Annotated in this window: 70 protein-coding genes; 49 read left to right on the top strand and 21 right to left on the bottom strand. The window is 62.5% G+C overall.

Annotated elements, in window-relative coordinates; translation table 11 throughout:
- Positions 1–144 precede the first annotated feature (144 nt).
- A complete protein-coding gene (gene groL, locus AB1555_13560; GenBank protein MEW6247718.1) occupies positions 145–1,767 on the top strand; it encodes a chaperonin GroEL in 1,623 nt (540 codons plus the stop codon).
- An 86-nt stretch (positions 1,768–1,853) separates the two neighbouring features.
- Here the strand turns inward: groL and AB1555_13555 are convergent, their stop codons facing one another.
- Entirely contained in the window at positions 1,854–2,111 is a 258-nt protein-coding gene (locus AB1555_13555; GenBank protein MEW6247717.1) for a hypothetical protein, read from the bottom strand.
- 308 nt (positions 2,112–2,419) lie between these two features.
- Between AB1555_13555 and AB1555_13550 the strand changes: the two genes are divergently transcribed.
- The 3 genes from AB1555_13550 (at position 2,420) to AB1555_13540 (ending at position 5,947) form a co-directional block, all read left to right on the top strand.
- Positions 2,420–2,731: a GYD domain-containing protein gene (locus AB1555_13550; GenBank protein ID MEW6247716.1), complete on the top strand. Its 312-nt coding sequence runs from the start codon at positions 2,420–2,422 to the stop codon at positions 2,729–2,731.
- Positions 2,732–2,733: 2 nt separating this feature from the next.
- Complete coding sequence (locus AB1555_13545; protein ID MEW6247715.1) at positions 2,734–4,224, top strand: class II fumarate hydratase; 1,491 nt, start codon at positions 2,734–2,736, stop codon at positions 4,222–4,224.
- Positions 4,225–4,552: 328 nt separating this feature from the next.
- Entirely contained in the window at positions 4,553–5,947 is a 1,395-nt protein-coding gene (locus AB1555_13540) for an FAD-dependent oxidoreductase (GenBank protein ID MEW6247714.1), read from the top strand.
- Here AB1555_13540 and AB1555_13535 read toward each other — a convergent pair.
- The gene (locus AB1555_13535) at positions 5,944–6,798 is read right to left on the bottom strand and encodes an NAD(+)/NADH kinase (GenBank protein ID MEW6247713.1); all 855 of its coding nucleotides are present in this window, start codon (positions 6,796–6,798) and stop codon (positions 5,944–5,946) included. The two genes, AB1555_13540 and AB1555_13535, sit on opposite strands and share 4 nt — an antisense overlap.
- A gap of 259 nt (positions 6,799–7,057) precedes the next feature.
- Between AB1555_13535 and AB1555_13530 the strand changes: the two genes are divergently transcribed.
- The 14 genes from AB1555_13530 (at position 7,058) to thiE (ending at position 21,036) form a co-directional block, all read left to right on the top strand.
- Positions 7,058–9,487, top strand: a complete 2,430-nt coding sequence (locus tag AB1555_13530; GenBank protein MEW6247712.1) for an ATP-dependent Clp protease ATP-binding subunit — start codon at positions 7,058–7,060, stop codon at positions 9,485–9,487.
- Positions 9,488–9,649: 162 nt separating this feature from the next.
- Entirely contained in the window at positions 9,650–10,735 is a 1,086-nt protein-coding gene (gene tsaD, locus AB1555_13525) for a tRNA (adenosine(37)-N6)-threonylcarbamoyltransferase complex transferase subunit TsaD (protein ID MEW6247711.1), read from the top strand.
- A gap of 75 nt (positions 10,736–10,810) precedes the next feature.
- Positions 10,811–12,454, top strand: coding sequence for a GTPase HflX (hflX, locus tag AB1555_13520; GenBank protein ID MEW6247710.1), 1,644 nt, complete (start codon positions 10,811–10,813; stop codon positions 12,452–12,454).
- Between the two features lie 56 nt (positions 12,455–12,510).
- Positions 12,511–13,158 carry an endonuclease III gene (gene nth / locus AB1555_13515; protein MEW6247709.1) on the top strand — a complete coding sequence of 216 codons (648 nt, stop codon included), beginning with the start codon at positions 12,511–12,513 and terminating at the stop codon, positions 13,156–13,158.
- On the top strand, positions 13,134–14,033 hold the full coding sequence (locus AB1555_13510; GenBank protein ID MEW6247708.1) for a YicC/YloC family endoribonuclease: 900 nt from the start codon (positions 13,134–13,136) through the stop codon (positions 14,031–14,033). The genes nth and AB1555_13510 overlap by 25 nt, the downstream gene beginning before the upstream one ends.
- 26 nt (positions 14,034–14,059) lie before the next feature.
- Entirely contained in the window at positions 14,060–14,779 is a 720-nt protein-coding gene (gene gmk, locus AB1555_13505; GenBank protein MEW6247707.1) for a guanylate kinase, read from the top strand.
- Complete coding sequence (gene rpoZ, locus AB1555_13500) at positions 14,772–15,134, top strand: DNA-directed RNA polymerase subunit omega (protein MEW6247706.1); 363 nt, start codon at positions 14,772–14,774, stop codon at positions 15,132–15,134. Before gmk ends, rpoZ begins: the two co-directional genes overlap by 8 nt.
- 9 nt (positions 15,135–15,143) lie before the next feature.
- Complete coding sequence (gene coaBC / locus AB1555_13495) at positions 15,144–16,385, top strand: bifunctional phosphopantothenoylcysteine decarboxylase/phosphopantothenate--cysteine ligase CoaBC (GenBank protein ID MEW6247705.1); 1,242 nt, start codon at positions 15,144–15,146, stop codon at positions 16,383–16,385.
- A gap of 122 nt (positions 16,386–16,507) precedes the next feature.
- Entirely contained in the window at positions 16,508–17,044 is a 537-nt protein-coding gene (locus tag AB1555_13490; GenBank protein ID MEW6247704.1) for a tetratricopeptide repeat protein, read from the top strand.
- A 124-nt stretch (positions 17,045–17,168) separates the two neighbouring features.
- Positions 17,169–17,648: a type II 3-dehydroquinate dehydratase gene (gene aroQ, locus AB1555_13485; GenBank protein MEW6247703.1), complete on the top strand. Its 480-nt coding sequence runs from the start codon at positions 17,169–17,171 to the stop codon at positions 17,646–17,648.
- 100 nt (positions 17,649–17,748) lie between these two features.
- A complete protein-coding gene (gene efp / locus AB1555_13480) occupies positions 17,749–18,309 on the top strand; it encodes an elongation factor P (GenBank protein MEW6247702.1) in 561 nt (186 codons plus the stop codon).
- Complete coding sequence (gene accB, locus AB1555_13475) at positions 18,306–18,872, top strand: acetyl-CoA carboxylase biotin carboxyl carrier protein (protein MEW6247701.1); 567 nt, start codon at positions 18,306–18,308, stop codon at positions 18,870–18,872. Before efp ends, accB begins: the two co-directional genes overlap by 4 nt.
- 128 nt (positions 18,873–19,000) lie before the next feature.
- Complete coding sequence (accC, locus tag AB1555_13470) at positions 19,001–20,350, top strand: acetyl-CoA carboxylase biotin carboxylase subunit (protein MEW6247700.1); 1,350 nt, start codon at positions 19,001–19,003, stop codon at positions 20,348–20,350.
- A 23-nt stretch (positions 20,351–20,373) separates the two neighbouring features.
- Positions 20,374–21,036, top strand: a complete 663-nt coding sequence (thiE, locus tag AB1555_13465; GenBank protein ID MEW6247699.1) for a thiamine phosphate synthase — start codon at positions 20,374–20,376, stop codon at positions 21,034–21,036.
- On the opposite strand, the gene bioD is transcribed toward thiE, so the two are convergent.
- The gene (gene bioD / locus AB1555_13460) at positions 20,996–21,754 is read right to left on the bottom strand and encodes a dethiobiotin synthase (protein ID MEW6247698.1); all 759 of its coding nucleotides are present in this window, start codon (positions 21,752–21,754) and stop codon (positions 20,996–20,998) included. The genes thiE and bioD overlap by 41 nt on opposite strands.
- A gap of 17 nt (positions 21,755–21,771) precedes the next feature.
- Positions 21,772–22,479 (bottom strand): SDR family NAD(P)-dependent oxidoreductase, encoded by a 708-nt coding sequence (locus AB1555_13455; protein ID MEW6247697.1) that lies wholly within the window; start codon positions 22,477–22,479, stop codon positions 21,772–21,774.
- A 206-nt stretch (positions 22,480–22,685) separates the two neighbouring features.
- On the opposite strand from AB1555_13455, the gene AB1555_13450 reads away from it, so the two are divergent.
- Positions 22,686–23,579 (top strand): hypothetical protein, encoded by an 894-nt coding sequence (locus AB1555_13450; GenBank protein ID MEW6247696.1) that lies wholly within the window; start codon positions 22,686–22,688, stop codon positions 23,577–23,579.
- Here the strand turns inward: AB1555_13450 and AB1555_13445 are convergent.
- Entirely contained in the window at positions 23,472–26,432 is a 2,961-nt protein-coding gene (locus tag AB1555_13445; protein ID MEW6247695.1) for a proline dehydrogenase family protein, read from the bottom strand. The genes AB1555_13450 and AB1555_13445 overlap by 108 nt on opposite strands.
- Before the next feature lie 157 nt (positions 26,433–26,589).
- Between AB1555_13445 and AB1555_13440 the strand changes: the two genes are divergently transcribed.
- The 9 genes from AB1555_13440 to lipA all read left to right on the top strand — a co-directional run bounded on the left by AB1555_13440 (position 26,590) and on the right by lipA (position 33,909).
- A complete protein-coding gene (locus AB1555_13440) occupies positions 26,590–27,423 on the top strand; it encodes a fatty acid desaturase (GenBank protein ID MEW6247694.1) in 834 nt (277 codons plus the stop codon).
- Positions 27,424–27,585: 162 nt separating this feature from the next.
- A complete protein-coding gene (locus tag AB1555_13435) occupies positions 27,586–28,461 on the top strand; it encodes an Mrp/NBP35 family ATP-binding protein (GenBank protein ID MEW6247693.1) in 876 nt (291 codons plus the stop codon).
- A gap of 113 nt (positions 28,462–28,574) precedes the next feature.
- Entirely contained in the window at positions 28,575–28,880 is a 306-nt protein-coding gene (locus AB1555_13430; GenBank protein MEW6247692.1) for a non-heme iron oxygenase ferredoxin subunit, read from the top strand.
- Between the two features lie 124 nt (positions 28,881–29,004).
- Positions 29,005–29,973, top strand: coding sequence for a pyruvate dehydrogenase (acetyl-transferring) E1 component subunit alpha (gene pdhA / locus AB1555_13425; protein MEW6247691.1), 969 nt, complete (start codon positions 29,005–29,007; stop codon positions 29,971–29,973).
- Positions 29,974–29,975: 2 nt separating this feature from the next.
- Positions 29,976–30,959, top strand: coding sequence for a pyruvate dehydrogenase complex E1 component subunit beta (locus AB1555_13420; GenBank protein MEW6247690.1), 984 nt, complete (start codon positions 29,976–29,978; stop codon positions 30,957–30,959).
- 15 nt (positions 30,960–30,974) lie between these two features.
- Complete coding sequence (locus AB1555_13415) at positions 30,975–31,343, top strand: hypothetical protein (protein ID MEW6247689.1); 369 nt, start codon at positions 30,975–30,977, stop codon at positions 31,341–31,343.
- A gap of 26 nt (positions 31,344–31,369) precedes the next feature.
- Positions 31,370–31,726, top strand: a complete 357-nt coding sequence (locus AB1555_13410; GenBank protein ID MEW6247688.1) for a hypothetical protein — start codon at positions 31,370–31,372, stop codon at positions 31,724–31,726.
- Positions 31,727–31,765: 39 nt separating this feature from the next.
- The gene (locus AB1555_13405; protein ID MEW6247687.1) at positions 31,766–32,968 is read left to right on the top strand and encodes a dihydrolipoamide acetyltransferase family protein; all 1,203 of its coding nucleotides are present in this window, start codon (positions 31,766–31,768) and stop codon (positions 32,966–32,968) included.
- Positions 32,965–33,909: a lipoyl synthase gene (gene lipA / locus AB1555_13400; GenBank protein ID MEW6247686.1), complete on the top strand. Its 945-nt coding sequence runs from the start codon at positions 32,965–32,967 to the stop codon at positions 33,907–33,909. The genes AB1555_13405 and lipA overlap by 4 nt, the downstream gene beginning before the upstream one ends.
- Before the next feature lie 81 nt (positions 33,910–33,990).
- On the opposite strand, the gene AB1555_13395 is transcribed toward lipA, so the two are convergent.
- Entirely contained in the window at positions 33,991–35,295 is a 1,305-nt protein-coding gene (locus tag AB1555_13395; GenBank protein ID MEW6247685.1) for an OmpA family protein, read from the bottom strand.
- 559 nt (positions 35,296–35,854) lie between these two features.
- Between AB1555_13395 and AB1555_13390 the strand changes: the two genes are divergently transcribed.
- Complete coding sequence (locus AB1555_13390; protein MEW6247684.1) at positions 35,855–36,322, top strand: OmpA family protein; 468 nt, start codon at positions 35,855–35,857, stop codon at positions 36,320–36,322.
- Between the two features lie 213 nt (positions 36,323–36,535).
- Here AB1555_13390 and AB1555_13385 read toward each other — a convergent pair whose 3' ends face one another.
- Both AB1555_13385 and pgm read right to left on the bottom strand, forming a co-directional pair.
- Positions 36,536–36,949 (bottom strand): PIN domain-containing protein, encoded by a 414-nt coding sequence (locus tag AB1555_13385; protein MEW6247683.1) that lies wholly within the window; start codon positions 36,947–36,949, stop codon positions 36,536–36,538.
- Positions 36,950–37,308: 359 nt separating this feature from the next.
- Entirely contained in the window at positions 37,309–38,964 is a 1,656-nt protein-coding gene (gene pgm / locus AB1555_13380; protein ID MEW6247682.1) for a phosphoglucomutase (alpha-D-glucose-1,6-bisphosphate-dependent), read from the bottom strand.
- Positions 38,965–39,155: 191 nt separating this feature from the next.
- On the opposite strand from pgm, the gene AB1555_13375 reads away from it, so the two are divergent.
- The 12 genes from AB1555_13375 (at position 39,156) to AB1555_13320 (ending at position 50,427) form a co-directional block, all read left to right on the top strand.
- The gene (locus AB1555_13375; GenBank protein MEW6247681.1) at positions 39,156–39,500 is read left to right on the top strand and encodes a hypothetical protein; all 345 of its coding nucleotides are present in this window, start codon (positions 39,156–39,158) and stop codon (positions 39,498–39,500) included.
- Positions 39,497–41,356 carry a glutamate mutase L gene (locus AB1555_13370; GenBank protein ID MEW6247680.1) on the top strand — a complete coding sequence of 620 codons (1,860 nt, stop codon included), beginning with the start codon at positions 39,497–39,499 and terminating at the stop codon, positions 41,354–41,356. The genes AB1555_13375 and AB1555_13370 overlap by 4 nt, the downstream gene beginning before the upstream one ends.
- A gap of 162 nt (positions 41,357–41,518) precedes the next feature.
- Complete coding sequence (locus tag AB1555_13365; protein ID MEW6247679.1) at positions 41,519–42,619, top strand: hypothetical protein; 1,101 nt, start codon at positions 41,519–41,521, stop codon at positions 42,617–42,619.
- Positions 42,620–42,624: 5 nt separating this feature from the next.
- Positions 42,625–43,908: a DUF6754 domain-containing protein gene (locus AB1555_13360; protein ID MEW6247678.1), complete on the top strand. Its 1,284-nt coding sequence runs from the start codon at positions 42,625–42,627 to the stop codon at positions 43,906–43,908.
- Entirely contained in the window at positions 43,905–44,555 is a 651-nt protein-coding gene (locus tag AB1555_13355) for a hypothetical protein (protein MEW6247677.1), read from the top strand. The genes AB1555_13360 and AB1555_13355 overlap by 4 nt, the downstream gene beginning before the upstream one ends.
- Positions 44,556–44,663: 108 nt before the next feature.
- Positions 44,664–45,491 (top strand): hypothetical protein, encoded by an 828-nt coding sequence (locus AB1555_13350; GenBank protein MEW6247676.1) that lies wholly within the window; start codon positions 44,664–44,666, stop codon positions 45,489–45,491.
- Between the two features lie 44 nt (positions 45,492–45,535).
- Positions 45,536–46,285 (top strand): hypothetical protein, encoded by a 750-nt coding sequence (locus AB1555_13345; protein MEW6247675.1) that lies wholly within the window; start codon positions 45,536–45,538, stop codon positions 46,283–46,285.
- Between the two features lie 178 nt (positions 46,286–46,463).
- Complete coding sequence (gene amrB, locus AB1555_13340; GenBank protein ID MEW6247674.1) at positions 46,464–47,732, top strand: AmmeMemoRadiSam system protein B; 1,269 nt, start codon at positions 46,464–46,466, stop codon at positions 47,730–47,732.
- A 341-nt stretch (positions 47,733–48,073) separates the two neighbouring features.
- On the top strand, positions 48,074–48,958 hold the full coding sequence (locus AB1555_13335; GenBank protein MEW6247673.1) for a restriction endonuclease: 885 nt from the start codon (positions 48,074–48,076) through the stop codon (positions 48,956–48,958).
- Positions 48,959–49,073: 115 nt separating this feature from the next.
- Positions 49,074–49,289: a type II toxin-antitoxin system HicB family antitoxin gene (locus AB1555_13330; GenBank protein MEW6247672.1), complete on the top strand. Its 216-nt coding sequence runs from the start codon at positions 49,074–49,076 to the stop codon at positions 49,287–49,289.
- The gene (locus AB1555_13325) at positions 49,286–49,492 is read left to right on the top strand and encodes a type II toxin-antitoxin system HicA family toxin (GenBank protein MEW6247671.1); all 207 of its coding nucleotides are present in this window, start codon (positions 49,286–49,288) and stop codon (positions 49,490–49,492) included. The genes AB1555_13330 and AB1555_13325 overlap by 4 nt, the downstream gene beginning before the upstream one ends.
- Before the next feature lie 371 nt (positions 49,493–49,863).
- Complete coding sequence (locus AB1555_13320) at positions 49,864–50,427, top strand: Uma2 family endonuclease (protein MEW6247670.1); 564 nt, start codon at positions 49,864–49,866, stop codon at positions 50,425–50,427.
- 229 nt (positions 50,428–50,656) lie between these two features.
- On the opposite strand, the gene AB1555_13315 is transcribed toward AB1555_13320, so the two are convergent.
- From AB1555_13315 to AB1555_13265, 11 genes are all read right to left on the bottom strand, one after another.
- Positions 50,657–51,262 (bottom strand): Na-translocating system protein MpsC family protein, encoded by a 606-nt coding sequence (locus AB1555_13315; protein ID MEW6247669.1) that lies wholly within the window; start codon positions 51,260–51,262, stop codon positions 50,657–50,659.
- 305 nt (positions 51,263–51,567) lie between these two features.
- Positions 51,568–51,924, bottom strand: a complete 357-nt coding sequence (locus tag AB1555_13310) for an isocitrate dehydrogenase (protein ID MEW6247668.1) — start codon at positions 51,922–51,924, stop codon at positions 51,568–51,570.
- A gap of 10 nt (positions 51,925–51,934) precedes the next feature.
- The gene (locus AB1555_13305) at positions 51,935–52,951 is read right to left on the bottom strand and encodes an isocitrate/isopropylmalate dehydrogenase family protein (GenBank protein MEW6247667.1); all 1,017 of its coding nucleotides are present in this window, start codon (positions 52,949–52,951) and stop codon (positions 51,935–51,937) included.
- A 372-nt stretch (positions 52,952–53,323) separates the two neighbouring features.
- The gene (locus tag AB1555_13300; GenBank protein MEW6247666.1) at positions 53,324–55,708 is read right to left on the bottom strand and encodes a hypothetical protein; all 2,385 of its coding nucleotides are present in this window, start codon (positions 55,706–55,708) and stop codon (positions 53,324–53,326) included.
- Between the two features lie 587 nt (positions 55,709–56,295).
- Positions 56,296–57,696: a sigma-54 dependent transcriptional regulator gene (locus AB1555_13295; protein MEW6247665.1), complete on the bottom strand. Its 1,401-nt coding sequence runs from the start codon at positions 57,694–57,696 to the stop codon at positions 56,296–56,298.
- A 1-nt stretch (position 57,697) separates the two neighbouring features.
- The gene (locus tag AB1555_13290; protein MEW6247664.1) at positions 57,698–59,701 is read right to left on the bottom strand and encodes a PAS domain S-box protein; all 2,004 of its coding nucleotides are present in this window, start codon (positions 59,699–59,701) and stop codon (positions 57,698–57,700) included.
- A gap of 128 nt (positions 59,702–59,829) precedes the next feature.
- Positions 59,830–60,159, bottom strand: coding sequence for a P-II family nitrogen regulator (locus tag AB1555_13285; GenBank protein ID MEW6247663.1), 330 nt, complete (start codon positions 60,157–60,159; stop codon positions 59,830–59,832).
- The gene (locus tag AB1555_13280; protein MEW6247662.1) at positions 60,083–63,388 is read right to left on the bottom strand and encodes a DUF2309 domain-containing protein; all 3,306 of its coding nucleotides are present in this window, start codon (positions 63,386–63,388) and stop codon (positions 60,083–60,085) included. Before AB1555_13280 ends, AB1555_13285 begins: the two co-directional genes overlap by 77 nt.
- A gap of 5 nt (positions 63,389–63,393) precedes the next feature.
- Entirely contained in the window at positions 63,394–65,103 is a 1,710-nt protein-coding gene (locus tag AB1555_13275) for a proton-conducting transporter membrane subunit (protein ID MEW6247661.1), read from the bottom strand.
- A gap of 307 nt (positions 65,104–65,410) precedes the next feature.
- Positions 65,411–65,932 (bottom strand): peptidylprolyl isomerase, encoded by a 522-nt coding sequence (locus AB1555_13270; protein ID MEW6247660.1) that lies wholly within the window; start codon positions 65,930–65,932, stop codon positions 65,411–65,413.
- A gap of 130 nt (positions 65,933–66,062) precedes the next feature.
- Entirely contained in the window at positions 66,063–67,454 is a 1,392-nt protein-coding gene (locus AB1555_13265) for an MFS transporter (GenBank protein MEW6247659.1), read from the bottom strand.
- 108 nt (positions 67,455–67,562) lie between these two features.
- On the opposite strand from AB1555_13265, the gene AB1555_13260 reads away from it, so the two are divergent.
- From AB1555_13260 to AB1555_13230, 7 genes are all read left to right on the top strand, one after another.
- The gene (locus AB1555_13260; GenBank protein ID MEW6247658.1) at positions 67,563–70,928 is read left to right on the top strand and encodes an AsmA-like C-terminal domain-containing protein; all 3,366 of its coding nucleotides are present in this window, start codon (positions 67,563–67,565) and stop codon (positions 70,926–70,928) included.
- Positions 70,929–71,099: 171 nt separating this feature from the next.
- Complete coding sequence (locus AB1555_13255; protein MEW6247657.1) at positions 71,100–72,230, top strand: Xaa-Pro peptidase family protein; 1,131 nt, start codon at positions 71,100–71,102, stop codon at positions 72,228–72,230.
- Positions 72,231–72,365: 135 nt separating this feature from the next.
- The gene (gene sdhB / locus AB1555_13250) at positions 72,366–73,337 is read left to right on the top strand and encodes a succinate dehydrogenase iron-sulfur subunit (protein MEW6247656.1); all 972 of its coding nucleotides are present in this window, start codon (positions 72,366–72,368) and stop codon (positions 73,335–73,337) included.
- Between the two features lie 6 nt (positions 73,338–73,343).
- Positions 73,344–73,778 carry an archease gene (locus AB1555_13245; GenBank protein ID MEW6247655.1) on the top strand — a complete coding sequence of 145 codons (435 nt, stop codon included), beginning with the start codon at positions 73,344–73,346 and terminating at the stop codon, positions 73,776–73,778.
- Positions 73,779–73,885: 107 nt separating this feature from the next.
- Positions 73,886–75,337 carry an RtcB family protein gene (locus AB1555_13240; protein MEW6247654.1) on the top strand — a complete coding sequence of 484 codons (1,452 nt, stop codon included), beginning with the start codon at positions 73,886–73,888 and terminating at the stop codon, positions 75,335–75,337.
- Positions 75,338–75,582: 245 nt separating this feature from the next.
- Positions 75,583–75,936: a PilZ domain-containing protein gene (locus AB1555_13235; GenBank protein MEW6247653.1), complete on the top strand. Its 354-nt coding sequence runs from the start codon at positions 75,583–75,585 to the stop codon at positions 75,934–75,936.
- 4 nt (positions 75,937–75,940) lie between these two features.
- Complete coding sequence (locus AB1555_13230; protein MEW6247652.1) at positions 75,941–76,333, top strand: hypothetical protein; 393 nt, start codon at positions 75,941–75,943, stop codon at positions 76,331–76,333.
- A gap of 655 nt (positions 76,334–76,988) precedes the next feature.
- Here AB1555_13230 and AB1555_13225 read toward each other — a convergent pair.
- Together AB1555_13225 and AB1555_13220 are read right to left on the bottom strand one after the other, a co-directional pair.
- Entirely contained in the window at positions 76,989–77,783 is a 795-nt protein-coding gene (locus AB1555_13225; protein ID MEW6247651.1) for a retropepsin-like aspartic protease, read from the bottom strand.
- A 36-nt stretch (positions 77,784–77,819) separates the two neighbouring features.
- On the bottom strand, positions 77,820–78,470 hold the full coding sequence (locus tag AB1555_13220; protein MEW6247650.1) for a LuxR C-terminal-related transcriptional regulator: 651 nt from the start codon (positions 78,468–78,470) through the stop codon (positions 77,820–77,822).
- A gap of 399 nt (positions 78,471–78,869) precedes the next feature.
- Between AB1555_13220 and AB1555_13215 the strand changes: the two genes are divergently transcribed.
- The coding region (locus tag AB1555_13215; protein ID MEW6247649.1) for a DUF6531 domain-containing protein at positions 78,870–82,495 on the top strand (3,626 nt) is incomplete at its 3' end.

Below are 82,495 nucleotides of genomic sequence, written 5' to 3'. Positions count from 1 at the left end.
GGGGGGGCGGGTTTGTGCCCACAGCCCCCGCCCTCCTCTAGTGTGCAGGAGTCATGTTCTTCGAGGAGCTGTGCTTGGTGCGCGGGTGGTTGATCGCTCGCGAAGACCTGAATGGGCGAATCATGAGAGCAGGGAGGGGAGAGTATGGCAGCGAAGCGCTTGTTGTACGGGGCGTCCGCACGCGCCGCGATTCTGCGCGGTGTGCGCCAGCTTTCGACGGCCGTGAAGGCGACGTTGGGGCCGAAAGGCCGCAATGCGATTCTCGACAAAAGGTGGGGCAGCCCGACCATCACCAAAGACGGGGTCACAGTTGCGAAAGAAATCGAACTGCCCGATCCCTATGAAAACATGGGCGCGCAACTGGTCCGCGAGGTGGCCAGCAAGACCAGCGACGCCGCCGGCGACGGGACGACAACGGCGACCGTGCTGGCTGAGGCGATCTTCCGGGAAGGCGTGAAGAATCTGGCCGCCGGGGCGTCCGCGATGGATCTCAAGCGCGGCATCGATCGCGCCGTCGAGACCGTGGTGGCCGAATTGAAGCGGATCAGCAAGTTGTGCCAGGGCAAGAAAGAGATCGCCCAGATCGGGACTATCTCCGCGAACAACGATCGGACGATCGGCGACCTCATCGCCGAAGCCATGGAGAAGGTCGGCCAAGACGGGGTCATCACGGTCGAAGAAGGAAAAAGCCTCTCGACGACGTTGGATGTGGTGGAAGGCATGCAATTCGATCGGGGATACATTTCGCCCTATTTCGTCACCAACGCCGAGCGCATGGAGGCCGTTCTGGAAGATCCCTACATCCTGGTCCACGAAAAAAAGCTCAGTTCGATGAAGGATCTGCTGCCGTTGCTCGAGGAGACCGTCAAGATCGGCAAACCATTGCTGATCATCGCCGAAGACGTCGAGGGCGAAGCGCTGGCCACGCTGGTGGTGAACAAGCTGCGCGGCACCCTGAGCGTCGTGGCCGTCAAGGCGCCGGGCTTCGGCGATCGCCGCAAGGCCATGCTGGAGGACATCGCCATTTTGACCGGAGGGAAAGCCATTTCCGAAGATCTCGGCATCAAGCTCGAGCACGTCAAAGTCGCGGACCTCGGCCGCGCCAAGCGCGTGACGGTCGATAAGGACAACACCACGATCGTCGAAGGCTACGGCGACAAGAAGAAGATCGAGGCGCGGTGCAAGCAGATCAAGGCCCAGACCGAGGAAACCACCTCCGACTACGATCGCGAGAAGCTTCAGGAGCGGCTGGCTAAACTGGTCGGCGGGGTGGCGGTCATCCGCGTCGGAGCCGCGACCGAAACCGAGATGAAGGAAAAGAAGGCGAGGGTGGAGGACGCGTTGCACGCCACCAAGGCGGCCGTGGAGGAGGGGATCGTGCCCGGCGGCGGGGTCGCGCTTGTCCGCTGTATCCCGGCGCTGGACAACCTGAAGCTCGAAGGCGATCAACAGGTCGGCGTCAACATCGTGCGGCGGGCGCTCGAAGAACCGCTCAGGCAGATCGCCGTCAACGCCGGCCACGACGGCTCGGTCGTGCTGGAGCGGATCCGGAACGAGAAACTCTCTTTCGGCTTCGACGCCGCCAACGAGGAGTTCTGCGACCTGTTCGAGGCCGGAATCATCGATCCCACCAAGGTCACGCGGAGCGCGTTGCAGAATGCGGCGAGCGTGGCCGGTCTCATGCTGACCACCGAGGTCATGGTGACGGAGATTCCGGAAAAGAAAGAATCGAAGGCGATGCCGACGCCGGAGGAAGATCTGTACTGAAGCGCCTGCCTACTCCATCTGTCGCACCAAGGGGACGGCCGGTTGTCTCGTCGCCGTCCCCTCGGTGCGTTCTCCGGCCCGCACGTCTACCCGGGAGCCTCTTCCTGCATCACCAGTTCCCACGCGCAGGCTTCCAGGTCGTATCGCAGAACGTAGCGATACCCGTCATCCGCGCGCAGCCGGAAGCAACTGTGCGTCTCCGTGTACCAGCGTTCCAGGACCTCGTGCACTTCCCGACGAACCCCCTGGTGCGTGAAGGCGCGCGGCGTTTCCTCGCCTTTGTAGCCGGCGTAGGCTTCCACGACGACGGCGCTCTGCGCCTTGTCTTTATGGGAGCGCTTCATGGCAGCGCGACAACTGTATCGGCGCGACCGGAGGGCTGTCAACGGACGCCCGGTTGCGCCCAGAAAAGCCTTGAGCGCCGACGTTCCATCGACTAAGATGGCGCCACCGGTCGCCGTGCGGCTCGTTCAACTCGGGGACAGAGAAGGCGCGCACGAAGGTCACATCGCGACGCGCCAAGCCCTTTGCAGGGCGCGTCGCTCCGCAAGCGAGGATAACAGAGGGATCAAGTCAAGGTGCTTTCTCGACGCGCCATGAACATTAAGAAGAGCAGGGCGCGTCGCTCCGCAAGCGAGGGAAGGAGGTCGCCATGCCGATCTATGTGAGCCTTGTGAAGTTTACCGAGCACGGGATTGCCACGATGAAAGAGCAGGGAATCGCCCGATCCGACAAGGTGCAGAACAACATCGAATCGCTGGGCGGCAAGCTGCTTCATGCTTACTACTGTCTGGGAAAATACGATGTCGTGGCCATTCTCGAGTTTCCGAACAACCGCGCGGCCATGAAGGCGGCCGTACTCAATTCATCCTTGGGCCATATCAAAATTACGACCATGCCGGCGGTCTCCCGCGACGAATGGCGCGAGCTGCTGGGAGAGGTCTGGGGAGGCAAGGCCAAGTAAAAATGAAGACCCGTGGGAAAAACCGCGCACAGGCGCGCGGCCGCCCAGCGTCCGTGTCCCTACCCGCGCAACGCGCGGCGACCGGCGGCACCAGAATCGAACGGGACACGATGGGCGAACTCGCGGTGCCGGCCCACGCCTACTACGGCGTGCAGACGGCGAGAGCCATCGAGAATTTCCCGATCAGCGGGCTCCGATTCCCGCGCGCCTTCATCCGGGCGATGGGGCTGATCAAGCGCGCGGCCGCGACGGTGAACGCCTCGCTGGGGTTGCTCGACCAGAAGCTGGCGGATGCGATCAAGCAGGCCGCCACGGAAGTGATCGACGGGAAACTCGATGCGGAGTTTCCCGTCGATATTTTCCAGACCGGGTCGGGGACGTCCACCAACATGAACGCGAACGAAGTCATCTCCAACCGGGCCGCCGAATTGCTGGGCGGCGCGAGGGGCAGCAAGCTGGTGCACCCCAACGATCACGTGAATCTGGGCCAATCCAGCAACGACGTCATACCCACGGCCATCCACATCGCCGCGTCCGAGATGATCGAGCGACGACTCATCCCGGCCCTCGCGCGACTCCACAAAGCCCTCGAGCACAAAGCGCACGAATTCGACGGGATCGTGAAGATCGGACGCACCCATTTACAGGACGCCACGCCCGTCCGGCTGGGGCAGGAGTTCGGCGGGTACGCGCGGCAGATCGAATTGGGTATCGCGCGGATGCGGCGCGCTCAGGAAATGTTGAGCGAAGTCGCGCTCGGAGGCACGGCCGTCGGCACGGGTCTGAACACCCATCCGGAGTTCGCGTCGGGCGTGTTGGCGCTGATCTCTCAAGAGACCGGATGTTCCTTCAAAGAAGCCGCCAACCACTTCGAGGCGCAATCCGCGCAGGACTCGCTGGTCGAGGCCAGCGGTGAATTGCGGACCTTGGCCGTCAGCCTGATGAAAATCGCCAACGACATTCGCTGGCTCGGTTCCGGCCCGCGCTGCGGCTTCGGCGAAATCATGCTGCCGGAGACGCAGCCCGGTTCCTCGATCATGCCGGGTAAAGTCAATCCGGTGATCGCCGAGTCGGTGACGATGGTGTGCGCGCAGGTCATCGGCAACGACGTCACGGTGACCATCGGCGGTCAGGCCGGCAACTTCGAACTGATCGTGATGTTGCCGGTCATGGCCCACAACCTCCTTCAATCCATCGAGCTCCTGTCGACCGCCTCGGAAAATTTCGCCGCGAAATGCATCGAGGGCATCACGGCCGACGAGCAACGATGCCGCGATTCCATCGAGCAGAGCCTCGCCATGTGCACGGCGTTGGCGCCGGAAATCGGCTATGAAGCGGCGGCGACGATCGCCAAGGAAGCCTATCGCACGGGAAAGACCGTTCGCGAGGTGGCGAGGGAGCGGAAGATCCTGCCGGAGGAGCGGCTGAACGAACTCCTGGACCCCCGGCGGATGACGGAACCAGGAGGTCCGGCGGGCAGTGCGGGCGGTTGAAGGCTCCGCAGTCCGTCAATCCGCCGGACGTGAAGACCGGAAACAACGAGACGATCGGATCGTCGCTCACCCGCCGATGCCGAAGGCCGGCGCACTCCTTGGCACACGGTGCCGACGCCCCCTTTCACACCGTGTCGGCACTCGTTGTCCCGTAATCCGTCAAACAAGCCGCATCTCTCCGCCGGCGCGTCGCGCCATACACCGCTCGTCGTGATCATCACGTCTTTGACAGTCCGAGACGCACTATGTTACAGTCCGCGGAAATTTTCGGGTTTCTCCTCCTTGCATCTGCCCGCGGTGCGCAGGCGACTTCTTAAAGGATAGGCTCATGAGTGCGGGAATCTCGAAGTCTGACGCTCACGTGATCATCGTCGTCGGAGCCGGCCCGGCCGGGATGTCGATGACCAACATCCTCTCCAAAGACGGTCATGAGGTGATCGTCTTGAATCGGGACATCAAATTCGGCGGCTTGGCCGAATACGGCATTTTCCCGAGTAAGCTGAAACTCCGCGGAGGCCTCAAGAAAACCTACTGGGAGATCCTGGAGCGTCCGAACGTCCACTATTTCGGGAACGTGTCCGTGGGAAACGGCAAGGACCTCACGATCGAGGATCTTCGTGGTCTTGGCGCTAGCGCGATCGTCTTTGCCACCGGCGCGCAAGGCACGAAAACGATCGGCGTGGAGGGAGACACGGCTGTCGGCGTCTATCATGCAAAGGATGTCGTGTACCATTTCAATCGGCTGCCGGGGTTCGGCGAGCGGCCGTTTGACATGGGCCGTCGGGTCGCGGTGATCGGCGTGGGCGACGTGATGGTGGACATCGCGCATTGGCTCATCCGTTATAAAAAGGTCGACGAAGTCACCGCGATCGCCCGTCGCGGCCCCGCCGAGCGCAAGTACAACCCCAAGGAGATCCGGGCGGTGTGCGCCAATATCGATCAGGAGGCGCTGGCCAAAGAGTTCGCGCGCATCAGGTCACGGCTCGAAACGGTCGGGCAGAACCCAGACGACATTCTGAACGGCATGCTCGGGGAGTTTATGAAGTGCGAACCGAAGGCGAGTCCGACGAAGATGGGATTTCGATTCCTGGCTTCACCGCGCCGCGTGCTGACCGATTCGCACAATCGCGTCCGCGCCCTCGAGATCGAGGAGACGAGGCTGGAACCGAAAGGCAACGACACGGCCGCCGTGGGCATGAAACAATACTACGAGTTTCCTTGCGACAGCGTCGTCTTCGCGGTCGGCGACAAAGTGGACGAAACGGTCGGCCTTCCTTATAAGAACGGCGTGTTCGTGACCAGTCCCTTCAAGACCGGCAATGATCCGGACGACGCCTTATTTCAAGCCTACGATGAGACTTCGGGGAAGATCGTCGAGGGGGTGTTCCTCACGGGCTGGGCCCGTAAAGCGAGCGAAGGATTGGTGGGCATCGCCAAGCGGGACGGGGAATGGTGCGCCGAAGTCGTGACCCGTTATCTCAGCACAAAGAAGCCGCTGACCTACGCGGCGGTCGGCGACGTGTTCGCACGACTGCAGGCCGTCCTGCGGCAACGCAACGCGACGGTCGTCGATCTGGAGGGGCTGCGCATCCTGGAAGCCGCGGAAAAAGAGGCGCCGCGCACCAACGAGTGCATCGGGGAGTTCAAATTCGCGACCAACCAGGAAATGCTGGCGCTGATCGAGCGCGGCCGGGAGAAAGCCGCGGCGCCAACCGCACGTTAGCCGTCACCCCACTTCAGCTTCCGCCGCAGCACCTCGTAGTACGTGCGATCCGGGAACCTGATCAGTTGCGTGCGATGCTCGGAAGCCCCGATAGCGACGGTATCTCCCTGCGTCATCGCCACACCGACCTGCCCGTCGAAGGTCACCATCGCTCCTTCGTCTTTGCTGGTGAGCGTCACTTCGATCGTCACCTCGCTGGGAACCAGGAGGGGGCGATGGGTCAGCGTATGGGGACAAATCGGCGTGACAATCAACGCTCGCACCGCCGGCGTCATGATCGGCCCTCCCGCGGACAGCGAATACGCGGTGGAACCCGTAGGGGTGGACACGATCAGGCCGTCGCCCCGCAAGTTCGTCACGAACTGTCCTTCGATCGCGATCCTGGTCTCGATCATGCGGGCCAGCGTCCCTTTGCTGACCACCACGTCGTTGAGCACCGTGGCATGGGCCACGTGCTCGCCATGGCGGTGCATACGGGCACGCAGCATCAACCGCTCGTCCAACACGAAGTCGTTGGCGAACACGCGCTCCAACGAAGGATAGAGCTGATCCAGACTGGCTTCGGTCAAAAATCCCAGCCCGCCCATATTGACGCCCAGGATCGGAACGGATCGTTCTTCGACCAGCCGCGCCGCGCTCAGCATCGTGCCGTCTCCGCCCAAGACCAACACCATGTCGGCCAGGGAGGCGATATGCGTCTTTTGATGGGACGCGCGTTCGTCGATCAGCGCCGCCGTCGCCTTATCGAGGATCACTTCCTTGTGACGCTCGCGTAACCAGGCGACGAGGTCCTTGAGAATATGCTTGACGTCCGGGAACTTGGGTTTGGTAAGAATTCCGATGGCCTTCACGGGTTTTATGGCGTGGTGCGATGCAGCACGATCCGGTCTGAAGCGTGCGCGATTCTAGCGATTGCCTTCTTTTCATGTCAAATGGACACGGGTGCGGAGCGAAGTCTTCACGCTTCGCCGCAACTGCGTTTTCCGGGCTCATAGGAAACAATCGTCGTCTTGACACTGTACAGGCGTGAAGTTAGAATAAGGCCAGATTTTTCGATGGGTTCTCTCGCGGGAGGCCCTCTCCAATCTGCAGCACAGCAAAGGAGGCAGGATGTTCGAACGATTCACGGACAAAGGCCGAAAAATCATCATCCTGGCACGAGAAGAAGCCGAGCGGCACCAGAACGATTATCTGGGCACTGAGCACCTTGTCTTGGCCATTCTCCGTGAATCTGACGGCATCGCCTTGATGATTCTTAAGAAGATGGGCCTGTCTTCCGAACAGATCCGGTTGGAAATCGAGCGCAATCTGCCCGGCGGCGGCACCACCATGACCTTCGGAGAAATCCCGTTCAGCCCACGGGTCAAAAAAGTCATCGAATATGGAGTCGAGGAAGCAAGATTGCTGGGCCACAACCACATTGGAAGCGAGCATCTTCTCTTGGGGCTTCTGCGGGAGGAAGAAGGCATCGGCGGAAAGATTCTCCGCAGCCTCGGCGCCAACCTTCTCACGGCCCGCCAACTCACGGTTACCTTTTTGAGAAAATCCGCGCCGCGCGAGCGGGACCGGAAGAGCAATACGCCGGCTCTCGACGAGTTCGGCAGAGATTTAACCCAATTGGCTCAGGAAGGACAACTCGATCCCGTCATCGGTCGGGCCGATGAAATCGAACGCGTCCTCCAGATTCTCAGCCGCCGCACGAAGAACAACCCGGTGCTCATCGGCGAATCCGGAGTCGGCAAGACGGCCATCGTCGAGGGACTCGCCCAACGGATCGTGCAATCCGAAGTGCCCGACAATCTGCTTTCACGCCGGGTGATCGCCCTCGACCTCGGTTCTTTGGTCGCCGGCACCAAATACCGCGGGCAATTCGAAGAACGGCTGAAGGTCGTGATGAAAGAGATCGTCCAGGCCGGCAACATCATCATTTTCATCGACGAACTTCACACCTTGGTCGGGGCGGGCGCGGCGGAGGGTTCGATCGACGCGTCGAATATGTTGAAGCCGGCCTTATCTCGGGGCGAGATTCAGTGCATCGGCGCCACAACGCTCGATGAATATCGAAAGCATATCGAGAAGGACGGCGCGCTGAAACGACGCTTTCAGCCGATTTACGTCCAGCCGCCGAGCATCGACGAAACGGTCAGGATCATCCAGGGCCTCCGCGACCGCTACGAAGAACATCACGGCGTCGAAATCACCGAAGAAGCCATCGTTGAAGCCGTGAAGTTGTCGGACCGCTACATCACGGATCGATTCCTGCCCGACAAAGCGATCGATCTCATCGACGAGACGGGCTCCCGGGCCAAGCTGCAGAGCTACGCGCTCCCGACCGAACTGAAAGCCTTGGAGCAGGAGCTTAAAAAGGTATCGCGCGACAAGGAGCTCGCGATCTCGATGCAGAATTTCGAGGAAGCCGTGCGCCATCGCGAGGAGGAGGAACGCCTGCGTAAGCTGCTGGACGAATCCAAGCGCGAGTGGAAGAAAACCCAGGAGAAGCATAAGCCGATCATTACCAAAGAAGACGTGGCCTACGTCGTCTCGAAGATGACCGGCATTCCGTTGTTCAAGCTCGAAGAGGAAGAGTCGAACAAGCTCTTGCGGATGGAAGAGTTCCTCCACAAGCGGATCGTCGGCCAAAACGAGGCCATCTCCGCGGTCTGTCGGGCCATCCGTCGTTCACGCGCCGGCCTGAAAGAAGCCAAGAAGCCCATCGGCTCTTTCATCTTCCTCGGACCGACCGGTGTCGGCAAAACGGAACTCGCCAGAACACTGGCCGAGTTTCTCTTCAACACCGAGGATGCGCTGATCCGCATCGACATGTCCGAGTATCAGGAGAAGTTCACCAGTTCGCGGTTGTTCGGCGCACCGCCCGGCTATGTCGGATACGAGGAAGGCGGACAGTTGACCGAAAAGGTCCGCCGCCGGCCCTATTCCGTGGTGCTGTTCGATGAAATCGAAAAGGCCCATCCCGATGTCTTCAACGTCCTCTTGCAGGTCCTGGACGATGGGGTGCTCACGGACAGCCTGGGGCGGAAGGTCGATTTCAAGAACACCGTCGTGATCATGACGTCGAACCTCGGCACCAAGCTGATTCAAAAGGGTGTCTCGCTCGGGTTCCACAGCGCCGAACAGGGTGAACGGGAGCGCCGGATGAAGGACGAGGTCCTGGGCGAACTGCGGCGCGCGTTCAGCCCGGAGTTTCTGAACCGCATCGACGAGATCGTCGTGTTCCATCCGCTGGAGAAGGAGCACCTCTACAGCATTTTGGACATTCTGCTCAGAGAGCTGAACGTGCGCCTGCTGGAACGGGGCGTCGAAATCGAAATCGACGACGAAGTGAAACATTGGCTGATCAAAGAAGGTTACGAGCCCCTCTATGGCGCCCGGCCCATGCGGCGCACGATTCAACGGACCATCGGCGATCCTCTGTCCGAGGAAATCATCAAGGGGCGATTCAAGGATTGCCGCAAGATCAAGGTGGTGCTCCGGGATGGAGCTCCCGCGTTCATCGAACAGGAAGCGATGGCGGGGGTCTGACCCGGCCGGGAAAGAGCGTACGGAGTTTGCCATCCGACTCGGTGACCACGGTAACGACCCCCGTCCAGGCGAGCAGCGCGCGGGGGTCGTTCTGTTTCCCCCGCCGTTCAACCCGATTTCATCACGAGCACTCTACATTCGCCCTCGGCCGCCTCTGAGACAATGAGCCATTTTTCGGCCGGATCTTCATCGCGCTCGCAGTACGGACCGATCCTGGGCGTCGAAACCTCCTGCGACGAAACCGCCGCCGCTGTTGTGGGTCCCGACAGGAAGGTAGCGGCCAACATCGTGTGCTCCCAGCATGACCTGCATGACCGCTACGGAGGCGTCGTTCCTGAGCTGGCCTCGCGGCGACATATCGAAAGAATCGAAGTCACGGTGAACGAAGCGCTTCGCGCCGCGCAGCTCCGCTGGTCTGACCTGCGAGCCGTCGCGGTCACCCACGGTCCGGGATTGGCCGGCGCCCTGCTGGTCGGCGTCAGTTACGCCAAGGCCGCCGCGTACGCGTTGAAGCTTCCGGTGGTTGGAGTCAGTCATCTCGAAGCTCATATCGCGTCGGCATGGATCGAGGAACCGGACTTTCCCATCCCCTGCGTCGTTCTGGTTGTCTCCGGCGGACATACGCACCTGTATCTCGCCGGTCCGGACGGATTCTATCGACTGTTGGGACAGACACTGGACGACGCGGCCGGCGAGGCTTTCGACAAGGCGGCCCACATGCTCGGACTCGGGTATCCGGGTGGGCCGGCCATTGACCGGCTTGCGAGGATGGGCGACCCCGATGCGATCCAGTTTCCGCGCCCCCACCTCAAAAAGGGGAACCTTGACTTCAGCTTCAGCGGACTCAAGACGGCATTGCTCTACTATCTCAGAGATCAGAGCGGGGCCGATCTTGAACCGCGGAAAGCGGATCTTGCGGCGGGTTTTCAGGAGGCGATCGTGGACGTATTGGTCGCCAAAGCGTTTGACGCTGTGCGTCGGCATCGCGTCAAGGCTTTGGCTGTGGTCGGCGGTGTTTCGGCCAACTCCCGGCTTCGTGCCCTCTTGGCCGGTCAGGCCGCCGAGGCTGGAATCCGTCTGGGCCTGCCGTCGCTGGCGTATTGCACGGACAACGCCGCAATGGTCGCCGTGGCCGGGCTGCACGCGTTGGAACAAGGCAGGCGATCGACCTGGGAACTCGAGTCCGATGCCGAACTGCCCCTAGCAACGATCGCCGCCGATTCGTCACCCGATACCAAGCGCCCATAGGCGGCGATCTGGATCAACCGGAGGTTTTCCATTCCCACCGTTCTCGGACATGTCGCGGGGCTCAAACCCAATCAGTTGACCCGGCTCGAGCATCTCTACCGGCGCCGGGTTCCGGGCGACAAGGTCATCACCCCCGAACTGGCGCGACACTGCACTCAATTGGCGCAGGAAATCCGGCGGCCCATCGGGCTGCTGATCACACGGCGCGGCGCGGTCGAGCAAGTGCTCGTCGGAGACGGGTGTGCGCCGTCATTCCGCGATCTCGCCAAATTCAGGACAGGGCCGCGCTCGCTGCGCGGAATCCGGTTGGTCCGTGCGCAGTTGGACAATGCGCCGCTCAGCCAATCGGATCTGACGCAACTGGCGTTGCTGCGGCTGGATTTGATCGCCGCCGTGGGTGCAGGAACGGATGGAGGGCCCGCGGATGTTCACGTAGCCCATCTGTTGCCGCCTAACCCGCGCGGGCAGGTCCATGAAGTACTCGCGCCCACGCCGTTGCACAGCTTGCAGTTGGAGTGCGACAAATTCGTAGCCGCGCTGGAAGCGGAACTGATGCGCACGCCGTCTGGCCACGCGGTCGGCGCCCCTGAGGAATCCGCGATCCTGGTCAGCGCCTCGCCGAGAAACCGGAGCGACCAGGAAGACCGGCTGGAGGAGCTGTCGGAACTGGCCGCTTCGGCCGGTGTGCGCGTACTGGACAAAATCGTCCAGCGCACGCCGGAGCAACACCAGCGATTCCTGCTGGGCAGCGGCAAGCTGAAAGAGGTCATCATCCGGGCCCTGCACTGCGGAGCCGACTTGCTGATTTTCGATCAGAATCTGACGCCGGCGCAGGTGCGGGCGATCTCGGAGATCACGGAGATGAAAGTCATCGACCGGACCCAACTGATTCTCGATATCTTCGCCCGTCGCGCCCACAGCCGAGAAGGCAAAGTCCAGGTCGAACTGGCGCAACTCCGTTACCTGCTGCCCCGTCTCTTGGGACGCGGTGCGGCGTTATCGCGCCTGGGCGGCGGCATCGGGGCGCGGGGACCGGGCGAGACGAAACTGGAAACCGATCGCCGCCGGGTCCGCGACCGCATCGCGCATCTGGAACGGGAACTGTCGCTGTTCGCGCGGCACCAGGATCAACGACGCGCCCGCCGGCTCCGGCATGCCTTGCCGATCGTGTCCATCGTCGGCTACACCAATGCCGGAAAGTCGACGCTCCTCAACGTCTTGACCAAAAGCCGGGTATCCGTCCAGGACCGGCAGTTCGAAACGCTCGACACCACGAGCCGGCGGCTCCGCTTCCCGCGGGACCGGGAGATCATCATCACCGACACGGTCGGCTTCATCCGAGATCTTCCCCAAGAGCTCATGGGCGCGTTCCGCACCACCCTCGAGGAACTGCGCGACGCCGACATGCTCCTGCACCTGGTCGACGCCGGCGCCAAAGACGTAGACGGGCAGATGGCGGCGGTCGAATCGATCCTTGCCGAACTGCAACTCGATCGCATTCCCCGCGTCGTGGTCTTGAACAAGTGCGACCGGCTCTCACAGCGGGAAGTCGACGTATTGTGTCGTCGTTACAATTCGCTCGCCATCTCGGCCATCGATCCGACCACCCTCCCTCCGTTGATTGACTATCTCGACGCCCATGTGGCAAATCTGCATTCCTCCTGGAATGAACAGGCCGGCGAGCGGCGTGGCGCCGTCCAGACGGTCCTGGTTCCGTGACCGCCGCTTTCTCCGCGAGCGGATCTTTTGCATTTTCCCTGAAAGACCGGTGAAACGTGACGGAGAAGAATATCGGCAAGCGGGTCGAGCGCATTTTTCGTGCGCTCCACCAGAGCAGGCCGTCGGCCAAAGTGGAGCTGAATTATCGAAGTCCGTGGGAGCTGCTGGTCGCCACGATCCTATCGGCCCAATGCACGGACCAGCGCGTGAATCAGGTCACGCCCGCGCTCTTTGCGAAGTACCGTCGGCCCGCAGATTACGCCCGCGCCAACCGGGCGGAACTGGAAGCCATGATCCGTTCGACCGGTTTCTACAAGAGCAAGGCGAACCACCTGATCGAATGCGGTAAAGCCGTGGCGGAACGCTTCGGCGGAGAAGTGCCCCGCACCATGGACGAGTTGACAACCTTGCCCGGCGTCGGACGAAAGACAGCGAACGTGATTCTCGGCAACGCGTTCGGGCAACCGGCCGTCGTCGTGGATACGCACGTCAAGCGGGTGGCCGCCCGCCTCGGACTCACAACATCAAGCGATCCCGACCGGATCGAACAAGACCTTCAGCAGGTCATCCCGAAGCCGCGATGGACCGAAGGATCTCAGCAATTGTTGCTGCACGGTCGATACGTGTGTCTCGCCAGAAACCCGAAATGCGGAGAGTGCGTCATTTACAAGGACTGCCCATGGGAAGGGAAGCTGCGACGATGATTCGGAGCATGACCGGCTATGGCCGGCGGGAAGCCTATTGGCAGCGGGGTTCCGTGACGGTGGAAGTGCGCGCGGTCAACCATCGTTTTTTGGAAGTCGTGACCCGGTTGCCGCGCCCGTTGAGCGACCTCGAGGAACCGTTCAAGAAAGCGGTTCAGCAGCGCTGTCTTCGCGGCCGCGTCGAAGTGACGGTTTCGCTGGGCGGCGAAAAAGGCGGAGCGCGGGCCGTGGCTCTTGACCGTTCTCTCGCCAGGCAGTACCATCAAGTCCTCCGCGAGCTCCAGAAGGATTTGCGGATCGGCGGGACGATCGACATCGCATTGCTCTCTGGCTTCCGAGACATTGTCGTCGTTGCGGACGAGCCCGGCGACGGTTCACAACTTGGTCGGCTTGCTCAGCGGTTGCTCGGCCAGGCGTTGGGGGATGCAGACCGCATGCGCCGCCGCGAGGGGGCCGCGTTGGCCAAAGAGATCAGGAGTCGCCTCCACTCGATCCGCAAGGCGAAACGTCAGATCGCCGAGCGCGCGCCGGAAGTCGCGCGGGAAGCGTTTGCCCGCATGAAAGCCCGAGTTGAAAAACTCCTCGGCGCCAAACCGCCGGATGTCGGGCGGTTGAACCAAGAACTGGCAATCTATGCCGACCGTTACGACATCACGGAAGAGTTGGTCAGGCTCGACTCCCATATGATACAGTTTGACCACGCACTTCGGCGGGAGGGCTCGGTGGGCAAGACGTTGGATTTCCTCCTGCAGGAAATGGGACGCGAGATCAACACCATCGGTTCCAAGGCCGCCGACGCCGAAATTGCGAGTCAAGTCGTCCATATCAAAGCGGAACTTGAGAAGATCCGCGAGCAGGTCCAGAATGTCGAATAACCACGGCCGTTGAGCCGGGTCTTCCCATGCCGCCCGAAACGTCGCAGACCAGAAAGGGCTCCTCGGATCATCGGAGAGGACTGTTGTTCATCGTCTCCGCGCCGTCCGGAGCCGGAAAGACGACCCTGTGCAAACAGATCGTCTCCATCGTTCCGGACCTGTGGCATTCGATTTCCTACACGACGAGAAAGCCTCGCCCCGGGGAAGAAGACGGGCGCGACTATTATTTCGTCGAGGAACGCGTGTTCCAGGAGATGATCGAGCGCAATGAGTTTTTGGAATACGCCCGCGTCTACGGCCACTGGTACGGCACTCCCAGAAAGGCCCTGGCCGACAAACTGGAGCAGGGTATCGATGTCCTGTTGGAAATCGATGTCCAGGGCGCGATGCAGGTGAAGAAAAAATTCGAAGGCGCGGTGTATATTTTTATCCTTCCTCCCTCGCTGGAAGTCCTACGGACGCGGCTTCAGACTCGCGCCGGAGACTCTCCGGAGGAAATCCAGCGGCGCCTCCAGAAGGCCCGCGAGGAAGTCTGGAGTTACCGCGAGTATTACTACATCGTTCGGAACGACGACTTGAAGCAGTCGCTGAAAGAGTTGGAAAGCATCTTCTTGGCCGAGCGTATCAAGACCAAACGGCTTGACATGGCATGGCTGGAGGAGAACTTCATCCTGGACAAAGAGACCAAACCCGCGGACAGGGAAGCATCCGCGGTTGCGAAAGGGAGCGCAAAGACCCATGGTTGACATGCTGTCGTTATTGCCGCAATTCGCTCAAGAGCGATTCGATTCCCGTCACCGGCTCGTCCTGGTGGCAGCTCAACGGGCGAAGCATTTGATTCAGGGCGCCAAGCCGACCGGCACGTCGAAATTCACCAAAGAGACGACGATCGCGTTGGACGAGGTGTTGCGCGGGGAAATCCAGTTCCTCACCGGGAAAGAGGCGCGCGAGGCGCTCAAGGAAGCCAAGCGCAACAGGGAGACCGAGACCGAGCGCTTGGCCGTTATGACCGGAGAGGACGCCAGAGAGATCAAGAAAGAACTCAGCGTCTACGTTGATGACTCGGTCAAACCGGCCGCCGAATCGGAAAGCGAAGAGTAACCCGCCGTCGTGCAGGTTGAGCCAGCACCCAAGCTTTTCGGAAAGCGGATCGTTCTCGGCGTCACCGGGAGCATCGCCGCTTACAAAGCGGTGGGGTTGCTGCGTTTGCTGGTCCAGGAAGGGGCTCAAGTCCACGTGGTGCTGACCGACGCGGCCACGCGTTTCATCGCACCGCTTACCTTTGAAGTGCTCTCCGGACGGCCGGTCGCAACCGACCTTTTCGCGGCGCATCAGGAGATGCTCCATCTCAACCTGCCGGAACAGGCCGACGCGGTCGTTGTCGCGCCCGCCACCGCCCATTTTCTTGCCAAAGCTGCGCTCGGCCTCGCAGACGATCTGCTCAGCACGATGCTCCTGACGACCCGCTGCCCCGTGATCGTTGCGCCGGCCATGGACGGCGACATGTGGGCGCATCCGACCGTGGTTTCCCACGTGGCCCAACTGCGTCAACGAGGCGCGCTCATCGTCGAGCCCGAAGAGGGCCCACTGGCCTCCGGCCGAATCGGGCAGGGACGGCTGGCCGAGGAAGCGACGATTCTCGCCGCGATCGAGGCGCAACTCTGTCGAAGGCGGGACTGGGCCGGCGAGCGGGTCCTTGTGTCGGCCGGTCCGACTCAGGAACCCATCGATCCGGTCCGTTTCATTTCAAACCGTTCGTCCGGGAAAATGGGCTATGCAATCGCCGCGGCGGCCCGTGAGCGCGGCGCCGCGGTCGCGCTTGTGACCGGACCGACCTGGCTTCCCGTTCCTTCGGGGGTCGACGCCGTCGCCGTCACCACCGCGGAGGAGATGGAAAAAGCGCTGCTGATGCGACTGCCCTGGGCGACCGTCGTCGTGATGGCCGCCGCGGTCGCGGATTTTCGTCCGAAACATCCGGCGGTCCACAAGTTGAAGAAGAGAGACCACGCGTGGAAATCCTTGGAGTTCGAACCGACCCGTGATATTCTGCATCTGCTGTCTGAACGTCGTACCTCGCAGATCCTGGTCGGCTTCGCCGCCGAGACGCGGGACCTCGGTGCCCATGCGAAGGAGAAGCTCATACGCAAACGCCTCGATCTGATCGTCGCCAACGATGTGAGCGCCGAAGGGGGCGGCTTCGGATCCGACATGAACGCGGCGACGCTGATCGACCGCGACCATCGGGAAATTCGGCTCCCCTTGATGCCTAAACGGGAACTGGCTCATCACATCCTCGATGCGATCCAACGCCTGCGCTCTCACGCCCGGCGGAGCGGTCCTCAGGCGAACTAGCGGCAACCTGGTACTCGCCAATGCCTTCTTCACCTCCTCCCGAAGAGCTTTCTCGGTTGTCGGAGATCCAACGGCTTACCGCTTTGTTGGCCAGGAACCCGCAGTCGAAGGTCTTTATACCTTTGGCCGAGGAATATGTGAAAGCCGGCTTGTGGCAGGAAGCCGCAGCAGTGCTGGAAGCGGGGCTGCAAGTTTATCCGGGGTTCATCACGGCGATGGTGGCGCTGGGGCGCGCCTACGATCATCTCGGACAGACCGCAAAAGCCAGAGCGCTCCTCGAGGATGCGGTCAGGATAAGCCCGGACAATCTGAGAGCCCACCGCACGCTGGCCAAAATTTATGCCGCCGAGGGAGCTACGGAATCAGCGTTGCGCTCTTGTTCGGTGATCCTAGCGGTCAATCCGCAAGACGAAGAGACATTGGCACTCAAATCCGCCCTCGACAAACACCCTACGGACGCACCGGTTGAAACCGAGACCTGTCTGCATACAGGGGATGGCCTCGAAGGGTCCCCCGTGTCTGAAGGGCAGGAAGACGCCCGATCCGGCGTGACCGGCCCGGCCGCTGACTCTTCAACTTCCATCGATCACCAGACACCGGGCAAACTGGCACGCCTCGAACATCTGCTTAGAACCATCCAACTCAGGCGTCAGAGTTGAGACGAGCCTGAACCTTTGTTTGACCCGACCTCGCCAGATTGCTACAATGACCGCCGCAATCCGATTGGAAGGGGGCCGAGAGGAGTGCGGTCTGTGGACGCACGGACCGGCAGAATCATACATGGTGCGGATGCTTGTGCTCCACGGCCCTAATCTGAATCTGCTGGGAACCCGTGAGCGATCGCTGTACGGGCCCACATCCCTGAAGGCTGTCAACGACGCCATTGCGCGGCTGGCCGAGCGGATAGGGATTCAAGTCGAGATCAGGCAGTCGAACAGCGAAGGCGAACTGGTCACCTGGATCCAGGAGGCCAGGGTCGGATTCGACGGCATCATCATCAACCCGGCCGGATACACCCATACTAGCGTGGCGATTCGGGATGCGATCGCCGCGGCCGGTTTGCCGACCGTCGAAGTGCACCTGACCAATATCTACCAGCGGGAGGCGTTCCGACATTACTCCTACGTCGCCGGCGTGGCGTTGGGCCAAGTCTCAGGGTTCGGCCCGATGGGGTATCTGCTGGCGATTCGTGGCTTGCTCGATCATCTGAGATCCACACGGACTGCTCGGCAGACCCCACGAAAAGGCGGCGGAAAAGCATAAACGGGGCGAGCGGAGGGTGCCTGAGCCGATCTGTGTCCAACGGCCCGCATGTGCGTCGACCGTTTTCAACACCATCGATGAAAGGAGAGGAACAGAACCAGTGATTTCGACCGCCGATTTTCGCAACGGTGCCCGCATTCAAGTCGAAGGCGAGCCTTACTACATCGTAGAGTTTCAACACGTCAAGCCGGGCAAGGGCGGCGCGTTCGTGCGCACGAAACTCAAGAGCTATAAGACCGGCAATGTGCTGGATCGCACATTCAGGTCCGGCGAAAAGTTCGAGGAACCCGATCTCGATGAGCGCGAGATGCAGTTTCTCTACGCGTCGGGGGACTCCTATACGTTCATGGACACGGAAACCTATGAACAGTTCACCTACGACAGGAAACAATTGGGGCCGAACGTCGATCTGCTCAAGGAGAACATGGTCGTCAGGATTCTCATCTACGAACACCAACCGATCGCCGTCGAGCTGCCGATCTTCATCGAGCTCAAGGTGGTCGACGCGGAGCCCGGCGTCCGGGGCGACACGGCGTCTGGAGGGAGCAAACCCGCCGTCGTCGAGACCGGCGCCATTATCAAGGTGCCGCTGTATCTCGAGATCGGGGAAGTCATTAAGATCGACACGAGAACCCGCGAATACGTGGAGCGCGTTCGGTGAGCACATCTCGATCCCGCCCACGGGCGCGTAAAGAGCGCGACCGTCCCATCATTTTGCCTCGGGCTTTCGCCGATTCGGCGAGAGACGGGCCGTTGCTGTCCGGCGATCAAACCAAGCAGATTCAGGAACTCATCGACCTCTTGCGGCGCAATCACTTGACGGAGTTGGAGATCGAGCGCGAAGGGACTCGCATCCGGCTTCGGCATGAAACGGTCGTCCGTCCGCAAGCCGCCCCGATACAGGAAAGCCAACCAGCCGCTCAGCCCGCCGCAAGTCAAACGACGAACGGACCGCCGGTCCAGGACACCGCGGGATTGGTCACCATCACGTCTCCGATCGTCGGAACCTTCTATCGCTCTCCCTCGCCCGACGCCGACCCCTATGTGGAAGAAGGCGATTTCGTCAAGAAGGGGCAGGTGCTCTGTATCGTGGAAGCCATGAAGCTCATGAACGAGATCGAATCCGAGGTGGATGGGAAAGTCGTAAAGATTTTGGTCGAGAGCACGAAACCGGTGGAATACGGCCAGCCGTTATTTCTCATCGATCCGAAGGCCACGGAGTAGCGGCAAGTTCAGGCTGAGGTTCAGGTTGAGACTTGAAAGAAAGCGGGTCAGCCGCCGGCTGATCCGAAGATTTCCTGCTCAACCTGAACCTGAACCTCGACCTCCTTTGATCACGATCGAGTGACCCCGTGTTCAAGAAAATTCTGGTCGCCAACCGCGGAGAGATCGCCCTGAGAATCATCCGAGCCTGCAAGGAACTCGGGATCAAGACCGTGGCGATCCACTCCGAGGCCGACGCCAATGCACTGCACACCAGGGTCGCCGACGAGCGGATCTGCGTCGGCCCGGCCGAAGACGCCCTGAGCTATCGCAACATTCCCAACGTCCTCAGCGCGGCCGAGATCACCGGCGCGGACGCCATCCATCCCGGCTACGGGTTCCTTTCGGAGAACGCGCACTTCGCCGAGGTCTGCGAGTCCATCGGGATCAAATTCATCGGACCCACCTCGGAGAACATCGCGCTGATGGGCGACAAAGCCAAGGCGCGGGAAATCGTGGCCCGCCGCGGGCTGCCGGTCACACCGGGCAGTCCCGGCGAAGTACGGAGCGAGGCGGACGCGCTGGAGGCGGCGAAGGCCATCGGGTTTCCCGTCATCATCAAAGCCTCGGCCGGCGGGGGCGGCCGCGGCATGCGGGTCGTCAATAAAGCCGAGGACCTCGCCCGCGCGTTTCAGGCCGCCCAGGCGGAAGCCAAAGCCACGTTCGGCAACGAAGGGGTCTATCTCGAGCGGTACTTCCTCGAGCCCCGCCATATCGAAGTCCAGATACTCGCCGATCACCGGGGGCGCGTCGTCTATCTCGGCGAGCGGGATTGCTCCATTCAGCGTCGTCACCAGAAGCTCGTCGAGGAAACCCCGTCGCCGGCCGTGGACGAGCGACTCCGGCGGGAGATGGGCCGGGTCGCGGTTGAAGCCGTGAAAGCGGTGCACTACCGCAACGCCGGGACGGTGGAGTTTCTGCTCGACAAGGACCTCAATTTCTTTTTCATGGAGGTCAACGCCCGCATCCAGGTCGAGCATCCCATCACCGAGATGGTCACGGGGATCGACCTGATCAAGGAACAAATCCGCATCGCCGACGGGCAGCCGCTGTCGTTCAGGCAGCAGGACATCCAATTGACCGGACACAGTTTCGAATGCCGGATCAATGCCGAGTGTCCGGACAAGTTCACGCCCAGCCCGGGGCTGATCACGAAATGGGCTCCGCCGGGCGGCTTCGGCGTCCGGGTGGATTCCGCGATGGAAGCGCAGGCGATGGTCGTTCCGTACTACGATTCGATGATCGCGAAACTGATCACTCACGGGCGCGACCGGCAGGAGGCGATGGCGCGCATGAGACGGGCGCTTGACGAGTTCGCGATCGAGGGCATCAAGACCACCATTCCGCTGCATAAAAAGATCTTCAACGATCCCGACTTCCAGAAAGGCCACGTGTCGACGAGTTTTCTCGAGCGGTTCCTCGCGAATCAATCCTCCTGACCGCTTCCGATCGCCTAACCGCTATGTCCATCCGGTCTTCCGCGCATCCGCTCTTGAAAGGCCTCTATCTAATTCTCGACCCGGCCGTCCGTCCGGACCGTTCGCTTGTCGAGGTATTGCAGGAAGCGGCGGAGCACGGGGTGCGGCTCTTCCAGTACCGCGACAAGAGCTCACCGATGCGGGAAGCCTATGAACGCGCGCTGGCTTTGCGGCGAGCCGCGTCGGACGCCGGTTCGCTGTTGATCGTCAACGACCGCTGCGACCTGGCGTTGGCGGTGGACGCCGACGGCGTTCATCTGGGACAGGAGGATCTCCCCTTGCCCCATGCCCGTTCCTTGCTCGGCCCGGGGAAGATCATCGGCATTTCGACCCACCGCCCCGAACAGGTGAAGGAAGCCGACGAGGGGGGAGCCGACTATGTGGGGTTCGGGCCGATCTTTCCGACCGGAACGAAGCCGGATCATGACCCGGTCGTCGGTCTGGACGGCCTCCGGGCGATTCGTCCGCTGACCGACCTGCCGGTCTTTGCGATCGGCGGCATCACGATCGAGTCCGTCGATTCGATCGTCGGAACCGGGGCCGACGGCGTCTCCGTGATTTCCGCCGTCCTCGCCGCGCCCGATATCGGGCAGGCCGTTCGCGCGTTCACCGCGCGCCTTTCAGCACCAGATCGGCCAGGCTGCTGATACTGTTATCCTGCGCTATCGTGTCGAGCGTCGCTTCGCAGGACTGTCCACCGGACGGTACATGCCGAAGGGGACCGAAGACCGGCGCGCCGGTGAGTTCGCGGATCAATTCGACGGTCGATTCGACCTGCAGTTCGACAGCCGGCGTCGCCGGCGTCGGAGCAGGCTCGTTCAGCGCGATCGCCAGCACGGTCAGCCCCCGCTGGCGCACCGCTTCGACGGTCAGCAACGCATGGTTGACGCCGCCGAGGCTCGCGCGCCCGACGACCAGCACGGGCGTTCCCAGGCGCGCGATCAAATCCCGCACATCCAGTTGCGGACCGATCGGAACCAGCACACCGCCGACCCCCTCGACCAACAGAACCGTATGTCGCGCTCGCAAGACCTGAACCGCCCGGGCGATCACACCGACGTCCACGGACAGACCGGCGCGTCGCGCCGCGGCGAGCGGAGCGAGGGGATCAGGAAAGCGGTAAGGAGTGATCAGATCGAGAGCGTCGAGAACCCCGGCCGCGCGCGCTAAACGGTCCGCATCGGACAAGCCCGGCGCATCATGCGCGACACCCGTTTCGATCGGCTTCATCACGCCGACGGCCAGGCCTCTGTGCTTCAGGTGGCGTGCGAGCGCCGAGGTGACGAACGTCTTCCCGACACCGGTATCGGTGCCCGTCACAAAAACGCAGGGAAAGGCAGGGGCATGACCTAAGGACTCGGCCATCGAGCGCTCAACCGGAGTTAGACAAGGCGACTGTCGAGATTCCAGACCTGCCCGGAGACATCCCGCCGGAGAGCCAAATGGACGATGGTTTGGGCGACCTCTTCAAGACGCGGCGATCGCCCGAGCAGATGGTCGTCGAGATTCGCCGCGTCAGGCATGGCCTCACCGGCCAATTCCGTCTTGTGCCAGCCTGGATAGACGATATTGACCCTGATATTGCCCCGGCTCCATTCGCGGGCCGCCGTTTTGACCAGCCCGAGCAAACCGGCCTTCGAGGCGGCATAGGCGGCTTGGCCCGGACTCCCGTGATCCCCCGCATACGAACCTATGACGATGATGGAGCCGTCCCGCTGGCGCAACATCGGCGCGGCCGCCGCCTGCAGGCAATGAAAGGTTCCCGTCAGATTCGTCTCAATAACCTGTCGCCATTTCTCCACATCTTGGCGGATGAGCAACCCGCTCACGGACTGACCGGCGTTACAGACCAGGACGTCGAGCCGAGCCCAACGATCGACGAAGGCCTGGATCATCGCCCGAACCTGTTCGGCGGACCTCATATCGGCTTGAAACAGTGCGCCCTCGCTGCCCAAGGAGGCGACCGACGCGCAAGTCAGTTCGGCCTCCTCGCGACGCTTTCGATAATGAATCCCCACGCTCCAACTGTCCTGCGCGAAGGCCAGGCAAACAGCCCGGCCGATGCCCCGCGAGCCTCCGGTGACAAGCACCGTTTTACGAGTTCCAGACCGAGGCGGACGGGGCCGGGATTCCCGGCTGGACGGGTTCAGCATGGCGATGCCGGCATTATCGGGAATGTGAGTCGGGATGGCAAGCGACGGCCTTGGGCGAGCAGCCTCGTGTTTTCGATATCTTGCCGGTGGGAAAGCGAGTGTGATACCGTTTCCCCGCGGTCACCAAGATCGGAGTTGGCGCGATGGGTGCGCGTTTCAGAAAGATCGGCTGCGGACTTCTCATCGGGTTCGGCTTCCTTCTGAACCCGGCCATCGCGTGTGTGGCCGTCGCCGAGGAAGCAGAGATCATCGCACAATCCGCCGAGTATTTTCCGGACGCGATCGGAAACCGATGGGAGTATCGCGGTCAAATTACGGAAGGTCCTCTTCAAACCATCAACAATAAATTTTTCACCAACGTGTCGATGATCACCGGGACCCGTGTCTTAAAAGGGATCACGGTTACGGTCTTTCACGACACCAACGCGGGTAACCACGGGCCGTCTGACAGCTTCTATCGCCGTGACGCGGCCGGGATCGTCTATTACGGTTCGGAGCCCGGCACCCCGTTGGAACAACAATTGGTTCCCTACCAAATCGTGCAGTTTCCCTTGAAGTATCCGTCGTCCTTCCAACAGTTCGATCGCAAAAAACTGAACTTCGGAACGGATCTCGACGGGGACGGAATCGATGAACAGGTTGACGTGCACGGGGTCGTCAGCGTCATCGGGAGAGAACCGGTATCCGTCCCGGCCGGTTCCTACTCGGACGCGGTCCGCGTCGAGGCCAAGCTGACGCTTCGGATCCACCTCTCCGGGACCGGCAAGACGGCCGTCGGCACGGACGTGATGATTGCCTGGTTCGTCAAGGGGATTGGCTTGGCGAAGTACATCGAACGGCAAGAGTTGCCGCCCTTCCGAACGGATCGAGGATTGGCGACGGAGATCACCGAGGAGTTGGAAAAGGCGGAGATCAAAGCGCCGCCGGCGTCACTCAGCCGGGGCGAATCCTCGACGCAGCGTATTTTCGCTGATCACGCGCGCGATCATGAACTGCGGCAGATAGTCCTTGCCGCCGGCCTTGGCTCCGATTCCTGAGAATCGATGCCCGCCGAACGGCTGCCGGCCCACCAGGGCGCCCGTGATCGGCCGGTTGATGTAGAGATTTCCCACATCGAACAACCGTCGCGCCGCGAGAATATTGGCGGGACTCCGCGAGTACAGCCCGCCGGTCAGCGCATAGAACGATTGGTTGGCCAATCGAAGCGCGTCTTCAAAAGTCTTCGCCCGCATGACCGCCAGGACCGGCCCGAAGATTTCCTCCTGGGCCAATCGATGGTCGGGTCGAATATCCGCGAAGACCGCCGGGCCGACGACATAACCCGGCCCATCGACCTTTCTCTCGATCACCAGCCGTCCTTCCTGCTTGCCGATGTCGATGTACCGCCGGACCTTGTCGCGCGCCCGTGCGTCGATCATCGGTCCCACGCGCGTCCCCGGATCCTCGGGGCTTCCGATCGTCAGGCTCTCCACGGCGTCGGCCAAGCGACGTAGGAATACATCATAGACGGATTCATGAACGATGGCCCGAGAACAGGCGGAGCATTTCTGTCCCTGATAGCCGGTGAATGAAGTCACCACGCCGACGACGGCTTCGTCGAGATCGGCCGTCTCATCGACGATGATGGCGTTCTTGCCCCCCATTTCCGCGATGACCCGCTTGACCATCCGCTGACCCGGCACGACCCGCGCCGCGCGGGCTACGATACCGAGTCCGACATCTTTCGAGCCGGTAAAGGCGATCGTCGACACCTCGGGTTCGTCCACCAAGGCCTGACCGAGCTCCGGGCCGCCGGCGGCGAGCTGGAGCACTCCTGGAGGCACCCCGGCCTCGCCGAGAATGCGAACCAGATGATGACCCATGACCGGCGACCGTTCCGACGGTTTGAAGACGACCACGTTGCCGGTGACCAAGGCGGCGGAGACCATGCCGGTCGGAATCGCCAGCGGGAAATTCCACGGCGCGATCACGACCGTGAGCCCGCGCGGCTCATAGATCAGATGATTCAGTTCTCCCGGTTCGCAGCCCAAGCGTTTGGGCGGTCCCAGCCGAAGCATCTCCCGCGCGTAGAACTCCAGAAAGTCGATCGCCTCGGCGACGTCGGCATCGGCCTCGCGCCACGGCTTGCCGGTTTCGAAAATTTCCCAGGCCGCCAGGTCGTATCGCTGCTCGCGCATGAGCGCGGCCGCTTTTCTGAGCACGGCCGCCCGCTGCGTAGGCGGAGTCGCACGCCAGTCGTCGAACATGCCGAGCGCGGCCCGGACCATGGCCGGCACGTCGGTCGGCTCGGCGGCCTTGATGCGGCCGACGGTTTGATTCGGCTCACTGGGATTCACGGAGACCATTTCGGCGCCGGAAAGGGAGACTCCCGGCGAAACACGGGGAGGGAACAATCCGCCCAGTTGCTTCTTCACGCGGGCGATGCCGTCGCGCATGGCGGCGCGGACCGAGGCGCGGGAGAAATCCGAATGCGGCTCGTTCACGAATCGGTCCGCCGACCTCTTCGCGCGATCCTCCGTCCGGCTGGGCGGCTGCGGCGGAGCCAACAGCCTTTCCAGCGGCTCCGACTCGACATATTCCTTCCGCAAAAACGATTCGTTCGATGTATTTTCCAACAGCCGCCGGACCAGGTACGCCATGCCGGGCAGCAACTCGCCGACCGGCGTGTAAATCCGAAGGCGCCGCCCCAACGAGGTCACGGCCGCCTGAAACGGCTCGGCCATGCCGAAGATCATCTGATATTCCCACGCGTCTGCAGCCAGACCTGAGGACTCTGCCATGGCTTCGACATGGGCAAGGCTGCGTAGATTGTGGGTGCCGAACGCAGGCCGGATCAGCTCGGCGTGTTGCAGCAGGGCGGTCGTGAGGGATTCGTAATTCAAATCCGTCTCTGCCTTGTGTTCGAACAGCGGCACGGGCCAGCCCTTTTGCTGAAAACGGATCGTGTCCGAATCCCAATAGGCGCCCTTGACCAACCGAATCGTGATCGGCGCGCCGCGCGCGCGGGTCCAGTCGAGAAGGGTTTCGATATCTCTTCGTGTGTCCTTCAGGTAAGCCTGCAGCGCGAGACCGGCGAAGGGATAGGCACGATAGGCGTCTTCGGACAGGAGTCGCATGAAAATCGACAGGATCAAATCCTTCGTCTCGACCTGTTCCATGTCGAAAATAATGGAAGCGGGCATGGCGCAGGCCATATCGAGGAGCGGCCGCAGTCTGGCACCGACCGCACGGAAGCCGCCTTCCGGATCGATGGGGTCCAGTTGCGAATAGAGGGCCGAGATTTTGACCGAGAGCTGGACCCGCGGCAAGGCGCCGAGATGGTCCCGCTCGAGCAGGGGAGCGGCAGGCCACGAGCTCGACGCCTCGCCCAGTCGCGTGAGGGCCTCCAGACACCGATCCCGGTATCGATCGGCTTCGCGTTCGCTGACCGTCGCTTCGCCCAGCAAATCAACGGAACCGGCGCGCCCGTCTTTCCACAGGCGCTCCAGCACCGGCAACGCATCGTCGATCGTGGAACCGGCGATAAACGTTCGCGCCATCTGCTCCACCTGATGGCGAATGGATTTCGCCCCCAGGCTCGCGCCGAGTTTGGTGGCGGATAGAGCCTTGAGTCCCCACTTGAGACCGAAAATCTGGACGCCGCTCTCGCCGAAATATTCTTCCGCCAGTCTGGCGACCTGTCGGTCGTCGCGCAGAGACGGAAGCACATCGACAAAACGAAAGAGCTGGACCTTGAAGGCCTCGTCCTTCATGGCCATGTTGATCAGGATTTGAGACCAATGCCGCGGATCAAACACCGCCGGCGCATGCCCGGACGAACGGCGAGCCAGGTCTTCTCCGATCTGCCTGATCCGAGCTTCGAGAGGTGGAAAGGGGGTTTGCGCGTTCACACGCCTCGCCTAAACGCAAGAATTGTGCGTGACAGGATCAGTATACACCGATGAGAGATTTTCTTGAAAATTTCGACAAGGTTGGATAGCATCTGGCCGCATACGCCGTTGGTCCAGCGACGGCTTTGGTCAAACGGCTACGGGCGCAGGAGGAGGCATGGGCCGGACGCAGCAGCATTCGCTTGATTATCTCACCATTGTGCTCTTCGCGGCGGTCACGCTGGCGACGTTGGTCGGCGTCCCACTGTTCGGGTATTTCCACGGATTCAACGCGGTCGATTGGATCATGTTGGCGATCCTGTACATGGCGAGCGGACTCGGCATCACCGTGGGCTATCACAGGCTGATCGCCCATCGCAGCTTCGAATGTCCCGAATGGGTGAAAGCCTGTCTGCTGGTTGCAGGCGGGTGGGCGTTGGAAAACTCGGCCTTGCGATGGTGCGCCGATCACATTCGGCACCATGCCCGTTGCGACCAGGAGGAAGATCCCTACAACGCGAAAAAAGGATTCTGGTACAGCCACTGCGGCTGGATCTTCATCAAATCACCGCATCGCGATGAGAAATATGAATTTCGGCTCCGCAAGGATCGGGTGGTCATGTGGCAGCACCGCTGGTATGTGCCGATCGTGCTGTCCGGTCTGGCTCTTCCCTTCGTCATCGGCCTGGTCAACGGAGGCTGGACGGGCGGCTTGAGCTGTTTCCTGCTGGCCGGGGTCTGCCGGACCTTCCTCGTGTTGAACTCGACGTTCTGCATCAATTCGATCTGTCACCTCTGGGGTTCCCAATCGCACGGGAACCTTGACAGCAGCCGCGACTGTTGGCTCATCTCGTTGATCACGTTCGGCGAGGGCTATCATAACTATCACCATACGTATCTGCGCGATTACCGAAACGGACCCAAGTGGTATAACTTCGACCCCTCGAAGTGGCTGATCTACAGCCTGTCGTTGATAGGGTTGGCCTACAACCTCCAGCGGCAGAAATCGTAACGATCACTCCCCCCGACATCGAGTTCATGCGTCCCTCTCGGCCCAGGCCGGCCTGGGCCGAGAGGCCCATTTCCTTTTCCTCGCTTCATCGCTTATGATGGAACGTGCTCAGGTCGTACGGAACGGGCGCTCTCAAGCGCCGTTCGAAAGAAACGTGGTGTCATGCCTGAAATGAATCCAGGACCCACCGCCCAGGGCGGTCAAAATCTCATCCCGGGCGTCAAGAAGGTGATCGCCGTCAGCAGCGGCAAGGGCGGGGTGGGGAAGTCCACCGTCGCGGTCAATCTGGCAGTCGCGCTGAGCTTGGACGGTTCGAAGGTCGGCCTGCTGGACGCCGACATATACGGCCCCAACACCCCGATGATGATGGGGGTGGAGAAGCCGCCCGAGCAGAAAGACGGCAAGATCGCGCCGGCCGAGAGCCACGGCGTCAAACTGATTTCGATGGGGTTCTTCGTCCCGGAAGAGACTGCGGTCGTCTGGCGCGGCCCCATGGTGCACACGGCCATCCAGCAGTTCTTCCGCGATGTCCTCTGGGGGGAACTGGACTATCTGCTGATCGATCTCCCGCCCGGCACCGGCGACGCGCAACTGACATTGTCCCAGCTCGTGCCGCTGTCCGGCGCCGTCACTGTGACCACGCCGCAGGAGGTGGCGTTGCACGACGTGCGCAAGGGCCTGATGATGTTCCAGAAAGTGAACGTTCCGTTGCTGGGGATCATCGAGAACATGAGCTACTTCGTCTGCGGTCACTGCGGGCATCGGACCGACATCTTCTCGCACGGAGGCGGGGAACGGGCGGCGGAAAAACTGGGCGTGCCGTTTCTGGGCAGGATCCCGATCGATCCCGCGATCCGAGACGGAGGCGACACCGGCAGACCGATCGTCACGGCCGACCCCCAATCGCCGCAGGCGGCCGCTTTTCGCGACATCGCGACCAAGATCGCAATCAGGCTCAGGGAAATGGACGCGGGCGGAGAGGACCAGGGCGTCGAGCGCCTGCTGAAGAAGATCAAAGGACCTTTTGCCGACAAGTAGCGAGCCTGCAATCCAGCGAGGAGAAGAGGGGAATCAACTGGTAAGATGTTTTCTCGACGCGCTCAGAAGACTGAGCACGGCGCGTCGCTGCGCAAGCAAGGGCAGGAGGTGACATGGCTGATTTTGTGAGAGTCGCAGGCACGTCCGACATCGCTCCGGGGAGCGGGATGGTCGCCGAGGCCAACGGGCAATCCATCGCCGTGTTCAACGTCAACGGCACCTATTATGCGATCGACAACACCTGTGTCCACCGCGGCGGCCCGCTCGGCGAGGGCGACCTGGATGGAGAAGTGGTGACCTGTCCCTGGCATGGCTGGCAGTTCAACGTGAAGACCGGAGTGTCGGTGAACAACCCTGCCGCTTGCGTCAAGTCCTACCCGGTTAAAGTCGAGGGGACAGACATCAAAGTGCTCCTCTAACCTTTTTCTTTCCGGCACCGTCTCGCCTTCTTTGCTCCCAGCCCGACCCCGGCAGAAGCCTGATCCCGCGCCGCGTCTCTGCGTACTTGTGCGGGTCTCCTCTGTCCATGCATAATACCGTGGCATGGATCGCGCCGACCTGCTGTCGCTGTACCGTCAGATGCTCGTGATCCGCCGGTTCGAAGAGAAATCGGCGGAGATGTACGCCCTCGCCAAGATCGCCGGATTCCTTCATCTGTACATCGGAGAAGAAGCCATCGCCGTCGGCGCGATCGCCGCCATCAGGCCCGACGACTATGTCATCAGCGCCTACCGCGATCACGGCCACTGTCTCGCGCGCGGCTCGGACCCCCGCAAAGTGATGGCCGAACTGTTCGGCAAAGCCACCGGCCTGTGCAAGGGGAAAGGCGGCTCGATGCATCTCGTGGACGTGGAACGCCGCTTCATGGGCGGGTACGCGATCGTCGGCGGGCACATCCCGCTGGCGACCGGCCTGGCCTTCGCGGCCAACTACCAAAAGCTCGACCAAGTCGTTCTGTGCTTTTTCGGGGAGGGAGCCGTGCCCAGCGGCCATGCGCACGAAGCGTTCAACCTCGCGGCCCTCTGGAAGTTACCGGTGATTTTCATCTGCGAGAACAACCGCTATGGGATGGGAACGCCGATGCAGCGGGCTATTGCGCTGTATTCCGACGTCGCAGAAACGGCGCGTTCCTACGGCATCATGGCCGAGCGTGTGGACGGCATGGACGTACTGGCCGTCCGGGCTCTGATGCAGAAAGTGGTCGAGCAGGTCCGCGCCGGACAAGGCCCCTTTTTCGTCGAAGCGATGACGTATCGATTCATGGGCCATTCCATGGCGGACCCGGCGCACGGCCACTATCGCACGAAGGAAGAAGTGGAGGAATACCGGAAACGCGACCCGCTGCTGCTCCTCAAAGAGACGATTGTGACGAACCGCCTGGGGACGGAGGCGGATTTCAAAGCTCTGGAGCGGGAGGTGTACGACATCGTGGACGCCGCCGTCAGGTTCGCCGAGGAAAGCCCGTTCCCCGAGCCCCGAGAACTTTACACCGACGTGATGGTCGAGGAGTGACCGTGCCGACAGAGCTGTCCTATCGTGAAGCGCTCAATCAGGCCATGCGCGAGGAAATGCGTCGGGACCCTCGCGTGTTCCTGATCGGCGAAGAAGTCGGCTACTATCAGGGCGCGTTCAAGGTCAGCAAGGGTTTTGTCGAGGAATTCGGCCCTCAACGGGTCCTGGACACGCCGATCACCGAAGCCGGCTTCACCGGACTGGCCATCGGTGCGGCGATGGCGGGCTTGCGTCCGATTGTCGAGCTGATGACCTTCAATTTTGGCATCCTAGCCCTCGATCAGATCGTCAACAACGCCGCCAAGATCCGGTACATGTCCGGCGGCCAATTGTCGGTGCCTATGGTGATCCGGGGACCGGGGAGCGCCGCCCACCAACTGGCCGCGCAACATTCTCAGAGTCTCGAAGCCTGGTTCTGTCACGTGCCAGGACTCAAAGTGATCGCGCCAGCGACGCCGCACGACGCCAAGGGTCTACTGAAAAGCGCCATCCGCGACCCGAATCCGGTCATTTTCATCGAGGCCCAGCTCCTCTACGGCACCAAAGGGGAAGTTGGGGATGGCGAGTATACGATTCCGATCGGCCGGGCCGAGGTCAAGCGGCGAGGACAGGATGTGACGATCGTGGCCTATTCGAAGATGCTGCTGGTGGCCTTGGAAGCGGCCGAGGAATTGAGCAAGGAGGGGCTCCAGGCCGAGGTGATCGATCCGCGCACGCTGAAGCCCCTGGATCTGACCGCGATCGTCGAGTCGGTGAAGAAAACCGGTCGTCTGGTGATTGTCGAGGAAGGATGGCGTTTCTGCGGATTGGGCGCGCAGATCGCCGACAGCGTGTATGCCGCGGCCTTCGACTACCTGGATGCCCCGATCGTGCGCGTCACCGGCGAAGATGTCCCGATGCCGTACAGCCGGCCGCTGGAAGATGCCGCGATTCCGGACAAGGCCCGGGTCATGGGAGCGGTCAAACGGGTGACGTACCGAGGATAACAAGGAGGACGACGTATGGCCGGACAATCCGTCACGATGGGGCACATCGAAATCACCGAGACCCTGGTTCGACTCTACGTATTCCTGACCCAATATCTGGACCGTTGCGTGGACGAGGCGGCTCGGAAGGCCTATCCGGACGAGGAGCTGGAGGCGCATCTCTCTTCGACCAGGTCCAAGATGCTGGAGATTCTGACGGTGAACCCGGTGGTGAAGGGCAAGGTCGAACAAGAATGCGACCGAGTCCTTGCACTGGGCGCTGCCTGTCTGAAGGGCGGAACGGGGAAGGCCTCCGTGTTAAAAGACTTGAAGGCCGAGCGCGTGGTGCTGAAAAACAAGACGATCGCCCTGAGCGACTTGCTGGCCGTCTTCCGCGCACAATAACGGCGTCCGAAACGTCACCACGCGCGATGGCGACCGCCCAGACGGAAACCTATCAATTGGCCGGCCTCGATGCCCGCGAGCGGGGATTCAACCGGTCGGTCGACTTCGAGCGCGCCGGCGACGGGTACAGGGCCGTCTTCCGGTACGAGACCGAGCGCATTCTGACTGACGAGAAAGACACCCGGGAAGCCGCGCTGATCGAGCTTGTTCGGGTTCTCCAGGTACGAGGCTACCGTCAACTCAGAAGCCGGGTGAGCGTTCGTAACGGCGTGTATCTGGGGTCTCAAGAACCTTGGGTCGAGTATCCGGACCCGACGCGGCAACCGGAGGAACACGGACTCTTCAACGTATTCAGATGGCTACGCCGATGGTTCAACACGTAACTCCGCAATCGGTGGTAAGCTGAACACAAGGAGCGGTCAATGGCGAGTCGTGTCGTGATGCCCAAACTGACGGACACGATGGAAGAAGGCGTCGTCGTCAAATGGAAGAAACACGAAGGCGACAAGGTGGCGGCCGGCGATGTCCTGGCCGAAATTGAAACGGATAAAGCCGTCATGGACCTGGAGGCCTTCGCCTCCGGCATCCTGCGCAAGATTCTGGTCCGCGAGGGCGAAACCGTCAAATCCGGCACCCTGATCGGAGTGATCGCGGAGGCCGACGAGGATATCACCGCCGCACTGGCCGACCGTATCGAGGCCGCGCCCTCGACAAAGACCGAGAAGCCGGCCCCATCCAAGCCGCCGTCCGAGGCTCCGCCCGCGGCCGCGGAACCGGCCGCCAAACCGACGCGCATCCTCGCCTCGCCCCGCGCGAAGGCGTTGGCCGCCGAGAAGGGCGTCGATCTCTCCACGATCACCGGCACCGGTCCGGACGGGCGGATCGTCGAGGAAGATGTGTTGGAGGCGGCCGCCGCCCGACCGGCCCCCTCCGCAGGTGTTGATGTCCCGCTGAGCCAGATGCGCAAGGCCATTGTACGGGCCACCATCCAGAGCAAGGCGCCGGTCCCGCATTTTTACCTCACGACCGAAATCGACATGGAAGAAGCCGAGCGGCTGCGCCAGCAGTTCAAACATAGCCGCCGCACGCATCCGAGCGTGACGGATCTGCTGATCAAAGCGGCGGCGTTGGCGCTCGCTAAACATCCGGAGATCAACGCCTCCTTCACAGGCGAGGCCATCCGCCGGCACGGCTCGATCGATATCGGCGTCGCCGTCGGCATGGTCGACGGGCTCGTCGCGCCGGTCGTCCGAAACTGCGGCGTCAAGTCCCTCGAGCAGATCGCGGTCGAGTCGCGCTCGTTGATCGAACGGGCGCGCGGCAAACGCCTGCAACCGCAGGAGTACACAGGCGCCACGTTCACCATCTCCAACCTGGGGATGTTCGACGTGGAGAATTTCATCGCCGTGCTCATGCCTCCAGAGGCTGCGGCCTTGGCCGTCGGGGCCATTCGCGACGTGCCGGCGGTGGAGGAGGGGACCGTGAAAATCAGTCGGCGCATGAAAGTCACCATGTCCTGCGACCATCGCGCCATCGACGGCATGCAAGGAGCGCAGTTTCTGAGAGAATTCAAACGTATCCTGGAACATCCTCTGGAATTGATTCTGCCGAAGGAGCAAGCATGAGCTTCGTGCCGATATCCGAGGTGCGGAAGGCCGACGGAGAGACGCCGTCAGCTATCCGCGAGACCCGCCGCCTTCCGCCTTGGTTCAAGGTCCGCATCCAGCAGGGGCCGAACTACCGGGACATCCGGCGGATCATGGATACGCTCGATCTCCACACCATCTGCGAAGAAGCGCGCTGTCCGAACGTCTGGGAATGTTGGAACGCCCGCACGGCGACCTTTTTGATCCTGGGCGACATCTGTACCCGCCGGTGCCACTATTGCGCAGTGACGACGGGCCGGCCCCATACGCTTGACCTCGAAGAACCGAGGCGCGTCGCCGAGGCGGTCCGAGCCTTGGGACTGCGGCACGCCGTGATCACCTCCGTCAACCGGGACGAATTGGAAGACGGCGGGGCGTCCATTTTCGCCGAGACCATCCGAGAGATCAGACGATTGATTCCGACCTGCGCGGTGGAGGTCCTCATCCCGGACTTTGAAGGCCAGGAAGCGGCATTGGCGACGGTCGCGGCCGAGAAGCCGGATATCCTCAACCACAACATCGAAACGGTGCGCCGGCTGTTTCCGTCCATCCGGCCACAGGGTAAATATCAACGATCGATCGAGTTGTTGGATCGTGCCAAGAAGATGGGGATGCGAACCAAGTCAGGCCTGATCGTCGGAATGGGCGAGACCATGGAGGAAGTGCGGGACGCCATGCGTGACCTTCGGTCGGTCGGCTGTGACATCATCACAATCGGCCAGTACCTCCAACCGACCAAACAGCACCTGCCGGTCGCCCGTTTCTATCATCCCGACGAGTTCGCCGCGTTGAAAGCCGAGGGTCTGGCGATGGGGTTTGCCTACGTCGAATCCGGCCCGCTGGTGCGAAGTTCCTACCACGCCGCAGAGCAGAGCGGCGATTCTCACGGGCCTCTGGATGGGCGCACGGTTCAGACGTAGCCCGTACGCCCATTATCCTGTCTTTCACTTCCGCCCGTGCAGGCTATGAGTTTTCCTTCCTTCAGGTCGCCGACCCGCGATTTACAGTTTCATCTTTTTTGCAATTTCCGACAGGTCTTTCGGATACAGCACAATCTCAATACGGCGGTTCGCCGTGCGGCCTTCCTCGGTCTCGTTGCTCGCGATCGGCTGCGTATCGGCATAGCCGACCGCCGACAAGTTGGCGGGATTTACACCGCCCTCTTCGATGAGGTAGCGCACGACGCTGGTGGCGCGCGCGGTGGACAATTCCCAGTTGGTCGGGATGCGGTCCTTGAGCTTCGCGCCGATCGCCACGTTATCGGTGTGGCCTTCGATCCGGATCTGCTTGTCCGTCACCTTCTTCAAAATCTCGCTCACCTGCTTGAGCACCTTGAGCCCGGCCGGTTTGACCTTCGCCTGACCGGAGTCGAACAGCACACGGTCCACCATGTTGATCGTGAGCCGGTCCCGCACCTGCTTGATCGTAATGTCCCCCTTCGCAATTTCGGCCTGCAAGGATTTGGTCAGATCTTCATGCGTTTTGGTGAGACGCTGGATCTCCGCTTCCTTGGCGGCTCGATCCTGTTCCAAACGGGCTTTTTCTTCCGCCTCAGCCCTCAACCGTTCTTGCTCCTGTTCGAGCGAGGCTTGAAGCTTGCCAAGGTCCTGAAGCGTCTGGTCGCGCTCAGTCCGAACCCGGGCCGCCTCCCCGGTGACAGCCGCCAGCTCACTGGTCAGGGCCGCGACGCGCTGCTTGCTTTGCTCCACCTCCTGAGTCAGCGCCGCAAGCTTGGTTGCCAGGCTTTCTCGATCCGCCGCGGCTTGGCGCAGCGTGCCGATTTCCCGGTCCCGCTCCGACAGCCGTTTTTCGAGGTCTTTGGCCCGCGCGCTTTCCGTCTCCAGCTCTCCGGCGCGTTTCTGGAGCCTGGCGATTTCATCTTGTGCGGTGGTGGTCCCGGCTAACAGCCGCTGTTTATCCTGCTGCAACGCGTCGGTTTTCGCCTGCTCGGCGGCGAGCTTCGTCTCCAGTTCGCGCGCCTGATCCCGGGCCTGAGCCAGCGCCGCTGTCGCCTGTTCCTTTTCTTTTTCGACGGCCGCCAGGCGGGCGGTCGCGTCCTCAAAGGCCTTTCTGGCGTTGCTCAACTCCCGCTGAAGCGCCGCGATTTCGTCCGCCGCGTGTTTCCTGAATTGCTCGGCCTCGGCGGCCGCCTGTTGCTTGAAGGCCTCAAATGCCGCGGAGGTCTGGGCCGAGGCTTTCCGGGCCTGGGCGAGCTCTCCCAGCGTCTGTCTATAGCGTTCCCCGCTGACGCATCCGCTCACTGTGACAGCGCACAATAGGGCCAGCGCACACGCTCTGTGGTTCATGTTGACCTCCTCACTCGATTCCGTGTGGGTTGTCTGCCTGTTCGTTCTCGCGTTCCGCTTGTGGAACCGGTTCCGCGTGGTACTCACCCGCGCAAATCTGCCCCCCAACGCGGCTCGGTTAAAGAGGAACCCTTTGGAGTTGAGCAACGACAATGCCACAAGCCGGCAACTGCCGATGGACGGATTTAGAAGGGCCTTCCAAATCTGGGCTTGTATGAGCGCCCCTACAGAGCGTGTCAAAACTGCACATCTGGGCGGTGCTATGCTTATTTCGACATTCCCTCGACGACGACCAAGACAACCGAAGTTCAGCCGGAGAACATCCGCGGCAAAACCGTGAAAGAGTGGCGGGTGTCTCGGCATCGAAGGTGCTTCAAACGGAGGAGGCCCTATGGTTTCCCGGTGCACGATACCCTGTCTTGCAGGGAGTATCTGCCTGCTGATGTTGACCGCCTCAGCGTGCAGCAGCCGTTGGACGCAGAGCGATTCAGATTTTCCAAGCCTGTCGGTTTTTCGTCAGTCGGGCGAGAAGGAGAGCGGGCTGACCGGATTTGCCCCCGTGGTTCCGGGGAAAAATCCCTCGGAGGTCCAACTCGGGAGCGGGCCCAAGGTGGTCGAAGCCGAATCCCGCGAGACCGGCAATCGGCGGATCGCCGAGGTGCGTCCTATGCCGGCGACGGGGGCGCTGCAGGATGTCTTCTTTGCCTTCGACAGTTGGGCGCTGACGGAAGACGGCAAGCGAGCGTTGGCCCGCGATGCCCAGTGGATCAAAGCACGCCCGGACGTCGGTGTGACCATAGAGGGCCACTGCGACGAGCGCGGCAGTTTCGAGTACAACCTGATTCTGGGAGAGAACCGGGCGAAGGCGGCTCGGAATTATCTCATCAACCTCGGTGTGAACCCGGGCCAACTAGCCTGGATTTCATACGGCAAGGAACTCCCGTTCTGCCGCCAACACAATGAGGCCTGTTATCAGCAAAACCGGCGGGGGCATCTGCGGCTCGTTCCCGCGCAAGACATGAAGTAACAGATCACCGACCTGAGCTCGTGGACGGCTGTCGTCCTCAAGTCCTGTGACTGGAACGGTTTTACTTTTCCGCCGCCGGCGCCTTGCCGATCAACCCCTGGGTTTCCTCCTGGACGCGGCGGAGATGGTCCGTGCCGCGAAAGCTTTCGGCGTCAAGCTTGTACACGTCTTCGGTGCCGGAGGGCCGGGCGCCGTGGTCGGCTTGGCCCCGATCTATCCCAGAGTATCCACTTTGATATGACGGTGACCACGGCGGATGCGATACCCATCAAAGTCGGCGTGATCGAGCGTGAAAACCTTTGTCGTACGCAGCGATTCTGCCGCTACAATGAGGGAGGCGTCCGCGAGATCCATGGGATGGTCACCGTACTGCTCCATCAGTTCAAACGCACGTACCACCGCTGCCTGATCCATGAACCACACGGAAACCCCGCCGTCGAGGATGAAATCGCGCAAGCGGTCAGCCCCTATGCTGTTCGGCGTTAACAGATGGAAGGTTTCAGCCAAGACAGGAACAGTGGTGAAAAGCGTATCACGCAACGTGCTGAGTATGTCCTTGCATCGTCCGTGCTCGGCATCTTGAGGATCGAACAACGCCACGAACGGGCCGGTATCCACAAGGATCATCGACGATGTTTCCGTCGGAGTACGGCCTGCACTCCGCGTCGCGTCTCAGTCGATGGCCCAATCGCGTAGCCTCCAGGCCCGAGGTCGAGACGACGGTACACTTCGAAAGGCAACTGTGTGGCACGCCGTGTCACCTCATCTCGCAAGACCAGTATGCCGCGCTTCAGTGCAGCAGAGACAGACCAACCCATCTTCTGCGTCACCTGCTTCAGTACTTTCTCCGCTTCGTCGTCCAGTCGGACCGTTCGGATACCCATAAGTTTCCTCCATATGCCAGGACGTCATACGCACTGTAATACATCCTGCAGTCTCCGTCAACCTTCGTCAGTGCCTCTCGTTGAACACCTTACGCCTCTCCCTTAAACATGCCCTGTCGCCTTGAGGGCCTCAGCGATCAATGCCCGGGCTTCGTCCTGAATGCGGCGGAGATGGTCCGCGCCGCGAAAGCTTTCGGCGTAAAGCTTATACACGTCTTCGGTGCCGGAAGGCCGGGCGGCGAACCAGCCGTGCTCGGTCACGACTTTCAGCCCGCCGATCGGCGCGCCGTTGCCGGGTGCCGCAGTGAGCTTCGCGATGATCCGGTCGCCGGCCAGTTCCGTCATCTGCACCTGATCAGGAGAAAGCCTGGATAAAATCACCTTCTGTTCCGGAGTCGCGGGCGCGTCGATCCGCTCGTAAACCGGATCGCCCAGCTCGCGGGTCAGCTCATGATAGAGTTGAGCCGGATCGCGGCCGGTCCGCGCCATCATCTCCCCCGCCAGCAGGTCCATGATGATGCCGTCCTTGTCGGTCGTCCACACGTTCCCGTCGCGGCGCAGGAACGACGCGCCGGCGCTCTCCTCTCCGCCGAATCCGAGTGAACCATCCAGCAGTCCGTTCACGAACCATTTGAAGCCGACGGGCACTTCGACGAGCTTCCGCCTGAGTTTGGCCGCCACGCGATCGATCAGGCTGCTGCTGACGAGCGTCTTTCCCACAGACGCGTCCGGTTTCCATCCGGGACGATGGGAAAACAGATACCGGATCGCCACGGCGAGATAGTGGTTGGGGTTCATGAGTCCTGCCGAGCGCGTGACGATCCCATGCCGGTCGTTGTCCGCGTCGTTCCCGAACGCCACATCGAAACGATCCTTGAGCGCGATCAGGTTGGCCATGGCGTAGGGCGAGGAGCAGTCCATGCGGATCTTTGCATCCCAGTCCAGAGGCATGAAACGAAACGTCGGATCCACCACGGGATTGACGACGTCGATCTCCAGCCCGTACCGTTCTGCGATCGGCTCCCAGTAAGCCACGCCGGACCCGCCGAGGGGGTCCACGCCGAGTTTCAGCTTGGCTGACCGGACGGCCTCCATGTCCACGACGGCGTGGAGATCGCCGACGAAGGCGCCGACGTAGTCATGCGCGTGAGTGGTGGAAGCGCGGCGCGCGCGTTCATAGGGAACCTGTGCGATGCCGCGCAAGTCGTCGGAGAGCAGCGCGTTCGCCCGCTCTTCGATCCATTTGGTCACCTGCGTGTCGGCAGGACCGCCTGCCGGCGGGTTGTATTTGAAGCCGCCGTCCTCCGGCGGATTGTGCGAGGGGGTGATGACGATGCCGTCGGCCACACCGGAGGTTCGGCCGCGGTTGTAAGTAAGAATGGCATGAGAAATGACCGGCGTCGGGGTGTAGCCTCCGGCGCGATCCACCATGACATCGACCCCGTTGGCCGCCAACACTTCGACCGTGCTGACAAACGCCGGTTCCGAGAGCGCATGGGTGTCCATGCCGAGATAGAGAGGACCGGTGATGCCGTGCACCTTCCGATAGTCGCAGATCGCCTGGGTGATCGCCAGAATGTGCGCTTCGTTGAAGCTGCGTTTGAAGGCCGAGCCGCGATGACCGGACGTGCCGAAGGCGACCCGCTGCTCGCACACGGCAGGGTCCGGCTTCTCCGTGTAGTACGCCGTGATCAGTCGGGGAACGTTGATCAGGATCGAGGCAGAGGCGGGTTTGCCCGCCAGCGGATTCAGGCCCATGACCGTTTCCTTTCCGTTTTCATGGACATCAGCTATGCGACCATAGTGACTCCCCCGGCTGCGTGTCAACCGGTCGAAGTCGCGTTCTCCGGTCGAATTGACTCTCCTCCGACCCCTCCCTATAATGAGTTTCGCTCCACAGACTCTGGCCTTCACGACTCGTCATGGTCGCATTGTCCAGGGAACTTCTCGTGAAAAAGGTCGGCGAATTTCGGGCCGGTTTCCGGCGCGCCTTCGCCATGACGTCGAACGGGAAGACCTTCACCGTCGAGGACATCGCCCTGTTGGAACGAGCGGCCGACGCCGTGGTGCAACGCGGGATGGCGACGCCGGCCACGTTGTTCCTGGAATCCGTCGGCCCGATGAACTTTCTCGGGAGCCAAGCGTTGTACTTTCTCACGCCGATTCTGGAGTTGGCGTTCAGCAATAAAGAAGTCGCGCAGGTGGCGCGTTTGCTCGAACGCCGCGAGACCATCCCCCGCCTGATCGCCCTCATCGAAGCGAAGTCCGCGCCCAAAGGAATGTCCGCTCGATGACCGCGCCCGGTCAATCCGCTCATAGGCATGCGACAGACCGGCCGCTGAACGTCATCGTCGCGACCGACTGCGGCAGCACCACCACCAAAGCTATTCTGATCGAGAACATCGTGGACGAGTATCGCCAGACCTACCGCGGCGAAGCGCCGACCACCGTCGAGGCGCCGTTCGAGGATGTCACGAAGGGTGTGCTCAACGCCGTCGCCGAAATCGAAGAGCTGTCCGGCCGGAAGATCCTCGACGGCGAACGCATCATCACGCCCAACCGGGCGGCGCAGGGGGAACCGAACGTGGGCGTGGACGTCTATATCTCCACGAGCAGCGCCGGCGGCGGGCTGCAGATGATGGTCACGGGGGTCGTTCAGAACATGACGGGGGAAAGCGCGCAACGGGCGGCCCTGGGCGCCGGCGCCATCGTCATCGACGTGCTGGCGTCGAACGACGGACGGTTGCCCCATGAAAAGATCGAACGGATCCGGACCATGCGGCCGGACATGATCCTCATGTCAGGCGGCACCGACGGCGGAGCCATCACGCACGTCGTCGAGATGGCGGAATACATCGCCGCCGCCGAACCTCGCCCCCGGTTCGGCAGCACGTACACCTTGCCGCTCATTTACGCGGGCAATAAGGAGGCGCGCGAGCAGATCGGCAAGATCCTCGGAAAGAAAACCGCGCTGGTGATCACCGACAACATCCGTCCCGTGCTGGAGCGGGAAAACCTGGCGCCGGCCCGGCAGAAGATCCACGACTTGTTCCTCGAGCACGTCATGGCCCAGGCGCCGGGGTACAAGAAGCTCATCGAGATGGCGGGCGCGCCGATCATGCCGACCCCCGCCGCGGTCGGCTTGATCATGGAGACCATCGCCAAGCGGCAGCACCTCAACCTGATCGGGGTGGACATCGGGGGCGCGACGACCGATGTCTTTTCGGTGTTCGACGGCGTCTTCAACCGCACCGTCAGCGCCAACTTGGGCCTGTCGTACAGTATCTCCAACGTGCTGGCCGAAGCCGGATTGGCGAACATCATGCGGTGGGTGCCGTTCTCCATCGACGAGCAGACGTTGCGGAACCGGATCAAGAACAAGATGATCCGGCCCACGACGATCCCGCAGACGCTCGACGAGTTGCAGGTGGAGCAGGCGATCGCGCGGGAAGCGCTGCGGCTGGCGCTGATCCATCACAAGTCCTTGGCCACGGGCCTGAAGGGCGTGCAACAGGAACGGACGATTTCGGATATCTTCGAGCAGCAGACGTCCGGCCGGACGCTGATCGACATGCTGAAACTGGACCTGATCGTGGGCAGCGGCGGCATCCTGTCCCACGCGCCGCGGCGGGTGCAGTCGATGATGATGATGATCGACGCCTACGAACCGCTGGGCTTTACCCGCTTGTCCGTCGACAGCATTTTCATGATGCCCCATCTCGGCGTGCTCTCGACGGTGAATGAAAAGGCGGCCACCGACGTGTTCGTCCGGGACTGCATGATCTATCTCGGCGCCTGCATCGCGCCGATCGGGCAGGGCAAAGACGGCGAGCGTTGCGCCGACTACGCCATCGCGTTTGACGACGGCCGTCCGGAGGAGCGCGGAACCTTGCGATTCGGCGACCTTCGCGTATTCCCGCTGACCCAGGATCAGACGGCGCGCGTCACGATGCAACCGGCCAAGACCGTCGATCTCGGCGAAGGTCCGGGCCACGCCGTCAGCCGCGACGTACAAGGCGGGGTCGTCGGCTTGCTGCTCGACGGCCGGGGACGCCCGTTGCAGCTCCCGACGAACCATGCGGCGAGATTGACGGCCTTGAATCGTTGGTACAAGTCGGTGGATCTGTACCCGCAACCCAGTGACAGGTAACACGTGACACGTAACGAGTGAGAAGATGCCTTTGCTCCTGTTTGTAACCACGTGTCACGCGTCACCGGGACCCATTGCATCCTGGAGCAATGGGTGCCCGCGTCACGTCTTTTAGACATGGCCCACGCGTACACACCAGGCCTCACGGTTACCGAACGCACGGTGGTTCGGCGGAAACGGTTGCTGCCGCTGCCCGGCACCGTGCTGGTGAACGTCGGCGAAGAAGTGCGCGCCGATTCGCCGGTTGCGCGCGCCGAGTTGCCCGGCAAGGTGCAGGCGGTCAACGTCGCCAATCTTCTGGGCATCGCCCCCGATGAAATCAGAGAGTATCTGATCAAACGGGAAGGCGAGCCCGTGCAGAAAGATGAGGTCATTGCAGAGAACAAGCCGCTCATCAAATGGTTCAAGACCGAAGTCCGGTCGCCGATTCAAGGCACGATCGAATCGGTCTCCACAGTGACCGGCCAGGTGCTGTTGCGCGAGCCGCCGCGCCTCCTGGAACTTCTGGCGTACATCGACGGGACCGTCGTCGAGGTGCATCCGAGTCAAGGGGTGACGGTCGAGACAGCCTGTAGCCTGGTCCAGGGCATTTTCGGGATCGGCGGGGAAACCTGGGGCAACATCGCGATCGCCGTGAAATCTCCCGAAGAAACCCTGACGCCGGAGCATCTGACCCCGGACCTCAAAGGCAAGGTCGTCGTGGGCGGCGCGTTGTGTCCGATCGAGACCATGAACAAAGCCAAGGACGTGGGCGTCGCGGCGCTCGTCGTCGGTGGCATCCACGATAAGGACCTGCGGGCGTTGCTCGGCTATGATCTGGGCGTCGCGATTACGGGAACCGAAAAGGTCGGGTTCACGTTGATCTTGACGGAGGGATTCGGCACGATTCCGATGGCCGCCAAGACGTTCAAGCTGCTGTCCGCGCACGCCGGACGGAAAGCCTCGGTCTCCGGCGCGACGCAAATCCGCGCGGGGGTGATCCGGCCGGAGATCATCATTCCGCGGCCGGACCACACGACATCTTCTCCGTCGCGAGAAGGCAAGGATGAGGGAGAGCACGCCCGCGAGGGAATCAAGGTCGGCGATCTCGTCCGCATCATCCGTGACCCGCTCTTCGGCAAAATCGGCGAGGTGTCGCGGTTGCCGCCGGACCTGCAAAAGATTCCCACCGAAAGCCTGGTGCGCGTCCTGGAGGTCCGTTTCCCGGACGGCAGCACGGCCGTCATTCCTCGCGCCAACATCGAAGTCATCGAAGGAGTCTGACGGCTGTGACACGTGATGCGTTATGCGTGAAGCGTGGGAGCGGCCGGTCGCTGGTGGCCGGCGCGCTTTTGTCCCTGTGCGCGCTGCCGGACTGGACGGGGTCGGCGGCGTCGGCCGAATCGCTTCTCGCGCCTCCGCGAGACCTTCGGGTGATCGACACCCCGAACGACGGCGGCGGCAGCCTGACCGTGCTGTGGGCGCCGGCGCCCTACGACAGCGCGACCGTCAAGTACCAGATTCTGCTCGGCGATTCCCCCTCGGCCGATTCCGCGACGATGAAAGTCATCGCCGAGTTCTCGGCCAACACCCATTACGTGCGGGAGAACAAATGGCCGTGGTGGACAAGGCCGGATCGCCCGGAGGTCCACCAATTCATTGTGAAGAACGGCAAGGGCATCGAGCTGAAAGACGGCGTCGCCTACACCGTCACGGTCGCGGCGGTCAGCGGCGATGACCGCGCGTTCGCCGTGCCGATTGCCGCCGCGCCGGCGCCCAATTGGATCAACTGGAACCAGATGAACAACCTGCTCCTGGCCCTGCTGTTCGGCTCGGTCGTGTTCTACGCGATCCGGACGGCGAAGCGACGGGAGATCTTCCTCCGCCGGATTCCCGGGCTCGACGCGGTGGACGAAGCCATCGGGCGCGCGACCGAATTGGGCAAACCGATCCTCTATCTGACCGGCGCGCACGACATGAGCGATCCCTCGACCATCGCGGCCGCCGTCATTTTGGGCCGGGTCGCGAAGCGGACGGCGGCCTATGAGACCGAGCTGCTGGTACCGCACCGCGATCCGATCACGATGGCGGTCTGTCAGGAAATCACGAAGCAAGCCTATCTGGAAGCAGGGAAGGCGGACCAATTCAAGGAAGACTCGAACTTCTTCATCACCACCGATCAGTTCAGCTACACAGCCGCCGTGGACGGGATCATGCTGCGCAAGAAGCCGGCGGCGAACTTTTTCATGGGCGCCTACTTCGCCGAATCGCTCCTGTTGACCGAGACCGGCGCCAGCACGGGCGCGATCCAGATCGCCGGCACCGATTCCGACCACCAGTTGCCGTTCTTCGTGACCACCTGCGATTACACCTTGATCGGCGAAGAGCTGTACGCCGCCAGCGCCTATTTGTCCAAAGAGCCGGTGCAGATCGGCACGCTGCGCGGCCAGGACATCGGCAAAGCGTTCATCCTGAGCGTGATCGGTCTGGGCACGCTCGTCGCCACCGCCGGGGTGTTGTTCGGCACGGAGTGGCCGCAGATCCTGCTGGACGTCTTCCGGGATCTCAAATGATCTTCTTTCGCCGACAGGCGCCGCTGCTGGTGACGCTGGTGACCGGGCTGGTCTTCGCAGCCCAATACTATGTGCCGCATCCGGCCTCCGAGCACCTCCTCACCTCGGTCACCAAGTGGATGCAGATCATCGGCGGCTTCGCGTTGGTGCTCGGCATCACCAGCCTGTTCCATCTGCATGCCGTAAAGATCCGTCGCAAGGAGCCGGGATGGGGGTACAGTCTAGTCTTGTATGCCGGCCTGCTCGGCACGATCGCCGTCGGCTTGTGGGCGAACGGCAAGGAGACGATGAACGGAGCGCCGACCGCGTTCGGCTGGATCTATACCTATATGTTGGTGCCGTTGCAGGGAACCATGTTCGCCATCCTGGCGTTTTTCATCGCCTCCGCCGCGTACCGGTCGTTCCGGGCGCGCAGCCGCGAAGCAGCCGTCCTGCTGGTCGCCGCGATCATCGTCATGATGGGCCGCGTGCCGCTCGGCGAATACCTCCTGCCGGCCAGCGGCGACGTCTCCCAATGGATTTTGAACGTGCTCAACGCCTCGGTCCGGCGCGCCATCCTCATCGGCGTGAGCCTGGGTGCCGTGGCGCTCTCGTTCAAAATCATCTTCGGCGTGGAACGGTCGTACCTCGGTGGCGGTAAGGAGTGACGTCATGCGTAATGCGTCATGCGTGACAGGTAAAACTCAGCTTGGGGGTGCAGACACCTCACACTTTACGCATCACGCTTCACGTTTTACGTCTCACGAGGGCTTCAAGTGACCTTCGCTGAGCGCATGCTCAAGATCGACCGGCGGATCATCTTTGCGGTGATCGGCCTGTGCACGCTGTTGCCGCTCCTGTACCCGGTCGGCCTGCCGATCAAGGTGTCGCCGGAAGTGCGCGGGGTGTACGACTACATCGAGAGCCTGCCTCCGGGTTCGGTGTTCCTGCTGTCGATGGACTTCGATCCGGCTTCCAAGCCGGAACTGTATCCCCAATCAATCGCCATCCTGCGCCATGCCTTCCGCAAGAACCTGCGGGTGATCGTCATGACCCTATGGGTTACCGGCACCGGTCTCGCGGACCAGGTCATCAGCCAGGTCGCCCAGGAGGCGGGCAAGGTCAACGGCCGGGACTACGTGTTTCTCGGCTGGAGCCCGGGCGCCGGGTCGGTCATCATCAACATGGGGCAGGACCTCTACACCACCTTCCCCTTCGATTACTACGGAAAGCCGACCAAAGAGTTGCCCGTGCTGAACGGCGTCCAGAACCTGCGCGACGTGAACTACGCCGTAAGCTTGGCGGCCGGCAATCCCGGCGTGGAAGCGTGGTATGTCTTCGGCAAGGACAAATACAAGTTCGAGCTCGGCGGCGGCTGCACGGGCGTGATCGCGCCGGGTCTGTATCCCTTGCTGAGAAGCGGCCAAATCAACGGGCTCATCGGCGGCCTGCGCGGCGCCGCCGAATACGAAAGCCTGATCGGCCAGAAGGGGAGAGCCGTGGCCGGGATGGACGCCCAGTCCGCGACCCATTTCGCCATCATCGTGCTGGTGATCCTGTGCAACATCTTCTATGTCTCCATACGAGCGAAACAGAAAGGTTGAGGCTAAAACCATCAACCTTAACCTGATCCTCATCGGTGGCGGCCATGCCGTTTGACACGTTGCTGGGTGCCTGGATCGCGACGGGATTGACGCTGTTTATCCTGTCGTTCCTGTACGAAGACAACCCGCTCTTCAAGGTGGCGGAACACCTCTATGTCGGGGTGTCGGTCGGTTACACGATCGTGAAGGCCTACGATACGGTGATCATCCACTTGATCTACGAACCGATGGTCAAGCAGGGCGACTGGTCCCTGCTGATCCCGCTGTCGATCGGGATGCTGATGCTGACCCGCTATGCCCCGAAGGCCGCCTGGTTGTCCCGCTACGCGTTCGCCTTCATCGTGGGGGTGGGATCAGGACTCGCGATTCCGCGGACGATCTCCTCGTACATCCTCAAGCAAGTGGAAGATACGGTTCGGCCCCTGGTGTCAATAGTCCCGGGAGACGGCCTGACTTTCAGCTTCAACCTCTTGAACCCGGCCAGCAACCTGAACGCGATCATCATTCTGCTCGGTGTCACGTCGGTGCTGTTCTATTTCTTCTTCTCCATCGAACACACCGGTGCCGGCAAAGCCGTCGCCCGAACCGGCATCCTGTTTCTGATGATCTCGTTCGGCGCCGCCTTCGGCTACACCGTCATGGCCCGTATGTCCCTCCTGATCGGCCGGCTGACCGACCTGATCGAATTTTCCGATCCTGCCTACGGGCGCGCCTCGCTGTGGCTGGCGGCCGTGACCGTGGCCGCGCTGGTCATTTGGACCCGTAAGCGCGGCGAACACCCACCTGAAGGATAATTAGCCCTGATTCGAACGTAACCTTCTCGATCAAGAGGTTTCTACCGTTTCTCCCAATATCCTCTCCCTCCTCTGGAGGGAGAGGACAAAGGTGAGGGTGGTGCCCGGTGGTTCTTCCAGAAATCGTCCGGGCCCAGCCTCCGCACGCGGTTGCGGGTGACGGCGGGCCTCCGTTAGAATGCCGTTCTTGATCATCATGGATACACAAGCGACGCCGACGCCCAAGGATCCCAAGAAATATCCGCTGCTCCGGAATCTACAGTTCTCGCCGATTCGGCAGAATGAAGAGCAGTACATGGTCCTCTGGGACCCCACCGGCTTGAGCAAGGAGAAGCTCATCCTGCCCTTGAGCTATTTCTTCCTGGTCCAGCATTTCGACGGGGAACATTCGCTCGAAGAGATCGGCGTGCTCTATCTCAAGCGCTTCGGCGAGTTTCTGAATCCCCGGAACCTCGAACGGCTGGTTGAGGATTTGGACGCGAAGCTGTTCTTGGAAGGGGAGCGGGTCGAGGCGGCAAAAGAACAGGCCAAGAAAGCCTATCGCGAATCACCCGTCCGGAAAGCCGCCTTCGCCGGACGCGGCTATGAGGCAGACGGCCAGAAGCTCCGGGCGCAGATCGAGGGCTTCTTTTCGTCCAAAGAAGGGCCCGATTTCAAGCCATCCGAGAACCGGGGGAAAAAGATCAAAGGCCTCGTCGCTCCGACCTACGACCTCCGCCAGGCCGGTCCTATTTATGCCTGGGCCTACAAGGAACTGCAGGAAGCCGAGGCGCCGGACCTCTTCGTGCTCTTGGGCACCGCCTATTCCGGAATGGAGTCGTTTTACGCGGTCACGGACAAAGACTTCGAGACGCCGTTGGGCGTCGCGCAGGCGGATCGCGCCATCCTGGACCGGCTGAGAACCACCGTCCCGCAATGCTTTGACGACGAGCTCTGCCATCAACACGAGCACGCGATCGAATTCCAACTACCGTTTCTCCTGCACATCGTCGGCGGCAAGAAGCCCGTGACCATCGTGCCGGTCCTCTGTACCTTTCCTGCAACCAGCCTCAGCGATCCGCAGAGCCGACAATTGATCGACTCCTTCATCGCCGCCCTCAAGGACGCGATCGCCGCCTCCGGCCGGGACGTCTGCGCAATCGCCGGCGCGGAACTGGCCCATATCGGCCTGCGGTACGGCGACCCGTCGCCGCCCACCGACTTTTCCTTCCACCGCTGCATGCAGCAGGATCTGGAGATGCTCAAACACGCGGAGAATCTCGACCCGGAGGCCTTTGCGCAATTCATCCGGAAGGAGAACGACCAGCGCCGGATCTCCGGGTTCTCGGCCATCTATACGCTGCTGCGCCTGATTCAAGCGGAAAAGGGCCAGGTACTGCGCTACGACCGCGGGATCACCGACCAATATAATTCGACGGTCACCTACGCCAGCATGGCGTTCTTTTAGCGTTCCGAAGCTGGTACGGGCCGAAGCGGGATAGGCTGCTCGATCTGCTAAGGAAGAGGCTGCGGTGTGAAGGGATGCGGGTACGGGGATATCCCAACGTCTCAGACAAAACAAAGGGATCCCCTTATTGTTAGCCTCCGAGCCAAGGAATCCAGGCGCAATGTGAAGCGAAAGTGGATCGCTGAGGTAATCGAGCAGGTCGGGCAGTCCAGCGGGCCTGGCTAACAACCCGCTTGAGCGGCCCGGCATGAATGCTACGTAGTCAATCGATCGAGGCAGCGCCGGTCGCTCAGCACCGAGGCGTTAGACAGCGGGAACGTGACACGAAAGAGAGGCTGAACGTGGCGGAAATTACACGTCGTCGAAGCGGAGAGTTGGTGCGGGGTGTGTTCAAGCTGCTCTTGGCTCACCCAGAGGGGGTACCAGCGAAATCCATACTGGAGAAATTGGCGGAGATTGTCCCGCCTACAGATTTCGAGAAGACCACTTACCCGCGCCGCCCAGACGTCCGCCGCTATGAGAAGATCGTAAGGTTCTCCACGATTGGTCCTGTGAAGGCCGGATGGTTGCTGAAGAATAAGGGACTCTGGACGCTGACCGATGCAGGTCGCAGGGCATACGAACAGTTTCCGGACCCGGAGGACTTCATGAGGGAAGCAGGACGGCTGTACCGCAAGTGGGCGGCCGAGCAACCTCAGGAACCCGAGGCTCTTGTGGACGAAGGCTCGCCGGACGCAGCCACGACCCTCGAAGAAGCAGAAGAAGCAGCGTGGACAGAGATCGAGGAGCACCTGGAACAAATGAACCCGTACGATTTCCAGGAACTCGTCGCGGGCCTTCTTCGGGCAATGGGCTACCACGTAGCGTGGGTTTCCCCGCCGGGGCCGGACAAGGGCATTGACGTCATCGCCCACACTGACCCACTCGGGATACAGGGGCCGAGGATCAAGGTTCAGGTGAAGCGCCGAACCGACAAGACCACTATCGACGGCGTCCGCTCGCTGCTCGCTCTGCTGGGTGAAGGGGACGTGGGCCTTTTTATCTCCACGGGAGGGTTTACGCGCGAGGCGGAAGAGGAAGCTCGGCGGCAGGAGAAGCGACGCGTCATGCTCGTTGACCTAAAGCGACTGTTCGATCTCTGGGTGGAGCACTACGACCGTATCCCGGAGGTGCAACGACGATTGCTGCCGATTCGACCCGTGTATTTTCTTATCCCGGAGGAGTGATGCAGTCTAACAACAGGATGAATCTGATGGGCCGCTCGCAGCCCGTAGGTTATCCTGAGCGTTAGACAGTGGGCACGCGGCAAGGTGCATTCTCACGTTCAAGGAGGTCGCCCTCATGGCAAACGAGTTTACAGCGGTCATTGAACAGGACGAGGGCTGGTTTGTCGCTTACTGTCCGGAGATTCCTGGAGCGAACGGCCAGGGACGGACAAAGGAAGAAGCATTGGAGAGTCTTTCCGACGCCATTGCGCTTATCCTTCAAGACAGGCGGGAGGACGGCCTGCGCGGGATTCCGCCAGAGGCGATCTGTGAAAAGGTCGTTGTGAAGTGAAGCGCAATGATCTTCTGCGTCACCTTCGCAGACATGGCTGCTTTCTCAAGCGTGAAGGTCGCTCCCACTCGCTCTGGTGCAATCCAAAGACTGGTTGGGTTGAAGCCGTTCCAAGGCATGTCGAGATTCCCAACAAGCTCGCCCGACAAATCTGCGGCGCTCTTTCAGTCCCAGAGATTGGAAAGGAGGAAAGCGCTGTCTAATCTGGTGATTGGCGAAGAAAAAGGTTCCAGGAACCCTTTCTCAGACGCAGGAACCATTTCTCAGACGTGGAACAGAACAAAGGGGTCAGAACAGAACAAAGGGGTCAGACCCCTTATTGCTTCTTAGACCCCTTATTGCTTCTTCTCGCATCACCCGGAGATACTCATGCTTCGATCGTCGCGCCATGCCGCCTGTCTCAATTCTGGCCCTCCTTCTGCCTGGCACCATGCCGGGTCGGAGGGTAAGATTGACACATGACGAAACGATCTGTCGCTCGGCAAGATTGTAGATGACTCAATATTTGAGATTGACAGCGAAATCCTTGGACGATATTTTGGTAGCGCATTCAATCTAAAGGATCTGACATACCATGACATTCTCCGTTCAGACCCACCGCTTTACGGTTGAAGATTTCCATCGGATGGAGACCGCCGGCATTCTGAAGGAAGACGACCGCGTTGAACTGATCGACGGAGAACTGATTGAAATGACACCGATCGGCCCAGCGCATAGCGCCTGCGTGAATCGGCTGACTCGAATTCTGGTCCAACGCGCCGGTGACCGTGTTCTTGTCAGCGTGCAAAACGCGGTCGTGATGAGACCACGCTCGGAGTTTTACCCTGATGTAGCCGTATTGCGTCCCAGAGCGGATGACTATGCTGCAGAGCTTCCCGGCCCCCAAGACGTATTGCTCCTGATCGAAGTGGCCGACACCGCCCTGCGATTCGACCGAGAGGTCAAGCTCCCCCGCTATGCCGAGGTCGGCATTCCGGAAGTCTGGATCGTCAATCTGTCTGACGCCTCCATCGAGGTCTACCGCGATCCGGCACCCACGGGCTACCGATCCACAACCGCGTTTCGCCGTGGGGATCAGCTCAAACCCAGCCTTCTTCCTGCTCTCAACATCGCAGTCTCAGAGATCTTGCCGCCCTGACCGCATTGCGCACATAACCGGTCGCCAACTGCACTTAGCCATCGAGCACCTACCGCACCTTGGAAAGCAAAAGAGGGACACGCTCCTTTTAGGAGAGAAGTTCCAGGTCGGCCCCGTGCGTGCAACGTGGAGCCCAACCCAGACCGTTTGCGAGGCGCTGTTGCTAGTCTGGGTGCCCCTCCTTTTTCTTCAGCGGACCATGTGGGGGAAAGGCGAATCGACCTTCACCTCACCCCGGAGAGGCCGCGTGGAGCGGTTCGGCGAGGCGAAAGAGGATGGTGTGGGTTCCGGAGAGCACATCGAAGTCGACCAGGATCTGATGAACTTTGACGCCGAGGCCTTTTTCAAGCTCGGCCCGCAGCAGCGACTCGCCTGATTTGAACAACGCCGTGTACACCTGCTCCAGCAACGCGCGCCCGCTCTGTGATTGCGCCAGCCGTTCTTCCGCCGGAATGAAAGCGCTGCGGGTCAACGTCACTTCGATGATATGGTCGCTGACACGAACCTGCGCGCGAGTGTAGCTGGACTTCATGAACTCGGTCTGAAAGTTCAACACCGCCAACATGACCGCGTACTCGATCTCGGCTTTCGTTCTGGCCGCGCATTTCATCGTCGGCGACTCCTGAACTTTGTGGGTGTGGTTTCTGCGTGCTGTTCGCTTCTCCTCCAGCGTCGTCCGAAACCGATCACGGATAAAGGCGTCCAGCGACCGAGGCACCGCGTCATCCGTTGCCCCGGGATCGAAGGTCACCGCGGCGGCCTCCGCTTCCTCCAAGCCCGCGCTCCGCGGACTGAGGGTCCTCACCTGTCCATGCGCGACGTGTAACCTGTTCATCGCGGGGCCTCCTTTGCGATGCGCTCTCAGCCCTGATCCGAGATTTTTCTGACCATAAACCCTTTATGCTCTTCGCCCCGTCACCCGTTGCACCGGCACAGCAACGGGCTCCCGGGATAGGAGGGAAATGTTCTCGGACACCACCCTCACCTTTGTCCTCTCCCTCCGGCGGAGGGAGAGGAGTTTTGGCTCATTGTGCTGTATGGGGAATCCCCCTCGCCCCTCCCTCTCCCACCAGCGGGGGAGAGGGAAAGGAGAGTCGGGGGTGAAGCTACCGGCTATTCGCCATTCGCTGCCGGCTACTGTTAGTACGCTTTGCTGTAGCCCGCCTCGCCGTCGTAATTCCAGAGCTTCTGCGCGGCGGACCACCACCAGCCCCGCCTGGTCAGCGCGTCGAGAAACGCATTCACGTCCGCGTCCTGCACGTCCCGCGTCGCCATGAACCGGCAGCGGTACCAATTCACCATCAGCAGATCGGGACTGACGAAGCCCGGCCACACCTTCGTCCCCCGGTTCGAGATGAACTCGCACTTGAAGGGACCGAACTCCCCGTCGGCGAACTTCGGAATGCCCTTGTCGGTGATGATGTAAATATCCACACCCACCAGCTTGATCTCTTTCTTCTTTTTCGTCGCGATCGCTTCTTGGGTAAGCGTCGGCATCGTGTCCTCCTCACTTCCGCGCCGCGCGCATCTTATCGATGATGGCCTGCGCGTATTCGTCCGTCTTGGCGGTCCCGCCCACGTCGTAGGTGACCGTCTTGCCTTCTTCCAGCACCTGATACATCGCCCGCTCGATCCGGTCCGCCGCGTCTTTTTCGTTCAGCCAGCGGAGCATCATCACGCCGGAAATGAGCACGGCCGACGGATTGACTTTCTTCATCCCGGCGTATTTCGGCGCCGATCCGTGGACGGCTTCAAAGATCGCACAGTTGTCGCCGACGTTGGCGCCCGGCGCAAAGCCCAGCCCTCCCATCAACCCGGCGCAGAGATCGGTCAAGATATCGCCGTACAGGTTGGGCAGGACCAAACAGTCGAACTGGCCGGGATTGCGGACCAACTGCATCGCGCAGTTGTCCACGATGATGTCGCCGGTCTCGATGTCGGGATATTTCTTCGCCGCGGCGCGGAAGGCTTCGAGAAACAGGCCGTCCGTCATCTTCATGATGTTGGCCTTGTGCACGCAGTACACCTTCTTCCGGCCGTTGTCCCGCGCCCACTTCAAAGCGAAGTCCGCGATGCGATACGAGCCGGGCCAGGTGATGACTTTCAAACATTGCGCCACCTCGTCGGACACCATGTGTTCGATGGCGGCGTAGGAGTCTTCGGTGTTCTCCCGGAAATTGATGATGTCCAGCTTGTCCCAGGGGCGCTTCAGCGCGGGAATCAACCGCACCGGGCGCACGTTCGCATAAAGGTCGAAGACCTTGCGCAACGTCACGTTGGCGCTCTTGTGACCGGTTCCGATCGGCGTCGTTGTCGGGCCCTTCAACGCCACCTTGTTCTTGGCGATGCTTTGGACCGTCTTGTCCGGCAACAACGTGCCGTACTTTTCCAGACAGTCGAGGCCGATCTCCTCGTACTCCCATTGAATATCGACGCCGCTGGCGTCGATGACCATGCGCACCGCCTCGCAAATCTCCGGGCCGGTGCCTTCACCCGGAATCATCGTCACGACATGTTTCGCCATTCACAACCTCCCTTAAGCAGCAAGGGCGATCGGACCATCCGCTCCCCTTTCGTGACCTGGTTGAGTGCAATTGCGATTCCACACGCACAAGCAAGCCAAAGATAGAAAGAGTCCTGAAGGAGACCGCGGATTGCGCGGACCGGAGGGATCGAAGCGCCGGCACGGTTTCGTTATCCGCAGCCGCTCGCGTGCGGGAACACACGCGACGTGCGGTGTACCGTGCGCGCGCGCTCACAGCCGTGTCTCCTTATCCCGCATGACTCGCGCGGGTTCGTGACGTTCCGCCCGTTGCAGCCGGTGACGCAAAGAGATACCCGGCAGACGCGAGGTGAGACGGGCAAGCGCAATGTGGCCGCCGCATCGTGTCTTCTCTCAATACGCCGCAGCCGGCGAGAGCGGCTCGTTCGAGACGAGCTTCAGGATGCGGAATCCATCGAACCTCGCGGTCGCGCTCCCCATTGTAATCAGGCCGACCCGCCCGCCTTGGCGGACCGGCTCATCCGAAACCGCCAAGACCTCCGCTCCGTCGAAAAACAGGGCGAGACGCGGCCGGCTGAGATGGGCGAAGTTCTCTCGCTGAATGCGCAACACATGCCACGCGCCGGGTTTCGGCTTGACGGCGGCCGTGCCGACCAGCTTCATCCGTCCCTGCTCAATCCGATGGATCGACACTTCGGTCAGGTCGTGGTTCACCGTCGCTGCATAGAGGGTCTCCCCATTCCGCCCGCCCACGGCAATCCCGGCTCGGCCTGCTTGTCTCTCGCCGAGCTTGAGCCGCACCGTCACGTCCACGTAGTCGAAGGACGTCTCTTCGGTCAGGAGCGCGTGCACACAATCGGTATCCGTGCAGACGGCATGATGCACGAGCACGTGCGGAGCGCTCGGCGCCTGAGGATCGGCCTCGATGCGCCAGTCGGCCCGGTCTCCACGAACCGCGTCCGAGACGAGAAATCCTTGAGGAACGGAGCCGGGTGCCTCGTTGTCGAATTCCCACACGCGAAGCAGATCCTGCGCCGGAGGGTTCGCATGGACGGCGACGTCCAGCACTTCCTGGGAGCGGACGGGAGTGGGCAGTGTGACCTCAGTTCCTTCCGGCACCAGGGCCTTGACCAGATCATTGCCCACCAGATGAGCCCAGACGCCGACCATCCCGACGGGAAGAGGAACACGGTCATGCCATTGCTTGACGAGACGGACCCTGGCTTGCACGGTGCTCGGGGTGCGGTCCAGCGACAATGTTTCCAGCAGAAGCAGGGCTTGCGCCGCCGTCATCTTGTCCAGAGGATCTTCCACCAGCTCCAGCGCCTGCTCCGCCTCGCGGCCGGCGAGATCCCGCCACGGATGCTCGTACCGGCGATTCCAGGCCAGCCACTGAATGCGGTCCCAGGCCATTTCCAACAGGAATGCGCCGCGCCCTGCGCCATCCGCCTCGCTCGCCAGCTGGAACAGTTGTCCGTGCAGCGCCAAGGCCGCCTCCGCTTCACCGTTCCAGCGATACAGCGCGCCCAGCCGACGGCGTATCTCAGGAGACGCCGCATCGGAGTGCACGACGTTCTCGAATGCGGCGATGGCGCCGTACAACGCCTCAGCGGCGGGTTCCTCTCCCGTCGCGACGGCTGTCAGTTCCTGGCGCCAGGTCGGCGCCTGGATATTCCAATACAGCTCGGCCAGCCGGCGTTTGGCAGCCTGGTCGGCCGCATTGATGCCGCTTTTCTTCAGACCTTCGTCCAGAAACGCCTCGAATAACTCGGTCCCCATCAGGATGTTCGCCTCGGCATCATTGGGATCGATGAGCAGGAGTCGCTTCAGCAGCCCCAGCCGATCGCTCCGGCCGGGCAGGTGTTTGGCTCGCTCGATCCCGGCCCGAAAGTGCTCCGCCGCTTCTGCCTTGCTCCACCAACGCGCCGAGCCGACAACCAATCCTCCCTTGACCGGAGGCTCAGCGGATGGTGCACCCGGGCGCTCGAACGCCCGACCGATGTTGTCAGGATCAAGACCATACCGTGCCCCGGGGATTTGAGGCGCATCGGCCAGCGCTTCATTCACCACCGCCGCGTCTCGCGCATACCCCAGTTTTCGCAACCCGCTCACGACGACGAACCGGACGTCAACCTCGCGGACCGGGCCGTACCGGCGAATCTGCCCGCTCGCCCACCAGACTTCCCCGGGCCGGAGCGCCAACGGGGCGGTGAAGGGATCGGGATAAGTGATGCGGGCTTCGACCAGCGTGCCACGCACGGCGACCGGATCGTTCCCCTTCTCCTGGATCGCGATCGACCGGGCCGGCCGGACCTTTTGAATGGTGATCCGCGGCGTCGTTTCTTTGACGACGGCCGGCGACACGAAGATCGCGGGTGGATAATTCTTCCAGGTGTCCGCCTGCCGATGCGATTCCGCAATCAGCCCGAAGCCGACCCCCCGGCCCACCGCGCCGAACACACCCGTTTCCGGCTCGTCGTCCACGAGCGCGCGATGGGCCTTCATCGTGTCCTCCCAGCAGGCCTTGTCCGCCCCGGCCGGCGCTCCTGGCTGGCGGCGCAGCGCCAGACAACCCAGGTCGAGCGCGGCCCAAGTCGCCCAGTTCGCCGAAGCCAACGCTTCCGCGTACTGCGCGACGAGGCGAGCCGGATCGTCACCGGCCCGGTCAAGCCGTTTTGCTTTGGCCGTCAGATCGGCCGCTCTTGCCGACATCGACAACCCGACCAACCAGACCATCGTGACCACTCCGATACGCGCGAATATCCGTGCGGATCCCATGTTCTTCTCGCCCTCCGATGCTTCAATACCCCGGCGGCCTGGCGTAAGGCGGCGTCCGGCTCCGAAGCCGAAGTGAGGGGGACCGGAGGTCCTCCCCACCGACGGACCGTTTCAGCGAAGAGGGGATGGTCGCTGCGCCGTCGCCGGTGATCCGAAGCGGAAGATGACACGTAACAGTCTGCCCGACTTGCGCGGTCGGACCAGCCCCAACAGAACGTCGTGCTTCGCCTCGACCGGGCCGGATGACAGTGGCGCCGACACAGGGACGCCCTGAGCCGCCATCAGCAGGAGGCGCCCTTCTTCCTTTTCATCGGTGCCCGACTCATCGTGTATCGACGCGGGCTTGCAAGCGGAGTTCCCGAAGCCCGGCGGAACCCGGTTCCGGAAGGAGAAAGCGCAACTCGGCTTGCTTTCTCATCAAACGGCTGACGAGTCTTACCACTGGCCGGAAGAACACAGAAAAGAGGTCGCCATGGAGGCTAAAAGACGTGTATACGCACACGGAACGCACGAACTTCCGTGCGATGCCGCACCACAAGGCCCGGGATGGGCGGCCGAACCCTATCTGAAGAGAGGTGTCCCCTAAGTCATTTCTTCCGGCGGCGGTCCAGCATCCAGCGGGTGATCCCTAGATGTTTGGCCGCCTGGGTCTTGTTCCCCTCAGACCGTTGCAGCACCTCAGCGATGATCCGATCCTCCAGATCCGCCAGGGACTGTTCCCCAACCCGGAAGCGGATGCGCACGGTCATCGGATCATCGGAGTCCGCAGCGGCGGGCCGGTCTTCCGCGGGACTTTCGGAGGCTGGCGGGGAGGCTCCCTGGAGATCGGACGGAAAGTGGGCTGCTTCGAGTTGGTCTCCGGAGCAGAACAGGACGGCGCGTTCGATCAAATTGTTCAGTTCACGGACATTGCCCGGGAACTGGTAATTCCCCAGGACGGCCTTGGCGCTCTCTCCCAGCGTACGAACCGGTTTTTTGAGCGCCAGGGCGGAGCGAGCCAGAAATTGTTCGGCCAGCGGAATGATGTCCTCGCGGCGGTCCCGGAGCGGCGGAACAGTCAGCGTGACCACGTTGAGCCTGAAATAGAGGTCCTCGCGGAACTCGCCTTTCGTGACCGCCTCCTTGAGATTGCGATTCGTCGCGGCCATGAATCGAACGTCGACCGGAATGCTCGCCGAGCCTCCGACCCGGCGCAACGTCCGCTCTTCGAGGACCCGCAACAGCTTGGCCTGCAGCGGGAGGGGCAGGTCGCCGATCTCGTCGAACAACACCGTTCCTCCCTCGGCCATCTCGATCAAACCGCATTTCCTGCCGGAGGCGCCCGTGAACGAGCCTTTCTCGTGGCCGAACAACTCGCTTTCGAACAGTTCGCGCGGGATCGACGGACAATCGACCTCGACGCAGGGCTTGTCGGCCCGGGAACTGTTGTAGTGAATCACGCGGCTCATGTACTGCTTGCCGGTGCCGGTCTCGCCTTGCAGGAGGACCGTTACCCGGTCGTTCTTGGCGAGTTCCCGCACCTGCTGCAGAAAGGCCTGGGTGACGGGACTCCTGGCGACGACCCGATCGAGGGCGTAGCGGTCCGTGTCCTGGCCGCTGTGCAGTTGCACCTGCCGGCGCAGCGCGAGCAAATCCGTCGCGCGACCCAGCGCGTGCAGGAGATCGTCCATGTCGATGGACTTGGCCACGAAATCGAAGGCGCCGAGCCGCATGGCTTCGACCGCGTCCTTCACGGTGCCTCTCGCCGTGAGCAGAATGACGAGGAGATTCGGCGCAACCTGTTTGACCCGGGCCAGCACGTCCAGGCCGGAGAGGTTCGGCATGAGGAGATCGAGCACCAGAATGTCGGGCTCGTAGGTCCGGAGCGTCGCGAGGGCTTCCTCTCCCGATCCGGCGGTCTGGACCAGGTACCCATGGTCGGCCAACCTCAAGGCGAAGGCTTCCCGCACGGACTCTTCATCCTCCACGAGCAGGATTTGCCATGCCATCTCAACCCTCGCCCTTCAACGGAAGCCAGATTTCGACGACCGCGCCGCTCCCCGGAGGACTGTGGATGGCCAACTGGCCCCCATGCCGTTCCACGATGTCCTGGGTGATGGTCAGACCGAGCCCGACGCCCTTCGCCTTGCCGCTCGTGAAAAACGGTTCATAGATATGTTTCAGGTCCTCCGGAGGGATGCCCCTTCCCGTGTCCGTGAAGGTGACCAGCACGCCGGCAGTCCGACGGGTGTCCCGTTTCATGGCGATCGTCAGATCGCCGCCGCCGGGCATCGCTTCGATCGCGTTCATGGCGATGTTCAGGCAGACTTGCTGAATGTGGGCGCGTGACACCTCCACCGAAGGAAGATCCGCCTCCAGGTCTTTTTTCACGGCGATGCGGTGCTTGAGCAGATTGGGCCGCAGCAGGGTGAGGGTGTCGTCGAGCAGGGCCGGAAGATCGCACGGCCGCAGGTCGAAGGGGCGCGGCCGCAACTGTCCCAGATGCGACTCCAGGAGTTCGTCGATCCTCGCGGCTTCGCGGGCGATCAGCCGGCAGCGGTCCCGCGCGGCCGGCGGCAGCGTGTCCTGCTCGGCCAGATGCATGGCGAGACTGCCGAGGCCGATCAGCGGGTTGCGGATTTCGTGCAAAATCCCGCCGGCGAGCTGCCCGACGAGCTTCACCTGCTCCGTATGACGCAGCGCCTCCAACATCTGCTCCCGCTCGCTCAGATCGGTGAGAATCGCCAGGTAATACCGGATCGCGCCGTCCGGATCCTTCACCGGGCTCACGCTTTCCCACACCAAAAACTCGGAACCGTCCTTGCGCCGGTTGACGAAGCGGTCCACGAACGCGTGTCCCGAGCGGATCGCCTGCCACAGCCGCTCGTAAAACTCCGGCGCGTGTTTCCCGGACTTCAGCACGGCGGGGGTCCGCCCGATGACCTCCTCCCGTTTCCATCCCGTCATGCGTTCCATCGCCGGGTTCCATTCGAGCAGGCGGCCGTCCGTGTCAGTCAGCATGATCCCGTCCTGCACCAGCTCGAACAGCCGGTGGTAGAGCTGCAACTGGGTCTCCTCCCGGCGCCAGCGCTCCAGCACGGTGGCTACGGTGTTCGCCACGGAGCACAGAAACTCCAGTTGCTTGTCCGAGAACTCCCGGACGCTTTTGCAATGGGCGCCCATGACGCCGTACACCCGATCCTGGACCATCATGGGCGCGCTCATGCCCGCGATCCCGCCGTGTTCGGACAGGAGCCGGGAAGGCGTGAAGCGGGTTTCATTGCGCAGGTCGCGGACGACGACCGGACGGCGCTCCCGGATCGCGTAGCCGGCTTGGGAGTGGGTCCCCCCTTCGACGGTGAGGCTGCCGATCAATCCTTCGCGCCAGCCGACCCCTGCCACGAGGTAGAGGTGTTCGTCGGACTCCCGCGGGATCAGAATCTTGCACAGCTCCACGTCGAGGGCCTCCGCGGTCAGGCGGACCGCCTCGTTCATGATCTCCTGGACCGCCACCCCGCTGACCGCCAGCGCGCCGATCCGGGCGAGCACCGATTGGAACCGGGCGACCTGGGACGCCTCGTGCGCGAGCAGCGTGCGCTCGGTGACATCCTGAAGAACCAGCAGGACGCCCGCGCCGCCGTGATAAGGAACGACGTTGAAGCGGCATTCGTAGACGAGCGGCCGGCCCCGGCGATCGGTCAGGCGATACGCTTTCGTGCCACGCGCCCCGAGGGGCTCGCGATTCCAGGCGTCGGCCTCGGCGAACAGGCGCGCGCGGAGAGACTGGAGCGGAGTCGCCGGCTCGGGTGAAGATGCGTGCGGCTCATCGGCTCTTTGGTCCGGCGCGTCGACGAGTTCCCCGAATCGCGCATTTTCGTAAATGAGGATGCCCTGGGAAACGAAGCAGAGACCGCCTTCGATGCAGTCGCTGACCCAGGCCAGCACTTCCGCGGCGGCGACTTCCGACTGTGTCAGGAGCGGCGGTTTCGGGCGCGGGCGTCGGGATGACGACATGCGTTCAACGCTCGGTCATGCGAGGAGGATGGCGGCGGGAACGTCCCGCCGGCCCTGGTAGTATAGCGGCTCTGGATGGAGGCAGTCGAGCGAGAGCAGGCCGGGCCCGGGGAGCGAGCCGCACGGCGTCATTTGGCGACGAAGTGCTCGCGGCGGCTGACCGCCACGTCGCTCACGAACATGGCGCCGGAGTGCTTGTTGAAGAGCGGGCCCAGGCCGGCCAGAATCGGCTCGACCTTCTCGTCCGGCACGACCGTGAAGACGATCACCTGGCTGCTGGTGTCGTTGAACAGCAGGTGGCCTTCATGAAAGCCGTGATGGCCCTTGCCGGATACATGATTGATGATCGTATAGCCGGTGGCGCCGACGCGATCCAGCAGATCAGTGACAAATTTCAAGTGTTCGCCCTGCACAACGATCTTGATTTCCTTCATCGGATGCAGCGTCAAGCCGATCATGATGTTCTCCTCCTCGTGTCCATCCGCCGTTGCGGTCATACCGGTGAAACTCGCCGTCTTGCGGATCGAGCGCCACGAGCGTGACCCACCCCAGGTTGAACAACTGCTTGAGCAATGGGTGGCGGTCGATGATCGCGCGGATGCGGTCGCGCGGGGCTTCGATGACGGCGAGCAGCCGCATCGGTTCATGATAGGGTAGGCGGCCGTTCAGGACCGTCTGGGCCGGCAGTCCGATGCGCAGATCGCTCCACACGCCGGTCATCACGCCGATCCGGCCGACCACGTTGTGGTAGACCTTGCTGCCGCTGCCGTAGACCTCGTTGTCGACGGTCGAAAAGTAATGCTCCATGTTGATCCACTGGGCGACGACGAGCGGCGCGGTCATGATGGTTTCCAACAGCTTGCCGGAAGCGTCCTGCCGGTAATCATACGAATGCAGGAAGGCGCGCCCCTGCAAATCGACCGATTGGGACAAGGCCCGCCGCCCGATGATCATCAGGCTGTTGCGGGAGAGGCCCCATTCCGGACGGACCTCCGCCCAGTCCTGACTCCGCCGCCGGGCGAGGCGCCTGGCGGTGCGGGGATCGAGCCGGCCGGCGGGTCCGTCGAGCGCGCGGCAGCGCTCCAGCGCCGCCTGGTCGCCCGCTTCCTCCAAATCCTCCATGAGGCGCTGCAGATCCTTGCGGTGCGTGGCCGGCACATCCTCCAGATCGACGATGCGGACGCAGTCGGCCGTGGTGTCGTGCTGCGCGGCGAAGAAATGCGTATCGTTCGGGATCGCGATGCCGCGCGCCTGCAGCAACTCCCGGACGGCGGGCTTGTTCGCCATGGCGGCGATGACCCGCGCATTGGAGAGCCCCTGATTCCCGCCGCAGGCGCCGCAGTCGAGGGCCGACTCGTAGGGATTGTTCTCCGAGGTGCTGCCGTGGGCGCAGAACAGCACCACGCGCGCGAAGTTGGAGGTCAGTCCCATCAAGCGGAGCGCAGCTTCGACGTAATAGGCCTGCTCCGTCAGCGTGAACCCGGTCTGAGTGATACGGTCCAGTCGTTCTAAAATCCCGCGCGGGCTGATCCGATGGTGTTCGCACAATTCCTGATAGAAGGCTTTTTCCGCCTCCGGAGTGAGGCGCAAGGCGCTCGCCACTTCGCCGTTGAGCCCGTCCGCCTGACCGAGAGCCTTCCTGCGAATCTTCTCCAACAAGGCGGTGGAGAGGGCCGCGCCCGTCAGGCCGAACCGGTCCCGAACCAACTCCCGGATCCGGGCCTGCTGCTCGGCCGCTATCATTTCCTCCGCCTCTTCCCGCGTGAGCTTTTCGACCGTCAGGGTCGTCGCGACGGACGGGATCAGGAGCCGTTTCAACCAGCGGCTCGCGGTGTGGTACCAGACAGGAAGCAGCGTCTTGCCGAAGAGCGGCAAGCTGAAGAACCAGCCGAGGGCCTCCACCATGACGTAGGGCGTGATGACGTTTTCTTTCAAATCATGCAGCAGCGTGTGCGCCGCTTCGGTGAGCCGCGCCGCGGTCTTGTGTCGCTCGGCGAGCGCGCCGTGATAGCTGCGGGGTACTTCGCGAACCCGGTTTTTCGGTTTCAGCAGCACGGGGCAGTGGGAGACGGCATAGGAGGCGCTGAAGGGCTGATAATCCAGCGGCACGCCGAAAAAGCCGGCAAGCCCCAACGTTTCATAGCCCCCGCGATGCTCCAGGTGTCGGCGGAAGACCTCCGACCGCACGTCGATGCAAAACACCACCTGTGCGAGCGGTCTGGACGGCGCTTCCTGACCCGTCGCGTGGGTCGCCGCGGTGATCCGGTTGGCTCCTGCCGCCAGGCGACCCAGTATTTCACGGCGATGGCTCGCTTCAAAGGCTTCCAGCCAGCGCGGGCCGTGCTGCGAAGGCGGAACCCGTTCGAGCCAGTCGAGCACCGTCCGGACGTCGGACGGCGCGGTGGACTCGATCGCGGCCGGATCGATCGAGAGCGCCCGAGTGAGACGAACGAGAAATCGGGCCGCTGCCTGTACGGAGCCCTCGGCATCCTGCTCGGCACGCCATTCGTACTCCCGCCGTCCCGTTTGCTCCCAGGCCTGATGGTCATGCTTTTGGCGGGCGCGCGAGAGCCGTCGGACCAGTTTGACCGCCGCCTTGCGGAGGCGTCCGGCCACCCACTCCCGTCGCAGCCAGCAGGCAGACGGGTGTTGGTCCATGAATCGCCGAATCTCGTCGTAGTCTCCGGCGAGGCCGAGGCGATCGCGACAGACCCGGTCCACCAGCTCCCGCTCGTAGAACAGGCGGACCGCCAGATAGTTCACGAGATCGACGGGACACTGTTCCTGCCAGGGAAATCCGATCTGATTCGCTCGCCACTTGATATAGCCGGTCCAGCCCGGCAGCGCGGCGAGATGCAGCGTCAGATAGTCTTCCCACGCCGCCTTGGGAATCCTCAACCGCATCAAGCTCTCCAGGATCGCATCCTCAGGGCGATCCGGCAGCGCACGAATCTTCTGGGCAGCGTGTCGGATGCCGATCAGACGAAGGGTCGCATCATGTCGCGCGAGGGTTTTCCACGCTTGATAGAAGCCCTGTTCCCGGTTGGGCATGGACCACGTCGCTTCGCCTTCATCCAGGAACGCCGCACACCATGTCGTCAGTTCCCGATCGGTCGTCTCCACGATCGTCGTGCCGAGGGTGCGGTCGCACCAGGCGCTCAACGTTTCACGCGCCAAGAGGGCGACCGAATCCCCGGGCGTGGACGGGATCCGGCCGGAAGTCCCCTGTGAGGCTGAGGTGGCCTGCAGCCAGGACACGATCTTCGAGACGGTTTCAGGGTCGTCATCCTCTTTGCCGCGCCGTCCGTGCGGAGCGGGTTCCGTCACCCCGTGGATCATCGAGGCGGCCAGCACGTCGAGGTGAGAGACGGACCGTCCCGCGAACGTCACCTGCTTGTCCGAGACGAGCGGCCGAAGAACGGCCCGGAGGTCCTCGACGCGAATCCGCCCGCTGCTCAGGGAGGCACGATACGCTTCGTTGCTCAGATAGCCCCGCCCGCCGAACAACTGCGTGCCCCGCTCGACGGCCCGGTCGAACGGCAGGGATTCCAGCCCGTGAAGCGGGTTGTGATGGATGAAGGTCCGCATCGGCCAATATTGCGAGATGGCCTCGCCGGCCAGTTGGACGTAGGAACGCAGCTCCATCCGCTGCGCGTCGGTGAATGCATGAAAGGACCGAGCCATCATCCTGGTCACCGTTCCGGGACGGCCGCCCGGTTGGCGCGCAGTCGCATGCGCGCCGGCGTGCCGGCGAAGGCCTGACCCGCTTCTTCCACGTAGAGGGCGTGGAGAAACGCAACGTACAAGCGGGCGTGGATCGTGTCGAGCCAGCCGGGAAGCAGGACCCGCAGGCCATGCGCCCTGCCGTACAGGATCACCCACACGCCCACGACGAGGAGCGCCGAAAGGGCCACGAACGCCTCGAACAGGCCCTGGTGCCAGGCCGCCGCCCGGAAGTACGCGGCCGCTTCTCCCGGCGCAGGATAGAGGAAGTGGGTGAACGACTCGCCGGCCCACAAATAGGTCAGTCCGATGAAGGCCAACGTCGCGAGCATGGTCACGGAGACTTTCCACGAGGCGACACCGGTGAGCCGGTAGAGGCTGAAAACGGCCTGGGCGGACGTGACCCAGGCAAAGAAGAGGAAAATCACCATGCCTTGCGTTTCAAAGAGCGGCACATTCACCAGGCCGTGGGCGATGAGCAGGATGACAAGGGGCAGCACCAGCGTGACGACCAAGCCGGTGGCCCAGGTCATCAGCGAAAAGCCCGCCGCTTCTCGGACAGGGTGATGGCCCGGCAGTTTGAACTCGGTCCGCGCCCGGTGAATGTTCGATCCGGAATTCAGAAACAGCGTGGCCTTGAACAAGCCGTGAGCGCAGAGATGGAAGATCGCCAGCGCGAACGCTCCCAGGCCGCATTCCATGACCATGTAACCCATCTGTCCCATGGTGGAATAGACGAGCGTGCGCTTGATGCTGGACTGAGTCAGCATCGTGGCGGCCCCGATCAGGGCGGTGAGGGCTCCGATGACGAACAGGATGTAGAGCGTCGTCGGGGCCATGCCATATAAGGGGGCCAGTCGATTCACTAAAAAACCTCCGGCGTTCACAATCCCCGCGTGGAGCATGGCCGACACGGGTGTCGGTGCCTCGATCGTGCCGGACAGCCACACATGGAGCGGAAACTGGGCGGATTTGGTCATGACGGCGATCACAAGCACCAAGGTGATGACCGTCACTGAACTGACCTCCCAGCCGGTTCCCTTCCAGAATGTGGGGACCGAGGAGGCCTGCCCCACGACCCGAAATAATTCCGCTAGGTCGAGCGTGCCGAACGTGACATAGGTCAAGAGCACGCCGATGAGCAGGGCGGCGTCGCCGATCCCGTGCACCCGCAGCGTCGTGCGCCCCGCTCGCCATGCCGCCGGCCTGGCTTCATTGAATGAGAGCAGGGCCTTTAGCAACCACGTGATGGCGTGCCAGCAGATGAAGAGCCAGAACAGATTTCCGCTGGTCACCAGGCTGAGCAGGACGAACGTCAAAAGACTCAGCAGGCTGAAGAACCCGACATATCCCTGATCGCTGCGCATATAGCGCCGCGAATACGCGTGGATCACAAGACTGACGCCGGTGATCAAGACCATCATGACCGCGGCAAGCCGATCCACGATCAGTGTTGGATTCACAAAAGTAAACGGGGCCGGTAGAACAGAGAAGCGTAATAGAATCGGTTCTTGCTGACCGGTCTGATAGAGGGAGAGCAGGGCGGCTCCGGCGGCGATCGTCAGGGCGCCGATCCCGATCCTGGCGGTACGCTCGCCCAGCGAGGCGCCCAGCAAAACGATCAGACCGCTGGCGACAAGCGGGGCCCCTATGGCGATGAACGCGAAAAGAGAATTCATAAGGCTCATACTGAAAACGTGGCTTGGGTGAGCGGATTCAGCAAGAACAGTACCGCCACCGAAGGATCGGCGTGCCATGCTGGAAGAGCTTGATGCTTCGCCGGAAAATGACCGGAACCTAGGAGAGGTCGCGAGGAGCTTCTAAGAATCAGGATGCGGTAGGTTGTGCGCCCATGCACGTCGTGCATCGATGCACCTGAGGATGGCGACATCGCGCAGGGAGGGCAGGGGTTAACCTGATAGCTGACGGCTGACAAGGATGTTCGAAACAGATGATAGCGAACAGCAACCGGCCGCCGGGCAGCGTCTATTCCTTCACCGTAATCTGCATCACGATCGGCTCCAGCGGATTGTCGAACTCGTCGCGCGGGACGGCCACGATCTTGTCCACGACGTCCATCCCGCGGAACACTTCGCCGAAGACGGTATAGCGCCGGTCCAGTCCGCTGGAATCCGCCACGCAGATGAAGAATTGCGACCCGCTGTCGTTGAAGTCGCGCGTGCTGTTACTCTCGCGAGGTACTTTGGCCATCGACACCGCCCCGCGCTTGTGGGGCCGGTCGTTCGGTTCCGGGATGAGCCAATAGCCCGGTCCCCCGGTGCCGTGCAACCGGCGATCCGCTTCCTTACTCAGCGGGTCGCCGCCTTGAATGATGAACCCCGGGATGACGCGGTGGAAGGTCGTGCCGTTATAGAAGCCGAGCTTCGCCAGGTTGAGAAAATTCTCCACATGCCTGGGCGCCTCTTCGGGATAGAAGCGGACCGTGATCTCCCCGAACTTCGTCATGATCGTCGCCCGGGGATTTTTCTTCTCAAATTGCATGACCATCGGACGTCACCTCGATCGGCAATCTACCAAGCGCGCGGCGCGAGAGGCAAGGGCTGCCGGGAATGAGGAATGTGGAATGAGGAATAATGAGGAATTATGAATGGCAAGGATGCGTTCCGTGAGCCAATCTTCAAGCCTCGCCATTCCACATTCCACATTCCTCATTGCTCCCGCGTAGCCCTTTGCCTGGATCGATCTTCAGCCACATAAGCCCGCCGAGGGCGGCGAGCAACGCCGCGGCGCCCAGCGAGACGGGCCACCCCCAGTGGTCGGCCAACCACGGCGTCACAGTGGGAGAAAGGCTTCCCCCGAGGTTGGCGCCGGTGTTCATCAGTCCGGACAGGGTGCCCGCGTGGGTTTTGGACAAATCGGTTGTCGACGCCCAGTAAGCCCCCACCGTAAAGTACAGCCAGCCGGCCCCCAGCGAGAGACAGAGAATCGCGATCCACGCGGAATCGACCACGGCACCGAGCGCGATCACCGTTCCGGAGAGCAGCATGCCCGCCATTCCCGCGGCGCCTCGGCCCTTCGTCACGCCATAGGCGGTCGCCAATCGATCGGTGACCCACCCGCCCAGCGGACAGAACACAAGAACGGCCAGAAACGGCAGAGACGCGAAGACGGCGCCGCGCAACTCGCCGAACCCGCGCACGTTCACCAGGTAGAGATAGAACCACGACATGTACACGTAGGCGACGTAGCCCAGACAACTGTAACTGAGCACAAGCCACCATACCGCCGGCGTCGTGCCGATGGCTTTCCAGGGCGTCTTTCCGGGCGGCGGCGCCTCGAGCGCTTCGCCGCGCGTCCGCGGACGCTGCGCCGGATGATCCGTCGCGCACCAATACCATAAACCGGCGATCAGCAACCCCAGCGCGGCCGACAAGTAGAACACCGTCTGCCACCCGAAATTCACCATGAGCCAGGCCGCGACGGGCGGTGTCAGCGCCGAGCCGACCCCGATGCCGCCGATGGCGATCCCGATGCCCAGCCCCCGCTCTCGAGGGTCGAGCCAATCCGCAACGGCCCGGTTGAAGTTCGGCAAGGCCGCGGCCTCGCCGACGCCGAGCAAAAATCTGACGACAGCGAGCGAACCGACGATTCCGACCAGGTCCGCCAGCGGCAGCGTGGCGGCGACCGCGGTCAAGGCCGTGAACAGAGACCACCAGAGCACCGCCGCGGTCAACACGCGGCGTGCGCCCCATCGATCCCCCAACCATCCTCCGGGAATTTGAAAGAGCGCATAGCCCAGCACGAAGGCGGAGAAGATGCGCCCCATTTGTCCGTCCGTCAACCCGAAAGCCGGCATCATCTGCCTCGCCGTCACGGAAATGTTGACACGGTCGATGTAGGTCACGACACTGATGGCGAACAACAAGGCGAGGATGATCCACCGGGCGCGCGGCGGACGAGCGGGCGGTGTGGGAGCATTCACGGGCGTTCCATGCAGACGGAGTGGTTCGGTGACCGGCGCATTATAGCCGTTCAGTCGACCGCCGACCAGCGAACGCTCGCACTTCACGGGATGCGCCGGCGCCGGCGGAGATCGACCGGTCGGTGGATTTCCCCCCATCGATCCAGTAAGATGGCGATCGATACGTACTTCCCTGCGCACCCAACCGGAGGAGGAGTGAGGGTCCGTCTCAGTGCGCTGCTCCTTGTGCTGCTGGTCCTCGTGCTGCTCGGCGTGGTCTTCTCCCGCCCCCTGACCGGCCAGGATTATCTCAAAGAGTTTTTCCTCCGGCAGATCGAGCACAACGTCGGACGCAAAATCGACGTCGGGCACGTCAAGCTCGTCGTCTTTCCCCGAGTCCGGCTCGAGCTGAGTCAGGTCGTCGTCCATGACCGCGACCCGACCCATATTCTGCTGACCGCCAGACGGGTGGACATGGTGCTCCGTCTCATCCCGCTGCTGCGCCGGCAGGTGGTCGGGAAGCGCTTGTTGATCGAAGATCCCCAGGTGACCTTGCGCCGGGATCAGAACGGCCGATGGAACATCCTCGCCGAGGCGCAGGCCCAGAGCGCGCAGGACGAATCCGCCTTGAGGGCTCTGGCGCAGATGCTGCGCATCCGCGAGGCGGCCTTGCTGAACGGCACCGTCACCATCCTCGACGATTCCCGTCCGGGCGGAACCCGGCGGCTCCAACTCAAAACCGTCGATGCGACGCTCTCGATCCCGCCCGGCCGAACACGCGCCGATGTTCACCTCGCCGCGACCCTGCCCGGACAGGAGGGTGTGTCGGCGGTGTCCGTGACCGGCGTCGTCGCCGGCGCCGAAGCACCGGCCACGTTGGCTGCCGAGGAGCCGGTCGCCGCGCGGACGTCTCTCCTGTTCGAAGGCAGGATCGAGGCGGCCAACCTTCATCTCCGGGAATTGGCCGACTTCTTCGGTCCGCGGCCGGTCCCGGAAGGCCTCACGGGGGCGGCCAATCTGCGCGGCGCCCTGCGGATCGTGCCCGGCGTGACGGGCTACGACGTGCTGCTGTCCGACATCACCGCCAACGTGGATCGCTTCGCCTTGAGCGGCAGGGCCAACCTGTCCGGACTATTGACGGCCCAACCGACTTTTTCGGTGACGTTGTCTTCCTCGACGATCGACCTGAACGATTTGTTGTCGCACGTCCCGCCGCAGTGGATCCATGCCGAACTGCAGCCGGTCATCGCGGAACGACAGATCGGCGGGGTGGTCGAAGTCGTAACCGCGACGCTGACCGGTTCGGCCGCGGCTGCGACATCCGTCTCCCTCACCGGGGAATTTCGGGTCCAGCAGGGACGCGCGCTGATCGGCCAGGATCGCGTCCCGGCGCGAGACCTCGCCGCGACGGTGCTGGTCGAAGCCGGGCGGGTCCGGGTGCTGGGGTTGACCGGGCAGTACGGCGATATCCGGATCACGCAAGGCAAAGCCATGGTGTCGTTTCTGGAAGCCGGGCCCTGGCTCGAGATGGAACTCTCCGGCAGCATGGAGGCGGCCGACCTGGTTCGGCTCCTCGCCAAATCCATTCGCTCCGACCGCGTGTCCGCGTTCCTGGCCGGCTCGCGGGACGTGACCGGAGAAGCGCTGCCGACGTTCCGGTTGGTCGGCCCGCTCAACCAGCCGGGCGGCGTGACCTTTGTCGGCGGAGAGATCATCGCCCGGAACATCGGTCTGACCAGTCCGTCCCTGCCGGAACGCATCAGCGATCTTCAGGGACGGCTTCTGTTGTCGGAAAGCGGCACGCAACTCGATCAGGTCAACGGCCGGTTGGGCGAGATGTTTTTCCAGCTCCACGGCACGATCACCGGCGGCGCGATCAGCGCCTTCGACGGATTCGTCGTCCGAGCGCGGAGCGACGCGGCCTTCCTGGCCCGGTTGCTTCCGGCCGGCGTGATTTCCGACTCGTCCCTGCAGGGACCGCTCATCGCCGCCGTCGCGCTCTCCGGATCCACCGCGACGCCGCAACTCCGCGGCCATGTGGTATTGGACGAAGCCAAATGGGTCATTCCAGGCCTGGGCGAAAAACCGCCCGGCGCCCCGGCCGCGTTGGAGTTCGACGGCAACCTCGCGTCCGGCAATGTGTTTACCGTGACCAAGCTGGAGCTGGTCCTGCCGCCGCTGCGCCTGGCGACCAAAGGCAAAATCCAACTCGGAAAACGGTTCGCCATGGATGTCTCGCTTGCCACGGGCACCGTGTCGCTCTCCAGCCTGCCGGAGTGGCTCTCGACGGCGGGAATCGAAGCCGGCAAGCTGGAAGTCTCGCTCGACATCAAGGGATCCAACCCCGACTGGCGCACGTGGCGGATCAACGGATGGCTGGCCCTGACCAACGGTCTGATGCTCGCCAAGGGATTGGACGGGCATGTGCAGGATCTCTACGTCCGGTTGAAGCTGATTCGCAACAGCGCGGAGCTCAAGCGGTTGGCGTTCCGGATCGGCGACAGCGACCTGGCGGTGTCCGGCACGATCAAGAACTGGGCTCACAAACCTCTCGTGACCGCCAAGATCGAATCGTCCCACCTGGATATCGACCTATTGATTCCCAAAGGGGCCCGCTCGCCGATCCGCGACCTTCTGGAGACCCTGGCGGCCGCCAGCCGCGTCAACGCCACGGCGACCATCGACCGCGGCGTCTATAAGAAGCTCCGTTTCGGCGGGCTTTCCTGCCGGATTACGATCGAAGACGGGATTCTGGACGTGGACCGGATCGCCGGGCAATCCGACGGCGGGCAGGTCGCGGGACGGATCGTCGTGCAGCTCCCAAGGCAGGCGCCGGCGGAAACCGAAGCGTCGGTCCGGATCACGGGCATGCGGTTCGAAGAATTGCTTCCGCTGCTCGGCACGGAAGAGCATTGGGTGACGGGCGCCCTCAAACTGACCGGCACGGTGCGCGGACACGGCCGCAACCCCCACGGCGTTTTTCCCACGCTCGGCGGAAAAGCCACGCTCCTGATCGAAGACGGCCGCATTTTCAAGAACGATAAGCGGGCCATCTGGAAGGTCCTGAGCATCCTCAACCTGCCGGCGGTGCTGCAGGGCAAGGTCGATCTCGACAAAGAGGGACTGCCCTTCAACAGGCTGTCGGCCACCGTTTCCGCGCGCAACGGACTGATCGAGTCGGAGAACATCATTCTCGACAGCCCGGTCCTGAAAATCACGGCCGCCGGCAATTACGACCTGGCCACGGACCAGTTGGACATGGTCTGGGCCGTCAGTCCGTTCGGCTCCTATTCGCAATTCCTCAAATCGATCCCGCTGTTCGGGCGGCTGCTCGCGGGTGAACGCAAAGGCATCGCGACGGCCCTGTTCCAGGTCAAAGGTTCCATCGAAGACCCGGAGGTCACGTACCTGCCGATGAAATCCTTCGCCTCGGGGTTGACCGGACTGGCGCAGTTGGCCTTCGACGTCTTGAAGAACACGATCACGTTGCCGGTGGATCTCGTCAGCCCGGATGAAAAGCCCCCGGGATCTACAGAGAAAGCACCGCCCTCTGAGGCGCCGCCGGGTCCCGCGGCGCCTTGACCCTCCCCGGACCGCGTGATAGCATCCGTTCAGCGTATCTACGCAAAAGCCAGAAGTCCTTGTCGCAAATAGCGAATAGCCGGTAGCGAGCAGCCAAATTCCTTTGAGCTCTTCGTGGCTATTTGCAACGAGCTATCAGCTATTTTCATCCGGCAGCCTGGAGCGCACTGCATGACGGCCGACCGCGCCACACTCTTTATCGCCGCCAGCGAAACCGACTCGAACCTGTACTACGCGACGCGGTTCATCGCGCCCGATCCCTTCATTTATCTGGAGGTCAAAGGGGAGCGGCTGGTCGTCATGAGCGATCTGGAATTGGATCGCGCCCGCAGCCAGGCCCGGGTCGACCGGGTGCTGTCCTACTCCCAACTCGAGCGGCGGGCGAAGGATCAGGGCGTGGCAGAGCCTGGACCGGTGGACATCGTCCATCTGATCCTGCAGGACGCCGGTCTCACGCAGGTCTTGGTACCCGGCAATTTCCCTTACATCCACGCGTGCCGCCTGCAGGAACTGGGGTACCGTCTCGGCACCAAACGCGAGCCGTTTTTCGAGCGGCGGGTCGTCAAGACGGCCGAGGAGATAGGCCATATCGAAGCGACGCAACGGGCGACGGAAGCGGCGGTCGCGGCGGCGCACCGGGCCCTGCGCCGGGCCTCCGTTCGGGACGGCGTGTTGTGGCTCGACGGCGAGCCGCTGACTTCCGAGCGCGTCAAGAAGTTGATCAACGTGACGCTTATGGAACGGGACTGCGTCGCCCAACACACCATCGTCGCCGGCGGCGAACAGGCCTGCGATCCCCATCACGAAGGCAGCGGCCCGCTGCCGGCTGACCGCAGCATCATCTTCGACGTCTTCCCGCGCTCGGCCGCCTCCCGCTACTTCGCCGACATGTCGAGGACCGTCGTGCGGGGCCGGGCGTCGGCCGAGCTCAAAAGGCTGTACTGGACGGTCAAGGATGCTCAGGAAGAGGCGATCGCCCAAATCCGGGACGGCGCCGACGGCGCCAAGATCCATCAAGGCATCTGCGAGCGGTTCGAGAAGGCCGGCTACAAGACCGGCTTGGTGAACGGGCGTATGCAGGGGTATTTCCACGGGACCGGCCACGGCGTCGGGCTGGATATCCACGAAGCGCCGCGCATCAGCCGCACGGGGTCAGTCCTGCAGGAGGGCCATGTGGTCACGGTCGAGCCGGGCCTCTACTATCCGGGCCTGGGCGCCGTCCGCATCGAAGACATGGTCCTCGTCACCCACGACGGCTGTCGCAATCTCACGGACTATCCGAAGACCTTTGAGCTGGACTGAAAAGACGTGATGCGTGATGAGTCATGCGTGATGCGTAACTCGGAACGCGTAATACGTTGTGCGTGACGCGCGTGGTATTCTCTTACCCATCACGTATCACCCATCACGCATCACGTTTTAAGCGTCACGTCTTCCATGCGCCTCACTTTCACCGTTCAACGATTCAATCCGGAAGTCGACGTCCATCCCCACGCCGAAGATTACCGGCTCGAAGTCGGCCGGGGCCTGACGGTCCTCGAAGCCTTGATCCGCATCAAGAATGAACAGGACGGCAGTCTGGCGCTCCGGTATTCGTGCCGGTCCGCCATTTGCGGTTCCTGTGCGATGGAAATCAACGGCTCGGAAAAGCTGGCCTGCCGCACCTCCGTCCGCAAGGAATTGGAGCGCCACGGCGGCATCGTCGTCGCGCCGCTCCGCAACCTGCCGGTCATCAAGGACCTCGTCGTCGACATGTCCTCGTTCTGGGGGAAAATCCGGTCGGTCACGCCCTGGCTGCTGGCCGCGCCGGCCGCGCACACCGGCGAACCCACGGGTCCGCTGACATTGACGCCGGAGAGTTATCAATTCCACAACGTGGACGCCTGCATCATGTGCGGCGCCTGCGTGGCCGCCTGCACGGTGCACGAAGTCTCCAGGGAGTTTTTGGGACCGGCGGCCCTGGCCAAGGCCGACCGCTTTCTGGCCGATCCGCGGGAACCGGAGAGCAGCAAGCGCTTCCGGCTGAAAGAATTGGAAAAGGAGCACGGCGTCTGGGACTGCACACGCTGCAATTTCTGCGTCCAGGTCTGCCCCAAAGACGTGAAGCCTATGGAGGCCATCGTGCGCCTGCGCCGGGCGGCGATCCAGCGGGGCCTGACATCCACCGGCGGCGCCCGGCACATCACGGGCTTTGCGGATCTCATCGAGCGGGAAGGCCGCCTGAACGAGGCGATCATGCCGCTGAAGGTCGTGGGTTTCCACTGGAAACGGCTGCTGAGCGTGATTCCGTTGGGGATCAGGATGTTCCTCAAAGGGAAAGTGCCCAATCCCTTGGGCCGCCCCATTCAGGGGATCGAGCACGTGCGCTCCATCTTCGCCGCCGCGCGCCGTCGCGCCAAACCGACGTAAGGCACCATGCCGTCCGTCTTCCGGTTCCTCGAGGATGTGGCGCTCGCCGATGCCGCGTTCGAAGCCACAGGAGACTCTCCTTCCGAGCTGTTTCGGGCCGCCGCGCAGGCTGTGATCGAGACCCTGGCCGACCCAAAGACGGTCGCCGCCACCTGGCGGCGGACGATCACGCGCGAGGACGAGGATCTCGCGTCTTTGCTGTTTGATTGGCTGTCCGAGATCGTGTATGTCAAAGATGCGCAAGGCGTGGTGTTCCGGGAGGCCGTCCCCGTCGTGAGACAGGAACGAGGACGGTGGAGGCTGGACGCGACGCTGGTAGGCGCCCCGGTAGATCCCGCGACGCAGGAGTTGCGGGCGGACGTCAAGGGCGTGACCAAACATCTGTACGAACTGAAGCAGGACGGCACCCGTTGGACGGCTCGGGTGGTGTTGGATATATGAAGCGCGTGACGCGTGACAGGCGAGACATGCGCGAAAGACTTCCCCTCGTCGCGCGAGTCTCGCGCGTCCCGCATGTCTCGCCAGGATCGCCGTCATGGTGACGTGATATGAAGTTGAATACCGACATGACGGTGAACCGCGTTGCCGATGAAATTTGGGAAATTCCTCCGTCGGAGAAGCCGGGCATGCTGGTGCCGGCCCGCATTTACGCGACGGAACGGATCCTCGAGACGATGGACCGCGGCGTCTTCGACCAGGTGACGAACGTGGCGTGTTTACCCGGCATTCGCCGTTACGCCCTCTGTATGCCGGACGGTCACTGGGGCTACGGATTCCCCATCGGCGGGGTGGCGGCCTTCGACACCAGCGAGGGAGTCATTTCGCCCGGCGGGGTTGGGTATGACGTCAACTGCGGCATGCGCTTGATCCGGACCGATCTGACGCTGACCGACGTGCAGCCCCGACTGGAGCCGCTGATGACTGAGTTGTTCCGCAAGGTCCCGGCCGGCGTGGGATCGAGCGGATTCGTCCGGTTGGGCCGCCGCGAATTCGAGGACGTCATGCGCAAGGGAGCCCGGTGGTGCGTGGAGAAAGGCTACGGGTGGCACGAGGACCTGGCCCGGATCGAAGAAGGCGGGTGTATCGCCGGAGCCGATCCGTCGAAGGTCAGCGACCACGCGGTGGAACGAGGGATCAACCAACTGGGCACCTTGGGGTCCGGCAACCATTATCTGGAAGTGCAGGTCGTGTCCAGCGACCGGATCTTCGATCCGCAGGTCGCCGCGGCGCTGGGCATCACCGGTCACGACCAGATTGTGGTGATGGTCCACTGCGGATCGCGCGGGTTCGGCCATCAGGTCGCGAGCGATTACCTGAAAGTGTTCGAAAAGGCCATGCGCCGCTACGGCATCACCGTGAAAGATCAGCAACTGGCCTGCGCCCCGTTCCGGTCGCCCGAAGGCCAGGATTATTTCGCCGCCATGAACTGCGCGGCGAACAGCGCCTTCGCCAACCGTCAAGTTATTACGCACCAGATCCGCGAGGCCTTCGCCGCCGTCTTCGGCAAGTCGGCCGAAGAACTGGGCATGCACATCGTCTACGATGTGGCGCACAACATCGCCAAGGTGGAACGCTACCCGGAAGGGGAATTGGTCGTCCATCGAAAGGGGTCGACCAGGGCCTTCGGTCCCGGCCGGCCCGAGCTGCCGGAGATGTATCGAGCAACCGGGCAACCGGTGATCTGCGGAGGGTCGATGGAAACAGGCTCCTACCTTCTGGTCGGCACCGAACGCGCGATGCAAGAGACGTTCGGCTCGACTATGCACGGCTCCGGCCGGACGATGTCGCGGGCGCAGGCGAAAAAATCCGTCCGCGGCGAGCAACTCCAGCGGGACATGAAGCAGCGGGGGATTCTCGTGAAGGCCGTGTCGATGTCGGGCTTGGCGGAGGAGGCCGGCTTCGCCTACAAGAACATCTCGGACGTGGTCGAGACGGTGGATCGGGCGGGGATCACCAAAAAGGTGGCGGAGCTGCGGCCGATCGGGAATATCAAAGGATAATGATGTGATGGCGTGTGGCTTCTGTTCAGAAAATGCGGGTCCTGTCACCGACCGGCCGGGTACCCGTTGCTCCTCTCCGTTTGCAACGGGTGCAAGCTCGCACCCCGCCCGGTGTAGGGACCCCGCTGCGCGCTGACGGGCTCCCAGGTCGGCGCCACCCGCATTTTCCTGCAGTACCGGTGAGCCGCAGGCTCATGAATTACGAAATGTCATGCCTCGATCGGCCGGACGTAAGGGAGGATTAAATGGAGCAGCGGCAGTGTCCGCGGTTTCCGGTGCGGTTTCGGAGTTCGTTTACGTCCGCCAACGTGGTCGGCGGGGAGGGGAGCCTGATCGACCTCTCGATCCGCGGCTGTCGCGTAGACAGCAGCGTGACGGTCATGACCGGGACGACATTGGAATTGCGCATCCACGCCATCGAGCATGAACCGCCGATCGCCGTGGATCAAGCGATCGTTCGATGGTCGAGGAACCACCAGTTCGGCGTGGAGTTCATGAGCCTGCAGCCCGACGAATGGGCCCGTCTCCAGCACATCGTCAAGGAATTGGCGCAGGAGCCCTATGTGAAGAGGGCGGCGGAAAACGCCTCATCGGCGTGACCGCATGCTCCGGCGCCTCCTTCCGTTCACCGCTCTCGCGCTTTTCTTCGCTTGCGCGTCCGCGATCACACTCTATGATCTGAAAACCGGCGAGACCCTCACAGGCGACCATCGCCCCTTGACGCAGACGATCATCATCACCCTGCCGACCGGCGAGACCCTCGAAGGGCGCTACCAGAAGCTCACGACCTTACTGATCAAAGAAGACTCACTGTTCTACCGCGCCAACCTCGGCGCCCTGCTGGGACGCAACACGGGCGAACGCCTCTACGGCCACGCCCGGCTGACCGGAGACCGAGGCACCCTCATGGAAATGGTCCTGGCCGTGGAGTGGACCGGTCACGGCTTCGGCGTGGCGAGGACCCGCGCGGGGAACGAGTATCGGGTGACGTTCTGACTACTTCACCTGTGCTCACCTCTTGGTTTATAGGTTCCTTTCGCGCACGCATGGCGACCGATCGAACGATGATCCGCGCCTCTCTCTAGTCGAAGCCAGCGCCGTTTGTCAGCAGAGATGTGAGGCTGACTCTTGTGCATGGGAGATCGTCAACGATCGGGAGGACCTGAATGACCGGCGGGCTGCGGAGATAAAGAGGGTGGCAGGTCGCCACCAAGGCAGGGCGGTCCACTGAGCGGGTTGAGAGGATTCACTCCAGGGACGCATGGTTGGGACGGGGCTGGTCCGGCAACTGGAGGAACTGGTTCCGATGATGTTGGTGGCGGCAGGCCTGTCTCGGGTGTCGGCTCGTTTGTCTCCGGCACAGCAACGGGTGTTGGCGGCGGGGCGCTCAAAGTGTTCGGGGACGGAAAGGGTACAGATTGCGGGATGCCAGGGTCCACTCTGGAGGTCGTGGCGGAAGCGCTTCCCGTTCCTGAGACCGAACCTCTCTCCACGGAGTTGCAGTGTTCAAGTTGCGCCGGGCTGTCCGTATAGATCGGGGAACCATTTGTGTCCCGGCAAAGAAAGAGTCCGGCGTGAGCCTGTGAAAGTAGCTCAGGCATGACGGCGCTTACCACCGTAAGAGCGAGCGCGATCATGAGGAAGACGCCTCTCATGGGCCAATTTCCTCTCTGCCTTCATTGATCCTCGGTGTTACTCCTTGCCGCCGCGCTCCCAGTCGTAACTGGCCTTGGACGGCATCAAGGGTGACTTCGAACTGGCGTAGAAAACTTAAGCCCAGCAAGCCCTCGACGCCTTCCGGCGCATCGGGTAAGTCATAGATCGCCGCCAGGCTGTTCCGCACCTCGGCTTCAGCCACGCGAATGGATTCCACGCGAACCACATCCGCCTGCACCGGACCACCGACCGTATTGAGCGTGACGGTGGCCGTGTGGGCATCGGAAAACAGACCGAGATCCAGCGCCACGGCCCGAGAGAGGATCGTGTACGAGGCCCCGGTGTCCAGGATCAAGCGAGCCGGGCGCGAGCGATTGAGCTGAGTCGCGACAATCAAGACGGCACCCATGTGCTCGACCGGGATCGTGATAACCCGGCCAGTGGTCTCCAAAGCCGTCGTCGCCTCGGTCACGGACCCAACATCGTTGGGGATCACTGTCCGGGGAACCGAAGACGGCGGAGGGGTGGCGAGGGCTGAAGGACCCGCGTGCAGAGCCGGGTCTACGGGCATGGCCTCGCAGCCAGAGAGTTGTCCGGGCCGGTCGGTCAGGACCTGTTGGCCGGCCGCATCAACACACAGGTACACAGCGGCTAAGGCCACCGGCAGGTCGCTTGTGCAGAACAGGACCCCGAACAGCCCCCAGGCTGCCGAGAACAACCGAAGCGGGCGTCGCTGATCGTCACTGAAACGTGAGAGAAGACCGCCCGTTGCTCCTCCAGTGCATCGCATTGAATCACCGGTCCGGACGCTTCTCCCAAGTCCGGTTCACGTGCTCGGTCCGATCCTCCCGCGCGAAATCCTCTCCAGCGGTGTGAGCGAGGTCCATACCTTAGCGAGTAAGCCGGTTCGCGTCGATGTCCCCGCTTTGTGCATGATGCGTTTGAGGTGTGCCTTGACGGTTCCTGGACTCACCTGGAGACGCGTCGCAATTTCCTTGTTCGTCAACCCATCAGCCAGGCCTTCGACCACGTCGCGCTCTCGGTCCGTGAGGCAAAGGACCGGGCAAGCGGTCGTTGGGCTTGGATTCGCGGGACGCGGCAAGAGTTCCATCAACACGAGGAGCCAGCCTGGAGCAGAGTGCGCCGGGTTCGGCAGGCCGAAGCCTGTTAGCAGGACGGGGTCCGCCAGTGGATCGACGACGCGCCGCAGTTGAACAGCCTGCCATTCCCCGCTCTGTGCTCCTGCTCTCAGCGCACGGGACAGATCATCACAAAGATCCAGGACGATCGCGGGAATCAGCCCTGTGGCAATCGGAGAATGCGGCAAGCGGCGCGTCAGGTGACGGGCTTCGTCATTCATGTACATCAAGCGCAGCGAGAGCGTAAACAGGAGTACGCCCAGGTTGGATCGGACATCCGTCAGCGCGTTGAGTGGCTCAACGGACTCGATCCGCACGCGTCCGTCATTGGACAACATGACCGTCACCGATGATGAGAGGCTGAACAACGAGCACGAGCAGCACGATCCTCTGACACAGAACGATGGAAATGATGAAGGGCGGATAGTAGGGGAACTCTGAATGCGCCGCAAGTCAGAAAAAGCCCTACAACGGATGGAAACAATACTGGTATTTCGTCGATTGATCTCCCAAATGGGATACCGCTTCAGCGGTATCCCATTTGGCTAGCTTGCGGGGCCGAATGATTTCCGGTACACGGGCGGCCCATGTGTCTCGCGCGAAGCAGATAGTCGTCTGTGCCAGAGGAGTGTGCAGCCGGCGTGTGGTTGCGATCGTCGATCGCGCGTTGGCAGACGGAGCGAACCAGAGAGGACGCAGCGGACGATCGGTGATCCATGAGCCTCGCACGGAGTCGCATGAATCTCAGTTCTAAGTTGGTCGCCGCCCTCACCGCTCTGCTCATGGCGGTCATCCTGGTATCACCGGGTTCCGCGGCACAGTCCCCCACCGTCACAAGCCTGGCCCCGACCACGCGGACCATCACACAGGGCGGCACGAGCACCTTCACCGTCACGATCAATGCGATCCAGCCGACGGAGACCGTCATCGCGATCACCAGCAGCGCACCGGACGTGGCCTTCGTGCCCAGTCAGGTGATGATCCCCGCCGGACGCACCACGGCGCTGCTCCCCGTCACGGCGAATACCCCGGGCACCGCGCAGATTGTCGCTGGTCTCAATGGGACCAGCGTAACGAGCAGCGTCACGGTGACGCCTGCCCAGCCGAAAGTGGTGTCGCTTCTGCCCCCGGTGACCCCGGTTCTCCTCGGCGCCAGCACCACCCTGACGGTCACCCTGTCGGCGGCCCAACCGATGGACACAGTGGTCACGATCGCAGGAGCGCCCAGCGAACTGGTCGCAGGTCCGCCCTCGGTCGTGGTGCCGGCCGGGCAGATCAGCGCGCCGGTCACGATCGCCGCGGCCGGGCTGGGAACGGCGATGGTGCGGGCGAGCCTGAATGACTCGGTCGCGGAAGCGATTATCCGCATCGTGGCGCCAGCCCCTTCGCTGAGCGGCCTGCAACCGGCGCTGTTGAATCTCACCAGCGGGGCGAGCAGTCAGATCACGGCAACCCTGAACGCGGTGCAGGCGACGGATATCACCGTGGCGCTGACGGTTGACAAGAGCACGGTGCTGGAGGCGCCGGCCATTCTCCTGATTCCCGCAGGGTACCTGCACGCGGTGTTCTCCGTGACGGGACGCGCAGCCGGCAGCGCGATCGTCACCGCCACCGTGGGCGAGAGTAGCCGGAAGGTCACGATCCAGGTGATTCCGCCGCCACCCGTCGTCGTGTCGCTGGTGCCCAATCCGTTTATGCTCCAACAGGGCGCGACCGGCAGCGTCACCGTGACCCTCAATGCCGCGCAGCCCGTCGAGACGGTCATCACCTTGACCAACACCGCGCCGGCGCTGCTGCAGGTTCCGCGCTCGGCCACGGTCCCGGCCGGCCGGACGAGCGCCGAGTTTCCGGTGACCGGCCTTGCGTCGGGTGAGGCCGTCATCTCAGCGGCAGCCACGGGAGCCGCGGTCAGCGCGACGGTGCAGGTGCTTCGGCCGGGCCCCAAAGTTGTGGCGCTGACGCCGATGGCGGTGACGCTGCCGAACGGCACGCCGGGCGTGCTCCGCGTCACGGTCTCGCCGGCGCCGAGCGAACCCACTGCTGTGGCGCTGATGAGCAGCACGCCGACCGTCGCAGAAGTGCCCATGACGGTCACCATTCCGGCAGGGGCGCTCGGCGCCGATGTTCCGCTGGCTACGCGACGGCCAGGAGAAGCCACCATCACGGCGACCCTGAACGGAGGGACGGCCGGCGCGCTTGTGACGGTGACCGCCGCCGAGCTCATGGGCCTCGCGCTCTCGCCTCCAGGGTTGACTGTCGCCGTGGATGAGAGTCGGGCCTTTCAGGCCACGGGGACCTTCACCGATGGGACCACGCAGGACGTGACGGCGCAGGCCATCTGGCGGTCCTCAGAGCCGACGGTCGCCACGCTCTCCAGCGGCGGAGTGGCCACCGGTATGGCGCCGGGGACGGCCGCGATGACGGCCACGGTCGGCTCGCTGACCGCCCGCGCCACGGTGACCGTGACGGCCCAGCGCGGCCGGCTGAGTCTCTCTCCGGCCGCGGCCACAGTCGGCATCGGCCAGAGCCTCGCGCTGACAGTGAGTCTCGCCGCTCCCGGGACGGAGGCCGTGACCGTCACGCTGACGCCCAGTGGAACGGGGTCCCTTACGGTGGCACCGAGCGTTGTGGTGCTGGCTGTCGGGCAGACCAGCGCCCCCGTCAATGTGACGGGGACGGGCGCGGGGACGGTCACGCTGACCGCCAGTGCGCCGGGCCGCCTGCCCGCAAACAGCACGATCACCATCGGCACTGCCCCCGGGCTGCCGGCTGGCGCGCCCGGACGCCCGCTGACGGGACGCGTGTTGTCCGCCACGGATGCCAAGCCGCTGGCCGGGGTCCGGCTCACCCTGGCCGGGCAATCCACCACCACCGATGTGCACGGGCAATTTGTCTTCTCTGGTCCGCCCAGCGGCTATCAGTTGGTGAAGATCGATCATGCGTCGCTGGACGCGCACCGCAAGCGGTTCAAGGATGGCTCGCTGGGCGGGCTCATGCACGCGGACCCAGTGCTGGTAAACATCTCCAGCGAGAAACTCAATGCGCTGCCCGATCCGATCTGGGTCGTGCAGACGCATGCGACGCTGCATCCGATCGTGCCCGGGCGGAAGACCGACATTCGCCCGGCGCATATTCCCGGCCTCACGCTGAGCATCCAGGATGGCACCACCATCCGGAGCGAGGACGGGCAGACGAACTCCGGCGTCGCGATCACGCCGCTGCCGCCCGATCGGGTCCCCCGGCTACCCGAGAGCGCCGCGCCGCGCACCGTCTATCTGGTGAGTTTCGAACGCCATGGAGGTGGGATTCCGAGTAAGCCGGTTCCCATGATCGCGCCCAATGAAGCCGGTGCGGACCCAGGGACACGCATGCAGTTCTGGTATTACGACAAGTCGCCGTCCCCGGATCCGGCCTCGCATCAGTGGAAGCTGGCGGGCTACGGCACGGTGAGCCCCGACGGCCGTTCCATTATTCCGGATCCCGGCGTCGGGCAACCGCGATTCTGCTATGCCTACTGGACTCATTATGCGGCGACGAACATTACGCAAAAGTGTCCCCAGGACGGCCAGAACTGTACGGCGGCCGATCCCGTTGATGTGACCTCAGGCGTCTTTACCCTGGAAAAGACCGATATGGTCCTCCCCGGCGTCCTGCCCGTGCACATTACCCGGACCTATCGGAGCAAAGCCGAAGGCATTGGCCCCTTCGGGCAGGGAGCGAGCTTCAACTACGACCTGTACTTGACCCTGGTGGGATCGGCACTGCGCTTGCAGATGCCCGACATGAACCGCTACCTGTTCTCGCAAGAAGCCGACGGCAAATATCGCAACACGAGCTATCCGATATTCAAAGGCGCCGCCATTACGCGACTGGGCTCCACGGATGAGTTGCGCTGGCGGGACGGCACGGTCTATGTCTTCAACACGTGGGGGTATCTGATCGAAATCCGCGACCGGTACAACAACAAGATCGAGATCATTCGCGACGGCTCCACCAGCCGGATTCAACAGATCAAAGAGCCGTCCGGACGGGCCTTGACGTTCGCCTATACCACGGTGAAACGGGGCTTCAGCACCTTCGACGTGATCGCCTCGATCACCGATCCGCTCGGCCGGAGCGTACACTACGTGTATTACGTCGCGTCCAATGGCCGGCTGTCCCGCGTGATCGATCCCGCCGGCGGCTTCACCACCTACACCTACGGCGAGTACTCCCAGCAATACTATTGGAACGAAGGCATGCTGACCATCACCGACGCCCGCGGTATCACCTACCTGCGCAACGAATACGACACCTCGGGCCGAGTGGTCAAGCAAACGCTGGCGGACGGCGGGGTCTATCAGTTCGCCTACACGACGGCCGG

The organism is Nitrospirota bacterium, from assembly GCA_040755395.1.
Taxonomy (GTDB): domain Bacteria; phylum Nitrospirota; class Nitrospiria; order Nitrospirales; family Nitrospiraceae; genus DATLZU01.
The sequence above is the reverse complement of the archived record's forward strand: the minus strand, read 5'-3'. Positions and strand labels throughout refer to the sequence as shown.

Coding starts and splice junctions, on each gene's coding strand:
- groL (MEW6247718.1), top strand. CDS start 145: ATGGCAGCGAAGCGCTTGTTGTACGGGGCGTCCGCACGCGCCGCGATT.
- AB1555_13555 (MEW6247717.1), bottom strand. CDS start 2,111: ATGAAGCGCTCCCATAAAGACAAGGCGCAGAGCGCCGTCGTCGTGGAA.
- AB1555_13550 (MEW6247716.1), top strand. CDS start 2,420: ATGCCGATCTATGTGAGCCTTGTGAAGTTTACCGAGCACGGGATTGCC.
- AB1555_13545 (MEW6247715.1), top strand. CDS start 2,734: ATGAAGACCCGTGGGAAAAACCGCGCACAGGCGCGCGGCCGCCCAGCG.
- AB1555_13540 (MEW6247714.1), top strand. CDS start 4,553: ATGAGTGCGGGAATCTCGAAGTCTGACGCTCACGTGATCATCGTCGTC.
- AB1555_13530 (MEW6247712.1), top strand. CDS start 7,058: ATGTTCGAACGATTCACGGACAAAGGCCGAAAAATCATCATCCTGGCA.
- tsaD (MEW6247711.1), top strand. CDS start 9,650: ATGAGCCATTTTTCGGCCGGATCTTCATCGCGCTCGCAGTACGGACCG.
- AB1555_13510 (MEW6247708.1), top strand. CDS start 13,134: ATGGGAAGGGAAGCTGCGACGATGATTCGGAGCATGACCGGCTATGGC.
- gmk (MEW6247707.1), top strand. CDS start 14,060: ATGCCGCCCGAAACGTCGCAGACCAGAAAGGGCTCCTCGGATCATCGG.
- rpoZ (MEW6247706.1), top strand. CDS start 14,772: ATGGTTGACATGCTGTCGTTATTGCCGCAATTCGCTCAAGAGCGATTC.
- thiE (MEW6247699.1), top strand. CDS start 20,374: ATGTCCATCCGGTCTTCCGCGCATCCGCTCTTGAAAGGCCTCTATCTA.
- bioD (MEW6247698.1), bottom strand. CDS start 21,754: ATGGCCGAGTCCTTAGGTCATGCCCCTGCCTTTCCCTGCGTTTTTGTG.
- AB1555_13450 (MEW6247696.1), top strand. CDS start 22,686: ATGGGTGCGCGTTTCAGAAAGATCGGCTGCGGACTTCTCATCGGGTTC.
- AB1555_13440 (MEW6247694.1), top strand. CDS start 26,590: ATGGGCCGGACGCAGCAGCATTCGCTTGATTATCTCACCATTGTGCTC.
- AB1555_13435 (MEW6247693.1), top strand. CDS start 27,586: ATGCCTGAAATGAATCCAGGACCCACCGCCCAGGGCGGTCAAAATCTC.
- AB1555_13430 (MEW6247692.1), top strand. CDS start 28,575: ATGGCTGATTTTGTGAGAGTCGCAGGCACGTCCGACATCGCTCCGGGG.
- pdhA (MEW6247691.1), top strand. CDS start 29,005: ATGGATCGCGCCGACCTGCTGTCGCTGTACCGTCAGATGCTCGTGATC.
- AB1555_13415 (MEW6247689.1), top strand. CDS start 30,975: ATGGCCGGACAATCCGTCACGATGGGGCACATCGAAATCACCGAGACC.
- AB1555_13410 (MEW6247688.1), top strand. CDS start 31,370: ATGGCGACCGCCCAGACGGAAACCTATCAATTGGCCGGCCTCGATGCC.
- AB1555_13405 (MEW6247687.1), top strand. CDS start 31,766: ATGGCGAGTCGTGTCGTGATGCCCAAACTGACGGACACGATGGAAGAA.
- lipA (MEW6247686.1), top strand. CDS start 32,965: ATGAGCTTCGTGCCGATATCCGAGGTGCGGAAGGCCGACGGAGAGACG.
- AB1555_13395 (MEW6247685.1), bottom strand. CDS start 35,295: ATGAACCACAGAGCGTGTGCGCTGGCCCTATTGTGCGCTGTCACAGTG.
- AB1555_13385 (MEW6247683.1), bottom strand. CDS start 36,949: ATGATCCTTGTGGATACCGGCCCGTTCGTGGCGTTGTTCGATCCTCAA.
- pgm (MEW6247682.1), bottom strand. CDS start 38,964: ATGGGCCTGAATCCGCTGGCGGGCAAACCCGCCTCTGCCTCGATCCTG.
- AB1555_13370 (MEW6247680.1), top strand. CDS start 39,497: ATGACCGCGCCCGGTCAATCCGCTCATAGGCATGCGACAGACCGGCCG.
- AB1555_13355 (MEW6247677.1), top strand. CDS start 43,905: ATGATCTTCTTTCGCCGACAGGCGCCGCTGCTGGTGACGCTGGTGACC.
- AB1555_13345 (MEW6247675.1), top strand. CDS start 45,536: ATGCCGTTTGACACGTTGCTGGGTGCCTGGATCGCGACGGGATTGACG.
- amrB (MEW6247674.1), top strand. CDS start 46,464: ATGCCGTTCTTGATCATCATGGATACACAAGCGACGCCGACGCCCAAG.
- AB1555_13330 (MEW6247672.1), top strand. CDS start 49,074: ATGGCAAACGAGTTTACAGCGGTCATTGAACAGGACGAGGGCTGGTTT.
- AB1555_13320 (MEW6247670.1), top strand. CDS start 49,864: ATGACATTCTCCGTTCAGACCCACCGCTTTACGGTTGAAGATTTCCAT.
- AB1555_13315 (MEW6247669.1), bottom strand. CDS start 51,262: ATGAACAGGTTACACGTCGCGCATGGACAGGTGAGGACCCTCAGTCCG.
- AB1555_13310 (MEW6247668.1), bottom strand. CDS start 51,924: ATGCCGACGCTTACCCAAGAAGCGATCGCGACGAAAAAGAAGAAAGAG.
- AB1555_13305 (MEW6247667.1), bottom strand. CDS start 52,951: ATGGCGAAACATGTCGTGACGATGATTCCGGGTGAAGGCACCGGCCCG.
- AB1555_13300 (MEW6247666.1), bottom strand. CDS start 55,708: ATGGGATCCGCACGGATATTCGCGCGTATCGGAGTGGTCACGATGGTC.
- AB1555_13295 (MEW6247665.1), bottom strand. CDS start 57,696: ATGGCATGGCAAATCCTGCTCGTGGAGGATGAAGAGTCCGTGCGGGAA.
- AB1555_13290 (MEW6247664.1), bottom strand. CDS start 59,701: ATGTCGTCATCCCGACGCCCGCGCCCGAAACCGCCGCTCCTGACACAG.
- AB1555_13285 (MEW6247663.1), bottom strand. CDS start 60,159: ATGATCGGCTTGACGCTGCATCCGATGAAGGAAATCAAGATCGTTGTG.
- AB1555_13280 (MEW6247662.1), bottom strand. CDS start 63,388: ATGATGGCTCGGTCCTTTCATGCATTCACCGACGCGCAGCGGATGGAG.
- AB1555_13275 (MEW6247661.1), bottom strand. CDS start 65,103: ATGAATTCTCTTTTCGCGTTCATCGCCATAGGGGCCCCGCTTGTCGCC.
- AB1555_13270 (MEW6247660.1), bottom strand. CDS start 65,932: ATGGTCATGCAATTTGAGAAGAAAAATCCCCGGGCGACGATCATGACG.
- AB1555_13255 (MEW6247657.1), top strand. CDS start 71,100: ATGACGGCCGACCGCGCCACACTCTTTATCGCCGCCAGCGAAACCGAC.
- sdhB (MEW6247656.1), top strand. CDS start 72,366: ATGCGCCTCACTTTCACCGTTCAACGATTCAATCCGGAAGTCGACGTC.
- AB1555_13245 (MEW6247655.1), top strand. CDS start 73,344: ATGCCGTCCGTCTTCCGGTTCCTCGAGGATGTGGCGCTCGCCGATGCC.
- AB1555_13240 (MEW6247654.1), top strand. CDS start 73,886: ATGAAGTTGAATACCGACATGACGGTGAACCGCGTTGCCGATGAAATT.
- AB1555_13235 (MEW6247653.1), top strand. CDS start 75,583: ATGGAGCAGCGGCAGTGTCCGCGGTTTCCGGTGCGGTTTCGGAGTTCG.
- AB1555_13230 (MEW6247652.1), top strand. CDS start 75,941: ATGCTCCGGCGCCTCCTTCCGTTCACCGCTCTCGCGCTTTTCTTCGCT.
- AB1555_13225 (MEW6247651.1), bottom strand. CDS start 77,783: ATGCGATGCACTGGAGGAGCAACGGGCGGTCTTCTCTCACGTTTCAGT.
- AB1555_13220 (MEW6247650.1), bottom strand. CDS start 78,470: ATGTTGTCCAATGACGGACGCGTGCGGATCGAGTCCGTTGAGCCACTC.